This is a genomic window from Cellulosimicrobium sp. G4 BAM 1002, from assembly GCF_057126935.1.
Genome location: NZ_CP182109.1, coordinates 226265 through 337164 on the forward strand (window position 1 = coordinate 226265; position 110900 = coordinate 337164).

The window sequence follows — 110900 nt, forward strand, 5'->3', positions numbered from 1 at the left end:
AGCGGCGAGCGTGAAGCCCGGCCCGGTCGGCACGAGGCTGACCTCGGCGGTGACCGCAACGTCCGTGGCGTCCAGGCCTTGGCTCTGGGCGACGAGACCCATCGTGGTGGAGAAGCAGGCCGCCCAGCCCGCGGCGAAGAGCTGCTCAGGGTTGACGCCGTCGCCTGTCCCGCCCATCTCTTTGGGCAGCGCGAGCAGGACGTCCAGCCGTCCGTCGGAGGTGACAGCGCGGGCGTCGCGTCCAGATGACGTGGCGACGCCGGTGTATGTCGGGTTCATGCTCGTGCCCTTCGGACCGGTGGACGTGCGAACGCTGTCAACGATCACCGACATCCGGAACAGCCTCCATTACCTCCGTGGTGCAGCAAGCCGCGTTACCTGACTGGTCATGGTCTCTCGCCTGCCATCGCCCTAGCCTGGCGTGACCACCACAACCCAGAATGCGACCGATATGACCGCAGAACCTCTCGTAGAGCCACGGACCGTCGGCGAGCTGCTCCGCTTCTGGCGTGTGCACAGGCGGCTGAGCCAACTCGACCTGGCCCTCGATGCCGAGATGTCGACCAAGCACCTCAGCTTCGTCGAGACCGGGCGTGCCCAACCCAGCCGACAGCTGTTGGCCCATCTGTCCAACCGGCTGAACCTGCCGATGGCCGAACGCAACCGTCTCCTGTTGGCCGGTGGTTTCGCGCCGTTGTACCTCGAGGAGCCGTACGGATCCGAGACGATGCGGCCGTTACGCGAGTCCTTGCACCAGTTGCTCGACGCGCACATGCCCAATCCGGCGCTGATCGTGGACGGGCTCTGGAACCTGATCGACGCCAATGACGCGGCGTCCTTGCTGTGGGCCGGAGTAGACCCCGAACTCCTGAGACCGCCGGTCAACCTCTTGCGGCTGTCGGTGCATCCCGACGGCATCCCCAGCATCTCGTCGATGACGGCCGCCTGCAACGCTCCACTCATCCACCAGCTCAGACGCAAGAGCCGCGACAACGCCGACAACGCCCTGGCCGCCTTGGTCGATGAGGTCGAGTCCTACCTGCCCGACAAAGCACCCCCGGCCGCCACCCAGCCGATGGTCACCCTCGACCTGCGCACCCGCCTCGGCACCGTCCGTCTGTTCACCCTGATCGCCACCATCGGTGCCCCCCTCGACGTCACCGCAGCAAGCCTCGCCATAGAGACATTCCTCCCCGCCGACCCCACCAGTGCCGCCCGCCTCCAAGAACTGGCAGCCTCCAACAAACAGTTGACCGAACCCCATCGGCCGCCTGACTCCAGATAGTCGGATCACGAGCCGCCCAACTCTCCTCCGTGGTGGGCCGGACGGCACGCGCGAACTGCTCGCCATCTCAGAGCCCGGGCATCTCGCAGGGGTCCGCTGCACGGATAGGTGACATTGGGGGAGTCGACAGTTCGTTGGGCCGTTGTTCACTCCTGCCATCGCGACCGGCGGCAGCACCGCCGTGCGGGACGACCCGAGATGCTGATGTTCTCGACGGCGCATCGCGCTCGTGTGGGTACCTGGCGCCAAGATCCGGGCATGACCATCACTGCTGATGAACTTCGCCGACACTTCCTCGCCGCGTGGGGGCCTGACACCTGCTACCCCCATATGAGCGACGAGTGGACTCCGGAGAATCCCTCGCGCGATCAGTGCGGGATGACGGCCCTGGTCGTGCAGGACATCCTCGGCGGCGACCTGGTCCTCGCCGAGGTCCACGTGGACGGCGCCCAGATCGGTCATCACTACTGGAACCGGCTGCCGGACGGTTCGGACCTGGACCTCACCGCGGACCAGTTCCGGCCGGACGAGACCGTGGTGGGCGGGAACGTCGTCGTCCGCCCGCCCGACGCTCCCCGGTACCACCGAGAGCAGTACGAGCTCCTTCGCCAGCGAGTCTTCGACGCGCTGCCACCGGCTGCCGTGGCCGGGCTGGAGCGCGCGGAGCCGTGATCCGGCGGAACCCTCAGCGGGTCTAAGGGTTCGAACGACCAGGCCCGGGGAGCAGGGCTGGTCTGTCCCTGCGTTCGATCCTCGGGGGCGGCGGGACGAGCACCCCGATGGGTCGATCCGGATAACGGGTGGACGCCGCGGATCGGTGCGGGCTATCAACAGGGCATGACCGCCGTCGCCTCCTCCTACCCCGTCCGACCGCTCACAGAGGAGGACCGTGAACCGGCCCTTGACGTGGTGTGGCGCGCCTTCGGGTGGGGCTACCGGCAGGACGCCGCCGACGACGTCTTCACGAGCCGCTCCATCGAGGCCGACCGCACGCTCGTCGCCGTCGACGGCTCCGACGGCGACGTCGTCGGGACGGCGAGCGCGTACTCGCTGCGGATGACCATGCCCGGCGGTGGCCAGCAGCCGGTCGCCGGGGTGTGGATGGTGACCGTGGCCCCCACCTACCGCCGCCGCGGTGTCATGACGGGACTGATGCGCCGCCAGCTCGCCGACCTGGCGGCCGGGGGCGAGGCCCTGGCCGCGCTCTGGGCGACGGAGGCGAGCCTGTACCGGCGGTACGGCTACGGGATCGCGTCGTGGCGCCAGCCGATCGAGGTCGACCTCGCGAGCGCGGCGTTCACCCCGCACGCGACGGGCCTGGCGGCGGGGTCGCCCGCGCGCCTGCACCTCATGAGCCTGGCCGACGCGCTGCCACACCTGGCCGCGATCCACGACGACCTGCTGGGCACGCGGCCGGGGACGCTCGCGCGCGACACGGGCCGCTGGCAGTTCCTCCTGGGCGGCGGCGACGGCCGGCCACCGGCCGAGATCGTCGTCGCCCTCGGCCCCGACGGCCCCACCGGGTACGCGGCGTACCGGATCCGCGACGGGCAGCCCGCCCTGGTGCCCACGGGCGTGGTCGCCGTCCAGGAGGTGAGCGCCGCGGACCCGGCCACCCACGCCCAGCTCTGGCGCTACCTGCTCGACCTCGACCTCATGAGCACCCTGACGTGCGAGTCCCGCCCTGTTCCCGACCCGCTGGCCCATCTGCTCGTCGACCACCGGCGCCTGCACGCCCGTCTCGACGAGGCGCTGTGGGTCCGCGTCGTCGACGTTGGACGGGCACTCGGTGGCCGTGCCTTCTCCACGCCGGTCGACCTGGTGCTTGACCTCACCGATGACCTGGTTCCCGCCAACGCCGGCCGGTGGCACGTCGTCGTCGGCGAGGCGGGCGGCACGGCCGTCGGGCGCCGGACGGACGCGCCACCGGACCTGTCGATGGACGTCGCCGATCTCGGCGCTGCCCACCTGGGCGCCACGCCGCTGCACGTCCTCGCCCTCGCCGGGCGCGTCGTCGAACACACCCCCGGCGCGGTAGCTGCCGCCTCGGCCGCCTGGTCCTGGTTCCCCACAGCGCACAGCGCCGAGATCTTCTGAGCCACACGCGCCGCGGCGCCCGCTCCGCGGCAGGTGCTACGCGGCGGTTCTGCATGCAGGTCGGTCGAGCCTTCCCACCTGGTCCGCTGTTGCGTCCCGCGCTGGCCGACGGCTCAGGAGACGTCGGCCTCGAGCGTGTCGCGTACACGTCGAAGGACCGCGTCGACGAGCGCCCGCTCGTCGGTGCCGAGCTGGCTGACGGCGTCGAGCAGGCGCTCGACGATCGGACCGAAGTGCCGCCAGCCCAGCTCGAGCGCCTGGTCCGTCACGACGATCTGGACGTGCCGCCTGTCGCGGGGGTCGCGCCGCCGCTCGATGTGCCCCGCCTCCTCGAGGCGCCGTAGCAGCGCCGTGGTTGCTTGGGTCGACATGCCGAGCGAACGCGAGAGGTCTCCGGCGTAGACCGGGGCGGTGGCGCGCTCGGCATCGAGCAGGACGACCAGAGCCCGCAGGTCGGTCGCGGGAATTTTGGCCTGTGCCGCGGCGTCGGCAACCTGGCGCTGGTAGGCGAAGGCGACGGCACGGATCAGATGGACGGTGCCAAGTGCCTCGCGTCGGCCGGGATCGGTGGGCACCACCAGGGATCGCTGCATGAGGAGAGCGTAGCGAATGGCTCACTGAGTGAGTTAATGTCGGCGCCATGAGTCGGACGCAAACAGCCACGTCCCAGCGCAGCGAGTTCCTCGCAGAACTCGACGGGGCTCTCTCGCTGGCAGGCGAAGAGCACGCCGAAGCCACGCCACTGGACGTCGTGACACGCTTCGGTCTGACGCGTGTCACGTCGTGGGGTGCTCCGGACGCGGCGCCCGTGGTGCTTTTGCCCGGGCACGGGGCCACGTCGGCGTCGTGGACGGCTGTCGCTTGCCGTCTGGCACGAAGCCACCGCGTGCTTGCGGTGGAACTCGTGGGTGACGTCGCGCACTGCGCCGCGAGGAGTTCCGACCCGTCGGCGCGCGTTCGGGCCGGCGCGGCGGCGAGGTCGACGGATGACCTGGTGCGGTGGTTGGACGAGGTCCTGGCGGCTGTGGTTCCGGCCGGCCCGGTGGTCCTCTGTGGGCACTCGTACGGGGCGTGGCTCGCGCTCGTGTACGCGCTCGCCCGGCCGGACGCCGTCAGCCGGCTGGTCTTGGTCGACCCGACGGACTGCTTCGCGAGGCCGTCCGTCCGCTACCTGGTGCGGGCACTGCCTCTGCTGGTACGTCCCACACCCCGGCGATGGCGCGCGTTCGTGCGGTGGGAGGCCCGCGACGTCGCTATCGACGACGCGTGGCTCCGCGTCGCCGCCCTCGGCGCCGGCCTGCCCGCAGACCGTGTCGTGCGTCCTCGCCGACCGTCCGCCGGCCAGCTCGAGCGTCTGTCGTGCCCAACGCTCGTCCTGCTCGCTGCCCGGAGCCGGGCCCACGACCCGCGACGGGTCGCCGAGCGCGCCCGCCGCGTCCCGGTCGCCACCGTGGAACGACTGGCGAACTCGAGCCACCACTCCGTGCCCGCAGCGCAGGTCGAGGAGCTCAGTACCGCCATCGCACGGTTCGTGGCGCGCGAGAGCTAGCGACGCGACGCGACCGCATGACCGCCGCCAGTACGCAAGGCTGAACCGCCCACGCATCATGCGCCCGCAAGCCGATCCCCTACCGAGACACCGGTTGCCTGGCCCTTCCGCGAAGCGGCGCCTCGATCTTGACTGTCTCGGTAGACCCGCCCGCATGACTGCCCGGTGATGGTTGCCTATCTGCGACACTCGCGCCATGACCGCGACGCTCATCGGGTACGCCCGCTGCTCGACTGCCGAGCAGGACCTCACCGCTCAACGTCAGGCGCTCGAGGCGATGGGCGTCGACCCGCGCCGCGTCTACGTCGACCAGGGCGTGACCGGCACCCACCGCGACCGGCCCGGGCTCCGCGAGGCCATGGCCGCGACGCGGTCCGGGGACACGCTCGTCGTGACCAAGCTCGACCGCCTCGCCCGCTCGATCCGCGACGCGCGCGACATCGTCGACGAGCTCACCACCCACGGCGTCCGGCTCCAGGTCGGCGCCACGGTGCACGACCCGAACGACCCCGTCGGCCGGCTCCTGCTCAACGTGCTCGCGATGGTCGCCGAGTTCGAGGCTGACCTCATCCGCGCCCGCACCCGTGAAGGCATGGCGATCGCGAAGGCAAAGGGCAAGCTCAAGGGCCGCAAGCCCAAGCTCACCCCGGCCCAGGAACGACATCTCGTCGACCTCCACCGTGCCGGCAACCACACCTCGGCCGAGATCGCCGAGCTCTTCGGGGTCTCCCGCGCGACCGTCTACCGCGCCGTCGAACGCGCTCGACCTCTGGCAGCACGCTCGGGCGAGGCCTAGAGCGTGTCTCCTAAGTATCGGTTTCAGTCTTCGTCGGCCACCCAGTAGCACGCAGAACGCGACTTACCGAGGATCACGACGCCGCTATCGAAGGTGTAGTCAGTGGCGGGCGCCCATGTGGACAGGTGAGTGGCAGGGAGGCCTTCGGTGTTCGTCGCATATCGCGTCTCGACGCTGCCGCACGACCGGATGAACTCTCGAGCGAGCCGCCGGGCTTGGTGTTCGGGCATGTGCTCGTCGTGATAGGCCAGGCCGGTATGCAGGATGTGTGCGAGAACCTGCTCGGCGCGATCAGCATCTACCTCGATCCAGTCCTCGCCCAACGGCCTCAGCCCGGCCGCCAGCGCGACCTCATCGAAGTCGTGTCGCGGCGCGGGGTCGAAAACGAGCCAAACCTCCTCCGCAGGGCGGTCGCGCATGTGCTGTGCGATGTTCTCGTCCACGAGGCCACACCTTAGGTGCGAACTTCGCGTCCCAACGTCACGGGACCGGGTACGTCCGACGCGCGATTCGCACGCTCACGACGCCGCTTCGTCAACAAGGAGAGGACGTCCTAGCCTCGATCCATGTGGAGACGTCATAGGCCGAAGCCGCTGGATGAGGTCGATCGCTGGATCAACGAGGGCCAGCCGACCACCGTCGAAGACCGGCTCACCACCATCGCGCACCAGCACGCCGGACACTCGGAAGACGAGGTCCGAACCGCGCTGCAGGCCGCGAGGATCCCAGCCCCCGCGTCGGTGATCGACGGGCTCGCGTCCCGGATCTCTGTCCTCGAGCCCGCCCAAGGGCCACGCGCCACAGTGCGGATGCGCACCCACGATCCTCGCTGAGCTCGACGCTAGAGTTCCTCGGATCGAAGGTGGTGCGTTGGTGGGTTGAGGCCGCCCTCGGTTGTGCGGTGTCCGACAACCCCGGTCGGACTGCCAAGATTTGGTCTAGATCGCGCCATCGGCCTGGGCGCAGGGAGCCTCAGGGTCAGGGCAGACCGACGCTCCCGGTTGGCGAGTCGTACTGCTGCCACGTGGCCGTTCCGGTCCGCGGGGGCTCGGACCGATCGGTTAGCAGAAGCAACAGAGCGGTGGCGGCTCTCACGAGGAGGATCGCCGTCGTGCTCAACTCCGAGCTCGCGGAAGGGCGTAAGCCCCATAGCCGTTGAGTTCGACGGCCCTTGCTGCGTAGCGTGATCTCGATACTGACCAAGGCACGCGGGTCCCGGTGTCGCGTGTCCGTTCCTGGAGAGGGTGGCAGCCCGTTCGAGCCGGGCCAGATGCCGAGGTGCTCCGCCGCGGTTCGCGGCGGAGCACCTGAAACTGCCCGTCCGTCAGGACCCGGAAACGACTCACGGCCGCGAGTCTGCCGCGAGCCTCACCCCTGGGTTAGGAGACACGCCCTGGGGGAGTAGGCCGGCCACCAGTGCGTCGACGACCTCGTCGGTCGGGGTCTGTGGATCGATGGGCGAGGTGATGCGGTCGAGCACGAGCCCCTCGATCGCGTAGTGGAACAGGGCGATCTCGCGGCGTCCCCCGGGAAGCCCGGCCGCCTCGTTGAACGCGACGTCGGCGTCGAGCCCGGCCCGCTGCCAGTCACCGAGCGCCGCCGCCAGCTCCGGGCGCCGCGCAGCCTCGAGGCGTAGCTCGTAGAGCGCGAGGGTCACCTCCCGATGGGTCGTCAGCCGCCGCACGATGTCCCGGATGTAGGCCGCGAAGAGGTCGCGGTCCGGTTGCGCGGAGGCTCGTGCCTCGAGATCCCCCTGGGTCGGCGCGAGCCGCGCACCGATCCGCTCGAACAGGCCGGTGACGAGCGCCTCCCGGTTACGGAAGTAGTTCGACGTGGTGCCCACCGGGACGCCGGCCTCGGCGTCGACCGCACGGTGCGTGAGGCCCCGGGAGCCCTCGCGCGCCAGCACGGCGATACCTGCGTCGGCCAGGAGGGTGCGCCGTGCGTCGTTCTTGACCATGACTCGACCCTAGCCCAACCACGACACCTGCTATGGTTCCAACCACTGCACGTGTCGTGATTGGAGAACGGATGCGAGAGCTCACCTACTACGTCGCCGTCAGCGCCGACGGGTTCATCGCCGGCCCCTCCGGCGAGTTCGACCGGTTCCTGTTCGAAGGTGACCACGTCCAGGGGATCGGGCAGAGGTACCGCGGCACCGCACCGACCGAGCTCGCCGAGGCGGCGGGACTGCCCGTCCACGACGGACCGTTCGACACCGTCCTGATGGGGTGGAAGACGTACGCGGCCGGGCTCCCGGGGCCGCCGAGCCCCTACCGGCACCTGCGCCAGATCGTCTTCACCCGCGGGCACGAGGCGCCGGAGGGCGCCGAGGGCGTGGAGTTCAGTGATCGCGATCCCGTGGAGGTGGTGCGCGCGCTGAAGGCCGAGGACGGCGCCGGCATCTGGCTCTGCGGGGGCGGTGCGCTCGCCGCGGTGCTCGCCGACGAGATCGACCGGCTCGCGCTCAAGCTGAACCCGGTGCTCTTCGGGGACGGCGTCCGCCTGTTCGGCGACCGGCCCTACAACCCGACGGCGTTGCGCCCGCTCGCCGTCACGCCGTACGAGTCCGGCGTGGTGCTCGCCGAGTACACGCGCGGCTGAGCGGACGAGAGCTCCCGTGGTCGCGGCTCGCGAACGTTCCGGATGCAGGAGTTCAGGCTCGCTGGGATGCTCCGAAGCATGTCGACTCCCCAGCCAGCAACCCCTGCCATCGCCGCCCAGCAGCAGGCCCTCCGGGGCTCGCTCCCCTTCTCCGACACCCAGGACTTCGACGACGCCGACCGTGGCCTCCTCGGCACGAGGTCGCCCGGGGCGGTGACGAAGGAGGACGGCAGCGTCGTGTGGGACGGGGACACGTACGCGTTCCTCGACGGCGAGGCGCCGGACACGGTGAACCCGAGCCTGTGGCGGCAGTCGCAGCTCGTCGCTCGCCAGGGCCTGTACGAGGTGGTCGAGGGTATCTACCAGGTGCGGGGGCTCGACCTGTCGAACATCACGTTCGTCGAGGGCGAGACCGGTGTGATCGTCATCGACCCGCTCATCTCGACGGAGACCGCGGCCGCCGCCCTCGAGCTATACCGCGAGCACCGGGGTGACCGGCCCGTCACGGGCGTCATCTACACGCACTCGCACGTCGACCACTTCGGCGGCGTCAAGGGCGTGATCACGCGGGAGGACGCCGACTCCGGGCGCGTCCCGATCCTCGCGCCCGCGGGCTTCGTCGAGCACGCGGTCGAGGAGAACGTCTACGCGGGCACCGCCATGGCGCGCCGCGCCGGGTACATGTACGGCGCGGCGCTCCCGCGCGGGCCGCAGGGCGCGGTCGGTGCCGGGCTGGGCCAGACCACCTCGACCGGCACGGTGACGCTGGTCCCGCCGACGGTCGAGATCACGACGACGGGCCAGGAGGAGGTCGTCGACGGCGTCCGGATCGTCTTCCAGATGGCGCCGGGCACCGAGGCGCCGTCGGAGATGCTGTTCTACTTCCCCGACCACAAGGCGTTGTGCGCAGCGGAGGACGCGACGCACAACCTGCACAACCTGCTGACCCTGCGCGGTGCGCTCGTGCGGGACCCGCACGTCTGGTCGCGCTACCTCACCGAGACGATCGACCTGTGGGGCGGCGACGTCGAGGTCGTGTTCGCGTCCCACCACTGGCCGACGTGGGGCAACGACCGCGTGGTCGAGTTCCTCTCGCTGCAGCGCGACCTGTACGGGTACCTGCACGACCAGACGCTGCGCCTGCTCAACCAGGGCCTGAACGGGCCCGAGATCGCGGAGCAGATCACGCTCCCGCCCGCGCTGGAGAACGCGTGGAGCACGCGCGGGTACTACGGCTCGGTGAGCCACAACGTCAAGGCGATCTACCAGCGCTACATGGGCTGGTTCAACGGCAATCCCGCCACGCTGTGGGAGCACGTCCCTGTCGAGCGGGCGAAGCGCTACGTCGACTACATGGGCGGCGCGGACGCCGTCGTCGAGAAGGCTCGCGGAGCGTTCGACGACGGCGACTTCCGCTGGGTGGCGGAGGTGGTCAACCACGTGGTGTTCGCCCAGCCGGACCACGAAGGCGCGCGCGCGCTGCTCGCCGACACGTACGAGCAGCTCGGCTACGGCTCGGAGAACGGGACGTGGCGCAACTTCTACCTCTCGGGCGCGACCGAGCTGCGCGACGGCCGCTTCGGCACGCCGACCGTCTCGAGCTCGCCGGACATGCTCGGCCAGCTCACGCCGTCGATGCTGTTCGACGCCATCGCGGTCCAGGTCGACGGCCCCCGTGCGTGGGACGAGAAGCTCTCGATCGACGTCGTGCTCACCGACGCCGACGAGCGCTACCGCCTCCGGCTCGCCAACGGCGTCCTCACCTACAGCGCCGCGCCGCAGCAGGGCGACGCGGACCTCACGCTCACCACGACGAAGCGCCAGCTGCCCGTGATCGCCTTCGGCGGTCTGACGCCCGACGGGCTCGTGCAGGCCGGCATCGAGCTGACCGGCGACGCGTCTGCCCTCAGCCGGCTCGGCGCCGTCCTCGACCCGGGTGACACCGGCTTCGCGATCGTCACGCCCTGACCGTCTCTGGGCGGGTCCCGAACCGTGCTGACGCCCGCGTCGCGGCGGTTACCCGTCGGCGCGACGACGCGAGGGCGTTGTGGCAGGGTCGTGACGACTGAGCGCACGACGCGGAGCGCCGGAGGGCTGGGGCATGACCGGAAGGTGACGGCATGACGAGCGGGGCGTCGTGAGCATCCGCCCGGTGCGTGCCGTAGCCGCGTGGTGGCGGGGCGTCCGCCCGGCACCGGGGACGTTCTGGCGCTCCGCGGGCACGGGCGTCCCCGGGGCCGTCGGTGGGGTCCCGGACGGCATGGCGTCCGCGACGCTCGTCGGCGTCAACCCGATCCACGGTCTGTACGCGACGGCGGTCGGCCGCATCGCGGGCGGCCTCACGGTCGACTCGCGGCTCATGATCGTCACGACGACGAGCGCGGCGGCGCTCGCGGCCGGCTCCGCGCTGGCCGAGGTGGCGCCCGAGGACCGGCTCTCAGCCCTCATCCTGCTCACGACGCTCGCCGGGGTCGTCATGGTGGCCGCGGGGCTCGCGGGCCTGGGCCGGCTCACGGGCTTCGTGTCGCACTCGGTGATGACCGGATTCCTCACGGGTGTGTCGGTGAACATCCTGCTGGGGCAGCTCGACGACCTCACCGGCACGGACCCGACGGCGTCGCTCGCGCTCGTCCAGGCGTACCAGGTGCTGCGGTCGCTGGGGACGTGGGACTGGCCGACCGTCGTCGTGGGGGTTGGTTCGATCGTCGTGCTGCTCGCGGTCGCGCGGACGCGGATCGCCCCGTACGCGGCCGTCGTCGCGCTCGTCCTCGCCTCCGTCGGGGTGTGGCTCGCGCACGCGGGCTCCGTGCAGCTCGTCGCCGACGCCGGGGCCATCCCGGTCGGGCTCCCGGAGCCGGCGGTCCCCGACCTCGGCTCGCTCTCCGTGGACGTCGCGGTGGGCGCGTTCGCCGTCGCGGCCATCGTGCTCGTGCAGGGCGCAGGGGTCGCGGAGTCCGTCCCGAACCCCGGCGGCCACCGCGCGAGCGCGAACCGGAACTTCGTCGGCCAGGGGATCGCGAACATCGCCGTCGGGTTCTTCCGCGGCATCCCGGTGGGCGGCTCCGTGGGGCAGACGGCGGTCAGCACGGCCGCGGGGGCGCGCGACCGCTGGGCGGGGATCATGTCGGGCGTCTGGGTGCTGGTCGTGCTCGTCGCGCTGTCCGGGCCGGTCGGTCAGGTCCCGTCGGCGACGCTCGCGGCCCTGCTGGCCGTGGCCGCCGTCGGCTCGATCCGTCTCTCGGCGATGGCGACGGCGTGGCGCACGGGGAACCAGTCGCAGATCGCGATGGTCACGACGTTCCTCGCCACCCTGCTGCTGCCCGTCGCGGCCGCCGTCGGGATCGGTGCCGCGCTGTCGATCCTCCTGCAGGCGAACCGGGAGTCGCAGGACCTGCGCATCGTGCGCCTGGTCCCGCTGGAGGGCGGGCGCTTTCGCGAGGAGCGCGCCCCGCGACTCCTGGAGGACGAGTCCGTGACCGTGCTCGACGTCTACGGCAGCCTGTTCTACGCCGGCGCCCGCTCGCTCGAGGCGGCGCTGCCCGAGCCCGGCGCCGCGCACGACGCCGTCGTCGTGCTGCGGCTGCGCGGGCGCGCGACGCTCGGTGCCACGGCGTTCACCGTGCTCGCCCACTACGCCGACGGTCTCGGCGACCGCGGGGGCCGTCTCTACGTGAGCGGGGTGGACCCGGAGCTCGCGGAGAAGTTCACACACGTCATCGACGTGCGGCTGCACGAGCGCATCAAGGTGTTCCCGGCCCGACCGATGCTGGGCGAGTCCACCGCCGACGCCGTGAAGCACGCGGAGGCATGGCTCGTGCGCGGCGTCGAGACGGCCCCGATCCCCGTGGTCCGCCCGCCCGGACCGGTCGAGCGCCTGTGGTCCCGCGTGCGGTCGGCCCTGCACCGGAAATGAGCTGCGGCCAGCGGTTGCGGAACCCGCGGACGCGGAGCACGGTTACGGCATGATCCGGTTCCTGCTCAGCTTCGCCATCAACGTGGTGCTCGCGGCCGTGGGCCTGCTCGTCGCCTCGAGCCTGTTCGACGACGTCGTCGTGCACGCCTCGGGCTTCGTCGTCGCCGTCCTGATCTTCGCCGTGGCCCAGGCGGTCCTCGCGCCCTTCGTCTTCAACGTGGCGCGCAAGTACGCCTCGGCAATCCTCGGCGGGATCGGCCTCGTCTCGACGTTCCTCGCGCTGTGGGTCGCGACCCTCATCGGTGACGGGCTCGAGATCTCGGGCGCGTCGACGTGGATCGGGACGACCGTCGTCGTCTGGCTGATCTCCGCGCTGGGCGGCTGGCTCCTCGGGTGGCTCGTGCTCACGCGCTGGTGGGACGCGCGCCAGGAGTCCAAGAAGATCCGCGCCGCCACCGCCAAGGACTGATGGCCGGTCGCCGCGCGTTCCGGTGCGGCGACCTGCCGACCTCCTACGCCGAGCGTTCTCCGGCGATCGCCGCGTCGACGTCGGGGTAGACCGCGGGTCGTTCGTCGCGTTCCACGACGGCGCGCAGCTCGTCGCGGAACTGGCCGACGTCGCGCGCCAGGACGAGGTCGGCGCCGAGGCGGGAGAGGTCCGTCCGGAGGGTCACGAGCATCTCGGCCGCGGCGGAGTCGAGGAACGGCACGGTCCCCGCGTCGAGGACGACGGTGCGTGGGCGCTCCGCCTCGGCGAGCGCCCGGATCGTCGTCCGGACGGTGTCCGCGTTGGCGAAGAACAGCCCGGACTCGACGCGCACGACCAGAACTCCGGGAACCTGCTCGCCGGCCGGGCGTCCGAGCGCGGCGCGGCGGGCGTCGTCGACCCACCCGCCGTCGGGGCTGCGCACGAGCCGGGCCACGTGCGGGCGGGAGACGCGGCTGAGCAGCAGGAGCAGGGACAGCACGACGCCGATCACCAGACCGGGCAACGTGTCGAAGACCAGCACCCCCGCGGTCGCGGCGGCCGCGGCCCAGAAGTCGTTGCGCGCCGCGCCGCCGTAGAGCTTCCTCGACAGCGGGGTGGCGTACCCGTACAGGCGCCGCAGCGCGTGCACGTCCACGAGCTCGATCACGGCGGCGATGACGACGGCGGCGAGCGTCGCCTCGGGCAGCGACTCGAACACGGGCGTGAGGAAGAGCAGCGTGAGCACCACAAGCACCGCCGCCGTGAGGCCCGAGACCTGGCTCCTGGCTCCCGCGCCGCCGTTGACCGCCGTCTTCGACAGGCTGCCGTTGACGACCATCCCGGACGCCAGGCCCGAGCCCAGGTTCGCCGCACCCATGCCGATGAGCTCGCGGTTGGGGTCGATGTCGTACCCCTCGCGCGTCGCGTACGCCTTCGCCGCTCCGAGCGCCTCGGCGAACCCGACGAGCATCACCCCGGCACAGGGGCCGATCAGCGCCGTGTAGTCGGCCCAGTCCATGTCCGGGAACCCGAGGGCGGGCAGGCCCGCGTCGATCGGGCCCACGATCTCTACGCCCCGGTCGTCGAGCGAGAACAGCAGGATCGCACCGATGCCGAGGAGCACCGCGACGAGCGAGCCCGGCACCTTCGGCGCCCACCGCTTGATGGCGAGGAGGATCGCCAGGGTGGCTACGCCCAGGACCACCGTCGTCCCGTTCGCGGTGCCGAGCTCGGTGAGGATCGCCCAGGCCTTCTCGAAGAAGTTCCCCTCGCCCTTCTCCACCCCGAGCAGCGCGGGCACCTGGCCGATGATGATGATCAGCGCCATCCCGACGATGAACCCCTTGAGCACCGGCTCGGAGATGAAGGACGCGACGAACCCCAGGCGCGCGGCCCCCGCCACCAGGCACAGCACCCCGGTGACCAGGGCGATGCCGGTGGTCAGCGCGGCGTAGAACGCGGCATCACCCGGCGCGAACACCGCCACCACGCTCGCCGACAGCGCCGCCGTCGCCGACATGGGTCCCACGACCAGGTGCCGCGAGCTGCCGAACGCGGCGTACAGGATCAACGACGGCACCGCCGCGTACAGGCCGACCACCGGTGAGACGCCCGCGATCGTCGCGTACGCGAGCGACTCCGGCACCAGCACCGCCCACACCGTGAGCCCTGCGACGAGATCGCCCTGCAACCAGGCCTTCTGGTACCCGCGCAGGGAGCCGAACAGCAGCGGGGGCCGGCGCCGGGCGACGGCGGCACCCGCCTGCCCGCCCACGCTGCCGGCTCGCGGACCGCCGTTCCCGGGTCCCGTCATCGACCTACCTCCGCTCGTGGTGGACCGTCCGGGACCGATCCTTCCGGGAACCGCCGCGACCGCCACCGGAGCCGCGCCGCGGGTGCGCAGCGCTCGCCGCGCGGAACGCGGTCCCCGGCGATACGTTCGACGCGACCAGGCGCCCTGCGCGCCGACGCATCGCACCTGAACCAGGAAGGTCTGACGTGGCAACGCTCACCGTGTGGAAGTTCGACACCCCCGACGGAGCCCAGCGCGCCGAGGACGCGCTCATCGGACTCCAGAAGCAGGAGCTCATCCAGGTCCAGGACGCCGCGACGGTGTCCTGGGAGGAGGGCAAGAAGAAGCCGAAGACCCGCCAGGGCAACAGCACGACCGCGGCCGGTGCCCTCGGCGGCACGTTCTGGGGCCTGCTGTTCGGTCTCCTCTTCTTCGTCCCGCTGCTCGGCGCGGCGATCGGCGCGGCGTCCGGCGCGCTCGCCGGGGCGTTGACCGACGTCGGCATCGACGACGACTTCATCGACTCCGTGCGCAGCAAGGTCACGCCCGGGACGTCCGCCCTGTTCGTCCTCACGTCCGGTGCGGTCGTGAGCCGCGTGCACGACGCGCTCCAGGCGGAGGGCATCCACGGCGAGCTCGTCCAGACGAACCTCTCCGAGGAGGAGGAGGCCAAGCTCCGCGCGGCCTTCGAAGAGAACGCCTAGGAGGCTCGCATGGGCGCGGCGATCGGCCAGTCCCTCCCCGTCGCGGTCGGTGTGCTCATCAGCCCGCTGCCGATCGTGGCCGTCGTGCTCATGCTCGTGAGCGGGCGCGCCAAGGCGAACGCGTTCTCGTTCCTCGTCGGCTGGTTCCTCGCGGTCGGTGCGGTGACGCTCGTCGTCGCCCTGCTCGCCGGAGCCGGGGCGGACGGGGAGGACACCGGCCCCCCGCTCTGGGCGGCGATCCTCAAGATCGTCCTCGGCCTGGCGCTCCTGCTCCTCGCGGTGAAGCAGTGGCGCGGGCGCCCGCGCGACGGCGTCGAGCCGCCCGCGCCGAAGTGGATGGCGGCGATCGACGGCTTCACGCCGCCCAAGGCGGCGGGGCTCGCGGTGCTCCTCGGGGCGGTCAACCCCAAGAACCTGCTGCTCGTCGTCTCCGGCGGGGTGGCGATCGCGACGGCGGCCGGCGACGACACGAACGCCAAGGTCGTCGCGGCGATCGTGTTCGCGCTCGTCGCGAGCGTCGGCGTGGCGACGCCCGTCTTCATCTACCTCTTCACGGGCGACCGCGCCGCCGCGATGCTCGACGGCCTCAAGACGTGGATGATCCGCAACAACGCGGTCATCATGGCCGTGCTGCTGCTCGTCCTGGGCGCCAAGATGCTCGGCGACGGCATCGCGAACCTGTAGCGGACGGGCGTGCGCCGGGCCTTGAGGGCCCGCCTACTCGATGCCCTGCTCGCGCCGCTCGTCCACCGTCCGCGCCGCCTCGAGCGCCGCCTCCTTGTTGCTGCGACGACGGCGCGCCCTGCGGTCCCGCTTGTCCTTGCCGGGGCCGTCGTCGTCCTTCTTCTTCCCAGGGTCGCGCAGCATGTCCGACTCGATGAGCTCGTGCCGCTGCAGGTAGGTGTTGGCGACGGCCTGGATCGTCGCGGCGATCGGCAGCGCGAGGAACGCGCCGAGCGCGCCGAACACCGCGCCGAACGCGAGCACGACGACGAAGCTCACCGCCGGGTTCATCTCCAGCGCGCGGGCGGAGACCTTGGGCGAGAAGTACAGGTTCTCGAGCTGCTGGTAGCCGATGATGAACGCGAGGACGGCGAGCGCCTGGGGCAGGCCCTGGGAGGTCAGGGCGACGGCGACCGGCAGCGCGCCGCCGATGTACGTACCGATCGTCGGCACGAACTGCGACACGACGCCCGTGAAGACGGCGAGCGGCAGGGCGTACGGGGTCTGCACGATGAGCAGGAACACCAGGGTGAACGCGCTCGACAGCGCCGCGAGGACGATGCGCGAGTTGATGAAGTCGGAGACCTTGACCTGCGTGATCTCCCACAGGCGCAGGACCTCCTCCTGCCGGTTCGGGGTGAGCCAGCGGCACACCCCGGCACGGAACCGCGGTCCCGCCGCGAGCAGGTAGTACGTGACGAGCAGGATGGTCAGCGCGGCGAAGATCACCCCGACGATCGTCGTGCCGACGAGGATGGCCCCGGACGCGACGTCCTGGCCGAACTGCTCGAACGCCTGGCGCAGCAGCTCGTCGGACTCCGGGAGCTCGAGGTCGAACCGCTGCTGGACGAAGTCGCGGATCTGCTCGTACACCTCCGGGAGGGTCTGGACGAGCTGGATGAGCTGCTGGACGAACAGGTTGCCGAACAGCGCGAGCACGACGAGCACGACGACGATCGACCCGATGAGCGACACCCCGGCGGCCGCGCCGCGCCGCCACCCGTGCCGCACGAGCCACACCACGATCGGCTCGAGGGCGAGCGCGATGAAGAACGCGATGAGGATGTTGATCCCGAGCGCCTGCAGCTGGCCCAGCGCGTACCAGGCGAAGATCCCCACGAAGACGGCCACGACGGCCATGGCCAGCGCGCGCGGGACCCAGCGCGGCGGTCGTCGGGAGTCGTGCTGCACCGGGCGCGTCCCCTCGTCCGGGACGTCGGTGTACGGGTCGTCCGCAGCCGGGGGCGTCGTCATGGCACGAACCTAGCTGTGGGCCCCAGGCGCGGCCGCGCGGGCGCGCCGCTCGTTCCGGATGCCGACCGCGTCACGGAGTGCCACGATCGACGCGCACGCCCACGTCCCGCCGTCCGGATGTCCAGGAGGACTCACATGGCACGCTCGTCGCAGGTCTCGGCATGGGTCGGCTGGGTCTGGTTCGCCGGCATCGTCCTGGTGACCCTCGGGTTCTTCAACGCGATCAGCGGACTCGTCGCGGTCTTCTCCCCGAACAGTCTCGTCGGCGTGACCGACGCCGGGGTCGTGGTCCTCGACGTGTCGACGTGGGGCTGGATCCACCTCGTGATCGGCGCGCTGCTCATCCTGACCGGTTTCGCCCTGCTCTCCGGCAGGGGCTGGGCACGCATGGTCGCGATCGTCCTCGTCGTCCTGAACGCGATCGCGCAGTTCACGACGCTGCAGGTCACGCCGTGGTGGTCGCTCGTCACGATCGTGCTCGACGTGTTCGTCCTCTGGGCGCTCGTCGTCCACGGCGACGAGGCCGAACGCGCCGCCCGCTGACACCCCGCGCACCCGAGACCCGCTGCCACCGAGAAGCACCCGACGCTAGGAGCACCCATGGCAACGTCCACGTTCGGTCCGGTCGAGATCGTCGCGATCGCGTTCCCGGCCGACCGGATCCCGGCCGACGTCCAGACCTCCGTCCTCGAGGTCCTCGCCGCCGGGACGGTGACCCTGCTCGACCTCGCGGTGGTCCGCCGCTCGGAGGACGGCGACGTCGAGCTCCTCGAGGTCACCGACCTCGGGGACGAGCTCGAGATCACCGACGTCGAGCTCACGGGAGCCGGCCTGGCGGGCGAGGAGGACCTCGACGAGATTGCCGGCGGACTCGCGCCCGGCACGTCCGCCCTCGTCCTCGTCGTCGAGCACACCTGGGCCCGCGGCGTCGTCGCCGCCGCGAACGACGCCGGTGGCGTGGTGCTGCTCAGCGAGCGCATCCCCGCCGAGGTCGTCAACGAGGTCGCGGACCTCGCGCTCGTCGAGGACTGACGCCGGCCTCCGAGCGGGACGCCCGACCCGCGGCACGGCGGACCGCCAGCGCACGTCACCAGACACCATCGAAACGAACCTGGAGCAGAAGATGCCTCTCCGTCGCATGGGCCGTCCCGGCCTCATCGGGACCGCCGCCCGCACCGCCGTCATCGCCGGTACCGCCCAGGCGACCGCCGGCGCCGTCTCGCGGCGGCAGAACGCCCGGGCGCAGCAGTCCTGGGAGGCGCAGCAGGCCGCCGCGCAGGAGGAGCAGGCACGCATCGACGCCGCCGCTCAGCAGGCCGCGGCGCAGTACGCGCAGCCCGCTCCCGCGCCCGCCGCCGCTCCCGCCGCAGCCGCCCAGGACGACCTGCTCGCCCAGCTCGAGCGCCTCGGCCAGCTCCACGCGTCCGGCATCCTCGACGACGCCGAGTTCGCCGCCGCCAAGGCCAAGCTGCTCGGCTGAGCAGCCAGGAAGAGAGGAACCGACGATGGCCACGTTCACGGTGTGGAAGTTCGACTCGCCCGAGGGGGCCGACGAGGCGTCGTCGATCCTGCACGGCTCCGCGTCCGAGGGCGCGATCCGGATCGTCGACACGGCCGTGGTGTCGTGGCCCGAGGGCGCCGCGAAGCCGACGACGCGTCGCGGTCACCAGGACGAGTGGCGCGGCAGCGGGTGGGGCGCCTTCTGGGGCCTGCTCCTCGGGTCGCTGTTCTTCGCGCCCGTCCTGGGGGCGGCGGCGGGCGCGGCGATCGGCGCCGCGTCCAAGGCGATGGCCGCCGTCGGGATCGACTCCGACCAGCTCGACCGGATCCGCGCGGGCGTCACGCCGGGGTCCTCCGCGCTGTTCGTCGTGACCGAGGACGGCGACCTCGACAAGGTCGGCGAGCGGTTCCACGGCGTGCACGGCACGCTCGTGGCGACCAACCTCACCGAGGCGGAGCGGAGCACGCTGCTCGAGACCTTCGGCTGACGTGCAACCGCCGCGGCCGGCTGACCGCCGGCCGGCCGGCCGCAGGTTCGTCGGTCAGTCCTCGAGGCGTTCCGGCAGGCCGAAGAGCGGAAACCAGGCTGCCGTGTCGAGGAACGCGTTGATCGCCGTGACGCGCCCGCCCTCCGTCTCGATCACCTGGAGGGCCCACGGCTCGTACCCACCGCCCTCCGCGCGGCGGTACTGGCCGTAGCCGAAGGTGCCGTTCACCGCCACGGGGATCAAGCGCGAGCCCTCGCACTCCCACCCCGGGCCCGTCATCCACCGCACGATGTCCTCCGTGCCGCGCATCCACAGCGGGTACGGCGGCATGGAGAGCGTGGCGTCCGCGTGCAGGAGGGCGACGAGCGCGTCCATGTCGTAGCGCTCGAACGCGTCGAGGTACTGCTCGAGCAGCCGCTTCTCCTCCTCGCCCAGCTCCTGGTCCGCCGGGCCGGACGGCGTCGCCGACCCGGCGGGTGCGGGCGCGGCGCCCTCGGCGGGGTCCTCCCCGTCGCCGAGCCCCGAGCTGTCCCAGTGCACGCGCGCGGCCAGGGTTGCGCGGGCGCGCTGCAGCGCACTGTTCACGGAGGCCACGGACGTGCCCAGCAGCTCGGCGACCTCGCTCGCCTGCCACCGGAGGACCTCACGCAGCAGGAGGACCGCGCGCTGCTTGGGCGGGAGGTACTGGAGAGCGGCGACGAATGCCAGGCGGATGCTCTCCCGGCCGACGGCGACCTGCGCCGGGTCGCCGTCGTGCGGCAGGACGCGGTCGTCGGGCACCGGCTCGACCCAGGTCTCCTCGGGCAGGACCTGGCCGAGGTACTCGACCTCGGCGGGCTGCGGCCCGCCCAGCCCCATAGGGCGCTCTCGCCGCTTGCGCGAGCCGAGCATGTCGAAGCACACGTTGGTCGCGATGCGGTAGAGCCAGGAGCGCAGGGACGAGCGGCCCTCGAACCTGTCGTAGGAGCGCCATGCGCGCAGGTAGGCCTCCTGCACGGCGTCGTCCGCCTCGAAGGCGGAGCCGAGCATGCGGTAGCAGTAGCCCGTGAGCTCGCGCCGATAGCCGTCGAGCGCGGCGTCGAGCTCGTCGCGGTGGGGAAGGGGAGCGGGTGCCGCCGTCCGGGCGGTGGACGTCGTCGTCGTGGCGAGGTCGGTCATGGTTGCTGCCTCTCGGTGTCTCGAGGGTCTCGAGGGTCGTGAGCGCACGGCTCGGCCTGGAGGGAGGTGGCCCACGTCACACGTTACGCCCGGCCTCCGACACCGCCCAGAGCAGGCTCAGGCGTCCGTCTCGAGCTCGAACCAGACCGTCTTGCCCGGGACGTCGTCGGCGCCCTCCGTGCCGTCGTGCTCCTCGACGCCCCAGCGCGTCGCGCACCGCTCGAGGAACTGCACCCCGCGCCCGCCGGTCTCGTGCGGGTCCGGCGACATGAGCCGCGGGGGAGTGGTCGACCCGTCGCGCACCCCGATCCGGAGCAGGCGATGAGCGACCTCGAGCTGCGCCTCGACGGGCCCGTCGGCGTGCTGGACGGCGTTCGTCAGCAGCTCGCTCGTGAGGAGCATCGCGATCCGGCGCACCGAGGGCGTGACGTCGCAGCTCTCGAGCACGTCGTCGACCCAACGTCGCGCCGGCCCGATGTCCGCGGACGTGTGCCCGACGGTCCGGGTCAGCACGCTGGGCCGCCCGGGTCCGGGCCGGCGCGCCACCCGGTGGCGCACGCGCAGCGCGAGCACGGCGACGTCGTCGCGCGCCTCGCCGGCGACCAGCCGCCGCACGAGGGCGTCCGGGAGCGCGGAGGTCGCCGTACCGACGTGGTCGGCCAGCGTCGCCCGCAGGCCGGCGAGCCGGTCCTGGTAGGACTCGCCGCGTCGCTCGACGAGGCCGTCCGTGTAGAGCAGGAGGGTGTCCCCGGGCGCGAGCTCGCCCCGGTGGTCGTGCCGGTCGGTGCCGGGCAGCACGCCGAGCATGAGGTCCGGGTGGGCGTCGAAGGTGTCGACGGTGCCGTCCGCTCGCAGCACGAGGGGCGCAGGGTGGCCGGCGTTGGACCACGTCACGTCGAAGCCGCGCGGGCTGCGGTCGAGCCGCACGACGAGGGCCGTCGCGCTGGCCTGCAGCGCGAGACCGCGGTTCGCGCGGTCGAGCAGCCGCAGGAGCGTCGCAGGCGGCTCGTCCTGGCACCACGCGAACGTGCGCAGCATCGAGCGGAGCTGCCCCATCTGGGCGGCGGCCCGCATGTCGTGGCCCGTGACGTCGCCGATCATGAGGACGAACGCGTCGTCGTCGAGCACGACGGCGTCGTACCAGTCGCCCCCGACCTGGTCCGTGCGCGTCGCGGACGCGTACGTCGCGGCGAGCTCCGCGCTGTGCACCGCCGGGAGCTCCGTGAGCATCGCCGCCTGGAGCGTCGTCGCCACGCGATGCCGCTCCTCGAGCAGCCGGACCCGGTCGAGCGCGTGGGCGACGTACGACGCGATCGCCGTCTCGGTCTTCACGGCGTCGCCGTCGAAGTCGCGCGGCCCGTCCCAGGCGAGGGTCACCACGCCGAGCAGCCGCGTGCCGGACACCACGGGCAGGAACGAGCGGGCCCCGACCCCGTCCGGGGCCAGGAGCGCCGCCGCCTCCGGCAGCGCGCGGGCGTACTCCTCGTGGTCGCGGAAGAACACGGGCTCCCGCGTGCGCGCGGCGATCGCCGCCCCGCGCGGTGCGTCGAGCCGCATCCGGCGGAACGAGGCGGGGACGCCGGGCTCCAGGTGGTCGAGGCTCGCGTACTCGATGCGCGTGCCCGACGCGTCGAGCGTGGCCAGCCCCGCGTACCGCGCGCCGATGACCGCGCCGACGGTGACGAGCCGCTCGGCCACGTCGTTCACCGACGTCGCCGCTGCGAAGGACTCCGAGAGCTCGAGCAGGAGCCGCGACCTCCGGTTCGCCGTGAGCGCGACGCGCTGCATCCGGCGGGCCCGCTCGCGCGCGAGGCGCAGCCGCAGCTCCGACGTGCACGCTGACGCGAGGTCGGCGAGGGTCGCGAGGTCCTCGTCGGACCAGAGGCGCGGTGTGCTGTCGAACGCGCAGAGGGAGCCGACGGCGCGGCCGTGCGGGTCGAAGATCGGGAACCCGGCGTAGGACACGACACCGACGTCGTCCACCGCGCGCAGCTGCGCCAGGTGCGGCACCGAACGGGAATCCTCCACGACGAGCGGGCGCGCGTCGCTCGTGACGAACTGGCAGAACGTGTGGCTGAGCGGCGTGCGCCGCTCGGACTGGTACGGCTCGGGGAGGCCGAGCGCGCCCGGCAGCACCGCCTCGTCCTCGAGCACGAGCGTGACGAGCGCGGAGGAGACACCGAGCTGGCGGTGTACGAGGCGTGCGAAGCGGTCGAACGACTCGTCCGCGACAGGTGCGGCGAGCCCGGCCTGGACGAGCTCGTGGATCGCCTGCGCCTCGGTCATGCTCCAGTATCACCAGGACGAGGCCGGTCAAACAGTGCAAGCCGCGCCACCCGGGCGCGCGGCAGGGTGAAATCGGCGGATGAGAGGCTCCTGACCGTGGAGAGGGAACCTGCGGGGCGTGTGCTGCGTGTTCCGTTCGTGAGACGACCACACGACGGCGCGCGCTCCCCGCTGTCCAGGACGAGCGCGCCGCGATGAGGGCCGGAGCGGGCGCGACACGGCGGCCCCTCGCCTTCGACCTGGACCCTCCGGGGGCGAGCGCGCAGGGTACCGACGACGAGGTGCTCGACGGCGACGGTCCGGACCCCGACGCCGTGGTCGGTACCGCGGGCGGCATCGAGGACGGCTTCGAGGTGAGGGCTCGGCGCACGCGCGACGAGGAGTTCGCCGCCTTCATGCGGAAGGCGCGCGACCCGCTGCACCGCATGGCGTACCTGCTGTGCGGGGACCGGCACCGCGCGGAGGAGCTGACCCAGCAGACGTTCGAGCGGACGTACCGCGCGTGGTCACGGGCCCGTGAGGGCGAACCGATCGCCTACGCACGCCGCGTGCTCGCCAACCTGCGCGTCGACACCTGGCGGCGCACGCGCCGCGAGGTGCTCGCCGGACCGGACGACCTCGCGCGCGCCACGTCCGGAGGCCTGTCCGTTCCGGGGCGGGCCGGCGCGACGGGCACGGTCGACGACCGCGACGCCGTCGTGCGGGCGCTCCTGACCCTCCCGTACAAGCAGCGTCGCGTCGTCGTGCTGCGCCACCTGCTCGACCTGTCGGAGGCCGAGGTCGCGGCCGAGCTCGGCATGCCCGTGGGCACCGTGAAGTCCACGGCGTCGCGCGGCCTCGCCCGGCTGCGCGTCCTCCTCGGGGCGAGCCACGGAGCCGAGTCCGACGCCGCCACCCCGACGACCCGAAGGGCACCGCGATGAGGTCCACGTCGAGAAGCACCGTGCCGACCCCTCCCGACGACGACTTCGTCGTCCGGCTGCGTGGGAGCGCGCGGGCGGCGGTCCCTCCGTCGACGCTCGACCTCGACGACGTCCTGCGCTCCAGCCGCCGCACCGCCCGGCGTCGGCAGGCGCTCACGGCGACGGCGTCGGTCGTGGCCCTGGTGGTCGTCGGTGCAGGGGTCGCGACGGCGGGCGGCCCGGCGGGTCTGCGCGACCTCGCGCGGAACGTCGTCGCGGGAGAACCCGGCGACGAGGTCGTCGTCGCCGAGCCCACGACGACGGAGGTCGCGCCCGGTGTCGTCGCGGTCACCGAGCCCGCGACCTACCTGCGCGACGACGGCACGTACGTCCTCGACCTCGGCCTCGGCGCGTGGCGCGACGGCGAGCGGTTCTTGTTGGAGGTCACGAGCGACAACGACCTGGGGCACGTCTCGCTCGGCACCCGGCTGGTCGCCGGCGGGGACGACGCCCTCGCGGACCTCCGGGCGGGGAGGCCCGGCGGCACCACGGTCGACGTCGACGAGTACTCCGGAGGGTCGGTCGTGCTCGAGGCGGGCGGCGGGCGGACACTGCTGGTCGGCGTCCAGCCCTCTGAGAGGTGGCGGTCTGCGCCGTGGCGCACCTTCGTCGCCTTCACGGACGCGATCACGGACGCCACGGGGCGTGAGGTGACGACCTTCGAGCTGCCGACCGCTCGGATCGGCGGAGACACACCCCACGAGGTGGACGTGTTCGCGGCCGTCGTAGGTGGCGGCACAGAACCGGCCCCGGGGGTCCGGGGCATCTTGTGGTACGGCGCGCGGTCGCACATGATCCAGGACTGCGGGCCCGTCCCCGTGGGAGTCCCCGAGGACTTCTCGTGCGCCGTGGTGTTCGATCCGCCAACCGAAACTGCCGAACCGGCGAGGGACTACGCGGACCCCGCCGAGAACGACGTGGTCGAGGCACTGCTGCCGCTCGCCGGAGTCGTTGCGACGACCTCGGACGACCACGAACTGCTGCTCGCGTGCCTTGCCGAGCGCGGCTCACCAGCGCCCCTCACCCTCCCCGACCGCTCGATTCCCGACCCGCAGGAGGTGGACGGCGACGCCTGGCGCCAGTGCGCGATCGACGTGATGATCGCCGAGGCGGCGTGGTACGAGGCGAGAGCGGCCGGGCAGTCGCCGTGACTCGCGGTGCCGACGCTGCGGGGTGATCCGGTGCCGGCCGACGGCCGGCCGGTGAGCGCGTCAGGTGCCGCCGCGCGATCGCAGGTCGGTGATCGCGTGCTCGGCGCCGTCGGCGTCGAGGTAGGTGCCGCCGCGGACCACGGGGACGAGTGCGCCGTCGGGCGCGGCCGCGAAGCGGTGGACCAGCGGGTGCCCGGTGGGCAGGTCGAGGTCCTGGACCTCCTCGGGCGTTAGCTCGTCGACGAGCATCGAGAGCGCGCGCAGCGAGTTGCCGTGGCCCACGACGAGCAGCGACTCGCCCCGCGCGAGCGCGTCGTGCGTGGCAGCCCAGAAGGGCCGCAGGCGCTCGACGACGTCGGCGAGGGACTCCGCGTCGTGGCGCAGCCCGGTGCGCGCGGCGTCGGGCAGCCGCAGGAGGGTGTCGTCGACGCGTCGGCGGGCGGGGTCGTCGTCGGCCAGCGGCGGCGGCCGGTGCAGGTACGAGCGGCGGTAGCGCCAGTACGCGGCCTCGCCGTAGTCGCGCCGGACGACGTCGCGCGGCTTGTCCGTGAACGCGCCGTAGTGCCGCTCGACGAGCCGCCACTCGACGACGAGCGGCGGCGGGCCGGGAAGCGCGTCGAGGACGATCGCGGCCGTCCCGGAGGCGCGGACGAGCGGCGACGTGACGACGCGTCGGGGGGTCAGCCCGGGGTCGCGGGCGACAGCGTCCGCGAGGAGGCGGCCCGCGCGTCGGGCCTCGGCGACGCCCTCGTCCGAGAGCGGGACGTCGAGCAGGCCGGTGAAGCGGTCCCGCGCGTTGAACGTGCTCTGGCCGTGGCGCAGCAGCAGGAGCACGCCCGGGGCGGCCGCGTCGGGCGCCACGCGTCAGACCTCGAGCAGCCCGCGCTGGTGCGCGAGCGACACCGCCTCGGCGCGCCCGGACGCGCCGAGCTTCGCGAGGACGTTGGACACGTGCACGCTCACGGTCTTGCCCGAGATGAACAACCGCTCGCCGATCTGCCGGTTCGTCAGCCCCTGCGCGACGAGGAGCAGGACCTCCTCCTCGCGGTCGGTGAGGACCGCCGTCGTCGACCGGCGCACGCCGGGCAGGTCGAGGCGTCCGCGCCGGGCGAGCGCGCGCACGGCCTCGGCGAGCGGGGCGGCGCCCATCGACTCCGCCTCCTCCAGGGCCTGGCCCGCCTCGATCTCCGCGGCGTTGCGGTCGCCCGCGCCCAGCAGCGCCTCGGCCCACCGGAAGCGCGAGCGCGCCACCTCGTAGCGGTAGCCGTAGTCGAACGCCCTCGTCGTCTCCTCCCACAGTGCGGGGTCGTCCTCGCCCGTGAGCCGGGAGTGCTCGGCGGCGGCGCGTGCGAGCCACGCGCGGCCCTCGGGTCCGAGCCGCCCGCCACGCGGTCGGCCGCGCTCGGCCGTGGTCCGTGCGGCCTCGAGCAGGTCGGCGCCCCGCGCCACGAGGTCGGCCACCTCCGCGGTGCCCGCCGCGCCCTGCATCCGTGCAGCACCCGCGGCGTCGGCGAGGGCCGCGAGCGCGAGCGCCGAGAGCCAGATGCGGCCGAGGAAGTAGTCGCTCCACGTGCGGCCCAGGTGCTCGACGAGCTCGACCGCGAGCGCCACCGCCTCCTCGTACCGCCCGGCCCGCGTGAGCGCGTCGATCGAGCACCCGCCGGAGATGAGGGCGATCTGCCCGTCGCGCGACCACTCGCGGCGCAGCGCGGCGCCCCGGAGGATGGCGTCCTCGTCGCCGCGCGCGACCGCGGCGTAGAGCTGGACGCACGACAGCGCCGCGGCGGAGCCCTCGGGCATCGTCTCGCCCGCCGTGTCGGTGGGCGTGAGGTCTCCCAGGGCGTACCGGACGAGGTCGTGGAAGAGGCGCAGCTCGACGCCGTAGGTGCTCCAGCCCAGCCCGGTCGCGCGGGCCCTGTCGACGCCGTCGCGCGAGACGTCCAGCGCGGCCGCGAGGTGGCCGGCGTAGTAGCGGTTCGCCGCGATGTTGTACCAGCACCGCAGCTCGGTGACGATGTCGCCCGCCTCGACCGCCCGCTCACGCGCCTGTGCCAGGAGCGAGGCGGCACGGTCGTCGTCGGCGACCTCGAGGATCGCCATCGTCGTGAGCACGTCGGCCTCGACGTCGGGCGCGTCGAGACGGTGCGCGACGTCGAGCGCCTGGGCCGAGACCTCGACGGCGAGCTCGTCGAGGTCCGCGTTCATCGCGGCGCGCGCCCGCATCGCGAGCGTCCACGCGCGGTCGAGCGACGGCGGCTCGGTGGGCAGGACGGCGAGCGCGGCCTCGGTGTGCGCCAGGACCTCCTCGACGGCCTCCGTCCCGAGCAGGTACCGGGACAGGACGTGCCGCAGCGACGCCTGGCGCAGCGGGTCGTCCGCGGTCCCCTCCACCACCTTGCGGGCGAGCGCGACGGCGCGGTCGGGCTCGCCGGCGCGGCTCGCCGCCCCGGCCGCGGCGAGCGCCACGGTGACGCGGTCCTCCGAGAGCAGCGCCTCGGCGTCGGGCACGGCCTGCCACAGCGCCAGGACCTGCTCGAGGTGTCGTAGCTCCTCCGCCGGGGCCAGGACGCGGGCCGCCTTGCGGGCGGCCGAGCGCGACGCCGTGAGCGCGGCCGGGAGGTCGTGCGCCGCGAGGGCGTGGTGCGCGCGCAGGGCGGGGGAGCCGAGCGTCGGGTCGTCGTCGAGCGCGCGCAGGTAGGCACGGTGCACGCCGACGCGCTCGCCGGGCAGCAGGTCCGACGCGACGGCCTCGGCGAGCAGCGCGTGCCGGAACACCACGATGTCGCTGCCGCCGTCGCCCTCGACGGCGAGGACGTGGTGCGCGATCGCCTCGCGCAGCGCCTGGTCGAAGTGCGTGGGTGCCGGGCCGCCCGCGTCGGCCGAGTTCTGCGCGACGGCCGCGCGCAGGAGCGGCTCGCTCACCTGGCGGCCGGACACCGACGCGACGCGGACGAGGTGCTGGACGGCGGGGTCGAGCGCCTCGAGCCGGGCGCGGAGCACGTCCGCGAGCGACCACGGGAGCTCGTCGCCGAGCCCGGACTCGACGAGCTCCTCGGCGAAGTACGCGTTGCCCTCGGAGCGCGTCCGCACGGACTCGAACTCGCCGTCGGGCAGCGGGCCGCCCGCGACCGCGGTGGTGAACTCGCGCAGCTCGCGCTCCGTGAACGGGGAGAGGGGCACGTGCTCGACGCGCGGATGGCGGAGCAGCTCCGCGAGGACGGGACGCAACGGATGACGGCGGTGCAGGTCGTCGGCACGGTAGCTGGCGACGACGAGGACGTGCTCCGCCCGCAGCCGCGCGACGACGAAGCGCAGGACGTCGCGGCTCGACGGGTCCGCCCAGTGCAGGTCCTCGACGACGAGCACGAGCGGCGACTCGGGCGTGCCCGACGCCGCGATCGCGGCCGCGATGCTCTCGAAGAGCTGCAGCCGCTCGCCCTGGCTCTGCTCCTCGTCGGCGGGCTTCGCGGCGTCGAGCAGGCGGGCGAGCGCCGGGCGGACCGCGACGGTCTCGTCGACGGCCGCGTGCTGGGCGCGCAGCGTCGCCAGCGCCTCGGAGAACGGCAGATAGGGCAGGCCGACCTCGCCGAGGTCGACGCAGTGGCTCCAGACGACGGTCGCCCCGCCCTCGGCCGCGAGCTCCGCGGCGCGGGTCAGGAGGCGCGTCTTGCCGACGCCGGCGTCCGCGCCGACGAGGACGACGCCGGGCTCCCCACGGCGCGCACGGTCCACCGCCGCCGCGAGCACGTCGAGCTCGGCGGCGCGGGCCACGAAGGGCGCGCGCGAGGAGGGTCGGGGCACGGTCCCCATCCTCGCAGCGGGCACCGACACGTGACTACCGCTTACCTGACCGGAGACGACGACGCCGCCGACGAGGTCATCCTCGTCGGCGGCGTCGGGCGGCGCGGTCACCGGGCCGGGTGGTCGTTGCGCTGACGGCGTCCGCGCCACCAGTGCAGCAGCGCGGGCTCGTCGTGCCGGAAGTCGTCGTGCAGCCGCTGCGTGCGGTAGGTGAGATCCGCCTCGAAGGTCGGATCCAGGTGCGTGCTGTTCATCGTCTCGTCCCCGTCTCTGCAGGCACCCTGCCTGTCCGAGACTCACGTTCGTCCTGAGCACACGGGCGCCGCATCGGGCGACCGCGCACCGTTCGGGTGCGGGTGCCTTAGGTGGTGGCGGCCGACCGGCCCGAGGCGTCTGAGGTGGCTCCTCGGGCCTAAGGCATCCGGCCGGGCCGGGGATGGTGGCACCGCCGCCGACGGGAGTATCGTTCGTCCTGCGCCTTGACGACACCGACGTCGACGGGTGGAGGACGAGATGACCCGCAGACCGCCTCCCGCCGGCCCGCTGCCCGCAGGACAGCACGCGGGCTGCGACACGTCGGGGATGATCCTCGTCCACCGGATCTTCCGGTGGCTCTACCGTGAGCTTCCCGAGCTGGTGCGAGAGGTCGAGCCCGGGGACGCCGTGCGCTCGGCGGTCGTGGGCCGCTACGCCCACCTCGACTTCTTCGCCCTGCACATGCACCACGAGACCGAGGACACGGTGCTGTGGGACAGGCTGGTCGAGCGCGACCCGGCCTGTGCGCTGCACGTCGGCCTCATGCGGGCGCAGCACGCCGAGGTCGCGGTCCACCTCGCGCGGATCGAGCCCCAGCTGGAGCCCTGGGTCGCCTCCGCCGACCCCCGGCTCCGGGACGCCTTCGCCGCCGACATCGAGCGTCTGCGGGACCTGCTGTCCGCGCACCTCGGCCAGGAGGAGGACGACATCCTCCCCGTCGCGGGCGAGGTGATGTCGCAGCAGGAGTGGGACTTCATGGAGAAGCACACGCGCGCCACCCTCCTGGCGCACCGCAAGGAGCTGGGGAAGGACGTCATGGCGCTGCAGCTCGGCCTGCTCGTCGCGAGCGTCCCCGAGGGCGAGCGTGAGGACTGGCTCCGCGCGAACGTGCCCGCCCCGATCAGGCTCCTGTACGTCCTCCTCATGAGGCGGAGGTACGACGCCGCGATGCGCGAGCTCTACCCGAACCGTCCCGTGCCCACGATGGCCTGACGGCGCGACGACGAGGGGGACGAACCCATGTGGCGACGCGTGACCCTCGACGTCCACCTCGACCATCCGCCGGCACGCGTCTACCCCTATCTCGCCGACCCGGGCCGATGGCCCGACTTCGCGCCCGCGGTCGACTCCCGCCGGCCCCTGGACGAGGGCCCCCTGCGGGTGGGGAACCGGTGGGCGGCGGTCGACCGCATCGGGCCCTTCCGGATTCGTTTCACCGACGTGCTCGAGGCCCTCGAGACCGACCGGCGGGTCGTGTGGCACTCGACGTCGCCCTGGAACTCCCGCGTCGAGTACGTGACCACGCCCGACGGGAAGGGCACGCACGTCCATGCCGACTATGGCGGCGACGTCGCCTCCGGGCTCCGCCTGGTGGCGTTGCTTCCGACGGTCGTCCTCGCGCGGATCCTGGGGCGCGACTTCACCGGCCTCCGTCAGGTGCTCGAGGCGGAGGACCGGTCCCGCCGACATCCCAGGACGTGACCCTCGCACCACGCCCTTCGCCACGAGGGCGGGCGGCGGACGTGACCCAGGTCACGTCTCCCGTTGCCAACGACCGGACCCCGGCGCAGACTGGACGAAGAACCCGGACCCGCTGTGGGGGTGACCTCGTGACCGACACCTACGACATGCTGCCGATGCTGGGACGTGGCAAGCACCGGAACCCAAAGAAGGGCGCGTGCTTCATGGAGCTCGCGTCGTACCTCGCGGGTGAGAAGTGGAGCGACCATCCACGGTGCACCCACCCGCTCCTCGCGATGCTCGCGCGCGCGGTGAACGACCTCACGGTCGACCCGGAGCGCCCGAAGCTCGCCCCGCTCATCCCGTCGGTCATCGGCCTCTCGAGCGACGACCCGCACTGGGACGTGCGCATCGCGCTGCGCGCGGCGGTGACCGCGCTGCCGATCGCTCCCGCCGACCGTCAGCAGACGCTCGCCGTGGCCATCATCGGTGCCGAGAAGATGCTCGACGTGCTCGACGACCGTCCCGCGGGCACGCTCAGCGCGGAGTCTGCCGACGCGCTCGCGAGCTGCCCGCGCACCGCGCGCTGGGCGCAGCGGTTCTGCGAGGGCGCGCGCCTGCGGCCGAGCCGGTTCGTACGCGACGCCGCGCCGAGCATCATCTCGGCGGCCGTCCAGGGCATCGCCGAGGCCTGCATCCCCAACCCGGACGAGCGGCTGCGCGACCTTCTCACCGCGACCATCGACGACTGCCGCACATGGGCTGCGGCCGAGCCCGCACCCGCGCTCGACCCGGAGTCGTGGGCGCCCGTCGTCCGCGCTGCGGGCGCGGGGGCGCGGTGAGCGCCGACCGCGCGCCGAACGTCAACGGCGAGGGTCTCGACGACCCGGCGCTCGCCGCTGCCCTGGCGACCGCCGTGGACGTCGAGGTGCCCCCGAGCGGCACCGGGTGCGCCGAGTGCGACGAGGCCGACGGGTGGTGGGTGCACCTGCGCCGCTGCGCGACGTGCGGGCACGTCGGCTGCTGCGACACCTCGCCCGCTCAGCACGCGACCGCGCACTTCCAGGAGACGGGGCACCGGCTCATGCGATCGTTCGAGCCGGGCGAGGACTGGTACTGGGACTACGAGACGTCGCAGATCCTCGAGGGTCCGCACCTCGCCGCTCCCCTCTCGCGACCGCCGGAGCAGACCGTGCCCGGGCCCGCTGACCGCGTCCCCCCGGACTGGCAGTCGCTCATCCACCGCTGAGCCGACCTGAGGCCCGCCGAGACTCCGTTCTCGGCGGGCCTCGTCGTGTCCGGGTGCCCGCCGGAGAGGCTTCGACCTGCCGTGTGCACCTGTTGTGTTTTTCTGATGGAAGTTGTTTGATTCTGGGGAAGACGTCGCGGCACGCCGAAGAGGGCGACCTCCGGAGCATCGGTGCCCGGTCCGCCGCCACGTCGGAGCAGTCCTGGATTCACTCGACGAGGAGGAACACGGATGCATGTGTTGACAGCGGTAGCACCCCCACGGGGCAGACCGCGGAGGATGGTCGCGGCGGCCCTCGCCGCTGCGCTCACGGTCCCCCTGGCCGTGGCGACGGCGGTCGGGGCGACCGCCGCGCCGTCGGCCATCGACGGGCCGACGACGCAGGAGGCTGCGGCCGAGGACCTCGCCCTCGACAACGGCCTCAAGGGCGAGTACTTCCTGTCCGGCGGGCCGTCGTGGCCGCTCACCGACCTCAAGGCGACGATCCCCGACCAGCGGATCGAGTTCCCCAACCTGGTCCCGACGTTCGCCGAGCTCACCGGACGCGGCGAGCGCACCTCCGCACGCTGGACGGGCCAGATCACGCCGGACTACAGCGAGGCGTACACGTTCTCCGCGATCGGCGACAACGGCTTCCGGCTGTGGATCGACGACCAGCTGGTCATCGACCACTGGGTCGACGACTGGGACGTCGAGCAGACGTCGGCCCCGGTCCAGCTCGAGGCCGGCGAGGAGTACTCGTTCCGCATGGAGATGTTCCAGAACACCGGCGGGGCCCACCTCCGGTTGCGGTGGCAGAGCCCCTCGCAGGAACGTGAGATCGTGCCGACCGACGCGTTCACCTACCCCGACGACTTCGTCGTCTTCCCCGCGCAGGCCGCGCTCGAGAGCGACGGCACGAGCCTCAACGTGACGTTCCAGGGCGCCGCGGGTGGCGTCGACGAGAGCCTCGTCGACCACCTCAGGGTCCAGGTGGACCAGCTCGCGTGGCCGGTCGCCGAGGTCGCTGCCCAGGGCGAGGTCCTCGGCATCACGCTCGCGGAGCCCGTCGACCGTGCGTCGTCGGCCCGCCTCGTCTACGACGGCGAGGGCGACCTCACCGTGGGCGGCGAGAAGGTCGGGGCGCTCAACCTTCCGATCACGAACGCGTCCGAGTTCCGGATCCAGACCCCGTGGGCCGACGACTTCGACCCGACCAACCCCCTGCCGGAGTACCCGCGCCCGCAGCTCACCCGCGAGGCGTGGCAGAACCTCAACGGCGTCTGGCAGTTCGAGGCGGCGCAGTCCGACGACGCCGTGCCGACCGGCCGTGACCTCGACGAGGAGATCGTCGTCCCGTACGCCGTCGAGTCCGCGCTGTCGGGCATCGAGCGTCGCGAGGACGACATGTTCTACCGCCGCACGATCGAGGTCCCCGAGGACTGGGACGTCGGTGGCGACAACCGCCTCCGGCTCAACTTCGGCGCCGTCGACTACATCGCGACGGCCTACCTCAACGGCACCGAGGTCGGCACCCACCGCGGCGGGTACGACGCGTTCTCGTTCGACGTCACCGACGCCCTCGTCGAGGGCGCGGAGCAGGAGCTCGTCGTGCGCGTCGTCGACACGACGGACGGCAGCAACCAGGCCGTCGGCAAGCAGACGCTCAACCCCGGCGGCATCTTCTACACCCCGACGTCGGGCATCTGGCAGACGGTGTGGATGGAGCCCGTCCCGACCGCGGCGATCGACGCCGTCGTCACGACGCCCGACGTCGAGGCGGGCGTCCTCGCGGTGACCGCGCAGTCGGCCTCCGCGTCCGACGGCGCCCAGGTGACCGCCGTCGTGCGTGACGCGGACGGCAACGAGGTCGGTACTGCGACCGGCGCGGCGAACGAGCTGCTCGCCGTCGAGATCCCCGACGCGCACCTGTGGTCGCCCGAGGACCCGTACCTCTACGACGTCGACGTGACTCTCACCGACGGCGGCTCGACCGACACCGTGGCCTCCTACGCGGGCATGCGCTCGATCGAGGTCTCGGAGGTCGACGGCGTCCAGCGCATCCTGCTCAACGGCGAGATCACCTACCTCATGTCGACCCTCGACCAGGGCTACTGGCCGGACGGCATCTACACGCCGGCGTCCGACGAGGCCTACGTGTTCGACCTGCAGGCCCACAAGGACCTCGGGTTCAACACGGTGCGCAAGCACATCAAGGTCGAGCCGGCCCGCTGGTACTACCACGCCGACACGCTGGGCCTCATGGTGTGGCAGGACATCCCGAGCGGCTGGTTCAACAACGGCGACACGAACCCGGCGTCGCGCGTGTTCTGGGAGCAGGAGATGAAGACGATCATCGACCAGCACCGCTCGGTGCCGTCGATCGTCGGCTGGGTGACGTTCAACGAGGGCTGGGGCGAGTGGAACCTCGCCGACACCGCGCGCATCGGGAACACGATCGACGAGTACGACCCGAGCCGCATCCTCAACACGCACTCGGGTTACAACTGCTGCGCGTCGAAGGGCGACTCCAAGACGGGCGACATCATCGACTGGCACCAGTACACCGGGCCGGCCCTGCCGAAGCCGGACGCCACGCGCGCCGCGATCGACGGCGAGCACGGCGGCTTCTCGATGAGCGTCCCGGGCCACATGTGGCCGGGCGTGTCCGCCAACCCGTACGGCGGCGTCGCGAACAGCGAGGCGCTGACGAACGCGTACGTGCAGAACACCGAGAAGCTCGTGCGGCCCGCGCAGTGCTACCTGTCGGGTTCGGTCTACACGGAGATCTCCGACGTCGAGAACGAGCTCAACGGCTTCTACACCTACGACCGCCGCGTCCTCAAGATGGACGCCGCGCGCGTCAAGGACGTCAACGAGCGCGTGATCGCGGCGGCGAAGCAGGGCTCCGGCCCGGTCGACCCGGGTACCCCGGGCCTCACCGGCACGGGTCGCTGGTCGTTCGACGAGGGCAACGGCACGACCGCGGCCGACGGCGTGGGCGACCACCCGGCGTCGGGCACGGGCGAGTGGGTGGCCGGTCGTGACGGCAGCGGCACCGCGATCCACCTCGACGGCGACGACGACCACTTCGTCACCGAGGGACCGGTCGTCGACACGACCGGCTCGTACACGGTGTCGGCATGGGCACAGTTCGACGAGAAGCCGGGCAACTGGGCGACGATCGTCGGCCAGGACTCGACGCTCGGGGCCAGCGCGTTCTACCTCCAGTACGGCGGGGGCGGCCGGTTCGCCTTCTCCTACGAGGGCGAGCCGCGCGCCGAGTACGTCGTGGAGCCGGTGCTGGGCGACTGGTACCACGTCGTCGGCGTCCGCGACGCCGAGGCGCAGACGCTCACGCTGTACGTCAACGGCGAGCAGGTCGGGCAGTCGAGCGTCTGCGGTGGCACGACGCCGTCCGGCCCGCTGACGATCGGCCGCGGGCAGTGGGGCGGCAACCCCGTCGACTACTGGCCGGGCTCGATCGACGACGTGCGCGTCTTCGACCGCGCGCTGTCCGGCGACGAGGTCGCCGCGGTCTACACCGGCGACGACGGCGAGGAGCCGGTGCTCGACGTGTCGGTCACGGCGGAGGCTCGCTGTCTCGCGGGCAAGGCCTACGTGGCCGTGCGCGCGACCAACGGCGAGGACGTGCCCGTGGACGTCACGCTCGCCACGCCGTTCGGGACCAAGGCGTTCACCGCCGTCGCCCCAGGTGCCAACGCGTACCAGTCGTTCGCGGTGCGCGGGACGTCCGTCGAGGCGGGCGAGGCGACGGTGACGGCGTCGGCCGTGGTCGACGGCGAGCAGGTCACGGCGGACGTCGTCGCTCCGTACGACGCGACGACCTGCGGCTGAGGTAGCCCGAGGCCGCGCGCTGCGGGCGGCCTCGCGAACCCGGGGTTCCGCGTCACCTGATGGTCGGGGTGACGCGGAACCCCGGGTTCGGCACGTCCTGGGCAGGACAGCACGGCCCCACGGAGGCACGCTGGAGACATGGCCGCCGACCTCCCACGGACCTACCCGCACGGCGTCCCGTGCTGGGTCGAGCTCGAGGCGCCCGACGTGGAGGCTGCGCTCACGTTCTACGGCGAGCTCTTCGGCTGGCGCTTCACCGAGCAGCCCGCCGGCTCCGCCGGCCGGTACGTCGTCGCGTCGGTGGAGGGGAGCGACGAGACCGCGGTCGCTGCGATCGCCGAGGTCGCCCGAGGGGCCACCGCGCGGTGGAGCACGTACCTCGCGGTCGACGACGTCGACGCCGCGGCCGCGCGGGCCACCTCGCTCGGCGGCGCGGTCGTGACGCCGCCGGAAGCGGTCGGCCGGCCGGGCGCCGTCGTCGGACGGACCGCGACGGTGCGCGACCCGCAGGGCGTCGAGAGCCGGCTCTGGCAGGCGGGTTCGCGCCTCGGCTCGCAGCGGGTCAACGCGCCCGGCACGTGGAACTTCAGCAACCTGCTCACACCCGACCCCGCGAGCGCCCTCGTGTTCTACGGGGCCCTGCTCGGCTGGGAGGTCGACCCGGACCTCGCCGCGGGCATGGCCCGCGTGCCGGGATACGGCGACCACCTCGCCCGCACGTCCGACCCGGGCATCTACGAGCGCCAGGAGGGCTTCGCCCCGCCCGGGTTCGCCGACGCCGTCGCCGGGATCGTGCCCGACGACGGCCCGGCCCGGTGGGAGGTCGCGTTCGCCGTCGCGGACCGCGACGAGGCGGCCGACACCGCCCGGGACGTGGGCGCGACGGTCGTGTCGACGACCGAGGACCCCTGGGCGCGGCACGCGACCGTCCGGGACCCGCAGGGCGCGGTCCTCGTGCTCTCCCAGTTCGCGCCCCAGGACTGAGGCCCGCCCGCCGGGGCGTCCGGAGCCCGGCGGGGTCAGGTCGCGGAGCCGGCGACGTTCACCAGCCACCCGACGCCGAAGCGGTCCGTGACCATGCCGAACTCGTCGCCCCACGGGGCGGTCTCCATCGCCATGACCTCCTGCGCGCCCTCGGACAGCGCGGTGAACCAGGCGTGCAGCCGCTCGCGGTCCTCCGGGCCGCCGAACAGCGCGACCGATGCGTGGTCCGTGAGCGTCGTCCCCGGCGGCACGTCGGACGCCATGAGCGTCCCGACGCCCTCGATCGGGAGCTGCGAGTGCATGACCTTCTTCGCCTGCGCCGGGTCGTCCACGGGACCGATCGAGTCGTAGGTGCTGATGTCCGGCGCGACGCCGAACACCGTGCCGTAGAACTCGACCGCCTCGCGGGCGTCGCCGTCGAAGTTCAGGTAGGGGCTGAGCTGAACGGCCATGATGGCCTCCTCGTCGTGGTGGACGTGACTCCGGTAAGACGCATCGGAGCGTCCGGACTGAGCGGTCTGCGGACCGGTCTCGCGACCCGGGAGCGCCGTCGGCCCGACGGCGGCGGTCCGCTAGGGTGTGCGCGGCCCGACGGCGCGGCCACCGGTCCGCGGGTCGCTCGCCCGTGCGACGGCCCGAGATCTCGACGAGCACCAGGGGGACGTGGACGTGCAGCGCAACCTCGTCCACGTCTTCGACGTGACGGGCGCGGACCCCGCGCGGCTCGACGACGACCCGACCGTCCGCCGGTGCCTCGACGCGATCGTCCGGCACGCGGGGATGACCCCGCTCGGCGAGGCGTCGCACCGCTTCGAGCCCCAGGGCACGAGCATGGTGATCCTCCTCGCGGAGTCGCACCTCGCCGTCCACACGTGGCCCGAGCACGGAACCGCGTACGTGACGCTCACGACGTGCCGCGCGCCGTCGTCGGCCACCTTCACCGACGACGTCCGCGAGCTGCTCGCCGACGCCCTGGGCGCGCGCGACGTCGCCGTGCGGAGCCTCGTGTGAGCGGGGCGCGCCCCCGGCTCGCGATGCGCGTCGGCGAGGAGCTCGTCGGCACGCCGCCGCAGCGCGCCACGCCGCGCGCCGTCGCCGTCCTCTCCACGCGCCAGGACGGGTCGACGTACACGTGGGAGGAGTGGCAGCTCCTCGCGCACGACGGCTCCGACGTCTGGGTCGAGTACGACCACGACACGCACGACGTGACGCTGTTCCACCCGACCGAGGCGTGGCCGCCCGTCGTCGACCTGGACGGGCTGCACCCGGGCCGCTCGCTCGAGCTGCGCCTCGACGGGCGGCCGCACCGGCTCGCGGTCCGCGAGCACGGCACAGGACGCGTGGACCACGTCGAGGGCCAGTTCGCGGAGCCGTTCGCCGTCGGGCAGCAGGTCGAGTTCGTCGACCTCGCGGGCCACGGGTTCGTCGTCTCGGTCGAGCGCACGACCGGCCCGCTCGGTCCCGTGACGTCGGTCTACCGCGGCCGGCGGATCGACGTCGCGGAGCAGCGGCGTCTCTTCGGGCGCCGCCTCGCCCCGCGCCGGTCCCTGGGCAACCGCGTGGTCGCCGTCGCCGTCGGGCTCGTCGCCCTCGTCTCGTTCGGGGCGTGCCAGGCGAACGCCGACCGCGACGGCTCGTCGTCCTGCACGCCCCGCACGGTCGTCACGACCTCACCGACGACCGGCCAGACCGGCACCTCCGAGGAGAGCGGCACGTGCGTGCGGCGCTCCGTGTACGGCGGCGGTGGCGGGGGCCTCGGCAAGTGAACCGTCCGGCCGCCCGACCCGCCCGGCGACCCCCGCGTCGTCGTCCCGCCCGTCACCAGACCGCCCGTCCCACGACCTGAACCCGGGAGACCTCGTGTCCGTCACCGCCGCCGCCATCGTCTGGCCCTTCCTGTCCACGATCCTGTACTCGGTGCTGGGCATCGTGCTGCTCCTGCTCACCATCGTCGTCGCGAACAAGGTCTTCCGGCTCAACCTGCACCGCGAGCTCGTCGACGAGCACAACACCGCGTTCGGCGTGATGATCGCGGGCCTCGCCATCGCGATCGGCCTCATCATCGCGGGGACGATCAGCTCCTGAGCATGCCCGGCCCGCACGACACCGCGACGCTCGCCCCCGACACCGAGCCGCCGGCACCGGTCGAGCCGGCCGGGTCCGACGACGCGGCGCGCACCCCCGCGCTGCCCCGGACCGGGCGCACGCGCCGGATGGACCGCCCGACGGTGTTCGCCGCGGCGCTGCTCGTGGCCGTCGGCGGGATCGTCTACGAGCTCATCCTCGGGACCGCGGCGTCGTACCTCTTCGGTGACTCGGTCGTCGCGTTCTCCGTCGCGACCGGGCTGACGCTGTTCGGCATGGGGCTCGGCTCGCTGCTGGCGCCGCGCCTGCAGCGCACGGCGGGCCTGAGCTTCGTGCGCAACGAGCTCGTGCTGAGCCTGCTGGGCGGCACGTCGGTGCTCGCGCTGTTCTGGGCGTACGCGCAGACCGAGCTGTACTGGCTCGTCTTCGTCCTGCTGTCGCTCGCGATCGGCACGGCGATCGGCGTCGAGATCCCGCTGCTCGTCGCGGTGCTCAAGGAGCGGGGGAGCGAGGGGTCGGTCTCGCTGCTGTCCAAGGTGCTCGCGCTCGACTACTTCGGCGCGCTCGCGGCGTCCCTGCTGTTCCCGTTCCTCCTGCTGCCCTACCTCGGCCTCGTGCGAACGGCCTTCGCCGTCGCGGTGCTCAACGTCGCGGTCGCCGCGTTCATGCTCGCGCGCATGGGGCACCCGCCCCGCTGGACGGCCCTTGCCGCGGCGACGCTCGCGGTGCTCCTCGGCGGCTTCGCCGCGTCGTCGTGGCTCGAGACGCGTATCAGCGCGGGGATGTACCAGGATCCCGTGGTCGCTCAGGAGGCGAGCGCGTACCAGAAGCTCGTCGTCACCGAGTACCGGGGCGACACCCGCCTGTACCTGAACGACCAGCTCCAGTTCTCGTCCGTCGACGAGGCCCGGTACCACGAGACCCTCGCGCACGCGGCGATGACGTCGGTCGCCGCCCCAGCGTCCGTCGCCATCCTCGGCGGCGGTGACGGCCTGCTCGCGCGCGAGGTGCTGCGCTACGGCTCGGTGCAGGACGTCACGCTCGTCGACCTCGACCCCGCCGTCACCGACCTCGCGCGCGACAACCGGCTGCTCGCCGACCTCAACGAGCACGCGCTCGACGACGAGCGCGTCACCGTGGTCAACGCCGACGCGTTCCGCTGGCTCGAGGAGACGGCCGGCACGTTCGACGTCGTGCTCGTCGACCTCGTCGACCCGTCGGGCGAGCGCGTCGCCAAGCTGTACTCCCAGGAGTTCTACGGCCTGGTCGTCGCGCACCTGCGGCCGGGCGGCGCGTTCGCGACCCAGGCGACCTCGTCGTACTTCACGCCGAACGCCTACTGGCAGATCGTCTCCACGGTCCGCGCCGCGGCGCCCGAGCGCGCCGTCGTCCCCCTCACCGTCAACGTGCCGTCCTTCGGGGAGTGGGGTTTCGCGCTCTCGCTGCCCGACGACGTCCCCGGCCTCTTCGCGCGCACGCCCCTGCCCGAGGGGCTGCGGTTCCACGACGCCGCGTCGCTCGCCGCGACCACCCGCCTGCCGGCGGACAACCCGCCACGCGACCTGCCGCCGTCGACCCTGCTCTCGCCGACCGTGCAGCGCACGTACCAGCAGGACATGCGCGACTGGCGCTACTGAGCCGAGCGCCGCGGCCGTCGGGCGCGGGCCTGCGCGTCGCGGTAGACCCGCAGCCTCTCGACCTGCAGCTCCCCGAGCGTCGGCGCGTCCACCTCGTCGGCGAAGGCCTCGGAGAGCTGGCGCAGGATCTCCGTCTCGAGGTCGTCGAGCTCCTCGAGACGGCGGCGGTCCCCGGGGCTCAGCAGCGGCCAGGTCTCGGTGTAGGTGGGTGCGTGCTCGGTCACCTGCCCATGGTGGGCGCAACGGAGCGGTCTCGCAGGTCGACGGCGCCCGGGCCGGACACCGCCTCGAGCGCGTCGAGGGCCGCGAAGGGGTCGCCCGGGCGGGCGGGGTCGGGGCTCGTCGCGGCGAGGACGACGCTCGACACGCCGTGCCCGCCGAGCTCTGCGAGGCGCGCCCGGAACGCGTCCGGCGGTCCGACGATCGCGAGCGCGTCGACCCACGCGTCCGGCATCGCGGCGGCGAACGCCTCGGGGGAGTCGCTCGCGTCGCGCAGGGCGCGGAGGTCGTCCGCGAACGGCAGCGGGTCGACCTGCGCCGACCAGTCTGCCATGCCCAGCACCGCGAGCGAGGGGCGCACGATCGCGCGGGCCGCTGCGACGTCGTCGTGCACGGCGCCGACCGCGAACGCGACGATCCGGTGCTCCGGCGGTGCGGCGTCACCGGCCGACACCCGTCCGGTATCGATCGCCGACCGCGCGACCGCGAGGTACTCGGGCGTCACGGGCATGTCGAGGATCGTCCCGTCGGCGACGCGCCCCGAGACCTCGAGCGATCGCGGGCCGCGCACCCCGGCGAGCACCGGCGGGGGCGACGCGGGCGGGGCGTGCAGCGCGACGTCGTCCACGTGCACGTAGCGGCCCGACACGGTGACGCGCTCGCCGTGCAGCAGCGCGCGCACCGTCGCCGTCGTCTCCTCGAGCATCGTCAGGGGGCTGGCCGGCCATACCCCGACCTGGCGCATCCAGTCCGGCATGCCGTGCCCGAGCCCGAGGTGCAGGCGCCCGGGGTGCACGGCCGCGAGGGTCGCGGCCTCCATCGCCGCGGTCGACGGCGTGCGCGTCGCCGCGGGCAGGATCCCGATGCCCACGGTGATCTCGCGCGTCGCCGCGAGGACCGTCGCGGCCTGCGCGATCCCGCCGTGGAACGTGAGGTCCTCGACGACCCACACCTCGTCGAGACCCACCTCCTCCGCCCGCCGCGCGAACGGCACGATCTGGTCGGCGGGCAGCTCGCGCGGGAGGATCACGCCGAGGGCAGGGAACGTCGTCGGGGTCGCCATGCCCGCGACCGTACCCTGACAGCGCTCCCACCAGCAGCGACGACGCGGCGCCCTCGGAATCCGCTGGTGGCGCGCGGCCCGACGCGCCTACGGTCGGGCCATGAGCTCGCTCGACGACGACGCCCTCGCCGCCCTCGACACGCACCTGCGCGCCCGGGCCGCATCCGACGCGTTCTCCGGCGTCGTGCGGATCGAGCGTGACGGTGATCCGATCTTCGAGGAGGCGTACGGGCTCGCGTCGCGTCGCTGGGGCGTTCCGGTGCGCACGACCACGCGCTTCGACGTCGCATCCGTCACCAAGCTCTTCACCGCCGTCGCGGTGCTCCAGCTCGTCGGCGACGGCCGCCTCGGCCTCGACGACCGCGTCCACGACCACGTGGACCTCGCCGGCACGACCATCCCGCGCGAGGTGACGATCCGGCACCTGCTCACGCACACGTCCGGCATCGCGGACGACGCCGACGAGGAGGCCGGCGAGTCCTACGAGGCGCTGTGGGTGGACCGGCCGAGCTACTCCGTGACGCGCACCGCGGACTTCCTCCCGGGCTTCGTCCACAAGGAGCCGAACTTCCCGCCCGGCGAGGGGTGCCGGTACTGCAACGTCGGGTTCGTCCTCGCGGGCCTGGCGCTCGAGTCCGTCACGGGCACCACCTACCGCGACCACGTCCGCGAGCACGTGTTCGCGCGCGCCGGCATGGAGCGGTCCGGGTTCTTCCGCATGGACGAGGCCGAGCCCGACGTCGCGGAGGGCTGGGAGCCGGTCTACGACGGTCCCCGGAGCGAGGGCCGCCTCACCGGGTGGCGGCAGAACATCTACTCCTACCCGCCCGTCGGCTCGCCCGACGGCGGCGCGCACGTCACGGCCCGCGACCTCACCCGGTTCTGGGCGGCGCTCCGCGGCGGCGAGCTGCTCCCGCCCGACCTCACGCGCGCGTTCCTCACGCCGCAGGTGAAGCACGACGACGGCGACACCGACGAGACGGACGCCAAGGACGCCCCGGCCACGCAACGGGCGGCGAGCGTGCACTACGGCTTCGGTCTCGAGTTCGAGCTCCTCGCCGACGGCACCGTGCGCTCGGCGTACAAGGAGGGCATCAACACCGGGTCGAGCGCGATGCTGCGCCACTACCCGGACCCGGCGGGCCGGACGGCGCCTGGCGACGCCCCGCCGGCCGGAGCACCCGGGGTGACGGTCGCCGTCGTCTGCAACGCCGAGAGCGACGCGTGGGAGCCGGTGCGTCGGATCGACGCGATGGTCCGCCGCTGAGCGGCCGGCCGTCCGCAACCGCGAGGGCCTGAACGTCAGGCGAGCGAGGCGACCGCCTTCTCGATGCGGCGCTGCCGTGTCTCGGCCGCCTTCGCCGCCTCGACCGGCTCGACGATCCCGCGCTGCTTCGAGTACGACAGCGCGTCGAACGCGTCGCGCACCCCGGCCGTGCCGAGCGCGTCGGCGAGGTCGGCGGGGACCTCGACGGTGCGCGGCGCGTCGTCGACCTCGACGTCGATCACCACCTCGTCGCCCGCGGCCACCCCGGCCGCCTCCCGGTTCGCAGCGCTGAGCGAGATGACGAACTGCCCCCGGTAGAACACGAGGGACGAGCGGTAGGTGTGCCCGCCGATCGTCACGCGCACGGGGAACTTCCGACCCCGCTCGAACGACAGGGCGACGTCCTCCGGGACGGGTAGCCCCGTCGTCGTGCCGCCGCCCGCCTCGACGGTCGTGGTGATCCGCATCTCTCGCCCTCCCCAGAACCGGGCGCCGGGGCCCTTCCCGACGCTTCCCACCAGACCTCCACACGGTCTCGAACTCATCGGTGCCTGGGGCTCCGGTCGCTCGCATAGGCTCGTGAGCCATGCCCTCTGGACTCTCCGCAGCCCTCCCTGCCGTCCCGACGGCCCTCCCGACGGCCGCCACGGCGGCCGCGGAGCCGGCGCTCGACGGTGTCGCCGGGTGGGCCGTCGGCCTCATGGAGACGCTCGGGCCGGTGGGCGCGGCGCTCGCGATCGCGCTGGAGAACCTGTTCCCGCCCCTGCCGAGCGAGATCATCCTGCCGCTCGCGGGGTTCACCGCGAGCCAGGGCAGCTTCGGCCTCGTCGAGGCGATCCTGTGGACGACGGCCGGCTCGGTCGTCGGAGCCCTCGCGCTCTACGCCGTCGGGGCGCTCGTCGGGCGCGAGCGCACGCGCTGGATCGCGGAGCGCCTGCCGCTGGTCAAGGTGGAGGACGTGGACCGCACCGAGCAGTTCTTCCTCCGGCACGGCGGCGCGACCGTCTTCTTCGGGCGCTTCATCCCCATCTTCCGCAGCCTCATCTCCATCCCCGCGGGCGTCGAGCGCATGCCGCTGTGGAAGTTCACCGGCCTCTCCGCCGCGGGCAGCGCGATCTGGAACACGCTCTTCGTGTGCGCCGGGTACCTGCTGGGTGAGCAGTGGCACGTGGTCGAGGCGTACGCGGGCGTGTTCCAGAAGATCGTCATCGGCGTCGTCGCGGCGGCCGTCGTGTGGTTCGTCGTGACGCGCGTGTGGCGCTGGGTGCACGACGACGAGCGCCCGGCCCACGTGCGTCGGCGCGGCTCGTCGTCCGCCCCGCACGACGACGCCTCGTAGGTCCGCAGGTCGTCGACGGCGTTGCCGAGGGTGCGCACGGCGGGACGGTCCCGGATGATCTGACGGTGAGCCCCCCTGCCCAGCCCCGGACCGTCGCCTCGCCGCTCGACGAGCAGCGGCGCCGCGTGCGCGTGCGGGTCCTGACCGCGCGCGTCGTCCTCGCGCTGGGCATCCTCGGGCTGGTCGCCGTCGTGGTCCGCGGGCTGTGGACCCACCTGACCCTCTACCGCGACGTGGTCCCCGGCCTGACGCCGGGCAGCGCGTCGTCGACGCTCGTGCTCGTCTCCCTCGTCCTGTTCCTCACCGCTCGGGGCCTGCGGCGTGGTCACCGGCTCGCGTGGGCCGTGACCGTCGTCGTGCTCGGCCTCACCGCGGGCCTGCACGTGGCGCGCGGCGTCGACGTCGTCCCCTCGGTCCTCGTGCTCGCGGGCGTCGTGTGGCTCGCGACCCGCTGGCGCGCGTTCCCCGTGCTCCCGACCCGTCGCGCCGTCCGCAGAGCCGCGCTGCTCCTGGGCCTGCTCGTCGTGGCGTGGGTGCTCGCGATCGTGGCGCTCGTCGTCGTGGTGCTGCGCGCCGACGACCCGGAGACGGCGCTCGACGACACGGCGGTGCAGGTCGTCGCGGGGGTCTCCACCGTGGTCGACCTCGCCGTCGTCGCGCTCGTGCTGTGGTGGCTCCTGTCGCCGCGCGCCGCGACGCGGCTGTCGCCCGCCGAGCACCGCGAGGAGCGCGAGCGGGCGAGGGCCGTCGTGGAGCGGTACGGCGGCGGGACGCTCGACTACTTCGCGCTGCGCGACGACAAGGACTGGTTCTTCGTCGGGCGGTCCGTCGTGGCGCACTCGGTGCGCGGCGGGGTGTGCCTCGTGTCGCCCGACCCGATCGGTCCCGAGGAGGAGCGCGAGACGGTGTGGGCAGAGCTGCTCGAGCACGCCGCGGCGTCGGGGTGGTCGGTCGCCGTCGTGGCCGCCGCAGAGGACTGGCTCCCCGTGTACGAGCGGTCGGGGCTGCGCAGCGTCTACCTCGGCGACGAGGCGACCGTCGACTGCACGACGTTCACGCTCGCGGGGCACGACCACAAGTCGCTGCGCCAGGCCGTCAACCGCGTCGCGCGCGCCGGGTACACGACGACGTTCCACGACCCGGCGACGATCGAGACCGGTCTCCGGGACGCGATCCTCGCGATGAGCGACGAGTCGCGGCGCGGCGAGGACGAGCGCGGGTTCTCCATGACGCTGTCGCGCCTGTTCGACCCTGCGGACACCGGCCTCGCGCTCTCCGTGACGCGCAACGCCGAGGGTCGGGTCGACGCGTTCTGCCAGTGGGTGCCTGCCGCCGCGATCGACGGCTGGTCGCTCGACGTGATGCGCCGTCGCACCGACGCCGACGACGTCCCCAACGGGCTGATCGACGCCACCATCGCCGCGACGATCGCCGAGCTCGCCGCGCGCGGCATGCGCGGGCTGGGCCTGAACTTCGCCGTGATGCGCGAGGTGCTCGAGGGCGAGCGCGACGGGCGTCTCGACCAGCTCGTCCGACCCGTCCTCGTTCGGCTGTCCCAGGGGACCCAGATGGCGACGCTCGGTGCGTTCAACGAGAAGTTCGACCCCGCGTGGACGCATCGCTACGTCGTGCTCGACTCCGTGGAGTACGCGGCGACGCAGGCCGTCGTGCTGGCGGGCGCCGAGGGCGTCACGGAGGTCCCGGTGATCGGGCGGTTCCTCCGCGGCGCGGGGTCCCCGACGTGAGCCGGGGGACGCCGTGATCCTCTCGCTCCTCGCCGCCGTCGCCGCGAGCGCCCTCTACGCCGTGAGCACGATCATGCAGGCCGTCGCGACGCGCCGGACGCACGGGCTGGCCGCCGTCACCCAGCCGCTCGTCATCGGCGCGCTCGTCGTCGACGGCGTCGCCTGGCTCCTCTCGTTGCTCGCCCTCGACCACCTGCCGCTGTTCGTCGTGCAGGCCGTCGTCGCGGCGTCGCTCGTCGTCGTCGTGCTGCTCGCGCGGCTCGTGCTCGGCGCGACGCTGCGGCGTACCGACCTCGCCGCGATGGGCGTCGTGGTGGCCGGGCTCGTCGTGCTCGCGCTCTCGGCGGGGGAGCAGCCCGCGCCGCACCCGCCGTCGGGGTTCGTGACGGGGGTGAACGTCGCCGCGGTCGTCGTCGCGGTCGGCACCGCGGCCGCGTACCGGCGCGGCCACCCGATCCTGCTCGCGGCGCTCGGCGGGCTCGGGTACTCCGTCGCGGCCGTGGCGGCACGCGGGGCGCACGCGTCGGGGGACCTGCTCGACACGGTCCTCCAGCCGCTCGCGGTCGCGATCGTCCTCGGCGGCGTCGCGGGGGCGCTCGCCTACCTGCGCGCGCTCGAGCGCGGCGCGGTGGGGTCGGTCGCCGCGACCGTCTCCGTGCTCGAGGTGCTCGTGCCGGGGGTCGTGGGGCTCACGGTGCTCGGCGACGTCGTCCGCAGCGGCTGGGCGGTCCCCGCGGTGCTCGCGACCGTGGCAGCGGTCGCGGGGTGCGTCGTGCTCGCCAGGAGTCCCGCGAACGCCGCCGCCGAGGAGGCGGTGCCCGCGAGCGACGCGCCGGGGACCGCCTAGGGTGGGCAACGGTCGCCGAACCCGGGGTCATGCGCCAGGACATGGCGTCCATGACCCGCAAGCCCGGGTTCGGCAACGAGGGAGGAGCACGATGCGCACGCCGCTGGACGCCCCCACGCTGGACGAGCTGCGCCGTCGGACCTCGGTGAAGTGGCGCGCCTACCCGCCGGACGTGCTGCCGCTGTTCGTCGCGGAGATGGACGTCGCGCCGTGCGAGGCCGTGGTCGACGCCGTCACGACGGCCGTGCGCGCGGGCGACACCGGGTACGACCACGGCACCGCGTACGGCGAGGCGTACGCGCGGTTCGCGGAGCGGCGGTGGGGCTGGACGTTCGACCCGACCACGACGCGCACGCTGCCCGACGTCATGCTCGCGATCGTCGAGGTGCTGCGCGTGCTCACCGGGCCGGGGGACGCCGTCGTCGTGAACCCGCCCGTGTACCCGCCGTTCTACGGGTTCGTGCGCAACGAGGGCCGGCGCGTCGTGGAGGCGCCGCTCGGCCGGGACGCGCGGCTCGACCTCGACGCGCTCGAGCGCGCCTTCGCCGACGCCACCGGGGCCGCGGCGAACGGGCACGGGCCGGGGAGCGGTCGCCGCGCCGTCTGGCTCGTGTGCAACCCGCACAACCCCACCGGGACCGCCCACACGACCCCCGAGCTCGAGGCGGGTCTCGCGCTCGCGGACCGGTACGGCGTGCGCGTCGTCGCGGACGAGATCCACGCGCCGCTCACCCGCCCGGGGCTCGACGGCCGACCGGCCACGACCCACACGCCGCTGCTCACCGTGCCCGGCGCGGACGCCGCGGTCGCGGTCGTCTCGGCGTCGAAGGCGTGGAACCTGCCGGGGCTCAAGGCCGCGGCGGCGGTCGGCGGCCCGGCGGCGGCCGACGACCTGCGGCGGATCCCCGAGGAGGCTGGCCACGGGGTGCAGCACGTGTCCGTGCTCGCGCACGTCGCCGCGCTCGACCACGGCGAGGCGTGGCTCGACGCCGTGCTCGCAGGCGTCGAGCGCAACGCGTGGCTGCTCGCCGACCTGCTTGCCGAGCACCTGCCCGCCGTCCGGTACCGGCCCGGCGAGGCGACCTACCTCGCCTGGCTGGACTGCCGCGGTCTCGACCACCCCGGTCCGGCGCCCGACGACGCCCGGTCGCCCGCGCGGGACCCGCACGGCTGGTTCCTCGACCGGGCGCGTGTCGCGCTCGAGGACGGCCGGCGGTTCGGTTCCGGCGGGGAGGGCCACGTGCGCCTCAACCTCGCGACGAACGTCGACGTGCTGACCGAGGCGGTCCGGCGGATGGGCGCGTCGCTCGCCTGACCGGTGCTCCGGGCAGCGGCCGTCGGTCGCGGCCCCGAGTGGGTAGTGCTCCCCATCGCGACGTCGCGCCGCGGCGCGTAGCGTCGGCGTCCGACCGTCGAGACGAGGCTGTCGACACGCGCTGCGCGGTGGCGCACGTGCTGGGAGGAGACGGCATGAGCGGGATGTGGGGCGCCGACGTCCGAGCCCTGCGCTCGCTCGCCGACGCGCTGAGCTCCGGCGCCGACGCACTGCGTAGCCAGCGGACGCAGGTCGGGTCGCTCGTCGACGGCGCGACCGCCTGGGACGGGCCCGACGCCGCGGAGTTCCGCTCCGAGTGGTCCGCGACCCTCGCGCCCGCCATGGTCGCCGTCGCGACGCTGCTCGACGACGGCGCCGACCAGCTCCGGCACGACGCCGACCAGCAGGAGAGCGCGAGCGCCGCCGACGGGTCGGGAGGGTCCGGCGGTCCGGGCGGCTCGGGTGGGCCGCCAGGCGGCCCCGGCGCCCCGACGGTGCCCACCCCGACACCTGACGAGTACGCGACGATGGACGCCGGCGAGCGCGCCGACTGGCTCGCGAACGCGACGGACGCCCAGGTCGCGGCGCTCTACGCGCAGCTCGTGCGGCTCGGCGTCGACCCCGGGTCGCCCGGCTTCGGGGACCTGGCCCGGGTGCACTGGACGCGCGTCGCGGCGGCCGAGGCGGGGTTCGACTTCGCCGACTGGGACCCGTCCGCCGGGGCGTCGGCGAACCGCGAGATCATCGAGGGCGTCTACACGTACTACGGCGAGCTCTACCTCGACAACCCGTGGATGCAGTGGGCCGGCATGGCCGCGATGATCGGGCCGTCGTTCGCGGCCGGCTTCTTCGACCTCGACCAGATGCGGCAGCTCGCGCGGGCCGTCGAGAGCGGTGCGCAGCAGCTCCCGCCCGGCGTGACGCCCGCCGCGCTCGAAGCGATCGCCGGGATGACGGACGCCGAGCTCGGGTTCTACGAGAACCAGTTCCTGTCGATGCAGCGCGAGATCTTCGTCGACCAGGCCGTCATGCACGAGGCCTACCTCCACGGCGGCATGGAGGAGATCGAGCGCCTCTTCGAGGCCGGCGTCATCAACGACGACGCCACCTACGACGCGTGGGCGGACATCGACGCCGGGCGGGCGGGCGACGCCCAGGCGCTCGCGGACGGCAACACCGCGCTGCTGGACCGCGAGCAGAACCGCATCATCGCGGACGACTGGCAGACCATGCGCGACCACCCGGTCACGGGCGAGGCGTTCACCTACCTCATGACGCTCGTGGGCGAGCCGTCGATCCCCGGCGCCGGGACGTACGCGCAGTACGACCCGTTCACGGTGAGCGTCGAGACGCCGGGACCGGAGAACGTCGGCATCCCGTTCACGGGCATCTCGTTCGACAACCCCGTCCAGGGCACCGTGAGCGTCGAGACCCCGCTGCCGGGCGGCAACATCGCCGACCAGGGCGCGCGATGGGAGTACGTCTCGAGGGACACGCTCCCGGCCTACCAGGAGCTCGTCACGCAGCACCCGGACCAGGCCGCGCGGATCATCGGCACGGACGTCTCCGAGCGGATCGAGGACTACCGGCTGACGAACCCCGACCGGTTCGGCCGCATCCTTGGCAGACTGACCGAGTGGGACGTGGACGTGGACCAGTGACGACCACGCGTCAGCGCGCCCGACGGGCGGGGCGCTCGCTCACGGCGGGCGTCGTCGCAGGACTCGTCGCGCTGGGCGTCGCCGCGTGCACGGTCACGTTCGGCGACCCGGACGACCCGGTCGTCACGACGTCGTCGGGCACGAGCCCGGGCACGGGGACGGGTGCCGCGGCGGGGACCGGCACGACGATCGAGGACATCGAGGAGGGCGAACCCATGCGCTGGGACGTGAGCAGGCCGATCACCGCGGAGTCCGTGGGGCTGGGGGACTCGATGGCCGTCGTGAAGGTGCCGGGCGGCGCGGCCGAGGTCGAGCTGACGATGCCCGACGGCGTGTGGACGACGACCGCCGAGGAGCTGACGATCGCGCCGCGGCGCGGTTACGTCAACGCGATCAACGTCTTCCGCACGTTCTCCGGCGGGCAGGCGGTGCACGACCAGCTCGTCGCGGACGCCGAGGTCCTCGGGTTCCCGCGGTCGCAGGTCGACCGGTGGCTCGACGAGCTGCCGGCGTCGCTGGAGCCGTCTCGCTCCGGGGGGCTGCGCGAGCGGACCGGGATCAACGGGTCGAACGGCGACGTCGTGACGTCCGTGGAGATCAGCCACGACCCCGGCCCGGGCGGCGACGAGAGCATCCGGCTCTGGTACGCGATCGGCCCCGTCACGCCCGCGGACGGGGAGGGCTGAGCGCTCCCGCGTGAAGAAGCCGGGGACGAAACGGGCCGGTTCGTCCCGCACGCCCGGGACGTCCGGGCCGTGAGGTAGCGTCCGTCCCGTCCCGACGGTCCGGAGCAGGGGAGCAGCCAGTGAGCAGCGTCGCGCACGTCCACGGTCGAACGAGTACGCGGTCCCGCACGGCCCGGTGGACGACGGCGCTCGCGCTCGTCCCCGTGCTGGCCCTCCCCCTGGCGGCGTGCACGCCCGACCGCCCGGAGGCGCAGGACGCGGCCTCGGCGCTCGCGGACGCGATCGCCGAGGGCGACGTGGGCGCCCTGGAGTTCAGCAACGGGGCCGCGGCCGACGTGCAGGGCCACCTCGAGGCGGTGCTCGAGCCGCTCGTGCCCTACGAGCGCACCGTCGAGGTCGAGAAGGTCGACCTCGTCGACGAGGGCGACGACGCGGGGGAGCGAGCGACGGCGACGCTCGCCTACCGCTGGGACGTCGCGGGCGAGCAGGCGTGGGAGTACACGACGACGGCGGAGCTCACGTTCGCCGAGGCTGCTGAGGGCGAGGACGGCCCGGGGCACTGGGACGTCGTCTGGGAGCCCGACGTGCTCGTCCCCGACCTCCAGCAGGGCGACCGGCTCGCGGTGAGCCGGGTCGCAGCGACGCGTGCGGGCATCCTGGGCGCGGACGACGTGCCGATCGTCCAGGACCGGCCGGTCTACCGGATCGGCGTCGACAAGACGCGCGTGGACCAGGGGACATGGGACATCGTGGCCCGGGCGCTCGCCGGGATCGTGGGCCTCGACCCCGAGGAGTACGCGCAGCGCGTGCTGGGCGCCGGGGAGAAGGCGTTCGTCGAGGCGATCACGGTCCGCACGGAGGACACCGCAGGGATCGACGTCGACGCGGCGCGCGAGCTCGCGGGAGTCGCCGTGATCGACGACACGATGCCGCTCGCACCGACCCGCGAGTTCGCGCGCCCGGTCCTCGGGCGGGTCGGCGACGCGACGGCGGAGATCGTCGAGGAGTCGAAGGGCGCGGTCGTCGCGGGCGACCAGGTCGGTCTCTCCGGGCTGCAGCGCCAGTACGACGAGCAGCTGCGCGGCGTGCCGGGGCTGTCGATCGAGATCGTCCCCGACGAGAGCACCCCGGACGAGGAGGCGACGGAGGTCTTCGCGGTGGACCCCGTCGACGGCGTCCCGCTGCGCACGACGCTGCGACCCGACATGCAGGTCGCGGCCGAGCAGGTGCTCGCGGGCCAGGCGTCGCCCAGCGCGCTCGTCGCCATCCAGCCGTCCACGGGCGAGGTGCTCGCCGTGGCGAGCGGCACCGCGGGCGACGGCCTCTCCACCGCGACGACCGGCCAGTACGCACCGGGCTCGACGTTCAAGGTCGCGACGGCGCTCGCGATGCTGCGTGCCGGCCTCACGCCCGACACGACCGTCGCGTGCCCGCCCACGATCACCGTGGACGGCCGCGAGTTCCAGAACGTCCCCGGCTACCCGACGTCCGCCCTCGGCGACGTCCCGCTGCGCACCGCGTTCGCCAACTCGTGCAACACCGCGATGATCGGGCAGCGCGACACCGTGACGCAGCAGGCGCTGCACGACGCCGCGGCGTCGCTCGGTCTGGGGGTCGAGGCCGAGCTCGGTGCGCCCGCCTTCTACGGCGACGTCCCGACGGACTCGGCCGGCACCGAGCACGCGGCGTCGATGATCGGGCAGGGCAAGATCCAGGCGTCCCCGCTCGGCATGGCGACGGTCGCCGCGAGCGTCGCGGCGGGGCACCGGGTCTCCCCGGTGCTGGTGCACCCGGAGGCGCAGACGGTGGCGGACGAGGAGGCGCCCGCGGGCGACCTCACCCCGGAGGAGGCGGCGACCCTGCAGTCCCTCATGCGGTCCGTCGTCACCGACGGCTCGGCGTCGCTCCTCCAGGACCTGCCCGGCGAGGTCGGCGCGAAGACGGGCACCGCGCAGTACGGCGACGGCAGCCAGTCGCACGCGTGGATGATCGCGACCCAGGGCGACCTGGCCGTCGCGGTGTTCATCGAGACGGGCGACGGCGGTGCCGTCACCGCAGGGCCGCTCCTGCACGCGTTCCTCGACGCCCCGAACGCCTGACCCCGTCGCGAGATAGCGACCTCCGGTACCAGGACCCCGGAGAACGGTGCTGGGCGTCGCTATCTCGGCTGCACGTCGCTATCTCGCGGCGGCGGCGTGGATAGTCGGACGGGTCGGAGGGAATACGGTCCTCGGTCGGCTCGTTGTCCACTCACGGGTATGATCGGTTGCCGCGGGCGTCGGTCTGCCCGCGTCCAGCGAGAACCATCGTTCCGGGAGACACCTTCGTGCTTGTCAGCGCGTGGCACCTCACCGAGCGCCGCGACATCGACCTCCGTCGAGTCGCCAGCGCTCTCTGTCGCTGACCCCCGTCGTCGCTGACCCTCTCCGCCTCCGCACACCTGTCAGTACGTCAGGTCACCGTCGTGACCTGGGCTGCTGACACGCGTGGCGCGATGTTGGCCTGTCAGTACTGCAGATCACCTGGGTGACCTGACGTACTGACACGCGACGACGTCCCGAGCCCCTCTCCCGAGAGCGGGCGCTCGTGCGCCCGCGTCACCCCGAAAGGTCCACCGTGTCCTCGACCCCCTCGACGGCCTCTCCGCAGGCCGGCTCGAAGCAGGTGAGCCAGGCTCCCGCCGCGGCGCCCGCGAAGAAGAAGCGCCGGTTCCCCTCGTTCAGCGTCCAGATCCTGCTCGGTCTCGCGATCGGCGTCATCCTCGGCGGCGTCGCCCTCGCCATGGGCCCGCAGGACGCGGCCGGCGAGGTCCCCAACGGCCTGACGACGACGCTCGACACCATCGGCTCGTCGTTCGTCACGCTGCTCAAGGCCGTCGTGCCGCCGCTGATCTTCACCGCGATCGTCGCGTCGATCGCGAACCTGCGCACCGTCACCAACGCCGCTCGCCTCGCGGGCCAGACGCTCCTGTGGTTCGCCATCACGGCAGCCATCTCGGTGGCCGTCGGCATCGGCCTGGGTCTGCTCTTCCAGCCGGGCAACCGCGCGTCCGTCTCGCTCGACGCCGCCTCCGAGCCGGGCCGCACCGGCACGTGGCTCGACTTCCTCAACGGCCTCGTCCCGGGCAACGTCCTGGGACTGGGCGCCTCGACGAGCCTCGAGACCGGTGACGACGGCGCGCTGACGGGCGCCGCCAGCACGTCGGTCAGCTTCAACGTGCTGCAGATCCTCGTCGTCGCGCTCGTCATCGGCATCGCGGCGCTCAAGTCGGGCAAGAAGGCCGACCCGTTCCTCGCGTTCAACCGCTCGGCCCTGGCGATCATCCAGAAGGTCCTGTGGTGGATCATCCGCCTGGCGCCGATCGGCACCGCCGGCCTCATCGGCTACGCCATCGCCGCGTACGGCTGGACGTCGCTCGCGTCGCTCGCGTGGTTCGCCGTCGCGATCTACGTCGGCCTCGCGGTCGTGCTGTTCGTCGTCTACCCGATCCTCCTGCGCACGAACGGCCTGAAGATCTCGAGCTACTTCAAGGGCGCCTGGCCCGCGATCCAGCTCGCGTTCGTCTCGCGCTCCTCGATCGGCACGCTGCCCGTGACGCAGCGCGTCACCGAGCGCAACCTCGGCGTGCCGAGCGAGTACGCGTCGTTCGCCGTGCCGCTGGCCGCGACCACCAAGATGGACGGTTGCGCCTCGATCTACCCGGCCATTTCGGCGATCTTCGTCGCGCAGATCTTCGGCATCGACCTGTCGATCACCGACTACCTGCTCATCGCGTTCGTGTCCGTCGTCGGCTCCGCCGCGACCGCGGGCCTCACCGGTGCGATCGTCATGCTGACCCTCACGCTCTCGACCGTGGGCCTGCCGCTCGCGGGCGTCGGCCTGCTGCTGGCGATCGACCCGATCCTCGACATGGGCCGCACCGCGGTGAACGTCGCGGGCCAGGCGCTCGTCCCGACCATCGTCGCGAAGCGCGAGGGCATCCTCGACCTCGAGCAGTACGAGGCCGCGACGGCCGAGGACCTCTTCGAGGACGAGGACGACGACGCGTCGTCCGAGGCCGTGCGGTCGTCGGAGTCGGCCGAGACCACGGCGACGTCCGGGACCGAGGCTGCCGCGCCGTCGGGCACCAAGGAGCCCGCGACCGCCTCCGCCTGACGCCGACCGGGCGATTCCTCGCCGTCGAGCACGACGTTGCTGCCGTTGTCCGCGGGATGACGGCAGCAACGTCGTTCTCGGCGTCAGGGCTGGGGGCGCCCCTCGCGCAGGACCGCGAGGCGGGAGCGGTACTCCTGCTCGTCGATCTCCCCGCGCGCGTACCGCTCGCCGAGGATCGACGCGGGGTCCGGGCCGGCGGTCCGCCAGGCTCCGGGGCCGCCGGGCCCCCAGCCGCGCCGCGCGCGGCGGGCGATGAGGAAGATCACGGACGCGAAGAGCAGGAACCACAGCAGGGGGAAGACGAACCACCACGGTCCGGGCCCCCAGCCGGCGTGCCCCCATGCGGCCACGGCGTCCGTGGGGATGGTGCTCGCGGCTCCGGTGAGTGCGGTGAGCATGACGACCTCCGGTGTCGGTGCGCCCCGCCGGTCGGCGGGGGCGGCCGCGATCCGGCCGCACCTCCAGGCTTCCCGTCTCCCGACGGCGCGTCGTCACCCGTACGTGCCGACCTCGGTCCTCCCGTGGTGCCGGTCCGGGCACCGACGGGCCGCGGCGGGCAGGGTCAGCCCGCCCATCCCGGTCGCACGAGCCCGGACTCGTAGGCCGTCACGACGAGCTGCGCCCGGTCGCGCGCGCCGGCCTTCGCCATGACGCGCGAGACGTGCGTCTTCACGGTGGACTCCGACAGGTAGAGGACCCCCGCAATCTCCTCGTTCGACAGCCCGCCCGCGACCTCGACGAGCACCTCGCGCTCGCGCGGCGTGAGGTCGTCGACGCCGGGTGCCGGCCCGACGTCGCGCGTCGCGTCCGCGACCCTGGCCAGCAGGCGCCGGGTCACCGTGGGGGAGAGCAGGGCGTCGCCTGCGGCCGCGACCCGCACCGCGCGCACGAGCTCGGCCGGCTCGGTGTCCTTGACGAGGAACCCGCTCGCGCCGCCGCGGATCGCGTCGGTCACGTACTCGTCGAGCTCGAACGTCGTGACGACCACGACGTGCACGTGCGCCGCCGCGCGCTCCGCGACGATGCGGCGTGTCGCCTCGAGCCCGTCGAGACCGGGCATGCGGATGTCCATGAGCACGACGTCGGGCAGGTGCTCGAGCGCGAGCCGCACGGCGTCGTCGCCCGTCGAGGCCTCGGCGACGACGTGCATGTCGTCCTCGGAGTCGATGAGCGCGCGGAACCCGCCGCGCACGAGGGCCTGGTCGTCGGCCAGCAGGACGTCGATCACGGTGTCTCCTCCGGTGGCGGCGCGTGGTCGGGTCGCCCGTCGACGCGAGCGGGGGTCGTCGTCTCGGGCCAGGGAAAGACCGCCCGCACGCGGAAGCCGCGAGCCGCGTCGGCGCCTGCCGGCACGGCGCGGGCGTCGAGCGTGCCGCCGACGCTCTCGACGCGCTCGCGCATGCCGCGCAACCCGTAGCCCGGCTCCGGGTCGGCCACGGGCCCCGCGCCGTCGTCGGTGACGGTGACCGTCACGGCTCGCGTCGGCCCGGTCCGGACCGCGACACGCACGTCCGCCCGCGTCGCGTCGCGCGCGTGCCGACGCACGTTCGTCAGGGACTCCTGCACCACGCGGTAGACCACGCCCGCGAGCCGGTCGGGCAGGTGTCCGGCCGCGATGTCGACGTCGAGCGTCACCGCGAGCCCGCCGTCCTGCGCCTGGCGCATGAGCCGGGGAAGGGCGGCGAGGTCCCACGTCGGGGCGAGCGGCGCGCTGCCGTCGCCGCCTCCGCGCACCACGCCGAGCACGGCGCGGACCTCGTCGAGGGCCTCCGCGCTCGTCGTGCGGATCGCGGTGAGGGCGCTGCGCGCCTGGTCGGGGTCGCGGTCGAGCAGGTGCAGCCCGACGCCCGCCTGGACCGTGATCGCGGAGAGCGAGTGCGCGAGGACGTCGTGCACCTCGCGGGCGATGCGCAGGCGCTCGTCCGCGACGGCGGTCCGCTCGCGCTCCGCACGCGTGACGCGGTCGGCCTCGCGCGCGGCGGCGAGGCGCGCCGACCGGTCCCGGATCGTGCCTGCGACGAGCAGCACGACGACGGTCCACGCCGTCCCGCCGAGGAGCGTCGCCCGCGGCGGGGCGTCCGGGCGCAGGTCGGCGGCCGCGACGACGACGCCCGCGAGCAGGGCCGCCCCGGCCCACGCCAGGCGCCGCGCACGCTCCGCAGGTCCGCTGAGCAGCACGCCCACGAGCACCCCGACCGGTCCCGCGAGCACCGGCCCCCACGGGTACCCGGCGACGAGGAAGGCACCGGCCGCCGCGACCGACACCACCACGGCCGCGACCGGTCGCGGCACGAGGAGCACGAGCACGAGGGGGGACACGAGCAGCAGCGCGAGCGCACCGACGTCGAGCGGGCGCGCACCCGGCTGCCCGTGCGCCGCACCGACCGTCCCGACCACCGAGACCACCGCGAGCACCACGGCGAGGAACGCCCGGGGGCGGCGACGGTCGAGCGGGCCCATGGGTCGCACGCTACGCCGCGCGCGGCCGGGTCGCGTCCGACCGGGGTGCCGGTCGTCGTCGTCCCGGGGTGCCGTCGGCAGGTCGCTGTCACAGGAGCGCTGCGGCCGGTGTCTCATGCCCGACACCCCGACACACCTGGAGGAGACATGACGACACGAGTGCCGCCCACCGAGGTCACCGGGCTCTACGGCTCGCTGGTCAAGCGCGCGACCCGCTCGATGTTCGGCGAGGTGCCGGAGTCGATCGGCGTGCTGTGGCACCACCCCGCGGTGTTCAAGGACCTCATGGGAGTGGGCCGCAAGGCCGAGAAGTGGGACCGGCTCGACCCGAACCTCGCGACGTTCGCGTCGATGGCGTCGGCCGCGACGGTCGGGTGCGAGTTCTGCCTCGACCTGCACTACTTCCGGTCGCGCAACGAGCACCTGGACGAGGTGAAGGCACGCGAGGTGCCGCGGTGGCGCGAGTCCGCGGTGTTCACACCGGTCGAGCGACGGGTCATGGAGTACGCCGAGGCGATGAGCCAGACGCCGCCCGCGGTCACGGACGAGCTGGCCGCCGCGCTGCTCGACGACCTGGGGCCGGCCGGCCTCGTCGAGCTCTCCGCCCGTGTGGGGCTCATGAACGCGACGGCGCGCTCCAACGTCGCCCTCGGCATCCGGTCCGAGCAGTTCGCCGCGTCGTGCGGCCTGCCGCCGCTCGCGCCCCGGTCGACGGCACCCGCCGTAGGGTCGGACGCATGAGCGACGACCCCTTCGTCCGCCACCGCAGCCTGCTGTTCACCGTCGCGTACGAGATCCTCGGGTCGGCCGCCGACGCGGAGGACGTCGTCCAGGAGACGTGGCTGCGGTGGGCGGACGTCGACCACGAGCGGGTGCGCGAGCCCCGCGCCTACCTGGTGCGCATCGTGACGCGCCAGGCGCTCAACAGGCTGCGCACGCTCGCGCGCCGTCGGGAGGACTACGTCGGCGAGTGGCTGCCCGAGCCGCTGCTCACGAGCCCGGACGTGGCGGAGGACGTCGAGCTCGCGGAGAGCGTCTCGATGGCGATGCTGACCGTGCTCGAGACCCTCGGTCCCACCGAGCGGGCGGTCTTCGTGCTGCGCGAGGTCTTCGACGTCCCGTTCGACGAGATCGCCGAGGCCGTGGACAAGTCGCCCGCCGCGGTGCGCCAGGTCGCGCACCGCGCGCGGGGGCACGTCGCCGCGCGCCGACCGCGCGTGCGCGTGGAGCGCGCGGAGCAGCGGCGCGTGGTCGAGCGGTTCGTCGACGCCGTCCTCACGGGCGACGTGCAGGGGCTCCTGGACGTGCTCGCGCCCGACGTGGTGGCCGTGGCCGACGGCGGCGGGCTCGCCCGGGCGTCGCGCCGACCGGTCGTCGGAGCGGATCGCCTCGTCGCCTACCTCTTCGGCGGTCTCCGCAAGACCCCGGGCGTCGTCACGGCGTCCGTCGCGTGGCTCAACGGCGCCCCGGGCGTGCGGATCGAAATGGACGGAGAGCTGGCCACCGCGGTGTCGATGACGGTCGAGGACGGTCGCATCACGCGCCTCTTCGCCGTGGCCAACCCGCACAAGCTCGCACACGTCGACGCCGAGGCGGCGCTCTCCCGGTAGCTCACGCGGTCCCCGCTGCGAGGCCCTCGTCGTCCTAGGCCGCCGCCTCCCGCGCCGCGGCGAGGACGACGGGGTCGGCGCACCCGCGCGCGAACCCGGCGATCCGGTGGTCGATGTCGCGGCCGAGCACCCACGTGCCGAGGCGTTCGGCGACCGGCGCGAGCCAGCGTGGTCGGCAACGGAAGCTGTAGCGCCACGTCGCCCTCGTGCCTCCGGACGGGTCGGGGGCGAAGCGCCAGCCGCCCGCGAGGTTCTCGAAGAACCACGACCCGCGGACCATGCGCATGCCGACGTTCGTCGGCGGGTTGTACGAGACGTACTCGCTGACCATCGACAGGCCGGTGCGGTGCCGCGTCAGGGTCCGTACGCCCTTGGCGGGCGCCGTCGCGCCGTCGAGGAAGCGCTGGTTCCGGATGAACGGGTCCCAGCGCAGCCGGACCTCCCCGGTGGTCTGGGAGACGGCGAATGCCGTCGCGGGGTCGACGGGGACCACGAGCGAGGACTCGACGACGGGCATGGTCGGATGCTCCCACGACCCGCCGCGCCTCGCGTCCTCGCTCAGTTGGCGCTCAGTCCCCGCTCGGTCGGCGGTCGGTGCCGGCCGCGGGGCTGCCGACCTCGTCGAGCCGGGCGACGAGCCGCGGCCCCGCGACCTCGCGGTACGACGCGTCGAGCAGCTCGGCGACCTCCTGCCAGTCGACGGGCGCGGCGTCGAGGTCGAGGCCCATCCAGCCGGCGGGGCCGTAGTAGGCGGGCGCGAAGAAGCGGTCGTCCTGGGCGAGCGCGGCGCGGTCGACCTCGGGGACGGGGAGGAGGACCGAGCGCGGGTACTGCCGCGCGGGAGCGTCGGTGGTGGCCTTGGTCATGCCGCCGTAGACGGCGAAGAGCAGTCGCGCGCGGAAGGTCACCCGCCCGTGCGAGACCCGCTCCTCGGCGGCGGGGAAGAGCAGGCAGAGGCGACGCAGCCGCTCGAGGTACGGGTCGTCGTCGGGCACGCGCGACGGGTGGGCCATGGGACGAGCCAACCACGGCCGTCCGACACGGCTTCTCCCAGCGGACGCGGAGACGCGAGAGCGGCCCGCCCCTGGGTCAGGGACGGGCCGCTCAGGACCGCGGCGGCAGGGGACTCAGGACGCGAAGGCGTACCCGGCGTCGGCGCACTGCTGGCGGAACGCGTCCAGAGCGGGCTGCAGGCCCGCCGTGTCGATCTCGGCACCCTGGACGGCCGCCTCGAACGGGGCCTTGATGGCGTTGAGGTTCTCCACGAGGTCGACGTCCGCGAAGTTCTGGACGGCGACGAGGCGCTCGCGCGTCGTCAGGATCGCGGCGGCGGCCTCCTCGGTCTCGGGCGTCGCGAGGAGCGGGGTCGTGTCCGCGACGAGCTTCTCGGCGGAGTACTCGCCGCTGTAGAAGGTGTTGCACGTCGTGGTCACGGCGACGACGGCGGGCGTCACCTCGGGCGCGGCCTCGGTCGTCGTGGTCTCGGTCGCGGGGGTCGCGTCGTCGCTCGCCGGGTCGGTCGGAGAGGCGCAGGACGCGAGCAGGAGGGCACAGGAAAGCGCCGCGGTGGCGGCAAGATACTTACGCATGCTAAGGATTCCACACTGGAGCGCCCGCTCGGTGCAAGGAGATTCGGCCGTACCCGGGCCGAGAACCGCGGGATCTCGCGGATCCGCGGGCGCGCATGTGCGCAGCGTCACAAGGTGCCCGGCGCGCGTCGGCGCTCAGCCGACGTCGAGGACGACCTTGCCCCGCACGTGCCCGTCCGCGACGAGGCGCAGCGCCTCGGCGGCGTCGGCGAGCGGGAACCGGGAGGCGATCTCGGTGTGCAGGCGGCCCGCCTCCGCGAGCGCGAGCACCTCGTCGAGCGCGCCCTTGGCGTCGACCTTGTCGACGATCGCGGCCTCGCGCGACGCGTCGCTGCCCACGATCGTCACGGCGCGCGGCGGGTCGTCCGGCTCGGCGGGCGCGAGGTCCTCGCCGAGCAGGGCGACCGTCGCCGCGACCGTCTCGCCGGACCCCACCAGGTCGACGACGACGCTCACCTCGTCGAGGCCGTCCGGCAGGGCGCGCACCGCCTCGACCAGCCCGGCGCCGTAGGCGACGGGGGTCGCGCCGAGCTCGCGCAGGTAGTCGTGGTTGGCGGGCGAGGCGGTGCCCACGACGCGCGCCCCGAGTGCGAGCGCGATCTGCACGGCGGCCGAGCCGACGCCCCCGCTCGCGCCGTGCAGCAGCACGACGTCCCCCTCGCCGACGTCGGCCTGGACGAGCGCGGAGAACGCCGTCGCCGCGGCGACGGGGAGGACGGCCGCCTGGTCGAACGGCACCGACGCGGGCTTGGGACGCACGTGATCGGCGCGGACGAGCGAGAGTGCGCGCTGGGCTCCGGTCCCGTGCCACACGACCTCGTCACCCGGGGCGAGGTCGGCGACGTCGGGCCCGACGGCGTCCACCACCCCGGCCGCCTCGAACCCGAGCACCCCGGGAACCCGGCCGCCGAACGACCCCGCGAGGCGCTTGAGGTCCGCGGGGTTCACCCCGACGACGCGGTTCGCGACCCGGACCTGGCCCGGCCCGGGTTCGGCGACCACCTCGTCGTCGACGTGCAGGACCTCGGGTCCGCCGAAGTCCTCGAACGTGACGACCGTGCTCATGCAGGTCTCCCAGGTCTCGTCGGCGAGCCCGGGTGAGCCGGGCGGATCTACTCTTCCATCCCCCGGCCGCCGATGTCATGCGGGGCGCATGGGGCGAGGTCCCCTCTCGGCGGGTCGGGAGCGCGTCGTCGTGGGACGCTTCGGCCCCTCCCGTGCGTTGTGGGTGACGAGATGACCGGACGACTCGTACCCCTGCCGCCCCACGGCGCCCGTGACCGCGTGCTCGCGGTCCGCGACGCGGCACTCGGTCGCGTCCGCGCCCTGCGCGCGGACGTCGACGGGATGGTCGAGGCGTCGCGCGACTCGAACGCCGACGACGAGCACGACCCCGACGGCGCCACGATCGCGTTCGAGCGTGCCCAGGCCGACGCGCTCGCGCGGGACGCGGCGGCCCAGGTCGAGGAGGCCGACGCCGCGCTCGCTCGGCTCGACTCGGGGACCTACGGCACGTGCGAGGCGTGCGGGCAGCCGATCGCCGTCGGGCGGCTGGAGGCGCGCCCGACGGCGCGGACCTGCGTCGTGTGCGCGGCTCGCCGCTGAGCCCTCAACGGTCGGAGACGAGGTCCCCGCCGATGCCCGCCTGCGTCTCCTCGAGGTCGTCGACGTCGCCGGTGACGACCCAGTTGGGCCCCACGAGCGCCGCCTCGCCCTCGGTCTCGGACGTCGGAGGCAGGAGGCCGAGGAAGTCCTCCTCGGCGACGTCGTCGCCGAAGACGGCGAGGAGCGCGGTGTCGTCGCACTCCCCGAGCTCGACGTCCGGCGTGCCGGAGTCCTCGGGGGTGAAGGACAGGCACGTGAGCCCAGCCGTCGTCGCGGCCTCGTGGAGCTCGTCGAGAGAGCCGTAGGCGACGTCCTTCTCCCCGGGACCTGGCCCGGAGCACGCGCCGAGGAGGACGGCGAGCCCGACGAGCGCCCCGGCGGCGACGAACCGTGGACGGTGGAGGTGGACGGTGCGCATCCTCCGATGGTCCGCCACCGGCGCGAGGCGTGCCACGCGGAGCGCTCGCCGAGGGTCAGCCCGCGAAGCGCTCCCCGCGCTCGACCACGCGCCCGGCGCCGCGGCCGGCGTTGGCGCTCGGGTCCCACGTGTAGACCTCCGCGCCGGTGACGAGCACGTGCTCGGCGCGCGCGGTCACGTCGAGCGGGTCGCCCGACCACACGACGACGTCGCCGTCCAGCCCGGGCGCGAGCGCGCCGACGCGGTCGTCGAGGCCGAGGAACGACGCCGGGTTGACGGTGAGCGCGCGCAGCGCGACGTCGCGGTCCAGGCCCTCCTTGACGGCGAGCGACGCCTGGTGGACGAGGAAGTTGATCGGTACGACGGGATGGTCGGTCGTGATCGCGACTCGCACGCCCGCGCGCGCGAGCGCCCCGAGGTTCGCGATGTCGCGGTTGCGCAGCTCGATCTTGGAGCGCGACGTGAACAGCGGGCCGAAGATCACCGGGACGTCGCGCTCGGCGAGCACGTCGGCGACGGCCGCGCCGTCGGTCCCGTGGTTGACGACGAGCCGGTACCCGAACTCGTCCGCGAGGCGCAGCGCCGTCGCGATGTCGTCGGCGCGGTGCGTGTGCTGGTCCCAGAAGAGCTCGCCGGCGAGCACGCGCGCGAGCGTCTCCTTCGCGAGGTCGCGGTCGAACGGCTCGCCCTTCGCCTCGGCCGCGTCACGCCGGGCGACGTAGTTCTGCGCGTCGACGAACGCGGCGCGGATGACCTTCGCGACGCCGAGCCGCGTTGACGGCGTCTTCTTCTGGTCCCCGTACACGCGCTTGGGGTTCTCGCCGAGCGCGGACTTCACGGACACCGCCTCGCGGATGACCTGCTCGTCGACCGTGCGCCCGCCCCACGTCTTGATCGCGACCGTCTGGCCGCCGATGGGGTTGCCCGAGCCGGGCTTCACGACGGCGCTCGTCACGCCGCCGACCAGCGCGTCGCGGAAGCCCTCGTCCTCGACGTTGATCGCGTCGATCGCGCGCAGCGCGGCGCCGTTCGGGTCGGTCATCTCGTTGGTGTCGTTGCCGGCCCAGCCCTCGGCCTCCTCCATGACGCCCATGTGCGCGTGCGCCTCGACGAACCCGGGCAGCACCCAGCGGCCGCGCGCGTCCAGGGTGGGCACGCCGTCGGGCACGACGACGTCCGCGCCGACCGCGGTGATGATCCCGTCCTCGATCAGGACGGTCCCGTTCTCGATCGGGTCCGACGAGACGGGCACGACGTAGCCGTTCACGACGGCGACGCTGCGGCGGGTGGTGCGGGGGAGCGGGCGGGAGGCCGATGAGGTCGTCATACCCCCATCATCGCCCGAGGCACACGTCCCGCCGCGCGCCCTCGCCGGGCGCCGGGAGGACCGTGGTGTACCCTGAGGGTTGCGCATCAGTCACGGGACGACGTTCCCGTGACGTTCTTCGGTCCTCAGCATCGGAGCGAGGCCGTGCGCACCGGGCAGCACGAGCTGCCGAAGACGATCTCCGCCCGAGTGTGCGGAGCGAGAGCAGAGAACATCCTTTCTTCCACCCTTGAACACCCTGGGTCGAGCGACGACCTCGGGACCGTCGCGGTCCCGGGCGACTCCGGCCCCGACCTCGTGCTGCGCCGCGCCGACGACGACCTGTGGGTCGCGACGGCGGACGGCGAGTACGCCGGTCTGGTCACGCAGCTCCCCGACGGCTTCCACGTCCACGACCGCTTCACGCGGTCCTTGGGCGTCGTCGCCGCCCTCGACCACGTGAAGCGGCACCTCGTCGCGCCGCGTGAACGCCCGGCGGGCTCCCGACGGACCCGCCCCCACCACCGTCAGCGCCCCGCGGGGCGTGACAACCGGACCCGCAGTCGTGGGCCGGTCGCATCAACGAGAGAAGACATCATGGCTACAGGCACCGTGAAGTGGTTCAACGCGGAGAAGGGCTTCGGCTTCATCGCCCCCTCCGACGGCACCGCCGACGTGTTCGCCCACTACTCCGAGATCGCCTCGAGCGGCTACCGCTCGCTCGAGGAGAACCAGAGCGTCTCGTTCGACGTCACCCAGGGCCCCAAGGGCCCGCAGGCGACGAACATCCAGCCTCTGTGATCTCCCACCCGCTCGGCGCCTCGCGCCGGGGCGGGTGACGACACACCTGAAGGGCCGCGCCTCGGCGCGGCCCTTCGGCGTTCTCCGGGGCGGCGGGGCCGCCGTCGGCCCCTAGAGTGGTGCACTCCCGGCCACGTTCCGACGGCTGGGGGCCGCCGTCGGACAGGGGACAGCCGTGACCGTACCGAGCGTGACGAAGCGCGCGACCCGCGGGCTCGGGCGTGAGCTCGTCGGCATGCTCGTGGTCGCGGCGATCACGATCGGAGCGGCGCTCGCCGTCGTCGGCGTGTGGCAGTGGGTCACGACGACGCAGGACGTCGCACTGGCCCAGGAGCTGAGCCGGGAGGGAGTCGCCGTCGAGGCGACGGACGCCGTCCTCGTGATCGAGGGCAAGGCAGGGTCCGGCGGCGTCCAGGTCTCCGGCGTGACGGCGCGCGTCCCCGGAGCGGCCGAGCCGGTCGAGCTCCGCGGGGCGACGAGCGCCGAGGGGGTCGACCCGGCGGCCGTGGACCCGCCGCAGCACGTCCCCGCCCCGTCCGGCAGCCCGTACGCGGGCACCTTCGCCGCCGTGCAGCACCCCGACGACCCGGGCACGGTCGTGGCGCGCTCGGACCTCGACCACCTGACGTCCGCGGGCGCCGAGGACGCCGCGCGCAGTCTGCGCACGGCAGTCGCCGGTCTCGTCTGGGCGGGTGCGTGGAGCCTGGTGGCGTGGGCGGTCGTGGTGGTTCGGCGTCGCACACAGCGCCGCTCCGGCCACTAGGCTCTCCACCCGAGGCCGCCGCACCCGTGGTCGGGCGGCCGTCGGATGCGTGACGACCACGGGACACCGCGCGCGAAGGAGCTCGCATGCACGTCGTCGTCGGGCTGTTCCGGCTGTTCCTCGTCGTCCTCGCCCTCGTCGGGACGCGCGCCGTCTGGCGCGACGGCGACATCGAGGGTCTCGTCTACTTCACGAACCAGACCGGCTTCCTCGTCGCGGTCGCGTTCGCGTGGGCGGGGTTCGCGTCGCTCTTCCGGCGCGCGCAGCCGCCGGGGTGGTTCAAGGGCGCCGTGACGCTGTTCGCCGCGATCACCGGTCTCGTGTCGTGGCTCGTGCTCGCCCCCGAGGATCCCGACGCTCCCGCGGTCTTCCTCGGCCTGACCGACGGGCAGATCGAGCACGAGGTGCTGCCGCTCGCGGTCTTCGCCGACTTCGTCCTGCTCGACGCCCACCGCCGCCTGCGCGGCCTCGACGCCGCGCGCTGGCTCCTGTACCCCCTCGCGTACTTCGCGTTCACGACGATCCGCGGGTTCGTGAGCCCGGGCAGCGAGTACCCGTACGGGTTCGTCGACCTCGACGCGCTCGGGTGGACGGGGCTGCTCGTCAACGTCGTGCTGTACGGCGCGGGATTCCTCGTGCTCGGCCTCGTCCTGGTCGGGATCGACCGGCTCCTGCCGACAGGACCCGCGATCGGCCGCTACCCGGGCATCGTGCCGCCCGCCGGGACGCCCGACGTCGAGGCGTCGTCGTCCACCGAGGCGGCCCCGCCGGGCGGCGACGCCTCGCGCTAGGGTGGCGTCCGTGCCTTCCCCCGTCGCCGGTCCGCTGCGCGTCGCACGCGCCGCGCTCGTGGCGACCCTCGTGCTCGCCCTGACGGCGCTCGCGCACCGTGTCGCGGGCGGGGCCCTCCCGGACCCGCTGGTCCTCGCGGCGCTGGCCGCGTTCACCCTCGCGGGCACGACGGCGGCCGCACGCGTACGGTTCACTCCCGCCCGGCTGGTGGCGCTCCTCGGCGGCGCCCAGCTCGGCCTGCACCAGGCGCTCACGGTGCTCGCCCCGGGCGGCTCGTGCGCGCCGGTCGGCGCCGGTCATGGTCACGCCGCCGCCGCGACCGCCGGCAGCGTGGTGTGCGCGGTGCCCTCCGCGCTACCCGACGGCGGGGCGAGCCTCGCGCACCCGGCCCACCTCGCGACGTCGGGCACCGCGGGCCTGTGGATGGTTGCCGCGCACGCCGTCGCCACGGTCGTCCTCGCTCTCGTCCTGTCGTTCGGCGAGCGTGCGCTCGAGCGGTTCCTCGCCTGGGTGACGCCGCGCGTCGCGCTCCCTGCGCCCGTGGCGCTGGCGGTGACCGGCCCTCGTCTGGTGGTCCCGTCCCACGCGTCGCGTCCCGTGGTCGCCTGGCGCCCCCGCGCCACCCCGACCCGTGGCCCTCCGTCGGGCGTCGGCCCGTCGGGAGCACTGCACCGCCCCCTCGCCGCGTCCTGAGCGCGGCACCCGACGAGGCGGACCCGGCGACGTGCCGGGCCACGGGCACCACCGTGCGGCGACCGCCGCGCCTCGGACGGAAGACCCTCATGACCCTCTCCCTGCGCCGACCCGTGTCGGCTCTCCCCGCTGCCCTCCTCGCTCTCGTCGCGACGCTCGCGCTGTCGCTCGGGCTCACCGCGGTCACCGCGACGCTCACCGCCGGTCCCGCCTCCGCGCACGACCGCCTCCTGTCCTCCGACCCGGCCGACGGGGCGCAGCTCGCCGCCCCGCCCGCCGCGATCACGCTCACGTTCAACACCGAGCCGCTCGCCGTCGAGCCGCAGGTCGTCGTCTCGGACTCCGCGGGGACGGTCGTCACGCAGGGTGCGCCGACGATCGACGGCAGCACCGCGACCTTCGCGATCGACCCGGCCGTCGCGCTCGGCGGCGACACGTACACCGTCGCGTGGCGCGTCGTGTCGTCGGACGGGCACCCGATCGAGGGCACGTTCGCGTTCGCCGTCGCCGTCCAGCCGGAGCCGGCGCCCGAGGCCACCGAGGAGCCGACGACGGACACCCCGACGGAGACCGCGTCCTCGGACGAGACGGCGTCCGCGGAGGCGACCACCGACGCGGCGACCGAGACGACCGGGACCGGCTCGGCCACCGACGCCGCGGACGACGGGGCCTCGCTCGTCCCCGTGCTCGTCGGTCTGGGCGTCGTCGTGGTCGCGGCCGCGGTGATCGTCGTGGTCGTGCTGCGCCGTCGGGATCGCGGGCCCGACGCCGCCCCGGGTGACGACGACGCGCCGCACGACCCGCAGGGCTGAGGATGCCTCGCCCCGTCGTCCTCCTGGTGCCCTGGAGGACGGCCACGACCCCTGTCGCCGACGCCGCCCGCACCGCTAGGGTGCGTCCGTGACGTCGCCCGGAGCCGGGGTGCTCCGCGGCGTGCGGGCGCTGCTGCTCGCCGCCGCGGTCCTCGGGCTGTCCGTCGTCGCCCACGGCCTCGCGGGCGGCGCGGACCCGGGCGCGGTGCCGCTCGTCGTGCTCGCGGCCCTCACCGCCGTCGCCGTGCGCCCGCTCACGCGCCGCCAGATCGGGCTGCCCCGGCTCCTCGGGTTGCTCGGCGCGGGGCAGCTCGTGCTGCACGTCGTGTTCGACCGGTGCGCGGCGCTCGCGCCCACCGGGGCGCCCCACACGCACGCGGACGGGGCGTCCCCGCTCGCCATGCTCGGCGCGCACGCGGTCGCGACGCTCGCCGTCGCGCTCGTGCTGCGTTACGGCGACGCGGTGCTGTGGCGCCTGTGGTCCTGGCTCACCGGAGCCGCTGTCCCCGGTCGCCCGCGCGCCGTCGTCGCCCCGACGGCACCGCTCGCCCGCGGCGAGCTGCCGACGGTCCGCGACGTGCTCGTGCGCGGGGCGGCGCTCGGACGCGCCCCACCCGCCGTCGCCTGACCCACCGGACGCCGCCGGCGTCCCGCTCCCGCGTACCCGCACACCGCCGTCGGCGTGCGCGCGTGCCGTCGACCAGCCCGCGGGCAGTCGGCCGGCCGGGAGCCCCCCACACCTCCTTCTCCCCGAAAGGCACCACCATGCGAAAGACCCTGCGCGCCCTCGGCGCCGCCGCACTCACCACCGGGCTCGTCGTCGTCGGCGCGAGCGCCGCGTCCGCCCACGTCTCCGTGAACCCCGACACGACCTCCGCCGGCGCGTACGCGCTCCTCACCTTCGGCGTCCCGCACGGGTGCGGCGTGTCGTCCACCACGAAGGTTTCCATCCAGATGCCCGAGCAGATCGTCGCGGTCACGCCGAGCGTGAACCCCGGCTGGGACGTCGAGAAGGTCATGGAGGACCTCGCCGAGCCCGTCGACGACGGGCACGGCGGTCAGTACACCGAGCGCGTCGCCGAGATCGTGTACACCGCGAAGACCTCGCTGCCCGACGGCTACCGGGACGCGTTCGTGCTCTCGCTGAAGCTGCCCGAGGCGGAGGGCGAGACGCTCGTCTTCCCGACCGTCCAGGAGTGCGAGGAGGGTGAGAGCGCGTGGGTGCAGGTCCCCGCCGAGGGCGAGGACGCCGACGCGCTCGAGCTGCCCGCGCCGATGTTCGAGCTCACGGCGGCCGAGGGCGACGGGCACGGGGCCTCGTCCGAGGCCGAGGCTTCGGCCGACGCGACCGACGCGCAGGCCGCGGGTGCGGACGGCTCTGACAGCGCCGCGGCGGCGACGTCGGACGACGCGGCGACGCCTGTCGCGACGTGGGTCGCGCTCGCGCTCGGCGCGGCCGGCCTCGTGCTCGGGCTGCTCGCGTTCCTGCGCACGCGCCGCGCCGGGGCCTGACCCCGTGAGCCGCCCCTCGGCCCTGCGCCGGGTGGTGGCCGTCGTCGTCGGTGCCGCGGCCGCGGTCCTGCTCGCGATCCTCGCGAGCGACCCGGCCGCGGCGCACGCCGTCCTCGTGGGCACCGACCCGCAGGACGGCACCGTCCTCGACGCCCCGCCCGACGCGCTCACCATCACCTTCAACGAGCCGGTCCAGGCGGTCGACGGCGGGACGACCGTCCTCGCGGCGGACGGCTCGCCCGTCGACGTGGCGGTCGACGCGGTCGACTCGGCGCTCGTCGTCACCCCCGCGGGGCCGCTCGACGACGGCACGTACGTCGTGAGCTGGCGCGTCGTCTCGCTCGACAGCCACCCCGTGGCCGGGGCGTTCACGTTCTCCGTGGGTGCTCCGAGCGCGACGACCGTCGAGGCCCGGGTCGCGGAGCCGACGCCGGCCCTCGTCGCCGTCCGCGCTCTCGACCAGGCGGCGGTCTACGCGGGGACGTTCCTCGTGGCCGGGCTCGTCGCGTTCGAGCTCCTCGTGCTGCACGTGTCACCCGGAGCCGCGCCGGTCCTGCGGCGTCGCCTCCAGCGCGTGCGCCGCGGGTCGCTCGCCGTCGCGGGCGCGGGCATCGTGCTCGCGGTCCCGCTGACTCCTGCCTGGCAGGCCGGTGACGGGCTCGGCGCGCTCGTGGAGCCCGTGACGTGGTCGGCAGGGCTCGCGTCGGAGGCGACCCTCGCGGGGACGCTCGGGCTGGTCGGCCTGGTGGCCGCGACGCTCGTCGCGCCGCGCGCCGGCCGGGAGACGCGGGCGGCGTGGCCCGCCGGGGTCGCGCTCGGCGCGTCCGCGCTCGCGCTCGGTTCGCTCGTGCTCGTCGGGCACACGCGGACGTTCGGCCCGCCGTGGCTCGTCCTCACGGCGGACGCGCTGCACGTCGTCGCCGGGGCCCTGTGGCTCGGCGGCGTCCTCGGGCTCGCGCTCACCCTCGCGCCGTCGGCGCACGTGGACCCCCGTCGCGGTGCCGTGACCGTCGCGCGGTTCTCCGCGCTCGGCGCGTGGGTCGTCCTCGCGCTCGCGCTGACAGGGACCGTCCTCGGCTGGCGCATCCTCGGCACGGTCGAGGCGCTGCTGACGACGACGTACGGGCAGACGCTGCTCGTCAAGGTCGGCGTCGCGCTGTGCCTCGTGGCGGTCGCGGCCTGGAACCGCTACCGCCTCGTGCCCGAGATCGTGGGGGCCGACAGTCGTCGGTCGGCGTCGGCAGACGGTGGAGCGCGGGGGACGACGTCGGCCGCCGCGCGCCGTCGGCTCGGCCGGACGGTCGCTGCCGAGGCGGTGCTGCTCGCGGTCGTGCTCGTCGTGACCGGCGTGCTCGTCTCGCGCAGCCCTGTCGCGGACGCCCCGCCGCCCGCCGTGGAGGCCGCACCCCAGGCGGTCGAGGTGGTCGAGCCGCTCGGCGGAGGCACGCTCCGTGCGCGGGTCACGCCCGGGCGCGTGGGCGTGAACGCGCTCGAGATCGAGCTGCTCGACGCCGACGGCGCGCCGCTCGAGCCGATCGAGGTGCCCGAGCTGTCGACGACGCTCGCCGACCCGGCGCTCGGTCCCTTCGCGCGTCCGCTCACGCCGACGGGACCGGGCGCGTACGAGGCGACGCTCGACCTGCCGATGGCCGGCGACTGGACGCTCCACGTGAGCGTCCGGACGTCGAAGTACGAGAACCCGATCGTCGAGATCCCCGTGGAGGCGAAGCCATGACCCGGACGAACGCACGGTCCCGGCGTCGCACCGCGCCTCGCACGACCCTCGCCCGACGGGCGGCGACGACGCTCGGTGCGGCCGCCGTCGTCGTCCTCACCGCCGGGCCGGCGGGCGCGCACGTGCTCATCGAGACGGTCGAGCCCCACGGCGACGGGACGTCGACGCTCACGTTCACGTTCGACCACGGGTGCGACGGCGAACCCACCGACGCGCTGCGGGTCACCCTGCCGGAGGGCGTCGAGGCCCTGACGGCCGGTCAGCCGGAGGGGTGGACGTCGGAGGTCTCCGCTGGCGCGGTGGCCTGGGAGGGCGATCCGGTGCCGGACGGCGAGCGTGCCGCCTTCACGGTCGACGTCCGGGTGACGGGCGACGTCGGGCAGGCGTTCGTGTTCCCGGCGGAGCAGTCGTGCCCGTCGGGGGCGTCGTACGCCTGGACCGATACCGACCCGTCCGGCGCGCACCCGGCGCCGACGTTCGTCGCGACGGCGGCGTCGCTCGCCCCCGTGGCGTCCTCCAGCGTGCCGCCCGGCGCCTCGTCGCCCAGTCCGACCGCACCGCTCGTCGCCGGGGTGGTGCTCGGGTCGGCGGTCGTCGGGGTGGCGGGGGGCCTGTGGTCCCGACGGCGGCAGACGTGAGACCGACGTACTGTGACCTACATCACTGTTCGTGAACGTCCCGAACATGTGGCCGGCGCCCTCTTGCACCGGTGGGGGACGTCGTCACGACGGGTCACGTGACGACACCTGGACCGGTGGCGGTCCGCGACGAGAGCTTCGCTGGGGGGAGCTCTCGCGGCGGATCGCCACCGGTTCTTCGTCTCGGTGTCGTCTCGCGCGTCGGTTCAGGCCGCGACCGCGACGGCGAGGAGCGCGAACGCCGCGACGAGGAGGGCGATCCGGACGAGGTGGTACCGGTCCCAGCGACCCACCTGCTCGCGCCAGTCGGCGGGCGCCGTCTCGGGAGTCCACGTCTTCCCGCGGTTGTTGATGGGGACGAGCACAGCGATCGACAGGACGATGCTCAGCGCCAGGAGCGCGGTGGCGGTCCAGGCGGACCACGCGGCGGTGGGGGCCAGCAGGGCGGTCGCGACGGTGAGCGCGAGCGACCCGAAGTACCAGAACGGCATCGCGCGCCCGAGCATCCGCCCGCCGTCGGCACGGGCGAGCAGCCCGGCGTTCTCGGGCAGCCGGTCGACGATGGGGTTGACGACGAACGCCACCGACACCTCGACGCCCACCATGAGCCCCACGACCACCACTGCGACGATCGGCAACCAGTCCATGTCCTGCTCCTCTGTCCGTCGGAATCTAGCAACGCTAGGAAAACTAGCACGGACAATCTAGCGGCGCTAGAGTAGGGGTGTGAGCACACCCGCAGCGGCACGCAAGGAACGGCTCCTCGCCGAGCGAGAGGCGCGGATCGTCGCGGTGGCCCGCGCACTCGCCGAGGACCAGGGGTGGGACGCGGTCACGACGCGGCGGCTCGCCGACGCGATCGGGTACAGCCAGCCCGTCCTCTACGGCCACTTCCCGGACGGCCGGGCCCAGATCGTCACGGCCGTCGCGCTCGTCGGCTTCGAGGAGCTCGCCTCGGCGATGGCGGCGACCCGACCGGCGGCCGGTGTAGAGGTGAGCGGTGAGGAGCGTGCGCGGACCCTGGTCGAGGTCTACCTCGACTTCGCCGCTCGGCACCCCGCGACGTACGAGGCGATGTTCTCCCTCCCGATCGCGGCGCCCTTCGCCTCAGAAGAGACCCCACCGTCGATGCGCGCGGGCTTCGACGCCATCGTCGACGTGCTCCGCGGTCTCGACGACCCACCGGCCGACCTCCCGACGGCCGCCGAGGTGATGTGGGGCGCGATGCACGGCGCCGCGACGCTGCAGCGCGCCGGCCGATTCTCGCCGGAGAACCACGAGCGCCGTGTGGACGAGCTGGTCCGCCGCTTCGCCCTCTGAGGTGCTCGTCCCGCCGGGCCGGGCTGATATCGGAGAGCTCAGGCGTCGTCGGGTGGAATCCTTTTCCAGCTCGGGCCCCTCTTCTCTCCAAGCGCACCGAACCGCGGGGCGTTCCGAGTCCGAGGGGAAGCAGATGATCGAGGTAGGGAAGCCCGTTCCCGACGTGCAGCTGACCGACACCGGCGGGACCAGCGTCCGGCTCCGTGACTTTCAGGGTGAGAGCTCCGTTCTCGTCTACTTCATGCGCCACACCGGATGTCCTGTCTGCAACCGGCACGTCCAGCGTCTGGCGGCGGCTGCGGCCGACTACGCCGCTCGAGGAGTGGCGGTCTTCGTGGCCGTGCCGGACGACGTGGACTCGGCGGCCCGATGGGCGTCCCGGAAGCAGCTTCCCTTCCCTGTCGTGACGGGCACGGAGGGGTCGCCTCATGAGACCGTGGGGCTCAGGCGCAAGCTCTTCGGGACGATGCAGCAGTCGGGTACCGTCCTCGTCGACCGCGGAGGCGTCGTTCGCCATGTGGATGTCGCCACCATCCCCACCGGGGGCTACTCGCACTCAGCCGTCGACGAGGCGATCTCTGCCCTCCGGAGCACGGAAAGGTAGCGGGCCAGATCGTGACGTCGGACGCAGCTGCCTGGCCGGTCGACGGAATCGTCGCGACAGCACAGAGAGGTGACGTCGACGCTCTCCGCACCCTGCTCGCCACGTCGCAACCGCGGGTGCATCGGTTCGCCAGGACGGTCTGCCTCAGCGAGCAGGATGCCGAGGATGCGACACAGGAAGCGCTGATCATCCTGTACCGCAAGATCGGAACGCTGCGCGCGTCTGCGGCGCTGGCCTCGTGGATGTTCCGGATCGTGCGCAACGAGTGCCTGCGCCGCATCGCCATGGCCCGCCGCTGGAGGTACGAGCCGATCGACTCGGCGACCGAGCTGTCGAGCGACGGCTCGGTCGAGGACGAGGTGTCCCAACGCATGGAGAATGAGCGGGTCGCGGCTCTGATCGCAGACCTACCGGCCGACCAACGTCGGGTACTTCTCCTTCGAGACGTCTACGGCTATCCCGGCAAGGAGGTTGCTGCCAGCCTCGGGCTCAGCGTGGCGGCCATGAAGTCGCGTCTGCACAGAGCTCGAGCCGCAGTGCGAGAGGGCCTGGCCCCCGAACGCCCATCGCACTCGGGACTGCCCGGGAGCGGTTGACTCCAGGCTGTGAGGACGGTGGTGCGCGCTGGGCGTCTGGCGACATCGTGCGAGCAGGGAGGTTCGAGGAGGGGTGTGGGCAATTTGCGGTGACCCGAGCGGTCGGCGGCGCGTACGGTCCGGGTCTGACCGCCGTCTCGGTAGTCGGGTGCGCGCTCGGGGAGAGTCTTCTCGAGGAGATGTCGAACCGGGGGTGCGCCGTTCGACGTCGTCGTGAAGGCACTGAGACTGCACCACCTTCGAACAGGAGCAGAACCATGGCACGCGAACTCGTCTACACCGGATTCATCACCCTCGACGGCTCGGTCGACTCTCCCGGCGGAACGGCCGAGGGCCATCCCGGAGGCGGGTGGGTGTTCGACACCGACTTCGTCCCGGAGGCGTACGCCCTGAAGGGCGAAGAGCTCGAGGAGACGACGGCCCTGCTGTTCGGCCGACGCAGCTACGAGGCGTTCTCGAGCTTCTGGCCGACGTCCTCCGACCACGCGGCCTACCACGAGCTCCCCAAGTACGTGGTGTCCACGACGCTCCAGGAGGACGCTCTCGTCGACGGCTGGGGACCGACGACCATCCTGCGCAGCACCCAGGACGTCGCCGACCTCAAGCAGACCGACGGGGGTGCGATCTTCATCCACGGCAGCGCAGAGCTCGCCCTGCGGCTGGGCGAGGCCGGCCTCGTCGACCGCTACAACCTGCTGTCGTTCCCCTACCTCCTTCCCGGTGGCAAGACGATCTTCGGCGCACACGGCGCCGACCGTCGCACCCTGTCGCTGCGCGACTCCGCAACGTATGCGAACGGCGTGGTCAAGCTCGTCTACGACGTCCAGCACTGAGGACTCGAACCGCTCACCCGTGACGCGGGGCGCCCTGGGCGAGGGATCGGCGAGCAACCTTTCAGGGTCGTGGTCCGTGTTCTGTGCATGACGGCGGCGGCAGGGGGGTTCGTGGCACCGATCGATGAGAGCGACGAGGTCGTGCTTCCTGTCGAGTCCGGCGTCAGGACCCAGCGGGACGTGGAGTTCACGGCGTTCATGGTCGACGCGCAGCCGGCGCTCTCTCGGACGGCGTGGTTGTTGTGCGGAGACGTGCATCGCGCGGAGGAGCTGGTGCAGCACGCGCTGGTGCGCACGTAGGTCGTGCAGGAAGCCGAGTACATCGCTCGCGCCAAGGACTACCTCGAGCGGCGGCTCACCCTCGAACGTGCGGGCCCTCGCCTCCCGCCTTGCCGGCGACCGCTCACGGCCGGAGCGGGTCCCTGCTGCCTAGCCCGGCCCGCGTGACGAGCTTCACGGTGCGGCCTGCCGCCGACGTGCCGGGCTGAGCCATGGCGTGGCGCGACGAGCGGCGAAAGCTACTGGCGGGGCGTCTTGGTGGCTCGGCCGTGGCTGGGCTGGAGGCGGACTACGCGCTCTGCGGCGTCGATGGTGGCTTGTCGGTGCGCGATGAGGAGCGTGGCCCTGGCGGGGGACCTTCCGACCAGTTCCATGAGGGCGGCGTCGGAGTCGGGGTCGAGCGATGCCGTGGCTTCGTCGAGGATGAGGACGCGTGGTTCACGCAGCAGTGCGCGCGCGATGGCGACGCGGGCGCGCTGTCCGCCGGACAGACCCTGGCCATGCTCGCCGACGGGGGTGTCGAGGCCCAGGGGCAGCCCGACGTCGGGGCGCAGCAGACCGGCGTCGCGTGCGGCCCGCTCGATGGCTTCGGCCGGAGCGACGGGGTCGCCGAGGACGATGTTGGACCGCACCGTGCCGCGCAGCAGCGGGGACGACTGCGGGACGACCGCGACGAGCCCGCGCAGCGCCTCGTCGGACAGGTCCCGGACGTCGGTCCCGTCGATGCGGACGGCACCGGAGGCGGGGTCCCAGAGCCGCAGCACGAGCCGGGCAGCCGTCGTCTTGCCCGCCCCGGACGGTCCGGTCAGCGCGACCACCTCCCCGGGCTGCACGTGCAGCGAGAGCCGGTCGAGGACGGGCCGCTCGCCGTCGTACGAGAAGGACAGGGCATCGAGCACGAGACCGCTCTCGTCCTCGGCGGGTGGCGGGTCCGGCCGTCGGCGCTCGTCCCGAGCCTTCGTCTCGACGGTGGGCGGGAGGTCGAGTACGCCGGTGATCCGCTCGGCTGCCGCGCCCAGCACGCCGGCGTTGCGGAACAGGTCGGCGATCTGCGCGGCGGGCCCGAGCCCGGCGACGGCGACGGCAAGGGCGAGGGGGACGTCGGCGGGAGCGACGGTCTCCCGTTCGAGAAGCGCGATGACGAGCGCGCCGAGCGCGGCGACCGCGAACAGCAGGTCACCGATCCCGCGCTCGGCCCCGACGCGGGAGGCGTGGCGGACCTGGAGGCGTCCGAGCTCGCGGGTGCTCCCGGTCACCCGGTCGAGCTGGGCGTCGAGCGCGTCGGCACCGGTGAGCTCTCGCAGTCCGCGGACGGTGTCGAGCACCTGCGTGCGCAGCAGCGCGGTGCCCTCGGCGAGCGCATCGCCGTCGCGTCGGGCGCGCCGTGCCGTGGTGAGGGGGACCACGACCCCGACGACGAGGAGCGGGACCCACACGAGCAGGAGCAGCGGGCTGATCGCTGCGGAGGCTGCTGCGCTGACGCCGAGGACGAGACCTGCTCCGAGCGTCTGGGCGATCGTGTGCGCATAGAGCCACTCGAGGGTCTCGATGTCGGTGACGACCGTCGTGGCGAGGTCACCCGAGTGCCGGTGGTGCGTTCGCGACGGCAGTGCTCGGCGCAGCACGTCGAAGACCCGGCCGCGCAGGACGCCGATGAGCCGGTAGGCGAGGTCGTGCGACACCCACGACTCGCGCCAGGAGGCAGCCGCGGCGACGAGGCAGAGCGCCGCGAGCCCGACGGTGGTCTGCCCGAGGTGCGGCGTCTCACCCGCCACCGCGCGCCCGACGATCGCGGCGAGCCAGAGGGCGATCACCAGCACGGTGGCCTGGGCGACGACGTTCCACACGACGGTCTCGACGAAGAGCCGTCGGTGGGTGGCCACGACGGGGAGCATCCGCAGCACGGGCCTCATCGGTCGGATCCTGCGAGCACGCGGTTGGTGGGTGGCCCGTCGCCGGCACCCGCCACCCGGCCGCCCTCGAGCGCGATCCACCGGTCGGCGTGGGCGCACGCGCCCGCTCGGTGCGCGACGACGATCGTCGTGCGGTGCCCGTCCCGTCCGGCGACGGCGCTCACGAGGCGTTGCTCGGTCTCGGGGTCGAGCGCGGAGGTCACCTCGTCGAGCACCAGCACTGGTGCTCGGGAGACGAGCGCGCGCGCCACGGCGAGGCGTTGGCGTTGCCCTCCCGAGAGCTGCGCGCCGTCCTCGGCGAGGACCGTGGAGTACCCCTGCGGCAGGGCGAGCAGGACGTCGTGCACCTCGGCGGCACGCGCGGCCTCCACGAGCTCCGCGTCGGTCGCGTCCGGGCGGTACAGGCGCAGGTTGTCCGCCACGGTCCAGGCGAACAGCGCGGGGTCCTGCGGCACCACGACGACGCTGCCCACGCGGGCTGCGCGGTCGTAGGTGCGCAGGTCCGCCCCGTCCACGCGGACGGTGCCGCGGTCGGGGTCGACGTCGCGCTCGAGCAGCCGGGCGAGCGTGCTCTTGCCGGAGCCGGAAGGCCCGATGACCGCGACGGTCTCGCCGGGTGCGACGCGCAGGGTGACGTCCGTGACGCCGACGTCGGTCCCGGGGTAGCGGAACGTCACGTGGTCGAGCACGACGGCCGCGGGCGAGGAGGCGGGGCGGGACCGGGTGCCGTCGTCGGGCACGGCCGCCCGCGCGGACAGCAGCCTCTCGAACCCGTCGACGGCGGTGAGTCCGAGGTAGCCCGCGTGCCAGTGCCGTGCGAGGTCCGTGACGGGGCGGAAGCCCTCCCGGGCGAGCAGCATCACGGTGAACGCGCCGGCGACGGGCAGGGCACCGCGGGCCGCGTCGACGAGCGCGACCACGACGGCGACGGCGACCCCGAGCTGCATCGCGAGGACTCCGACCCCCGTGTCGACCAGGGACCAGCGCAGCTGGTCCATGGTCGACGTGCGCAGCGCCTCGGCCCGTTGGGCGAGGCGGTCGCCGACCCGCCCGGACGCCCCGAAGGAGCGCAGCAGCGGGATCGACTGCAGCGCCTCGACGTAGTCGCCGGCGAGCTCCTCGAACCGCTGCCAGCGGCGGCGTCCGTGGCGCACGAGGCGTGCGTCGCCCAGACGAGGCAGGAGGACCGCTACGGCGGCCGTGCCGGCGAGGACACCCGCGGCAGCGGGCGAGTACGTCCCCACGAGCAGGACGACACCGACGGGCACGACCGCCGTGACGAGGAGCTGGGGCAGGTAGCGGGTGCAGTACGCGTCGAGCCCGCTCACGCCGTCGAGCACGGTCGCCGCGGCGCGTCCGGAGCTGCGTTCGGACGCGGGAACGGCGTGGAGCTGGTGCAGCAGGCGGGCGCGCAGCCTGACCCGCACGCCCACCCCGACGCGCGCCGCGAGCGGTTCCTGCGCCCAGACGAGGACCGCGCGCACCGCTGCGACCGCCGCGAGGGCCGCGAGGAGCGGCAGCGCTCGCCCGTCGCCATCCACGACCGCACCGACCGCTGCGCCTGCGCAGAGCGCGAACACGACGTGCACCCCGCACAGCGCGACCCCGAGGGCGGCCAGGGCGCAGATCGCGCCCGGGACCGCGCCCGCGAGCTGGAGGAGACGCCGGTGGAGCATCTCAGAACGCGTCGGGGTAGAGCTGTTCGGCGATCTGGCGGACGATCGAGACGTTGCCGAGCGTGCCCGGGAAGACGTCGGCGCTGGACACGGCGATGAGGCGGTCCTCGCGGACGGCGGGCATTTCCGGGAAGGTCGTGGCCAGGTACTCGCGGGTCGCCGCCTCGTGCGCGTCGTCGTAGACGGAGAACACGAGCGCGTCCGGCTGCTCGGCGGCGAGGGACTCGGGGGTGATGGTCGCCGCGAAGAAGTCGGCGAAGGCAGGCTGGTCGGGCGCGTAGACGTTGTCCGCACCGGCGCGGCGCAGGATGTCGTACTCCACACCGGCGCCGATCGCAGACAGCGTCGTGCCCTCGACGTATACCTGCGCGACACGCAGCGGCTCGACGTCGGCGACGGCCGTCTCGACGTCGCCGAGCTCGGCCTGGCTCTGCTCGATGAGCTCGGCGGCGGCGTCCTGCACGTCGAACATCGCTCCGAGGTTCTCGAGGTCGGTGAACAGGTCGGTCACCTCGGCCGACATCCGGCGCTCGGCGCACCCGCCCGTCGCGACGTACACCGCGGCCCCGGCCTGCTCGAGCTGTTCGAGGCTCGCGAACCCCTGCTCGGCGGTGAACTCGTACGTCGTGGGGGAGTACACGAAGTCGGGCCAGACGGCGAGCAGGTCCTCGCGCGCGGGTGGCATCACGTCGCCGATGACCGGCACGTCCTGTGCGAGGTCTGCGACGTCCTCGGGCAGCGCCTGAGCCCCTGCCTGGGCCTGACCGGCCAGGCGATCGGCCAGCCCGAGCCGCAGCAGCAGCTCGGTCTGCGCGGGGTGCATGCCGACCGCGGCCGTCGGCGGCTCCTCCAGCACGACCTCGCGACCGCAGTTCTCCAGGGTCACAGGAGCGGGTGCGGTGTCGTCACCGGCACCGGTCCCTGCCTGCGGGTCGGCCGTGACCGACTGGCCGCAGCCGGCCAGGAGTGCGGCGGCGAGGACGGCCGCGGAGGCGCGGCGTGCGGTGGTCCGGGGGGTGTGGGGAGTCGTCATGGGTGCGTGCTCTCTGCTCGGGAGACGGTGGTGCGGTCGGGCGTGGGCGCCGTGGTGCGGGTCAGTGGCCGGAACGCGAACACGGGCGGGTCGCCGAGCACGCGCACGTCGACCGCGAACGTCGCGCGCACGAGGTCGGGGGTGAGGACGACGCCGGGTGGGCCGTCGGCGACGACGCGGCCCGCGGCGAGGACGACGACGCGATCGCAGTACTGCGCGGCCAGGTTGAGGTCGTGCAGCGCGGCGATCACGGTGCGGCCGAGACCGCGCACGGTGCTCATCAGGTCGTGCTGGTGGCAGACGTCGAGGTGGTTGCTGGGCTCGTCGAGCACCAGGACGGGGCTGCGCTGGGCCAGGGCGCGCGCGAGCATGACACGCTGCCGCTGCCCTCCGGAGAGCGTCGCGACCATGCGGTCGGCCAGGTCGTCGACCTCGGTGCGACGCATCGCCTCGTCGACGATCGCGAGATCCTCCGCGGTGTCGCGGCCGAACGACGCATGGTGCGGGCCGCGGCCGAGCAGCACCGTCTCGTGCACGTCGAGGTCGAACTCCGTGCGCGGGTCCTGCAGCATGACCGCGACCCGGCGGGCGGCCTCGCGCGGGCTCAGGGTCAGCACGTCGTCGCCGTCGACGCGCACGGTGCCGGTGCTCGGGCGCACGGCCCGGTACAGGGTGCGGAGCAGCGAGGACTTGCCGCTGCCGTTCGGCCCGACGAGCCCGACGACCTCGCCGGGCTCGACGACGAGCGACGCGCCGCGCACCACCTCGCGTCCACCGAGGGTGACGCCGACGCCGTCGATCTCCACCCTCATCGTGCGAACCCCGCCCGCTCGGCCCCGTCGCGGCGCATGAGCCACAGGAAGAACGGTGCGCCGACGAACGCGGTGAGGATGCCGAGCGGGATCTCGGTCGGTGCCGCGACGGTCCGTGCGAGCAGGTCCGCGGCCATGAGGAACACCGCGCCGCCGATCACGGTCACGGGCAGCATGCGCCGGTGGTCGGAGCCGACGACGATGCGTGCGACGTGCGGCACGACGAGCCCGACGAAGCCGATGCCGCCCGCGACGGACACGACGGTGCCCGTGAGCAGCGACGCGACGACGAGCAGGCCGCCGCGCAGCCTCGTGGCATCCACGCCGAGGGAGGCGGCCGACTCGTCACCGGTCAGCAGGGCGTTGAGCGACCGTGAGAACGCTGCCGCCATGACGCACCCCACGACGAGCGCGACGGCCGGCCCGACGAGGCTCTCCATCGTCGCCGCCGAGACGCTGCCGAGAAGGAAGAACAGGACGCTCACGACGTTCTGCGTGTCGGTCGAGATCGTCAGATAGCTGGTGATCGCGCTGAACAGGCTGCCCAGCGCGACCCCGGACAGGATCATGCGGGTCGGCGACAGGGTGCCGTCCTTGCGGGCCAGCGCGGCGACGCACCCGCAGGCCACCAGCGCGCCGACGAAGGCCGCGACGTTCAGGGAGAGCCCGCCGACGGCGGCCGACCCGAGCACGATGACGAGGACCGCCCCGACGCTCGCGCCCGACGACACCCCGAGGATGTAGGGCTCGGCCAAGGGGTTGCGCACCGTGACCTGCATGAGCGCCCCGGCCAGCGCGAGACCGGCACCGGTCAGACCCGCGAGCAGGACGCGTGGCAGGCGGAACTGCCAGACAGCCTGGTCCTGCAGGGTCGTCAACGAACCGTCGCTCATCCACGGCATCCCCGGGACGAGGTGCCCGACGACGATCTGTGCGGCCTGTGCAGGAGCGACCGCGACCGCCCCGACCGCGCACGAGGTGACGACCAGAAGCAGCGCCGCGATCGCCAGGACGGTGCTGAGCAGGACGGCTCGCCGGGCGAGCGGGCGTCCAGCCTTCTGGGGCCTCGCCGTCGGTGAGGTGCCCGCAGGAGGGCGCCGAGCTCGTGAAGCACAGGCGTGAAGATACTGAGAATTGTTATCAGAAGCCAATCGCGCTTCCGCGGGCACGCAGCTCGACCCCGGCACCGTGATCGACGGTGAGCTCAGCTCGTCATCTGGCGCGGCAAGACTCCGGCTCGGCGCGTGGGACCTCGGATCTCATCGCTTCCGGGAGTCAGATGTTCACGGACTCGTGAATCTCGCCCGGCCCGGGTGCAGAACCAGCGTGACGAACCCGAGGCCGCCGCGGTATCCCTGGAGCCAGCCGTCGCGGTGCTTCTCGACCTCGGAGAGCACCTCGCGCGCGTCAGGGTGGTCCGGGTTCTCGACCGCCCAGCGAGCGGGTGCCCCTGTCCATGCCCACTCGTAGTCGTCCCACTCCTCCTGCGTGCTGACGTGCCCGTGCACCGTCGCCCACCCGTGCCGCGTCACGAGGTCGACGGTGCCGGGCAGGTCGAGGTACTCGTCCGCCGAGAGGCCACCGAGGCCGTCGAGGACGGCCGCTGTCGGAGGCGCGGGCCAGAAGCAGTCCCCGAGCAGGAGCAGGCCGTCGGCGGCGAGGTGGCCCCGCGCGGCCTCGAGCGTGGGTCCGAGGCCCCCGAACGCGTACGCCGCGCCCACGCTGAGCACCGCGTCGAACGGCGCCTCGCTCACGTGCTCCCGGACGTCGCCCTGGACCAGCGTCAGCCGGTCTGCCACGCCCGCGGCAGCAGCCTTGGCCAGCGTCTCCTCGAACCCGACGTCGGACGTGTCCACCCCCACCGCGGTAAGGCTGGGTTCCCGGTCCAGCGCCCGCAGCAGCCACGTGCCGTCACCGCACCCGAGGTCGAGCACGCTCCGTCGGCCGCCCGTCGTCCGGTCGAGCAGGCCTTCGACGCGGGCATCGCTCAGCGGCGACGCGATCGGGTGCTCGGAGTGCGCCAGGCGTATGAGTGTGGATCGCTCCATCCCCGGACCCTAGGTGAGGAGCAACGGTCGCGGAAAGGTCACCGTGGACCTCGGCTGGGCCGCAGCGTCTGCCAGACTCCCCAGGCATGGACGACGCTCGGGAGTGGACGTGGGGCTTTCGCACCGCGCGCCCGGCCGTCGAGCTGTTCGCGATCGCGACCGTCCTGCTCTCTGCCGCCGACGCGCTGCCCGGCCTGATCCTGGCTGCGGCCGTGATGGAGTACCGCGACGAGGCACCCCGCGCCGCCGCGGCGTCGCCCGATCTCCTCGCGGGCGTACTGCAGTTCGCCACGACGGTGGGCGCCTTCGGTGCAGCCCTCGCCCTGACGGTCGCGGTCGTCGGCTGTCGCCTGGTCCGACGGTGGGCCCGCGGCTCGCCCGACGTCGATGCGCCAGGAGTCGTCGCCACCGCGGCGGTAGTCAGCTCGGCGGCGGTCGTCGCGGCGTTCTTCGTGGGAGCGAGCGAGACGAGCCTCGCGGGAGCGTGCTTCGCCGGAGCGGCCCTGCTGGTCGTCACCTCCGTCGTCGTGGTCGGAGCCATGCAGGTCCGCGCGGCACAGGGCGCCACGCCCTCTTAGGCAGGAGTCGCGTGCGGGCACTCACCCCACGTCGGTCCGCGCCCCGAGCCACGGCTCGAGGACGTCGGTTCGACCAAGCCAGCGCAGCCCGCCGTCGGCGAGCTCGTCGGAGGACGCGAGGACGCCCCGGAACGCCGCGAGGATCCGGTCGCGCTCGCTTGGCGCACCCCCGTCCTCGCGCACAGGGCTCGCGCCGACGACGACGACCCGGGTGTGCGGCGCGACAGGCCGGCCTTCCGCGGTCGTCGCGTCCTCCCACGTGCCGAGCGTGCCGACGGAGAGCTGGCCGCCCGCTCCCTCCCACGCGCACAGCGAGTCCGGCCGGTTCGCGACGTGGAACACCCCGCGCGACCGCACGCGGCCGGTGCCGAGGTCCTCGATGCGGCGCAGCAGGCGCTCGGGGTCGAACGGGCGCGACGAGCGCAGCTCGAGCGTCCAGCTCCGGTCGCCCTCCGTGCGCCGTGCCCGCCCCGGCCCGACGGCGCCGCGCACGCCGAGCGGGTGCGCGCGGCGCTCGGCCTCGGCGGCGTCGTGCGCGTGCCCGGCGAGGTCGGCGGCCACCAGCGCGTGCAGCCCGTCGAGGCGTCGGGTGCCGGCGCCACGCAGCCGGTCGACGAGGCCCGACCCGGTGGGTGCGGAGAGCGGGTCGCCGGTCGTCACGACGAGGTCGGCGTGCTCGAGCTGGGCGGCGAGCACCTCGCCCACGGACCGCTGGTCGTCCTCCGTGAGCCCGATGCCGCGCTCGGCGACGAGGTCGTCGTCGAGCAGGTCGTGCTCGAGGGTGCCGAGGTCTGCGACCGCGAGCACGGTCGCCAGGCGCAGACGCTCGAGGTCGTTGCCGCGGGCGGTGGCGGCGGCGAGCGCCCGCGCCACGGGCAGCGACTCGGCGGCGACGGGCAGCGCGAGCACGACGTGGTCCCAGCGGCCGTCGTCCGCGAGGCGCCGCAGGGTGGGGACGGCGTCCTCGCGCACGGCGCAGGACAGGCAGGCGTGCTCGAGCGGCACCACCTCGTCCTCCGCGACGCCGGTCGCGTCGACGACGACGCGGCGCAGCTCGCCGTCGGACGCCCGGATGTCGTGGCGCAGCGCCACGACGCGCGGCGCTCCCACGACGAGACCGAAGACCGCGCTGTCCCGGAGCACGGGGTCGATCGTCGCGAGGACGCTCAGAGCGACCCGCGGGTCCGCCACCTCGGCGGAACGCGGGCCGGGAGACGCGACGGGTTCGTCGCCCGGGTCGCGCGCGGCGTCGTGCGAGGGGCCCGACGGGCGGGGTGACGAGAAGGGCATGGATGCGCTCCGATCCGTGGTCTGGGGTGCTCCGCCACGCCGCTGTGCGGCGGCTCGGGAACAACCTGGTCCTGAGAACTGTTCTCGACAACGGGTCAGCATAGCGCCTTGACGGGAATGATTATCACTCTCTATGGTCATGCCTCGTCGCCTCACCCGACCCGAGAGGAACTGCCATGTCAGCCGTCTGCCAGGTGCTCGGCACCGCTCCCGGGTTCGGCCACGCGATCTCGCACTCCCACGTGCGGACCAAGCGTCGCTTCGACCCGAACATCCAGAAGAAGCGCTACTGGGTGCCGTCGCTGGGTCGCCACGTGACCCTGCGCGTCAGCGCCCGGGGCATCAAGACCATCGACCGACAGGGGATCGACGCCGTCGTGGCGCGGATCCTCGCCCGAGGGGAGAAGCTCTGATGGCTACCCGTACCGACCTCCGCCCGGTGATCAAGCTCCGGTCCACCGCAGGGACCGGCTTCACCTACGTCACCCGCAAGAACCGCCGCAACGACCCCGACCGCCTCGTGCTGCGCAAGTTCGACCCGATGGTCCGCCGTCATGTCGACTTCCGCGAGGAGCGCTGATGGCGAAGAGGTCCAAGGTCGCGCGCAACGACCGGCGTGCCGAGGTCGTCGCGCGCTACGCCGAGCGCCGCGCGGAGCTCAAGCGCGTCGTCGCGTCGCCCGCCTCCTCCTCGGAGGAGAAGGACGCCGCGGTACGCGAGCTCCAGCGCCAGCCCCGCGACGCGAGCGCGACGCGCGTGCGCAACCGCGACGTCGTCGACGGCCGCCCGCGCGGCTACCTGAGGAAGTTCGGGCTCTCCCGCATCCGCCTGCGCGAGCAGGCGCACCGCGGCGAGCTGCCCGGAGTCACGAAGTCCAGCTGGTGACCGCGTCGCCCCGTCGGGCGGCCGGGCCACGGCCCGTCACCGGCCCAGCAAGGAGAACACCGTGAAGAAGACCATCCACCCCGAGTACGGACCCGTCGTCTACCGCGACAAGTCCGCCGACTTCGCGTTCCTCACGCGCTCGACCCTCGCGGGCGACCACCCGCAGGGCCCCGGCGTGCCGAGGGAGACCATCACGTGGACCGACGGCAGGACCTACCCCGTCGTCGACGTCGAGGTCTCGAGCGCGAGCCACCCGTTCTACACGGGCAACCAGCGCGTCGTGGACACCGCGGGTCGCGTCGAGAGGTTCCGCCAGCGCTACGGCGCTCGCGGCGCGCAGGGCGGGGGCGCGCGATGAAGGTCCGCGCCTCACTGCGCTCGCTCAAGGACAAGCCCGGGGCGAAGGTCGTGCGCCGGCACGGCAAGACCTTCGTCCTCAACAAGGCCAACCCGCGCTGGAAGGCCCGCCAGGGCTGACCCGCGCACCACCACCACAACCGGAGAGGAGCGGTCGCCCGGGCCCCCGGGCGGCCGACCACCCATGCAGCAGACCGCAACCGACCCGACCGACGCCCACGCCGATCCCGCCGGGGCGATCGCCCCTCCCGGTCAACCCACCGGAGCCCGTGCCCGACGACGCCCGGTCGCCCTCGCGCTCGGCCTCACCCTCCCGCTCGCGCTCGTCGCGGCGTGCGCCCAGGGCGCCGACGCCGAGGGCGGGTCGAGTGATCCGGCCGAGCCCGCGCCGTCGGCCACCTCGGACGTGAGCGAGGCCGCGGCGCTCACGCCGCGCCTCGCGATCACGTACGACGGCGGCGTACAGGTCCTCGACGCCACGACGCTCGAGGTCGTCGACGACCTCGACCTCGACGGGTTCAACCGCCTCAACCCCGCGGGCGACGGACGCCACCTGGTCGTCTCGACGTCGGGCGGCTTCCAGGTGCTCGACCTCGGCACCTGGGCCGAGCCGCACGGCGACCACGACCACTACTACACCGCGGCCCCGGTCCTCACGGACGTGACGTACGCGGCCGAGAAGCCCGGCCACGTCGTCGTCCACGAGGGCCGCACCGCCCTGTTCGACGACGGCACAGGCGACATCACGGTCCTCGACTCCGCCGCGGTGGCGGACCCGCACGGCATCGACGACGCCCGCACGCTCACCACCCCGGCCGCGCACCACGGCGTCGCGGTCGAGCTGACCGACGGCTCGCTCGTCGTCTCCGAGGGCACCGAGGACGCGCGGACGGGAGTCCGGGTCCTCGACGCCGCGGGGGACGAGACCGCTGCGAGCGATCAGTGCCCCGGCGTGCACGGCGAGGCCGTCGCCGCGGACGAGGCCGTCGTCATCGGCTGCGAGGACGGAGCCCTCGTCGTCGCGGGCGGCACGATCACCAAGGTGACCAGCCCGGACGCCTACGGGCGCATCGGCAACCAGGCGGGCAGCGAGGCGTCCCCGGTCGTGCTCGGCGACTACAAGTCCGACCCCGACGCCGAGCTCGAGCGCCCGACCCGCGTCACGCTGATCGACACGCGCGACGCGAGCCTGCGCCTCGTCGACCTGCCCGCGAGCTACACGTTCCGCTCGCTCGGCCGCGGCGACGCGGGCGAGGCGCTCGTGCTCGGCACCGACGGGTCGCTGCACGTCATCGACCCGGAGACCGGCGGGATCGTGCGGTCCGTCCCCGTGCTCGACGCGTGGGAGGAGCCCGAGGAGTGGCAGGAGCCGCGCCCCACGCTGCTCGTCCAGGACGGCATCGCGTACGTCACCGACCCGGCCGGCCGGGCGATCCACGCGGTCGACTACGCCGCCGGCGAGGTGTGGAAGAGCGCCGAGCTCGACGTCGTGCCGAACGAGCTGAACGGGGTGACGGGGAAGCCCGCGCACGGCGCCCACGACGCCGAGGAGCACTCCCACGAGGGTCACGACCACGACCACGACGAGGGCTGAGCGGGGACACGCGACGCCCGTTCCCCGCGAGAAGTCGCGCGAAACTCGGTGTGTTCCCTAGTGTTGTCCCCGGTGCACGGCCTCTCGGCTGGCACACTGAGCCGTGACGACGGGTGGTGACCACCGCGCGTCGTGAACCGAAGAAGGGATTCGCATGTCGCTCAACAAGTCCGAGCTCGTCTCGGCCATCGCCAGCAAGGCCGACCTGTCGAAGGCGGACGCCGAGAAGGCTCTCAACGCCTTCCAGGAGGTCCTCATCGACTCGCTGGGCAAGGGCGAGGCCGTCAAGGTCACGGGCCTCCTGTCCGTCGAGCGCGTCGAGCGTGCCGCCCGCACGGGCCGCAACCCCCGCACGGGCGAGGAGATCTCGATCCCGGCCGGCTTCGGCGTGAAGATCAGCGCCGGCAGCCTGCTCAAGAAGGCCGTCGCCAAGTGACGTCTCGCTGACCGCGCCGCAGGCGGCCGGTCAGCGGCACGAAGGCCCGGAACCCCGCGAGGGGTCCGGGCCTTCGTCGTGCCGTGCGGGCTCAGGCGTGCACGACGTTCGCAAGGATCCCGTGGCTCGTCAGGCGCGTGCCGATCGACTGGTCGACCTCGGAGAACGCCTTGTTCGAGCGGGCGATCCCCACTGCACCGGCCATGGCGCCGTGGCCGGTCGGGCGGTCGATGCGTGCCACGAGCTGGTTCCCGTGGGTCATGAAGTCGACCGTGAAGACGAGGTGCTGGGCCTTGCCCGCGAACGCGCCGAGCCAGAAGGTCTTCTGCTTGCTGCCGCGCTCGGCCGCCCACTGCCCGGTCGGTCGGACGGTGACGGTGAAGCCCTGCTCCTGGAGCGCGGCGTGCAGGTGCTGCTTGGCGACCTCGGGGTCGCCGGAGAGGAAGTAGTCGACCGTGGCCATGGTGGCTCCTCGTGCGTGGTGGTGACGGCGGTGTCGGCGAGGGCGACTGCCCGGCCCCGGGGATGCTACCGCCGCGGGGTCGTCGGCCGGGTCGCCGTCTGTGGCGCGGTCGCGCGCGGTACGGTGCCCGACGGCGCGTGCCGCCCGGCGTCGTCGGCCCGCCGTGGCAGCATCCTCGCGTGAGCGATGCGAGCACGACCACCCACGGCCACGTGCACGGTCCGGCGGCCCCCGCCTCCCGGCGGGTGCGCCTGGTCCTCACCGCGCTGCTCGTCCCCGCGCTGCTCGCGACGCTCGTCGGGCTCGTGGCGCTGTGGCCCGCTGCGGGCGACGTCCCGGACCGGATCCCCGTCGCCGCCGAGGGGAGCACGGTCCTGCGCGCCACGGTCACGGGGCCGGTCGACGAGGAGACGAGCGTCGTCCCGGCGCGCCTCGACGCCGGCTCGCGGGCGAACGGCGAGGACGTCGGCGGCGAGGAGATCACGGTCAACGCCCCGCCCGAGTACGTCGCCTACGGGTTCGACGAGGGCGACCGGCTGCGCGTCCTGTACATCTCCGAGGCTGCCGCCGCGGGTGGCAGCCCGTACGTGTTCCTCGACTTCGAGCGCGGGCTGCCCATCGGGATCCTCGCGGTCGCGTACGCGCTGGTGGTGCTCGCCGTCGCGCGCTGGCGCGGGCTCGCGGCGCTCGCGGGCCTCGCGGGGGCGTTCGTCGTCATCGCGTGGTTCACGCTGCCCGCCCTGCTCTCCGGCCAGGACGCGCTCGGCGTCGCCCTCGTGACGTCGTCGCTCGTCATGTTCGTCGTGCTCTACGTCGCGCACGGGTTCACGGCGCGCACGTCGACGGCGCTGCTCGGCACGCTCGTCGGGCTCGCCATCACGGCGGTCCTGGGCTGGTGGGGGTCGGGGGCGGCCAACATCACGGGGCTCACGTCGGAGGAGTCCCTGTGGGTGCCGCAGTATGCGCCGTCGCTCGACATCCAGGGGGTCGTGCTGTGCGGCATGGTCCTCGCGGGCATGGGCGTGCTCAACGACGTGACGATCACCCAGGCGTCCGCGGTGTGGGAGCTGCGCGCGGTCGCGCCGCTCGCGACGCGTGCCGAGCTGTTCACCCGGGCGATGCGGATCGGGCGCGACCACATCGCCTCGACCGTCTACACGATCGCCTTCGCGTACGTGGGCGCCGCCCTGCCACTGCTCATGGCCGTCTACCTCTCCGACCAGAACATCGCCACGAGCCTCACGTCGGGGGAGATCGCGGAGGAGGTCGTGCGCACGCTCGTCGGTTCGATCGGCCTCGTCCTCGCGATCCCGATCACGACGGCGATCGCGGCGCTCACCGTCCCCGGGTCGGGTGTGCCCGCGCCGTCGGTCCCCGTGGGTAGGGTCGAGGCCCCCGCGGCGTGACGCCGCCGGGACGGGACGGACGGCCCGGCAGGACCACGAGAGGACGACGGTGAGTACGGAGACAGCAGGGTCGACCGTGAGCGGCCGGGACGTGGCGGTGCTCGGGCCGGGCGGGGTCGGCGGGCTGGTCGGCGCGCTGCTCGCGCGCTCCGGCGCGGAGGTGACCTACCTCGCGAGCGAGTCGACGGCGGCCTCCCTGACCGCGCACGGCGTGCACGTGCGGAGCGCCCAGGTGGGCGACATCCAGGTCCCGGCGCGGGCGACGACGCGGCTCGAGCGGCCGGTCGACGTCGTCGTCGTGGCCGTGAAGCAGACGGCGCTCGCCGACGCGCTCGACCGGGTCCCGGCCGACGTGCTCGGCGACGGCGTCGTCGTGCCGATGCTCAACGGCCTCGACCACCTCGACGTCCTGCGCGAGCGCTACGGCACCGAGCGCGTGCTGCCCGCGACGATCCGCGTCGAGTCCGCGCGCGTCGCACCCGGCGAGATCGAGCACACGAGCGCGTTCGTCGAGGTCGACGTGGCGCCGGGCGGGGTGTCGCCGGAGCGGGTCGAGGCGGTGCGCGCGCTCCTCGACGGCGCCGGGATCGCCACGACGGTGCGGGCCGACGAGACCGCGCTCATGTGGGCCAAGCTCGGGTTCCTCGCGCCGTTCGCCCTGCTCACGACGACGCACCGAGCGCCGATCGGGGAGGTCCGCACCACGCACCGCGCCGAGCTCGAGGCGCTCGTCCGCGAGGTCGCGGCCGTCGCGGCTGCGAGCGGTGCGCCGTCGGACCCCGAGCGCACGATGAGCCTCTACGACCGGTTCGCGCCCGAGGCGAAGTCGTCGATGCTCCGTGACGCGGAGGCCGGGCTGCCGCTCGAGGTCGACGCGATCGGCGGCGCGATCGTCCGCGCGGCGGCCCGGGCCGGCGTCGACGTGCCGCACACGCGGCGCCTGGTCGCGGGCCTCGGCGGGCCGTCGGAGGGCCGCGCGGACGACGTCCGCACCTCGTAGCTGCTCGTAGGGGTCCCGCGGGCGGCTCCCGGGACAGGGCCGCGGGGTGTCAGGCCCGCGCCTGCACGGCCTCGGCGGCGCGCCGGTACACCGCACGGAGGTCCGTGCTGCCGTTGCTCCGCGCCCAGGTCTGCCCGGCGACGTCGAGGCAGGCGATGGCGCTGGCGACGACGGCGTCGGGGGCCGGGTCGCTCGCGTCGTCGGGGTCGATGCCGAGCCGCAGCCGGATGTTCGGGACGAGCTGCTCCTGCCACCGCAGGTGCTTCTCGATGCTGCGGGCGCGCAGCGAGGGCGTCTCGTACATCATCCTCGCGACCTTGAGAGCGACGTCCGGGTCCTGGGTGGAGCCGTCGACCCGCCACAACGCCTCCTGGAGGGCCTCCCACGGGGGAACCGAGAGCGGGATGTCCTCGAGGGCCGCGCGCACGAGCGCGCCCTGGTCCGCGAGGTCGCCGAGGACGATGTCCTCCTTCGTGCCGAAGTAGCGGAAGAAGGAGCGCCGCGAGATGCCGGCCGTCGACGCGATCTGGTCGATCGTCGTCTCCTCGAACCCCTGGTCGAGGAAGAGCTCCATGGCGACCCGCGTGATCTCGGCGTAGACGGCGCGCCGCGAGCGCGTCCACAGCCCGTCCTCGTTGCCCATGCATCGACCCTACACTCGACGCCTCGTTGACACTCGGTGCCACCTAGTCATACGGTGAAGCGTCTGGTTCCTCAGAGCAGGGAGCGCACGATGGGTCGCCGAGACCTCAGCAGTCAGACCGTCGTCGTCACCGGGGCCAGCTCCGGCATCGGGGTTGCGCTCGCCCGCGCTCTCGCAGCCCGCGGGGCGGGCCTCGTGCTCGTCGCCCGACGGCGCGAGCGCCTCGAGCGGCTGGCCGCCGAGCTGGAGGGCACGCACGGGACCGCCGTGACGGTCGTCCCCCTCGACCTGTCCGCGCCGTCGGCCCCCGCGGACCTGCGGGCGGCGCTGTCAGACGCGGGGATCACGGTGACGAGCCTGGTCAACAACGCCGGGTTCGGCACGTTCGGCGACTTCCTCGACGAGGACGCCCGTCGGCTCGGGGAGGAGATTGCCGTCGACGTCTCGGCACCCGTGCAGCTCAGTCACGCGTTCCTGCCCGGCATCGTCGCCGCCCGCGGCTTCCTCATCAACGTCGCGAGCATGGCCGCGTACACGCCCACGCCCCGCATGGCCGTGTACGGCGCCTCGAAGGCGTTCGTCCTCAGCTTCACCGAGTCGCTGTGGGCGGAGCTGCGTGGCACGGGGGTCACGGTCTTCGCCCTCTCACCCGGCGCGACGAGCACCGAGTTCAACGCCGTGGTCGGCACGGACGACGCGACGGCGGGCGCGTCGATGCGCACACCCGACGACGTCGCAGCCACCGCGATGGACCACCTGGACCGCCGCAACCCGGGCCCCGGCGTCATCGACGGTATCGGCAACCGCTTCGGCGCCTCCGTCGTGCGCCTCGCGAGCAGGCGCTCGACGGCGGCGGTGATGCACCGGGTCACGGACCCCGCCCGGCGCAACCGGACGCGGAGCGGCTCACGGTGACGACGACCCTCCCTCAGGCGCGCCGCTAGGGCCGGGGGTCGACGCGGCGCCACGGCTTGTCGTCGCGCCGCGCGCCCGTGCCCGCGGCGCAGCGACGGCAGACCGAGGCGACCTCGTCGGCGTCGCGACCGGTCGCGGGCTGGACGTCGGCCCAGGTGACGTGCGGGAAGCGCGCCAGGCCCTGCCGACTCAGCTGGAGCCCGCACACCGTCTGGTTCGTGCCGCGCTCCCAGGCGTGCACCTCGCCGGCAGGCATCCGGACGCCGTCGGGGTCCGTCCACGTGCCCGTCGCCGCGACGGCGGCTCCCGTGACCCGCCTGCGCATCGTCGACACCTCCCACCGTGTGCGTCCTGGTCCTTCGAACGACCGTAGGTGGCCCAGGGCGGCTCGCACGCGGGACCGCCCCTGGAGGGGCCGGGCGAGTCCGGAGCGGCCCCGTGGGTGCGGGGGTGACCCGGGGGTGTGACCGTGGGGGCGTGAGGGAACGGGTCATGACGACGGTCCTGCGGCCGCTGGGCGCCGTGCTCGGTGCGGCGGCCGGGCTGCTCGCCGCGGTGCGCGGCGGGCGGCCGATCCACTCGCGGGGGGTCGTCGTCCGCGCGAGCCTCGTCGTGGCGGAGGACGAGGCGGGGGCCGACGCCGTGCCGCAGGGCCGGACCGACGCGCTCGTGCGGGTGTCGCTCGCGGTGGGGCTGCCGCGCGGGCTGCCGGACGTCGTCGGGCTCGTGGTGCGCTGGAGCGACGACGGCGCGCCGCAGGACGTGCTGTTCGCGTCCGCCGGTCGCGGGAGACGGACGCGGCACCTCCTCGTCCCGCGGCGCGAGCTCCTCGGCGGGTGGTTCTCCACCCTCATGCCGCTGCGCTCGCCGCACGGCCCCGTCGTGCTCGGACTGCGTCCCGATCGGGCGGCGGGCCGCGCCCTCGGGGCACCGGTGCTCGAGGTGCTCTCGGCGGTCCCCGGCGGCCCCTGGCGGAGGTTCGGCGCACTGGAGCTCCACGGACCGCCCGCTGGGGTCGCGCACGACGGCGACGACCCGGTGCTCCGCTTCGACCCCACCCGGCACGCACCCCACCGCCTGGGGACCTATGCGTGGGAGGACGTGCTGCGGGCACCCGGGTACCTCGCTGCGCGCGCGCCGGGCGGGCCTGCGCGAGGCTCGATGCGCGACCGCGGCGAGTGACCGGTCGAAGGCCTTCACCGGACCGCCACGCGACCCCCTGTGAACAGGTCCCCAGCGGACGCCCAGGTTCGCCAGGATGTGCGCATGAGAGAGCCGTGGGTCGACGTCGCGCTGGCGCGGCTGCCCGAGACGCGTTCCTGCCCCGCGTGCGCCGCGCCGCTCCGCTCGACCCGCTGCGGACGGTGCCTGCTCGACCTCGTCGGCCCTCTCGCGTTCGAGGTGGCCGCCGCTTCGACGGCAGCGGCCTCGGCGCTCGGTCGTCGGCAGGCGGCGCTCGACGCGCTGCGCGCGACCCAGCCCGAGGCAGCGGCGTGGGCCGCACGCGCGGCGGCGGTCGCGCCCCCGGGCTCCGCGGCCGCTCCCTCGACCGCGCCGCTCCCCGCCGCGCCGCTCCCCGCCGCGCCGCTCCCCGCCGTGCCGGCACGGACCGCGCCTCCGCGCCTGGCGCCGCCCGCCGCTGCACAGCGACCCGTGACGTACCGCCCGGCGGCCGGTCCCGTCGTGGGGCGCGCGCCCGTCGCCGCACCCCCGTCGCGGTCGATCGGGCTCCAGCCGGTGCTCGCGGCCGCGGGCGCGGGGCTGCTGTCGGTCGCGACGCTCGTCTTCGTCTTCTTCACCTTCGCGGACGACCTCGCGCTGCGGGCCCTCGTGACCGGGGTCGTCACGGTCCTCACCGTCGGCGCCGCGGTGTTCCTCCGGTCGCGGGGTCTCCGCTCGTCCGCCGAGGCCGTCGCGGGGCTCACCGTCGTCCTCGCGATCGTGGACGTCGAGCTCCTGCTCAGCGCGTGGGCTCTCGCTCCCGCGGGCGCCGCGACGGCGCGGGCCGCGCTCCTCATGATCGTCGTCGCCGCGCTCGGCGTCGTCGGCGACCGGGCGCGGGTGCGCTCGTGGGTGACGAGCGCCGTCCTGCTCGGGCCGCTCGTCCCGCTCGTCGCCGCTCCCGCGGTGGGCGCGTCGTGGGCCTGGGCGACGGCGCTCCTCGTCACCGCAGGCCTCACCGCCGTCGCCGGGCCGGTCGCGGTGAGGTCCGGCGCGCGCGTCGGCAGCACGCTCGCCGTCGAGCGGACGCTCCTCGGTGTCGCGCGCACCATCGCGGTCCCGCTCGGCGTGCTCGTGGGGCTCACGGTCCCCGCGGTGCCCGGCCTGCCGGCCGGGTCGGGCGCGGCGCTCGTCGCGCTCGGCGCCGCGCTCCTGGCGGGCGTGCTGCGCGTCGCGACCGACGAGCGGAGGTGGTTCGGGTTCACGGGCGCGACGGCGGTGCTCGCGGGCGGACTGCTCGGCGTCGGGGGCGAGGACGGCTGGGTCGGGCTCGTCCCGGTTCTCGCGGCGCTCGCCTGGCTCGGGGTGCTGGCCCTCAGCTCGCCGAGGCTCGTGGCGCGTGCGCTCGGCGGGCCGCTGGCGGCGGTGGGGCGCTCGGACGTCCTGCTCGGCGGTGCGGTCGTGGCGCTCCTCGCGGCGGGCCCCGCGCTGGCCCTCGCCGGGCTGCGCGCCGCCGAAGTGCTCGTGACCCCCTCCGGCGGTACCGCGGTCGCCCTCGACGACGCACCGCTCGGGCTCGGTCTCTTCGGGCCGGAGACCTGGGGCGGCGACGTGTCCGTCCCCGCGCTGCTCCTCGGGACGCACGCCGGCCTGGGGGCGGCGCTCGTCGTCTGCCTCGTCGCCGGGCACCTCGCGCTGCGCACGCCGGGCCCGTCCGGACCGGTCATCCCGGCGGGGGCCCGGCCGCACCCGCGCCTCGGTGCGGCACCCGTCGTGCGCACGGGACGCGTCCTCGCACCGTGGATCGCGGTCGCCCTCGTCCTGGCTCTGGTGCTCGATCCGCGCCTCGCGGGTGCGTCGTCCCTCGTGCTGCTCGCGCTCCTGGGCGCCGTGCTCGTCGTCGCGACGGCACGGCCCGTCGATCCCACGACCCCGACGGCCGGTGGCGAGCACGCGCCGGGGGCCCTGGTGCGAGCCGCTCGTCGTGGGCTCGGCGCGGTGCTCCGCCCCGTCGCCGGGCGACTCGTCCCGACGGCGCGCGCGGCGATCCGGCGCGGGCTCGTCCCGGTCGGGGGAGCCGAGCGTCGGGTGTGGCGCGCCGCAGCGACGACCGGGCTCGTCGTCGCGGTCCTGCTGCTCGTCGCCGGGTCCTGGACGGCGCGGCCGACCGCCACGGTCGGGGGCGTCCTCGTCGCGATCCTCCTGCTCGCCGCGCGTGCCGTCGCGCCCCGCGGCCTGCACGCGCCGCTCGTCGCGACCGCGTACGGGTACGCGCTGCTCGTGCTCGGCGCGACGCTCGCGTGGACCGGCGTCGGTGTCGTCGCGGTGCTGTGCACGGTCTCCGGTGTCGCCTCCCTGGTCGCGCTCGCCGTGACCCTCGCGCCGCGGGTGGCGCGGGACTCGTGGTGGGCGGTGCTCGCCGTGACGGCGGTGCCGTTCGTCCTGGGCGTGCTCACCGTCGTCGCGGAGCGCAGCTGGTGGTCCGTCGCGGCGTGCCTCGCGATGCTCGCGCTCGAGGTCGTCCTCGTGGTCTCGAGCCGTCCGGGGACGACCTCGGCACTGCGTGTCCTCGCCGCGTCGCTCGTCCTCCCGACGGCGTCCGTCGCCGTCGTCGGCTCCGGCGCCCTCCTCCTTCCGGGCAGCGGGTCGCCCGTCGTGCTCCCGGTCGTCGCGGTGCTCGTCGCGACCGTGCTCGCGGGTGCGCGGCCTGCGCTGCTCGCTCTCGGTCTCGCCGCGGGGCGGCTCTGGGTCGAGGCGAGCGCGGCGCTCACCGGGGCGATCGCCGTCGGGCTGGCCTACGCCCGGCCCGCCGCCGGGCCGGAGATCGCCGTCGCGGTGCTGCTCGTCCTGGCCGTCGGTGCAGGGCTCGCCGCACGCGAGCGCGACCGGCGCGGGGAGTGGTGGCTCGCCGCCGCCCTCGCGACCGCCGCGCTGTGGACGGCGCTCGCCGCCGCGGACGTCGGCCTCGTCGAGGCCTACACCGCCCCGCCCGCACTGGCCGCGCTCGTCACCGGCGCCGTCGTGGCGCGCCGCGCACCGCGCTGGTGGGAGCTCGCGACGGCGGGCCTCGCGCTCCTCGTCGTGCCGTCGGTGCTCGTCCTCGGCGCTCGGCCGGGGCCCGGTGACCCGCGCGCGTCGATCCTGCTCGGTGCCGGCGCGCTGTGCGTGGTCGTGGGCGTGCTGCTCGTGCGACGCCGGAGCGGCTGGTCGCGGGCGGCGGCGCTGCGGCTCGCCGGGGCCGCCGTCCTCGCCGCGACCGCCGGGACGGTCGAGTCGCTGCACGTCGCGCACGTCCCCGGCAGCGGCGCGCTCTTCGCGCTCGGGCTCGTCTGGACGCTCGCCGGCGGCGCCGTCGCGCTCGGCGCGGGGCTCGTCGCGGTCCGCGTGACCCCCGACCGGTGGTCGGCAGTCGTGCGCCGGTGGGCACTCGCGCCCGCCGGAACTCTCGCCGTGGTGGGGACGGTCGCGAACGTCCGCCCGTCGTGGGGCGCGATCACGACCGTCTGGCTCGTCGAGGTCGCACTGCTCGCCGTGCTCGTCGTCGGGGTGCGCCGAGCCCTCCGCGGCCGGTACGACCTGCCGCCCGCCTGGTTCACGTGGCTCCTCGCGCTCACCGCCGCGATCGGTGCCTGGTCGCCGCGCGAGCTGCGGGTCGAGGTCTTCTCGCTCCCGCTCGGCGTCGGCCTGCTCGTGGCCGGGTACCTCGCGCTCAGCGCCGCCGGCACGCCCGGCTCGGGCCTCGCCGTCGGGCAGGTGGGCGCGTCCGTGCGCCCGACGCCGTCCCTCGCCACGTGGCCGGTCGGGTTCCTCGGGTCGTGGCGCACGCTCGCGCCGGGCATCCTCGCGACCGTCGGACCGTCCGTGCTGGCGACCTACACCGACGCGCGCACGTGGCGCGCGGTGCTCGTCGTCGTGCTCGCGCTCGCGGCCGTGCTGATCGGGACGCGCCGGCATCTCGCCGCGCCGTTCGTCCTGGGCGTCGCGGTGCTGCCCGTCGAGATCCTCGTCGTCTTCGTGTCGCAGCTCGGCACGCGCATCTCCGCCGGGCCGTGGATGCTCACGCTCGCCGCGGCGGGTGGTCTGCTGCTCATCATCGCGACGTACTACGAGCGCCGGATCGCCGCGTACGACGGCGCCGCCGCCTACCTGCGCGACCTGCGCTGACCCGACTCGGTCGGGGCCTCGCGGTGCCGAGGTAGAACCGTGGTTGCGCGAGGTAGAACCTTGGTTCCCCTCCCGAAGAGGGTCTGGTCGGCTGGGTGTCGGGGTGGGCGGGGGCGCCGCGTCGACCATCCGCCGCTCGTTCCTCGCGGCTCCCGCCAGGCCCGACCACGACGCGGTGCCCCCACCCACCCCGCCCGACGTCGTACCACCCTGGTCCGTGGTCACTTCGGGCAAGGGCCGCGGTGGCGTGCCGGTCGGCCGCGCGCGACTCGGGCCCGGCGTCGGCTGACCATGGCTCTATCTCGGCGGACCGCGGTTCTACCTCGACGGGCGACCCGAGCACCGACGGCGCCCTGCTCGCGGACCCGACCACGAGCGACTGAGATCGAGGTCCTATCTCGGAGGGACGGGGTTCTCGCGGTGCGGGGGCGGGGTGGTCCGGGCGCGGCGCTGCTGCTCGATGAGGGGCCGGAGGCGGTAGGGGATGAGCTCGCCCATCGAGAGCGACGTCTCGGTCCGCTCGACGCCGTCGATCGCGAGGATCGCGGCGTCGATGCGGAACAGGTGGTCGGTGTCGCGGCACGCGACGGTGACGCGGAGGTCCGCCGTCCCGCTGCGCCCGTGGGCTTGGACCACCTCGGGGATCAGGGCGAGGTCCTCGACGATCCGGGCCAGCTCCTTCTGGCGGAGCTGCACCTCGACGAACGCCGTGAGCGGGTGCCCGAGGACGTGCGGGTCGATGCGGCGGTCGAGGTCGAGGAACGCGCCCTCGGACTCGAGCCGGGCGAGGCGCGCGGCGACCGTGTTGCGCGAGAGCCGCAGCCGGTCGGCGAGCGCGACGATCGTGGCCCGCGGGTCGTCGGCGAGCGCGAGCAGGAGGTCGAGGTCGACAGCGTCGGCGCTGTGCATGCTGCTTACCCTAGCGGAGTGATCGCGGTCACACTGCACAGCGTGTCGGAGGTCGGTGGAGCCATGTGCGTGACGCGGGTTACGTTCACCTCATCCGGTGCTCGACGGTGAGCACCGGCCCCGAGAGGTGAGGTGGCGATGATGTCCAGCGAACCTGCGGTGCGGACCGGTCCGACGGCGGCGACCCCGCCGAAGGCGCACGACGGTCACCGGGCGGCAACCCCGCGCGACGCACGAGCAGAGCGGAAGGTCCCGGCGCACGAGGTCGTGAAGAGGGGGCCCGTCGACCAGCGCGCGGGTGCTCCGGGCGGAGCGACGCCCGTCGACGGCGGGACGCCCGCGGCCGGCGACGATCCCCGTCCGACCGAGGACACGACGTCGGGCACGACGCCGACGCTGCGCCTGCTGACGGAGGACGGCACGCGCCGCCCGGAGCCGGAGCTCGACCGCTGGCTCGCCGACCTCGACCTCGACGCCCCCGACGAGTCCGCGCGCGACGCGGCTCGGGCGGGGCTGCTGCGGCTCTACGAGGACATGGTCGTGGCCCGCCGCGTCGACGCCGAGGCGACGGCGCTCCAGCGGCAGGGCGAGCTCGCGCTGTGGCCGCCGCTGCTCGGCCAGGAGGCGGCGCAGATCGGCTCGGCCCGCGCGCTGCGCGACGACGACTTCGTCTTCTCCTCCTACCGCGAGCACGCCGTGGCCCGGGTCCGGGGCGCCGCGCTCGTCGACCTGGTGCGCGTGTGGCGCGGCGTCGCGGTGGCCGGGTGGGACCCGTACGCGATCGGCATGGCGCCGACGCAGGTCATCATCGGCGCGCAGGCCCTGCACGCGACCGGCTGGGCGATGGGCGTGCAGCTCGACGTCGACGCGGGCCGCGTCGTCCCCGCCGCGGGGCTCCCCGTGGGCGTCGCGTACTTCGGCGACGGCGCCATGAGCCAGGGCGACGTCAACGAGGCGTTCGTCTTCGCCTCGACGTACCGGTCGCCCGTCGTCTTCTTCTGCCAGAACAACCAGTGGGCGATCTCCGAGCCCGTCGCGCTGCAGTCGCGCGTCCCGCTCGCCGAGCGCGCCCGCGGGTTCGGCATGCCGGGCGTGCGCGTCGACGGCAACGACGTCCTCGCCGTCCTCGCCGTGTCCCGTGCGGCTCTGGACCGGGCGCGGCGCGACGGCGGCCCGACCCTCGTCGAGGCCGTCACCTATCGCATGGGCCCGCACACCACGGCCGACGACCCGAAGCGCTACCGGGACGCCGCCGAGGTCGAGGCCTGGGCGGGCCGCGACCCGGTCGCGCGCTTCGAGGCGTACCTGCGCGGGGTGGGCGTGCTCGACGACGACGCGGCCGCGCACGTGCAGGGCGCCGCCGACGCTGCGGCCGCCGAGCTGCGCGCCGGGTGCGTCGCGCTCACCGACCCGCCGCCGCTCTCGCTCTTCGACCACGTGTACGCCGAGCCGCACGCCGCCCTCCAGCGCGAGCGTGCCGAGTACGCGCACTACCTCGCGTCCTTCGGGGACGACGACGCGGGCGGGCCGGGTACCGAGGGCGACCGATCGCCGTCGGGCACCGGCACGGGGGTGGCGCGATGACCACGACCCTCACGCTCGCGAAGGCGCTCGGCGCCGGGCTCCAGCGCGCGATGACCGACGACGACCGCGTGGTCGTCATGGGAGAGGACGTCGGGAGGCTCGGCGGCGTCTACCGCGTGACGGACGGGCTGCAGGCCGAGTTCGGGCCGCGGCGCGTGCTCGACACCCCGCTCGCGGAGTCGGGCATCATCGGCACGGCGGTGGGTCTCGCGTACCGCGGGTACCGGCCGGTGTGCGAGATCCAGTTCGACGGCTTCGTGTTCGTCGCGTTCGACCAGATCGTGTCGCAGCTCGCGAAGATGCACGCTCGCACCGGCGGGAACGTGCGGCTCCCGATCACGATCCGCATCCCCGTCGGCGGCGGCATCGGCGCAGCCGAGCACCACTCGGAGTCGCCCGAGGCGCTGTTCGCGCACGTCGCGGGCCTGCGCGTCGTGTCGGTCGCGAACCCGCAGGACGCGTACACGGTGCTGCGCCAGGCCGTCGCGTGCGACGACCCGGTGATCTTCTTCGAGCCCAAGCGCCGCTACCACCTCAAGGGTGACGTCGACCTCGACCCGTCCGAGCCGCTCCCCATGGACCGGGCGCGCGTCGTGCGCGAGGGCCACGACGTCACGCTCGTCACGTGGGGCGGCCTCGTCGGCACGGCGCTCGACGCCGCCGTGGCCGCGTCCGACGACGGCGTGTCCGTCGAGGTGATCGACCTGCGGTCGCTCTCGCCCGTCGACCACGACACCGTCGCGGCGTCGGTCCGCAAGACGGGGCGCGTCGTCGTCACCCACGAGGCGCCGCGCCACGCCGGGCTCGGCGCGGAGATCGCCGCGACCGTCACGGACCGCTGCTTCGAGTACCTCGAGGCGGCGCCCGTGCGCGTCACCGGGCACGGCATCCCGTACCCGCCCGCGAAGCTCGAGGGGCACTACCTGCCCGACCTCGACCGCATCCTCGACGGCGTGGACCGCGCGCTCGGCCGGTCCGAGCCGTTCGTCGCCACGGGGGCTTCCCGCACGGTCGAGGCGGTGGCCCGGTGATGACGATGCGCGAGTTCCGGCTCCCCGACCTCGGGGAAGGCCTCACCGAGTCCGACATCGTGAGCTGGCACGTGCACGCCGGGGACCGCGTCGAGCTCAACCAGGTCATCGCCGAGGTCGAGACGGCCAAGGCGCTCGTCGACCTCCCGTCCCCGTACGCAGGAGTCGTCGCGTCGCTGCACGCGGAGGAGGGCCAGACCGTCACCGTCGGCGAGCCGCTCGTGACGTTCGAGGTCGACGACGGCGCCCCGCCCGCCGCCGAACCCGGGGTTGCGGGGCAGCTTGCCGTCGGGGTGACACCGAACCCCGGCCTCGACGCCGAACCCGGGGTTGCGGGGCAACCGGAGCCCCCGGTGCCCTCGAACCCCGGGCTCGATGGTGGGCGGGTCACCGGTGAGCCCGGGTCCGACGACGGGCCCGAGCCGAACCTCGTCGGGTACGGGGCTCGCCCGGACCGCGTCGGCCGGCCGGCGCGTCGACCCCGTCGGACCACCGCTGGCGCCGAACCCGGGGTTGCGGGCCACGACAGGCCCGTGGTGGCCCGTAACCCCGAGCTCGCCGGCACGTCCCTGACCCGCAGCCCCGGGTTCGGCGAGCGACCGGACGACGGCGCGGCGGCGGGCTCGGTGGCCGAGCGGCCCCGGTCGACGCCGCCCGTGCGCGCGCTCGCGAAGAAGCTCGGCGTGCACCTCGAGCGCATCGCCGGCACCGGACGCGACGGGCTCATCACGCGCGAGGACGTCCTGGCCGCCGTGAGCTGCCACCGCGACGTCGTGCGGCAGCCCTCCGCCGCGCACGGCAGCCGCCCCGTGCCGACGGCGGCGCTCGACAGCCCGACGGCGCCCGCGGACGGGACGGGAGACGTGGCTGCGGTCAATCCCGGTCGAGGGGCCACCTCTCACCTCTCGTCGGCCGTCGGCGTCGGAGCCGGTCTCGATGCCGGTCCCGGGCTCGAGCCCGACGTCGTGCCGGTGCGGGGCGTGCGCAAGCACACGGCGGCGGCGATGGTGTCGAGCGCGTTCACGGCGCCGCACGCGACGGTGTTCCTCACTGTCGACGTGACGCGGAGCGTCGAGCTCCTCGACCGGCTGCGCACGCACCGCCTCGCGCGGGGCGCACGGATCACGGTCATGGCGCTCGCGGCGCGGGCGCTGTGCCTCGCGCTCCCGCGCCATCCCGCGCTCAACAGTGCGTGGCGCGACCTGCCCGACGGTTCCGCCGAGATCGTGCGGCACCGCCGCGTGAACCTCGGGATCGCGGTCGCGACGGACCGGGGGCTCGTCGTCCCGCACGTTCCCGACGCGCAGGACCTCGACCTGCCGGACCTCGCCGTCGCGCTCTCCGACCTCACGGTCACCGCTCGCGACGGCCGCACGACCCCCGAGCGCCTGGCCGGCGGCACCATCACGATCACGAACGTCGGCGTCTTCGGTGTCGACGCGGGTACCCCGATCCTCGTGCCGGGCGAGGCGGCCATCCTCGGCCTGGGCGCGGTGCGTCGTCGGCCGTGGGAGCACGACGGTGGCGTCGCCCTGCGCGACGTCGTCACGCTGAGCCTGTCGTTCGACCACCGTGTGGTCGACGGCGAGCAGGGCGCGCGCTTCCTCGCCGACCTGGGTGCGCTGCTCGAGGACCCGGCGCTCGCGCTCCTGGCCGGCGGCTCGACGCTCCCGGCTGCCACGCCGTCCGGCCGAACCCGGGATTCCGTGTCACCGGAGGCCGGTCATGACATGCAGACCAGGGCTCGGCAGGGAGGGGTGGGGGCGTGACCGTGCTGACGACCGCCGTCGACCCGGGTTCCGAGGCGGCCCGGGCGAACGACGCGGCGCAACGGGCGCTCGCCGACGAGCTGCGCGAGCGCACCGCCACCGTCGCGCGCGGCGGCCCGGCGTCGTCGCGCGACCGGCACGTCGCGCGCGGCAAGCTGCTGCCGCGCGACCGCGTCGACCGGCTGCTCGACGAGGGCAGCCCGTTCCTGGAGCTCGCGCCGCTCGCGGGGTACGGCGTGGACGACGGCGCGTGGCCGGCCGCGGGGGTCGTCGCCGGGATCGGCGTCGTGAGCGGACGGCAGGTCATGGTCGTGTGCAACGACGCGACCGTGAAGGGTGGCACGTACCACCCGCTCACGGTGAAGAAGCACCTGCGCGCGCAGGAGGTCGCGCTGGAGAACCGGCTCCCGTGCGTCTATCTCGTCGACTCCGGCGGTGCGTTCCTGCCGCGCCAGGCAGAGGTCTTCCCCGACCGCGACCACTTCGGCCGCATCTTCTACCACCAGGCGCGCCTGTCGGCGGCGGGGATCCCGCAGATCTCGGCCGTGCTCGGGTCGTGCACGGCGGGGGGTGCCTACGTGCCGGCGATGAGCGACGAGACGGTCATCGTGCGCGACCAGGGCACGATCTTCCTCGGCGGGCCGCCGCTCGTGAAAGCCGCGATCGGCGAGGTCGTCACGGCCGAGGAGCTCGGGGGCGGGGAGCTGCACGCGCGGCGCAGCGGCGTCGTCGACCACCTCGCCGACGACGACGAGGACGCGCTCGACCGGGTCCGCCGCATCGTCGCGACGCTCCCGCCGGACCCCGAGCCGGCGTGGGACGTGGTGCCGAGCGAGCCGCCCGTCGTCGGGCACAACGGGCGTTCGCCCGGGCGGCCCGGACCTTCCGTCACGGCCGGCGAAGACCTGTACAACGCCGTGCCGACCGATGTACAGGCCCCGTACGACCCGCGCGAGGTCATCGCTCGCCTCGTCGACGGCAGCCGGTTCGACGAGTTCAAGCGCGAGTACGGCGACACGCTCGTCACCGGGTTCGCGCGCATCCACGGGCACCGGGTGGGGATCCTGGCCAACCAGGGTGTGCTGTTCTCCGAGTCCGCGCTCAAGGGTGCGCACTTCATCGAGCTGTGCGACCAGCGCGGCATCCCGCTGCTCTTCCTGCAGAACATCTCCGGGTTCATGGTCGGCACCGACGCCGAGGCGGGCGGCATCGCGAAGGACGGCGCGAAGATGGTCACCGCCGTCGCGACGACGCGCGTCCCCAAGCTCACCGTGATCGTCGGTGGGTCGTTCGGTGCCGGGAACTACTCGATGTGCGGGCGGGCCTACTCCCCGCGGTTCCTCTGGTCGTGGCCCGCGAGCCGCATCTCGGTCATGGGCGGGCCGCAGGCCGCGTCCGTGCTCTCGACCGTGAAGCGCGACCAGCTCGCTGCGCGTGGCGAGACCTGGGACCCCGGCGAGGAGGCCGCGTTCGGTGACGGCATCCGCGCGGACTACGACGAGCACGGCAGCCCGTACTACGCGACCGCCCGGCTCTGGGACGACGGCGTCATCGACCCCGCCGACACGCGCCGCGTGCTCGGCCTCGCCCTCGGCGTGTGTGCGCGCACGCCCCTGCCCGAGACCTGGACCGGCGACCGGTTCGGGCTCTTCCGGATGTGATCGCCGTGGGTCCCTCGTCCACCCCCGTGCCGTTCGGCACCGTGCTCGTCGCGAACCGCGGCGAGATCGCGTGCCGCGTGATCGCCACGCTGCGGCGCCTCGGCGTCCGCTCGGTCGCCGTGTTCTCCGACGCCGACGCCGACGCGCGCCACGTCCGGGAGGCCGACGTCGCCGTCCGCCTCGGCCCGGCACCGGCGGCCCGCAGCTACCTCGACGTCGAGGCCGTCGTCGCGGCGGCCGTCGCGACCGGGGCCGACGCGATCCATCCGGGCTACGGCTTCCTGTCCGAGAACCCCGCGCTCGCCCGGGCGTGCGAGCGTGCCGGCATCGCGTTCGTCGGACCCGGTGTCGAGGCGATGGAGGCGATGGCCGACAAGCTCGCCGCCAAGCGCATCGTCGCCGCGCGCGGGGTTCCCGTCGTCCCCGGTGCGGGGGAGCCCGGGATGGACGACGACGCGCTGGTCGCCGCCGCGGGCGACGTCGGGTTCCCGCTGCTCGTCAAGCCCTCGGCGGGGGGCGGCGGCAAGGGCATGGTCGTCGTGCGCACGGCTGAGGACCTGCCCGGTGCCCTGGCGTCGGCCCGACGGGTCGCCGCGGCGTCGTTCGGGGACGACACCCTCCTGCTCGAACGGCTCGTCGAGGCGCCGCGCCACATCGAGGTCCAGGTGCTCGCGGACACGCACGGGAACGTGATCCACCTCGGCGAGCGCGAGTGCTCCCTCCAGCGACGCCACCAGAAGGTCGTCGAGGAAGCACCGTCACCGCTGCTCACCGCGGACCAGCGCGCCCGGATGGGCGACGCCGCGTGCGAGGTCGCGCGCTCCGTCGGGTACGTCGGCGCCGGGACCGTCGAGTTCCTCGTGCCCGCCGCGGACCCCGACGAGTTCTTCTTCATCGAGATGAACACGCGCCTCCAGGTCGAGCACCCCGTCACCGAGATGGTCACCGGCCTCGACCTCGTGGAGCTCCAGCTCCGTGTCGCCGCGGGCTCGCCGCTCGGGCTGGCGCAGGACGACGTCGTGCTGCGCGGCCACGCCGTCGAGGCGCGCCTCTACGCCGAGTCACCCGCGCGCGGGTTCCTGCCCGCGACCGGCCACGTGCTGGTCTACGACGACGGCGGGGTCCCGGCGGGGCCCGACGCCTCGCCCCTGCGGCTCGACTCCGGGATCTCCGGCGGAGCCGTCGTGGGCGGCCACTACGACCCGATGCTCGCCAAGGCCGTCGCGTGGGGGGCGACGCGCGACGAGGCCGTCGACCGGCTCGACGGCCTGCTCGCGGGGACCGTCGTGCTGGGGGTCGAGACGAACACGGCGTTCCTGCGGTCGTTGCTCGCGGACCCTGACGTGCGGGCCGGGCGGCTCGACACCGGGTTGATCGACCGGGTCGTCTCGTCCGGCGGGTCGCCTGTCGACGACGACGGCCTGCGGTGGGCCGAGCTCGTCGCTGCGGCGTTGCTCGTCGTCTCCCGCACTGCCGAACCCTGGGTTACGGGTCGTTCCGGGTCGAGATCGGCGCTCAACCCGGGGTTCGGCGGGGCCGGGGTCGAGGGTGACCCGTGGCGGGTCCGGGACGGGTGGCGGCTCAACGCGGCGGCCGCCGCGCGGCGCGTCGTGCTGGTCGACGCGATCGGGGACGAGCACGAGGTGCGCGTCACCGGGGAGGTGCGCGACGCCGTCGTGCAGGGCGCGTGCGCGGACGACGACGTCTGGGGGGCCGGGGCCGACGGCGCGTCGGTAGCGCGCGCAGACGCCAGGGCTACCGAGGCGCCCGTGCGGCGTGCTCGCGCCGGGCTCGAGCGCGACCCGGGGGCCGACGGCGCGTGGTGGGTCACGGTCGACGGGGTGCGGGAGCGTGTGCGGCTCGCCCTCGACGACCAGCAGCCCGACGACGGCGCGCCTGCCACGGTGTGGCTCTGGCACGGCGGCCGGACGGTCGCCCTCGTGGCCCCCGACCGGGCCGAGCGGGCCGCGCGGGCGCGCGCCGACCGCCGTCGGGCAAGGGGTGACACGCCCGGCGCGACCGACCCGGAGGTGCGCGCGGCCATGCCCGGGACGGTCGTGACAGCGGTCGCCGACGGTGCGGCCGTCGTCGCCGGTGCCGTGCTCGTCACGGTCGAGGCCATGAAGATGGAGCACCCGCTGCTCGCCCCGCACGACGGCGTCGCGAGCGTGAGCGTGCGCCCCGGCGACCTCGTGCGCCGGGACCAGGTGGTCGCCGTCGTCCACCCCCACGACTCCGGAGCGGTACACCCCGCCGCGCCGGTCCCGCAACCCGACACCCAGGGAGCATCATGATCGAGGCCGACGTCCTGCTCGACGACGAGCAGAGGAAGCTCAGCCAGGTGGTGCGCGACTTCGCCGACAGCGTCGTCGCGCCGGCCGCCTACCAGTACGACACCGAGCGCCGCCTGCCGATGGAGATCATCGCGCAGATGGGCGAGCTCGGGCTGTTCGGCCTGCCGTTCCCCCGCGAGATCGGCGGCCAGGGCCAGGACTACGTGTCGCTGTGCCTCGCGGTCGAGGCGCTCGCGCGCGTCGACCAGTCCATCGCGGTGACGCTCGAGGCGGGCGTCGGGCTCGGCATCGTGCCGATCTACCGGCACGGGTCGCGCGAGCAGCAGGAGCGCTGGCTGCCCGACCTGCTCGCCGGGAGGACGCTCGCGGCGTTCGGGCTGACGGAGGCGCAGGCCGGTTCCGACGCGGGCGGCACGCGCACGACCGCGCGGCTCGACGGCGACGAGTGGGTGATCGACGGGTCGAAGCAGTTCATCACCAACTCGGGGACGCCGATCACGAGCCTCGTGACGATCACGGCCGTGACGGGCGAGACGCGCGGCCCGGACGGCGAGGTGCGCAAGGAGCTGTCGAGCATCATCGTGCCGGCGGGGACGCCGGGGTTCGAGGTCGGGCCGGCGTACGACAAGGTCGGCTGGCACACCTCGGACACGCACCCCCTCACGCTCACGGGTGTCCGCGTCCCCGCGGAGAACCTGCTCGGTGAGCGGGGGCGCGGGTACGCGAACTTCCTGCGCGCGCTCGACGAGGGCCGCATCGCGTTCGCCGCCCTCGCGACGGGCGCCGCGCAGGGCTGCCTCGAGGAGGCGCTGCGGTACGCGGGGGAGCGCGTGGTCTTCGGGCGCGCGATCGGTGAGAACCAGCACGTCGCGTTCACGCTCGCCCGCATGCAGGCGCGCGTCCACACCGCGCGGCTCGCCTGGCTCGACGCCGCGCAGAAGCTCGTGCGCGGCAAGCCGTTCAAGGCGGAGGCGTCCGTCGCGAAGCTCGTGGGCGGCGAGGCCGCGATGGCGAACGCGCGCGACGCGTCGCAGATCTTCGGCGGCTACGGCTTCCTCAACGAGAACCCCGTCGCGCGGCACTACCGCGACGCGAAGATCCTCGAGGTCGGGGAGGGCACCACCGAGGTGCAGCTCATGGTGATCGCGAGGAGCCTGGGGCTGGAGGGCTGACCCGGGTCGCGCGCCGAGCACGAGGTTGCTGTCGTTCTGGAGCGCATTCCGGCAGCAACCTCGTGGTCGACGGCGAGCAGGGTCGTTCTCGGCGGACGTCGCCGGGGCGCGGCGAGGGAGAGGGAGCAGCATGCGCGAGGTGGTCCAGCGGGGCCTGTACTACGACGAGCTCGAGATGGGCGTGGTGTACCGCCACCGGCCGGGCCGCACGCTCACGGAGGCGGACGACGTCGTCTTCTCCACGCTCACGATGAACCACCAGGCGCTGCACCTCGACGCCGCGTGGGCCGCGACGCAGCCGTTCGGGCAGCGGCTCGTGAACTCGATGATGACGCTGTCGACGCTCGTCGGGCTGTCGGTCGGGCAGGTCACGCAGGGCACGATCGTCGCGAACCTCGGGTTCCGCGAGGTCGAGTTCCCCCGGCCGCTGTTCCACGGCGACACGCTCTACGCCGAGACGGAGGTCGTGGAGAAGCGTCTCTCGGCGTCGCGCCCCGGGCAGGGCGTCGTCACGCTGGAGCACCGCGGCCTCAACCAGGACGGCGTCCTCGTCGCGCGCGCCGTGCGCACCGCGCTGTTCTGGACGCGCGCGGCCCACGAGGCGGCGTCCGCGACGGGACCCGACGACGCTGCGCCGCCGGAGGGTGCCGAACCCCGGGTTGCGGGGCACGCGCACGGCGCCGAACCCGGGGTTGCGGGGCAGACGGTGGCCGACGTGACCCGAGACCCCGGGTTCGGCGGGGAGGCCGGCACCGCTCCCGCGCCGCGGACCGACCACCACGAGCCCGTCCTGAGCCGGGGCGACGAGGAGAGCGCGTGGTGAACGTCGACGTCGGACCGCCCGGGAGCCGGCCCGACGGCGCACGCTCGCCCGGACGCGTCGTCGAACCCGGGTCGCGGGGTACCCGCACGGTGCCGAACCCGGGGCTGCGGGTCGTCGGGAGGCTGACGTGACGCGCGATCCCGGGTTCGGCAACCGGACCGCGGGGGCCGGGTTCGCGCCAGGCCCGGCGCTGCTGTTCTGCCCCGGCGACCGGCCCGACCGCTTCGCCAAGGCCGCCGACCGTGCGGACGCCGTCATCCTCGACCTGGAGGACGCCGTCGCGGCCGCCTCGAAGGACGCCGCCCGTCGTGCGGTCGTCGAGGCGTCGGCCACCCTCGACCCGGCGCGGACGGTCGTGCGCGTCAACGCCGTCGGGACTCCGGAGCACGCGCTCGACGTCGCGGCGCTCGCGGACACCCGGCTGCGCACGGTCATGGTCGCCAAGGCAGGCCCGGAGCTGCTCGGCTCGCTGGGCGCGCTCGCCACGACGCTCCCCGGCATCCGGGTCGTCGCGCTGTGCGAGACGGCGGCGGGAGTCCTCGCGGCACGGGAGCTCGCGCAGCGGGACGAGGTCGTCGCGCTCATGTGGGGCGCGGAGGATCTCGTGGCGTCGCTCGGCGGGACGTCGAGCCGTCGCCCCGACGGGACCTACCGCGACGTCGCACGGCACGCGCGGGCGTCCGTCCTGCTCGCCGCGGGAGCGGCGGGCAAGGCGGCGGTCGACGCCGTGCACGTCGACGTGGCCGACCTCGAGGGGCTGCGGGCCGAGGCCGAGGACGCCGCGGCGTCGGGTTTCGCCGCGACGGCGTGCATCCACCCGAGCCACGTCCCCGTCATCCGCGGTGCCTACGCCCCGACGCCCGAGCAGGTCAGCGCGGCCCGTGCGCTGCTCGACGCCGCGGCCGCGAACCCCGGTGGCCCCGACGCCGTGTTCACGCACGACGGCCGCATGGTCGACGGGCCGGTCCTGCGCCACGCCGAGGCGGTGCTGCGTCGGGCGAGCGGGCGCTGACCCGCCGCGGGCCCACGATCCCGAGCACGGGGAGCGGTCCCCATGGGCGGCGGCGCGCGGTCTCGGCCGGGGGCCGTAGTGTCGGGCCCGTGACCGACGCGACCGGGCAGGGCCCGCAGCAGAGCCAGCACTGGACCGAGGGCTTCCCGCACCTCGCCGACCGCGCAGCGGCGCAGCTGGGGATCGACGTCCCGACCGTCGCGCGGTACAGCAAGGTCGTGCCCGGCGGGTTCCACGTGTGGACGCCGGGGCGCGGCGGCGCGCAGACGGTCGTCGGGTTCGACGGGTCGGTGTACACGCGGGAGTCGTCGTTCTCGCAGGCCGACCTGGTCGCCGGCTTCCAGGCGGGGCACCGCTTCGACCCGGTCGCGACGGGCCACCCGCTCCCGCACGCGGCGTCGGGCGCGGCGGCGCTCGTGCGGTTCCTGCGGACGGGCGAGAAGGACGTCGCCACCGCGGACGGCCCGAGCGAGGATGAGCTCGCCGAGCTCGCGGGCGCGCCGTTCCGGCAGACGACGCCCGACGAGATCGCCGACCGCCTGCGGGCACGGGGCAAGGGCGCGTTCGCGGTCGTCGGCATCGACCGTGCCCACGGGCCGGGCCACTGGTTCGTGGCGCACTTCGACGGCGAGGTCGTGCGCGCGATCGACCCGCTCTCGCGCCGCCGTCTGGACTCGTGGCCGCCCGTGCCGGACGCCGTGCGCTGGTGGGCCGACGGCGAGCCGACTCGCCAGCCGCAGGAGGTCACCGCGGAGACCCGCTCACGGCACGGGCGTCGCGTGTGGGTGCGGACGACGCCGGAGCTGCTGCCGTGGACGAAGAACCTTCTCGACTGGTACGCCTCGACGGACCCGGCGCGCATCGCGGCGGGCAAGGGCACCTGGTTCGGGTTCTGGTGGACGGTGCTCGGGGCCGACGGCGACGACCTGCGCGTCGGGGCGACCGACCTCACGAAGCCGGGGATCGAGACGACCACGTGGGACGTCGACCCGATGCTCCGCGTCCTGCAGCAGCTCAACCAGATGGCGAGCTTCACCAAGGTGAAGCGCCAGGAGATCCGCTTCGTCGACCGGCTGCTGGTGCAGGAGGGCTACGAGACGGCGCCGGAGGTCTACCTCTCGCACTACGCGCCGGGCGCCGGCACCACGGGGTGGTTCGTCACGACGCGGCCGGAGATTCCCCGCGGAGGCACGCGCGAGGTCGCCGCGCACGAGGTGTGGCGCGCCGCTCCGCACCTCGTCCGGCACCTCTCCCTGCCGCAGGGCTGGCGCGCGATGTACGCGAACGACCGGACGTACCGGCTCTGGAACCCCGACGGCGAGCTGGTGTGGGACGCCTCGACGGGGACCGACGCCCAGGTTCCGGCGAAGCCCGCGAGCACCGCGGAGACGACACCGACGCAGACCGCGGCCCTGGCGCAGACCCCGAACCCGGCGCCTACTCGCGCCGCGGAGAGCTCGACGGACGACGGGGCCGCGTCGTCGGGCGGTGCGGGCGTCCCGCGCGGGAGCGCGGCGTACGTGGAGGCGCGCGCCGCGCTCGCGGACCGCGCCGCGAGCCGCGAGCGG

General features: G+C 74.0%; 112 protein-coding genes and 1 pseudogene (2 of these 113 running past the window's edge). 77 read left to right on the forward strand and 36 right to left on the reverse strand.

The window, feature by feature from the left end:
- Positions 1 to 333 carry the 5' portion of an Ohr family peroxiredoxin gene (locus tag ACMXGY_RS01035; protein ID WP_483775035.1) on the reverse strand. Its footprint begins 132 nt before the window's first position, so 333 of the gene's 465 nt are visible here — the first part of the coding sequence; it begins with the start codon at positions 331 to 333; its stop codon lies off the left edge, out of view.
- Positions 334 to 421: 88 nt separating this feature from the next.
- On the opposite strand from ACMXGY_RS01035, the gene ACMXGY_RS01040 reads away from it, so the two are divergent.
- The 3 genes from ACMXGY_RS01040 to ACMXGY_RS01050 all read left to right on the forward strand — a co-directional run bounded on the left by ACMXGY_RS01040 (position 422) and on the right by ACMXGY_RS01050 (position 3382).
- On the forward strand, positions 422 to 1285 hold the full coding sequence (locus tag ACMXGY_RS01040) for a helix-turn-helix domain-containing protein (protein ID WP_483775036.1): 864 nt from the start codon (positions 422 to 424) through the stop codon (positions 1283 to 1285).
- Between the two features lie 258 nt (positions 1286 to 1543).
- On the forward strand, positions 1544 to 1957 hold the full coding sequence (locus ACMXGY_RS01045) for a YunG family protein (protein WP_483775037.1): 414 nt from the start codon (positions 1544 to 1546) through the stop codon (positions 1955 to 1957).
- A 165-nt stretch (positions 1958 to 2122) separates the two neighbouring features.
- On the forward strand, positions 2123 to 3382 hold the full coding sequence (locus ACMXGY_RS01050; RefSeq protein ID WP_483775038.1) for a GNAT family N-acetyltransferase: 1260 nt from the start codon (positions 2123 to 2125) through the stop codon (positions 3380 to 3382).
- A gap of 113 nt (positions 3383 to 3495) precedes the next feature.
- On the opposite strand, the gene ACMXGY_RS01055 is transcribed toward ACMXGY_RS01050, so the two are convergent.
- The gene (locus ACMXGY_RS01055) at positions 3496 to 3975 is read right to left on the reverse strand and encodes a MarR family winged helix-turn-helix transcriptional regulator (protein ID WP_483775039.1); all 480 of its coding nucleotides are present in this window, start codon (positions 3973 to 3975) and stop codon (positions 3496 to 3498) included.
- 47 nt (positions 3976 to 4022) lie between these two features.
- Here ACMXGY_RS01055 and ACMXGY_RS01060 point away from each other — a divergent pair, with 47 nt between their 5' ends.
- Both ACMXGY_RS01060 and ACMXGY_RS01065 read left to right on the forward strand, forming a co-directional pair.
- Positions 4023 to 4931, forward strand: coding sequence for an alpha/beta fold hydrolase (locus ACMXGY_RS01060; RefSeq protein ID WP_483775040.1), 909 nt, complete (start codon positions 4023 to 4025; stop codon positions 4929 to 4931).
- Between the two features lie 196 nt (positions 4932 to 5127).
- Positions 5128 to 5727, forward strand: coding sequence for a recombinase family protein (locus ACMXGY_RS01065; RefSeq protein WP_483775041.1), 600 nt, complete (start codon positions 5128 to 5130; stop codon positions 5725 to 5727).
- Between the two features lie 23 nt (positions 5728 to 5750).
- On the opposite strand, the gene ACMXGY_RS01070 is transcribed toward ACMXGY_RS01065, so the two are convergent.
- Both ACMXGY_RS01070 and ACMXGY_RS01075 read right to left on the reverse strand, forming a co-directional pair.
- Positions 5751 to 6170 carry a hypothetical protein gene (locus ACMXGY_RS01070; RefSeq protein WP_483775042.1) on the reverse strand — a complete coding sequence of 140 codons (420 nt, stop codon included), beginning with the start codon at positions 6168 to 6170 and terminating at the stop codon, positions 5751 to 5753.
- An 899-nt stretch (positions 6171 to 7069) separates the two neighbouring features.
- On the reverse strand, positions 7070 to 7687 hold the full coding sequence (locus ACMXGY_RS01075) for a TetR/AcrR family transcriptional regulator (protein ID WP_483775043.1): 618 nt from the start codon (positions 7685 to 7687) through the stop codon (positions 7070 to 7072).
- A gap of 71 nt (positions 7688 to 7758) precedes the next feature.
- On the opposite strand from ACMXGY_RS01075, the gene ACMXGY_RS01080 reads away from it, so the two are divergent.
- From ACMXGY_RS01080 to ACMXGY_RS01095, 4 genes are all read left to right on the forward strand, one after another.
- Positions 7759 to 8331 carry a dihydrofolate reductase family protein gene (locus ACMXGY_RS01080; RefSeq protein WP_483775044.1) on the forward strand — a complete coding sequence of 191 codons (573 nt, stop codon included), beginning with the start codon at positions 7759 to 7761 and terminating at the stop codon, positions 8329 to 8331.
- Positions 8332 to 8409: 78 nt separating this feature from the next.
- On the forward strand, positions 8410 to 10299 hold the full coding sequence (locus ACMXGY_RS01085; RefSeq protein WP_483775045.1) for an alkyl/aryl-sulfatase: 1890 nt from the start codon (positions 8410 to 8412) through the stop codon (positions 10297 to 10299).
- Between the two features lie 184 nt (positions 10300 to 10483).
- Positions 10484 to 12244: a SulP family inorganic anion transporter gene (locus ACMXGY_RS01090; protein ID WP_483775046.1), complete on the forward strand. Its 1761-nt coding sequence runs from the start codon at positions 10484 to 10486 to the stop codon at positions 12242 to 12244.
- A gap of 49 nt (positions 12245 to 12293) precedes the next feature.
- The gene (locus ACMXGY_RS01095; RefSeq protein WP_483775047.1) at positions 12294 to 12713 is read left to right on the forward strand and encodes a phage holin family protein; all 420 of its coding nucleotides are present in this window, start codon (positions 12294 to 12296) and stop codon (positions 12711 to 12713) included.
- A 43-nt stretch (positions 12714 to 12756) separates the two neighbouring features.
- Here ACMXGY_RS01095 and ACMXGY_RS01100 read toward each other — a convergent pair whose 3' ends face one another.
- A complete protein-coding gene (locus ACMXGY_RS01100) occupies positions 12757 to 14526 on the reverse strand; it encodes a SulP family inorganic anion transporter (protein WP_483775048.1) in 1770 nt (589 codons plus the stop codon).
- Between the two features lie 185 nt (positions 14527 to 14711).
- On the opposite strand from ACMXGY_RS01100, the gene ACMXGY_RS01105 reads away from it, so the two are divergent.
- Both ACMXGY_RS01105 and ACMXGY_RS01110 read left to right on the forward strand, forming a co-directional pair.
- Positions 14712 to 15209 carry a DUF1269 domain-containing protein gene (locus ACMXGY_RS01105; protein WP_483775049.1) on the forward strand — a complete coding sequence of 166 codons (498 nt, stop codon included), beginning with the start codon at positions 14712 to 14714 and terminating at the stop codon, positions 15207 to 15209.
- A 9-nt stretch (positions 15210 to 15218) separates the two neighbouring features.
- Positions 15219 to 15893: a GAP family protein gene (locus tag ACMXGY_RS01110; protein WP_483775050.1), complete on the forward strand. Its 675-nt coding sequence runs from the start codon at positions 15219 to 15221 to the stop codon at positions 15891 to 15893.
- A gap of 33 nt (positions 15894 to 15926) precedes the next feature.
- Here the strand turns inward: ACMXGY_RS01110 and ACMXGY_RS01115 are convergent, their stop codons facing one another.
- A complete protein-coding gene (locus ACMXGY_RS01115) occupies positions 15927 to 17186 on the reverse strand; it encodes an AI-2E family transporter (protein ID WP_483775051.1) in 1260 nt (419 codons plus the stop codon).
- Positions 17187 to 17321: 135 nt separating this feature from the next.
- On the opposite strand from ACMXGY_RS01115, the gene ACMXGY_RS01120 reads away from it, so the two are divergent.
- From ACMXGY_RS01120 to ACMXGY_RS01135, 4 genes are all read left to right on the forward strand, one after another.
- A complete protein-coding gene (locus ACMXGY_RS01120; protein ID WP_483775052.1) occupies positions 17322 to 17729 on the forward strand; it encodes a DUF7144 family membrane protein in 408 nt (135 codons plus the stop codon).
- Positions 17730 to 17786: 57 nt separating this feature from the next.
- Complete coding sequence (locus tag ACMXGY_RS01125) at positions 17787 to 18218, forward strand: DUF6325 family protein (protein ID WP_483775053.1); 432 nt, start codon at positions 17787 to 17789, stop codon at positions 18216 to 18218.
- 91 nt (positions 18219 to 18309) lie between these two features.
- Complete coding sequence (locus tag ACMXGY_RS01130; protein ID WP_483775054.1) at positions 18310 to 18666, forward strand: SHOCT domain-containing protein; 357 nt, start codon at positions 18310 to 18312, stop codon at positions 18664 to 18666.
- 25 nt (positions 18667 to 18691) lie between these two features.
- Complete coding sequence (locus ACMXGY_RS01135; RefSeq protein WP_483775055.1) at positions 18692 to 19174, forward strand: DUF1269 domain-containing protein; 483 nt, start codon at positions 18692 to 18694, stop codon at positions 19172 to 19174.
- Positions 19175 to 19228: 54 nt separating this feature from the next.
- On the opposite strand, the gene ACMXGY_RS01140 is transcribed toward ACMXGY_RS01135, so the two are convergent.
- Positions 19229 to 20332 (reverse strand): sigma-70 family RNA polymerase sigma factor, encoded by a 1104-nt coding sequence (locus ACMXGY_RS01140; protein ID WP_483775056.1) that lies wholly within the window; start codon positions 20330 to 20332, stop codon positions 19229 to 19231.
- A gap of 117 nt (positions 20333 to 20449) precedes the next feature.
- The gene (locus ACMXGY_RS01145; RefSeq protein ID WP_483775057.1) at positions 20450 to 22618 is read right to left on the reverse strand and encodes a SpoIIE family protein phosphatase; all 2169 of its coding nucleotides are present in this window, start codon (positions 22616 to 22618) and stop codon (positions 20450 to 20452) included.
- A 194-nt stretch (positions 22619 to 22812) separates the two neighbouring features.
- Here ACMXGY_RS01145 and ACMXGY_RS01150 point away from each other — a divergent pair, with 194 nt between their 5' ends.
- Together ACMXGY_RS01150 and ACMXGY_RS01155 are read left to right on the forward strand one after the other, a co-directional pair.
- Positions 22813 to 23541 (forward strand): SigE family RNA polymerase sigma factor, encoded by a 729-nt coding sequence (locus tag ACMXGY_RS01150; RefSeq protein WP_483775058.1) that lies wholly within the window; start codon positions 22813 to 22815, stop codon positions 23539 to 23541.
- A gap of 20 nt (positions 23542 to 23561) precedes the next feature.
- Complete coding sequence (locus tag ACMXGY_RS01155; protein ID WP_483775059.1) at positions 23562 to 24731, forward strand: hypothetical protein; 1170 nt, start codon at positions 23562 to 23564, stop codon at positions 24729 to 24731.
- Positions 24732 to 24791: 60 nt separating this feature from the next.
- Here ACMXGY_RS01155 and ACMXGY_RS01160 read toward each other — a convergent pair whose 3' ends face one another.
- The 3 genes from ACMXGY_RS01160 to ACMXGY_RS01170 form a co-directional block, all read right to left on the reverse strand.
- Positions 24792 to 25592, reverse strand: a complete 801-nt coding sequence (locus tag ACMXGY_RS01160) for a 2,3-bisphosphoglycerate-dependent phosphoglycerate mutase (protein ID WP_483775060.1) — start codon at positions 25590 to 25592, stop codon at positions 24792 to 24794.
- A 3-nt stretch (positions 25593 to 25595) separates the two neighbouring features.
- Positions 25596 to 28532 carry a helix-turn-helix transcriptional regulator gene (locus ACMXGY_RS01165; protein WP_483775061.1) on the reverse strand — a complete coding sequence of 979 codons (2937 nt, stop codon included), beginning with the start codon at positions 28530 to 28532 and terminating at the stop codon, positions 25596 to 25598.
- Positions 28533 to 28639: 107 nt separating this feature from the next.
- The gene (locus ACMXGY_RS01170; protein ID WP_483775062.1) at positions 28640 to 28786 is read right to left on the reverse strand and encodes a hypothetical protein; all 147 of its coding nucleotides are present in this window, start codon (positions 28784 to 28786) and stop codon (positions 28640 to 28642) included.
- A gap of 259 nt (positions 28787 to 29045) precedes the next feature.
- On the opposite strand from ACMXGY_RS01170, the gene ACMXGY_RS01175 reads away from it, so the two are divergent.
- From ACMXGY_RS01175 to ACMXGY_RS01200, 6 genes are all read left to right on the forward strand, one after another.
- On the forward strand, positions 29046 to 29780 hold the full coding sequence (locus ACMXGY_RS01175; RefSeq protein ID WP_483775063.1) for a hemerythrin domain-containing protein: 735 nt from the start codon (positions 29046 to 29048) through the stop codon (positions 29778 to 29780).
- Positions 29781 to 29819: 39 nt separating this feature from the next.
- Positions 29820 to 30269, forward strand: coding sequence for an SRPBCC family protein (locus ACMXGY_RS01180; RefSeq protein WP_483775064.1), 450 nt, complete (start codon positions 29820 to 29822; stop codon positions 30267 to 30269).
- Positions 30270 to 30397: 128 nt separating this feature from the next.
- On the forward strand, positions 30398 to 31090 hold the full coding sequence (locus tag ACMXGY_RS01185) for a hypothetical protein (protein WP_483775065.1): 693 nt from the start codon (positions 30398 to 30400) through the stop codon (positions 31088 to 31090).
- Between the two features lie 62 nt (positions 31091 to 31152).
- Positions 31153 to 31497, forward strand: a complete 345-nt coding sequence (locus ACMXGY_RS01190) for a UBP-type zinc finger domain-containing protein (RefSeq protein ID WP_483776758.1) — start codon at positions 31153 to 31155, stop codon at positions 31495 to 31497.
- A gap of 279 nt (positions 31498 to 31776) precedes the next feature.
- Positions 31777 to 35334, forward strand: coding sequence for a LamG-like jellyroll fold domain-containing protein (locus ACMXGY_RS01195; protein ID WP_483775066.1), 3558 nt, complete (start codon positions 31777 to 31779; stop codon positions 35332 to 35334).
- 138 nt (positions 35335 to 35472) lie between these two features.
- Positions 35473 to 36318 carry a VOC family protein gene (locus ACMXGY_RS01200; RefSeq protein ID WP_483775067.1) on the forward strand — a complete coding sequence of 282 codons (846 nt, stop codon included), beginning with the start codon at positions 35473 to 35475 and terminating at the stop codon, positions 36316 to 36318.
- A 35-nt stretch (positions 36319 to 36353) separates the two neighbouring features.
- Here ACMXGY_RS01200 and ACMXGY_RS01205 read toward each other — a convergent pair whose 3' ends face one another.
- The gene (locus ACMXGY_RS01205) at positions 36354 to 36770 is read right to left on the reverse strand and encodes a VOC family protein (RefSeq protein ID WP_483775068.1); all 417 of its coding nucleotides are present in this window, start codon (positions 36768 to 36770) and stop codon (positions 36354 to 36356) included.
- 211 nt (positions 36771 to 36981) lie between these two features.
- Here ACMXGY_RS01205 and ACMXGY_RS01210 point away from each other — a divergent pair, with 211 nt between their 5' ends.
- The 4 genes from ACMXGY_RS01210 to ACMXGY_RS01225 all read left to right on the forward strand — a co-directional run bounded on the left by ACMXGY_RS01210 (position 36982) and on the right by ACMXGY_RS01225 (position 40040).
- Positions 36982 to 37329 (forward strand): S-adenosylmethionine decarboxylase family protein, encoded by a 348-nt coding sequence (locus tag ACMXGY_RS01210; protein WP_483775069.1) that lies wholly within the window; start codon positions 36982 to 36984, stop codon positions 37327 to 37329.
- Complete coding sequence (locus ACMXGY_RS01215; RefSeq protein WP_483775070.1) at positions 37326 to 38084, forward strand: DUF4178 domain-containing protein; 759 nt, start codon at positions 37326 to 37328, stop codon at positions 38082 to 38084. The genes ACMXGY_RS01210 and ACMXGY_RS01215 overlap by 4 nt, the downstream gene beginning before the upstream one ends.
- Positions 38085 to 38178: 94 nt before the next feature.
- A complete protein-coding gene (locus ACMXGY_RS01220; protein WP_483775071.1) occupies positions 38179 to 38403 on the forward strand; it encodes a DUF350 domain-containing protein in 225 nt (74 codons plus the stop codon).
- 2 nt (positions 38404 to 38405) lie between these two features.
- Complete coding sequence (locus ACMXGY_RS01225; protein ID WP_483775072.1) at positions 38406 to 40040, forward strand: polyamine aminopropyltransferase; 1635 nt, start codon at positions 38406 to 38408, stop codon at positions 40038 to 40040.
- On the opposite strand, the gene ACMXGY_RS01230 is transcribed toward ACMXGY_RS01225, so the two are convergent.
- Positions 40034 to 40264 carry a hypothetical protein gene (locus ACMXGY_RS01230; protein WP_483775073.1) on the reverse strand — a complete coding sequence of 77 codons (231 nt, stop codon included), beginning with the start codon at positions 40262 to 40264 and terminating at the stop codon, positions 40034 to 40036. The genes ACMXGY_RS01225 and ACMXGY_RS01230 overlap by 7 nt on opposite strands.
- Entirely contained in the window at positions 40261 to 41322 is a 1062-nt protein-coding gene (locus ACMXGY_RS01235; RefSeq protein WP_483775074.1) for an LLM class flavin-dependent oxidoreductase, read from the reverse strand. Before ACMXGY_RS01235 ends, ACMXGY_RS01230 begins: the two co-directional genes overlap by 4 nt.
- Positions 41323 to 41422: 100 nt before the next feature.
- On the opposite strand from ACMXGY_RS01235, the gene ACMXGY_RS01240 reads away from it, so the two are divergent.
- Positions 41423 to 42589 carry a serine hydrolase domain-containing protein gene (locus ACMXGY_RS01240; RefSeq protein ID WP_483775075.1) on the forward strand — a complete coding sequence of 389 codons (1167 nt, stop codon included), beginning with the start codon at positions 41423 to 41425 and terminating at the stop codon, positions 42587 to 42589.
- A gap of 35 nt (positions 42590 to 42624) precedes the next feature.
- Here ACMXGY_RS01240 and ACMXGY_RS01245 read toward each other — a convergent pair whose 3' ends face one another.
- On the reverse strand, positions 42625 to 43056 hold the full coding sequence (locus ACMXGY_RS01245; protein ID WP_483775076.1) for a YdeI/OmpD-associated family protein: 432 nt from the start codon (positions 43054 to 43056) through the stop codon (positions 42625 to 42627).
- Between the two features lie 119 nt (positions 43057 to 43175).
- On the opposite strand from ACMXGY_RS01245, the gene ACMXGY_RS01250 reads away from it, so the two are divergent.
- From ACMXGY_RS01250 to ACMXGY_RS01290, 9 genes are all read left to right on the forward strand, one after another.
- The gene (locus ACMXGY_RS01250) at positions 43176 to 43928 is read left to right on the forward strand and encodes a DedA family protein (RefSeq protein WP_483775077.1); all 753 of its coding nucleotides are present in this window, start codon (positions 43176 to 43178) and stop codon (positions 43926 to 43928) included.
- A 65-nt stretch (positions 43929 to 43993) separates the two neighbouring features.
- A complete protein-coding gene (locus ACMXGY_RS01255) occupies positions 43994 to 45673 on the forward strand; it encodes a bifunctional lysylphosphatidylglycerol flippase/synthetase MprF (protein ID WP_483775078.1) in 1680 nt (559 codons plus the stop codon).
- 13 nt (positions 45674 to 45686) lie between these two features.
- Complete coding sequence (locus tag ACMXGY_RS01260) at positions 45687 to 46520, forward strand: hypothetical protein (protein WP_483775079.1); 834 nt, start codon at positions 45687 to 45689, stop codon at positions 46518 to 46520.
- Between the two features lie 91 nt (positions 46521 to 46611).
- The gene (locus tag ACMXGY_RS01265) at positions 46612 to 47835 is read left to right on the forward strand and encodes a MalY/PatB family protein (protein ID WP_483775080.1); all 1224 of its coding nucleotides are present in this window, start codon (positions 46612 to 46614) and stop codon (positions 47833 to 47835) included.
- A 155-nt stretch (positions 47836 to 47990) separates the two neighbouring features.
- Entirely contained in the window at positions 47991 to 49496 is a 1506-nt protein-coding gene (locus ACMXGY_RS01270; RefSeq protein WP_483775081.1) for a WXG100 family type VII secretion target, read from the forward strand.
- Positions 49493 to 50182 (forward strand): hypothetical protein, encoded by a 690-nt coding sequence (locus ACMXGY_RS01275; RefSeq protein WP_483775082.1) that lies wholly within the window; start codon positions 49493 to 49495, stop codon positions 50180 to 50182. Before ACMXGY_RS01270 ends, ACMXGY_RS01275 begins: the two co-directional genes overlap by 4 nt.
- A 119-nt stretch (positions 50183 to 50301) precedes the next feature.
- The gene (locus ACMXGY_RS01280) at positions 50302 to 52281 is read left to right on the forward strand and encodes a penicillin-binding transpeptidase domain-containing protein (protein WP_483775083.1); all 1980 of its coding nucleotides are present in this window, start codon (positions 50302 to 50304) and stop codon (positions 52279 to 52281) included.
- A 227-nt stretch (positions 52282 to 52508) separates the two neighbouring features.
- On the forward strand, positions 52509 to 52586 hold the full coding sequence (locus ACMXGY_RS01285; RefSeq protein WP_483776759.1) for a putative leader peptide: 78 nt from the start codon (positions 52509 to 52511) through the stop codon (positions 52584 to 52586).
- 260 nt (positions 52587 to 52846) lie between these two features.
- A complete protein-coding gene (locus ACMXGY_RS01290) occupies positions 52847 to 54337 on the forward strand; it encodes a dicarboxylate/amino acid:cation symporter (RefSeq protein ID WP_483776760.1) in 1491 nt (496 codons plus the stop codon).
- A gap of 83 nt (positions 54338 to 54420) precedes the next feature.
- Here the strand turns inward: ACMXGY_RS01290 and ACMXGY_RS01295 are convergent, their stop codons facing one another.
- The 3 genes from ACMXGY_RS01295 to ACMXGY_RS01305 form a co-directional block, all read right to left on the reverse strand.
- The gene (locus ACMXGY_RS01295) at positions 54421 to 54735 is read right to left on the reverse strand and encodes an SHOCT domain-containing protein (protein ID WP_483775084.1); all 315 of its coding nucleotides are present in this window, start codon (positions 54733 to 54735) and stop codon (positions 54421 to 54423) included.
- A gap of 164 nt (positions 54736 to 54899) precedes the next feature.
- Complete coding sequence (locus ACMXGY_RS01300) at positions 54900 to 55565, reverse strand: response regulator (RefSeq protein WP_483775085.1); 666 nt, start codon at positions 55563 to 55565, stop codon at positions 54900 to 54902.
- Entirely contained in the window at positions 55562 to 56797 is a 1236-nt protein-coding gene (locus ACMXGY_RS01305) for a sensor histidine kinase (protein ID WP_483775086.1), read from the reverse strand. The genes ACMXGY_RS01300 and ACMXGY_RS01305 overlap by 4 nt, the downstream gene beginning before the upstream one ends.
- 147 nt (positions 56798 to 56944) lie before the next feature.
- Between ACMXGY_RS01305 and ACMXGY_RS01310 the strand changes: the two genes are divergently transcribed.
- Positions 56945 to 57538 (forward strand): carboxymuconolactone decarboxylase family protein, encoded by a 594-nt coding sequence (locus ACMXGY_RS01310; protein ID WP_483775087.1) that lies wholly within the window; start codon positions 56945 to 56947, stop codon positions 57536 to 57538.
- Entirely contained in the window at positions 57535 to 58407 is an 873-nt protein-coding gene (locus tag ACMXGY_RS01315; protein WP_483775088.1) for an RNA polymerase sigma-70 factor, read from the forward strand. The genes ACMXGY_RS01310 and ACMXGY_RS01315 overlap by 4 nt, the downstream gene beginning before the upstream one ends.
- 34 nt (positions 58408 to 58441) lie before the next feature.
- On the opposite strand, the gene ACMXGY_RS01320 is transcribed toward ACMXGY_RS01315, so the two are convergent.
- The 4 genes from ACMXGY_RS01320 to ACMXGY_RS01335 form a co-directional block, all read right to left on the reverse strand.
- Positions 58442 to 58924: an SRPBCC family protein gene (locus ACMXGY_RS01320; RefSeq protein ID WP_483775089.1), complete on the reverse strand. Its 483-nt coding sequence runs from the start codon at positions 58922 to 58924 to the stop codon at positions 58442 to 58444.
- A gap of 52 nt (positions 58925 to 58976) precedes the next feature.
- Positions 58977 to 59420, reverse strand: coding sequence for an MmcQ/YjbR family DNA-binding protein (locus tag ACMXGY_RS01325; RefSeq protein WP_483775090.1), 444 nt, complete (start codon positions 59418 to 59420; stop codon positions 58977 to 58979).
- A gap of 114 nt (positions 59421 to 59534) precedes the next feature.
- Entirely contained in the window at positions 59535 to 59996 is a 462-nt protein-coding gene (locus ACMXGY_RS01330; protein WP_483775091.1) for a hypothetical protein, read from the reverse strand.
- Between the two features lie 135 nt (positions 59997 to 60131).
- Positions 60132 to 61061 (reverse strand): quinone oxidoreductase family protein, encoded by a 930-nt coding sequence (locus ACMXGY_RS01335; protein ID WP_483775092.1) that lies wholly within the window; start codon positions 61059 to 61061, stop codon positions 60132 to 60134.
- A gap of 171 nt (positions 61062 to 61232) precedes the next feature.
- Between ACMXGY_RS01335 and ACMXGY_RS01340 the strand changes: the two genes are divergently transcribed.
- The gene (locus tag ACMXGY_RS01340; RefSeq protein ID WP_483775093.1) at positions 61233 to 61601 is read left to right on the forward strand and encodes a TraR/DksA family transcriptional regulator; all 369 of its coding nucleotides are present in this window, start codon (positions 61233 to 61235) and stop codon (positions 61599 to 61601) included.
- A 4-nt stretch (positions 61602 to 61605) separates the two neighbouring features.
- Here the strand turns inward: ACMXGY_RS01340 and ACMXGY_RS01345 are convergent, their stop codons facing one another.
- Both ACMXGY_RS01345 and ACMXGY_RS01350 read right to left on the reverse strand, forming a co-directional pair.
- Entirely contained in the window at positions 61606 to 62019 is a 414-nt protein-coding gene (locus ACMXGY_RS01345) for a hypothetical protein (RefSeq protein ID WP_483775094.1), read from the reverse strand.
- A 55-nt stretch (positions 62020 to 62074) separates the two neighbouring features.
- Complete coding sequence (locus ACMXGY_RS01350; protein ID WP_483775095.1) at positions 62075 to 63346, reverse strand: amidohydrolase; 1272 nt, start codon at positions 63344 to 63346, stop codon at positions 62075 to 62077.
- Positions 63347 to 63922: 576 nt separating this feature from the next.
- Here ACMXGY_RS01350 and ACMXGY_RS01355 point away from each other — a divergent pair.
- The 9 genes from ACMXGY_RS01355 to ACMXGY_RS01395 all read left to right on the forward strand — a co-directional run bounded on the left by ACMXGY_RS01355 (position 63923) and on the right by ACMXGY_RS01395 (position 71071).
- Positions 63923 to 64126: a cold-shock protein gene (locus ACMXGY_RS01355; RefSeq protein WP_483776761.1), complete on the forward strand. Its 204-nt coding sequence runs from the start codon at positions 63923 to 63925 to the stop codon at positions 64124 to 64126.
- Between the two features lie 190 nt (positions 64127 to 64316).
- On the forward strand, positions 64317 to 64889 hold the full coding sequence (locus tag ACMXGY_RS01360) for a hypothetical protein (protein WP_483775096.1): 573 nt from the start codon (positions 64317 to 64319) through the stop codon (positions 64887 to 64889).
- 86 nt (positions 64890 to 64975) lie between these two features.
- Positions 64976 to 65680: a Pr6Pr family membrane protein gene (locus ACMXGY_RS01365; RefSeq protein WP_483775097.1), complete on the forward strand. Its 705-nt coding sequence runs from the start codon at positions 64976 to 64978 to the stop codon at positions 65678 to 65680.
- A gap of 10 nt (positions 65681 to 65690) precedes the next feature.
- Positions 65691 to 66374 carry a hypothetical protein gene (locus ACMXGY_RS01370; protein WP_483775098.1) on the forward strand — a complete coding sequence of 228 codons (684 nt, stop codon included), beginning with the start codon at positions 65691 to 65693 and terminating at the stop codon, positions 66372 to 66374.
- Between the two features lie 89 nt (positions 66375 to 66463).
- Entirely contained in the window at positions 66464 to 67186 is a 723-nt protein-coding gene (locus ACMXGY_RS01375; RefSeq protein ID WP_483775099.1) for a copper resistance CopC family protein, read from the forward strand.
- A gap of 88 nt (positions 67187 to 67274) precedes the next feature.
- The gene (locus ACMXGY_RS01380) at positions 67275 to 67814 is read left to right on the forward strand and encodes a hypothetical protein (RefSeq protein ID WP_483775100.1); all 540 of its coding nucleotides are present in this window, start codon (positions 67275 to 67277) and stop codon (positions 67812 to 67814) included.
- Between the two features lie 137 nt (positions 67815 to 67951).
- Positions 67952 to 68698 (forward strand): YcnI family copper-binding membrane protein, encoded by a 747-nt coding sequence (locus ACMXGY_RS01385; RefSeq protein ID WP_483775101.1) that lies wholly within the window; start codon positions 67952 to 67954, stop codon positions 68696 to 68698.
- Between the two features lie 4 nt (positions 68699 to 68702).
- Positions 68703 to 70433, forward strand: a complete 1731-nt coding sequence (locus ACMXGY_RS01390) for a copper resistance CopC/CopD family protein (protein ID WP_483775102.1) — start codon at positions 68703 to 68705, stop codon at positions 70431 to 70433.
- Complete coding sequence (locus ACMXGY_RS01395; RefSeq protein ID WP_483775103.1) at positions 70430 to 71071, forward strand: DUF1775 domain-containing protein; 642 nt, start codon at positions 70430 to 70432, stop codon at positions 71069 to 71071. Before ACMXGY_RS01390 ends, ACMXGY_RS01395 begins: the two co-directional genes overlap by 4 nt.
- Before the next feature lie 206 nt (positions 71072 to 71277).
- Here ACMXGY_RS01395 and ACMXGY_RS01400 read toward each other — a convergent pair whose 3' ends face one another.
- On the reverse strand, positions 71278 to 71718 hold the full coding sequence (locus tag ACMXGY_RS01400) for an anthrone oxygenase family protein (RefSeq protein WP_483775104.1): 441 nt from the start codon (positions 71716 to 71718) through the stop codon (positions 71278 to 71280).
- A 79-nt stretch (positions 71719 to 71797) separates the two neighbouring features.
- On the opposite strand from ACMXGY_RS01400, the gene ACMXGY_RS01405 reads away from it, so the two are divergent.
- From ACMXGY_RS01405 to ACMXGY_RS01425, 5 genes are all read left to right on the forward strand, one after another.
- Positions 71798 to 72391, forward strand: coding sequence for a TetR/AcrR family transcriptional regulator (locus tag ACMXGY_RS01405; protein WP_483775105.1), 594 nt, complete (start codon positions 71798 to 71800; stop codon positions 72389 to 72391).
- 133 nt (positions 72392 to 72524) lie between these two features.
- Positions 72525 to 72995 (forward strand): peroxiredoxin family protein, encoded by a 471-nt coding sequence (locus tag ACMXGY_RS01410; RefSeq protein ID WP_483775106.1) that lies wholly within the window; start codon positions 72525 to 72527, stop codon positions 72993 to 72995.
- A gap of 11 nt (positions 72996 to 73006) precedes the next feature.
- Entirely contained in the window at positions 73007 to 73591 is a 585-nt protein-coding gene (locus ACMXGY_RS01415; RefSeq protein ID WP_483775107.1) for an RNA polymerase sigma factor, read from the forward strand.
- Positions 73592 to 73848: 257 nt separating this feature from the next.
- Entirely contained in the window at positions 73849 to 74424 is a 576-nt protein-coding gene (locus ACMXGY_RS01420; protein ID WP_483775108.1) for a dihydrofolate reductase family protein, read from the forward strand.
- Positions 74425 to 74535: 111 nt separating this feature from the next.
- Positions 74536 to 74724 carry a hypothetical protein gene (locus ACMXGY_RS01425; RefSeq protein WP_483775109.1) on the forward strand — a complete coding sequence of 63 codons (189 nt, stop codon included), beginning with the start codon at positions 74536 to 74538 and terminating at the stop codon, positions 74722 to 74724.
- A 218-nt stretch (positions 74725 to 74942) separates the two neighbouring features.
- On the opposite strand, the gene ACMXGY_RS01430 is transcribed toward ACMXGY_RS01425, so the two are convergent.
- The 6 genes from ACMXGY_RS01430 to ACMXGY_RS01455 all read right to left on the reverse strand — a co-directional run bounded on the left by ACMXGY_RS01430 (position 74943) and on the right by ACMXGY_RS01455 (position 82185).
- On the reverse strand, positions 74943 to 76616 hold the full coding sequence (locus ACMXGY_RS01430; RefSeq protein WP_483775110.1) for an ABC transporter ATP-binding protein: 1674 nt from the start codon (positions 76614 to 76616) through the stop codon (positions 74943 to 74945).
- On the reverse strand, positions 76613 to 78292 hold the full coding sequence (locus ACMXGY_RS01435) for an ABC transporter ATP-binding protein/permease (protein ID WP_483775111.1): 1680 nt from the start codon (positions 78290 to 78292) through the stop codon (positions 76613 to 76615). The genes ACMXGY_RS01430 and ACMXGY_RS01435 overlap by 4 nt, the downstream gene beginning before the upstream one ends.
- A 1-nt stretch (position 78293) precedes the next feature.
- Positions 78294 to 79325: an ABC transporter substrate-binding protein gene (locus ACMXGY_RS01440; RefSeq protein ID WP_483775112.1), complete on the reverse strand. Its 1032-nt coding sequence runs from the start codon at positions 79323 to 79325 to the stop codon at positions 78294 to 78296.
- Positions 79322 to 80137: an ABC transporter ATP-binding protein gene (locus ACMXGY_RS01445; protein ID WP_483775113.1), complete on the reverse strand. Its 816-nt coding sequence runs from the start codon at positions 80135 to 80137 to the stop codon at positions 79322 to 79324. The genes ACMXGY_RS01440 and ACMXGY_RS01445 overlap by 4 nt, the downstream gene beginning before the upstream one ends.
- Positions 80134 to 81162 (reverse strand): FecCD family ABC transporter permease, encoded by a 1029-nt coding sequence (locus tag ACMXGY_RS01450; RefSeq protein WP_483776762.1) that lies wholly within the window; start codon positions 81160 to 81162, stop codon positions 80134 to 80136. Before ACMXGY_RS01450 ends, ACMXGY_RS01445 begins: the two co-directional genes overlap by 4 nt.
- A gap of 258 nt (positions 81163 to 81420) precedes the next feature.
- Positions 81421 to 82185: an SAM-dependent methyltransferase gene (locus tag ACMXGY_RS01455; protein ID WP_483775114.1), complete on the reverse strand. Its 765-nt coding sequence runs from the start codon at positions 82183 to 82185 to the stop codon at positions 81421 to 81423.
- A gap of 86 nt (positions 82186 to 82271) precedes the next feature.
- Between ACMXGY_RS01455 and ACMXGY_RS01460 the strand changes: the two genes are divergently transcribed.
- Positions 82272 to 82763: a hypothetical protein gene (locus tag ACMXGY_RS01460; RefSeq protein WP_483775115.1), complete on the forward strand. Its 492-nt coding sequence runs from the start codon at positions 82272 to 82274 to the stop codon at positions 82761 to 82763.
- Between the two features lie 21 nt (positions 82764 to 82784).
- On the opposite strand, the gene ACMXGY_RS01465 is transcribed toward ACMXGY_RS01460, so the two are convergent.
- Entirely contained in the window at positions 82785 to 84053 is a 1269-nt protein-coding gene (locus tag ACMXGY_RS01465; RefSeq protein WP_483775116.1) for a GTP-binding protein, read from the reverse strand.
- A 176-nt stretch (positions 84054 to 84229) separates the two neighbouring features.
- On the opposite strand from ACMXGY_RS01465, the gene rpmB reads away from it, so the two are divergent.
- The 7 genes from rpmB (at position 84230) to ACMXGY_RS01500 (ending at position 87325) form a co-directional block, all read left to right on the forward strand.
- Positions 84230 to 84466 (forward strand): 50S ribosomal protein L28, encoded by a 237-nt coding sequence (gene rpmB, locus ACMXGY_RS01470; protein ID WP_021483267.1) that lies wholly within the window; start codon positions 84230 to 84232, stop codon positions 84464 to 84466.
- Positions 84466 to 84633 (forward strand): 50S ribosomal protein L33, encoded by a 168-nt coding sequence (rpmG, locus tag ACMXGY_RS01475; RefSeq protein ID WP_483775117.1) that lies wholly within the window; start codon positions 84466 to 84468, stop codon positions 84631 to 84633. The genes rpmB and rpmG overlap by 1 nt, the downstream gene beginning before the upstream one ends.
- Positions 84633 to 84938 (forward strand): 30S ribosomal protein S14, encoded by a 306-nt coding sequence (gene rpsN, locus ACMXGY_RS01480; RefSeq protein ID WP_483775118.1) that lies wholly within the window; start codon positions 84633 to 84635, stop codon positions 84936 to 84938. Before rpmG ends, rpsN begins: the two co-directional genes overlap by 1 nt.
- A 61-nt stretch (positions 84939 to 84999) precedes the next feature.
- On the forward strand, positions 85000 to 85296 hold the full coding sequence (locus ACMXGY_RS01485; protein ID WP_483775119.1) for a type B 50S ribosomal protein L31: 297 nt from the start codon (positions 85000 to 85002) through the stop codon (positions 85294 to 85296).
- Positions 85293 to 85415 (forward strand): type B 50S ribosomal protein L36, encoded by a 123-nt coding sequence (ykgO, locus tag ACMXGY_RS01490; RefSeq protein ID WP_021483271.1) that lies wholly within the window; start codon positions 85293 to 85295, stop codon positions 85413 to 85415. Before ACMXGY_RS01485 ends, ykgO begins: the two co-directional genes overlap by 4 nt.
- Before the next feature lie 64 nt (positions 85416 to 85479).
- Positions 85480 to 86889, forward strand: coding sequence for a zinc metallochaperone AztD (gene aztD / locus ACMXGY_RS01495; RefSeq protein ID WP_483775120.1), 1410 nt, complete (start codon positions 85480 to 85482; stop codon positions 86887 to 86889).
- A 154-nt stretch (positions 86890 to 87043) separates the two neighbouring features.
- On the forward strand, positions 87044 to 87325 hold the full coding sequence (locus ACMXGY_RS01500; protein ID WP_483775121.1) for an HU family DNA-binding protein: 282 nt from the start codon (positions 87044 to 87046) through the stop codon (positions 87323 to 87325).
- A 91-nt stretch (positions 87326 to 87416) separates the two neighbouring features.
- On the opposite strand, the gene ACMXGY_RS01505 is transcribed toward ACMXGY_RS01500, so the two are convergent.
- Complete coding sequence (locus ACMXGY_RS01505; RefSeq protein ID WP_483775122.1) at positions 87417 to 87788, reverse strand: hypothetical protein; 372 nt, start codon at positions 87786 to 87788, stop codon at positions 87417 to 87419.
- Between the two features lie 179 nt (positions 87789 to 87967).
- Here ACMXGY_RS01505 and ACMXGY_RS01510 point away from each other — a divergent pair, with 179 nt between their 5' ends.
- Positions 87968 to 89194: a YibE/F family protein gene (locus ACMXGY_RS01510; protein ID WP_483775123.1), complete on the forward strand. Its 1227-nt coding sequence runs from the start codon at positions 87968 to 87970 to the stop codon at positions 89192 to 89194.
- Between the two features lie 49 nt (positions 89195 to 89243).
- Complete coding sequence (locus ACMXGY_RS01515; RefSeq protein ID WP_483775124.1) at positions 89244 to 90194, forward strand: ketopantoate reductase family protein; 951 nt, start codon at positions 89244 to 89246, stop codon at positions 90192 to 90194.
- A 49-nt stretch (positions 90195 to 90243) separates the two neighbouring features.
- On the opposite strand, the gene ACMXGY_RS01520 is transcribed toward ACMXGY_RS01515, so the two are convergent.
- Positions 90244 to 90837: a TetR/AcrR family transcriptional regulator gene (locus ACMXGY_RS01520; RefSeq protein WP_483775125.1), complete on the reverse strand. Its 594-nt coding sequence runs from the start codon at positions 90835 to 90837 to the stop codon at positions 90244 to 90246.
- A gap of 90 nt (positions 90838 to 90927) precedes the next feature.
- Between ACMXGY_RS01520 and ACMXGY_RS01525 the strand changes: the two genes are divergently transcribed.
- Positions 90928 to 91752: an SDR family NAD(P)-dependent oxidoreductase gene (locus ACMXGY_RS01525; protein ID WP_483775126.1), complete on the forward strand. Its 825-nt coding sequence runs from the start codon at positions 90928 to 90930 to the stop codon at positions 91750 to 91752.
- A gap of 25 nt (positions 91753 to 91777) precedes the next feature.
- Here ACMXGY_RS01525 and ACMXGY_RS01530 read toward each other — a convergent pair whose 3' ends face one another.
- Positions 91778 to 92077 carry a hypothetical protein gene (locus tag ACMXGY_RS01530; RefSeq protein ID WP_483775127.1) on the reverse strand — a complete coding sequence of 100 codons (300 nt, stop codon included), beginning with the start codon at positions 92075 to 92077 and terminating at the stop codon, positions 91778 to 91780.
- A gap of 167 nt (positions 92078 to 92244) precedes the next feature.
- Here ACMXGY_RS01530 and ACMXGY_RS01535 point away from each other — a divergent pair, with 167 nt between their 5' ends.
- Both ACMXGY_RS01535 and ACMXGY_RS01540 read left to right on the forward strand, forming a co-directional pair.
- Entirely contained in the window at positions 92245 to 92934 is a 690-nt protein-coding gene (locus ACMXGY_RS01535; protein WP_483775128.1) for a hypothetical protein, read from the forward strand.
- An 84-nt stretch (positions 92935 to 93018) separates the two neighbouring features.
- Complete coding sequence (locus tag ACMXGY_RS01540; protein ID WP_483775129.1) at positions 93019 to 97077, forward strand: SCO7613 C-terminal domain-containing membrane protein; 4059 nt, start codon at positions 93019 to 93021, stop codon at positions 97075 to 97077.
- A 393-nt stretch (positions 97078 to 97470) separates the two neighbouring features.
- Here ACMXGY_RS01540 and ACMXGY_RS01545 read toward each other — a convergent pair whose 3' ends face one another.
- Positions 97471 to 97986, reverse strand: coding sequence for an Lrp/AsnC family transcriptional regulator (locus ACMXGY_RS01545; protein ID WP_483775130.1), 516 nt, complete (start codon positions 97984 to 97986; stop codon positions 97471 to 97473).
- A 138-nt stretch (positions 97987 to 98124) separates the two neighbouring features.
- Here ACMXGY_RS01545 and ACMXGY_RS01550 point away from each other — a divergent pair, with 138 nt between their 5' ends.
- From ACMXGY_RS01550 to ACMXGY_RS01595, 10 genes and pseudogenes are all read left to right on the forward strand, one after another.
- On the forward strand, positions 98125 to 99570 hold the full coding sequence (locus ACMXGY_RS01550) for a thiamine pyrophosphate-dependent dehydrogenase E1 component subunit alpha (RefSeq protein ID WP_483775131.1): 1446 nt from the start codon (positions 98125 to 98127) through the stop codon (positions 99568 to 99570).
- Positions 99567 to 100601 (forward strand): alpha-ketoacid dehydrogenase subunit beta, encoded by a 1035-nt coding sequence (locus ACMXGY_RS01555; protein ID WP_483775132.1) that lies wholly within the window; start codon positions 99567 to 99569, stop codon positions 100599 to 100601. Before ACMXGY_RS01550 ends, ACMXGY_RS01555 begins: the two co-directional genes overlap by 4 nt.
- Positions 100601 to 102370, forward strand: coding sequence for a dihydrolipoamide acetyltransferase family protein (locus ACMXGY_RS01560; RefSeq protein WP_483775133.1), 1770 nt, complete (start codon positions 100601 to 100603; stop codon positions 102368 to 102370). The genes ACMXGY_RS01555 and ACMXGY_RS01560 overlap by 1 nt, the downstream gene beginning before the upstream one ends.
- Positions 102367 to 104031, forward strand: a complete 1665-nt coding sequence (locus tag ACMXGY_RS01565) for a carboxyl transferase domain-containing protein (protein WP_483775134.1) — start codon at positions 102367 to 102369, stop codon at positions 104029 to 104031. Before ACMXGY_RS01560 ends, ACMXGY_RS01565 begins: the two co-directional genes overlap by 4 nt.
- A 5-nt stretch (positions 104032 to 104036) precedes the next feature.
- Entirely contained in the window at positions 104037 to 106325 is a 2289-nt protein-coding gene (locus ACMXGY_RS01570; RefSeq protein ID WP_483775135.1) for an acetyl/propionyl/methylcrotonyl-CoA carboxylase subunit alpha, read from the forward strand.
- Positions 106322 to 107497, forward strand: coding sequence for an acyl-CoA dehydrogenase family protein (locus tag ACMXGY_RS01575; RefSeq protein ID WP_483775136.1), 1176 nt, complete (start codon positions 106322 to 106324; stop codon positions 107495 to 107497). Before ACMXGY_RS01570 ends, ACMXGY_RS01575 begins: the two co-directional genes overlap by 4 nt.
- 130 nt (positions 107498 to 107627) lie before the next feature.
- Positions 107628 to 108101, forward strand: a pseudogene (locus ACMXGY_RS01580) (MaoC family dehydratase); the annotation flags it as partial.
- Between the two features lie 212 nt (positions 108102 to 108313).
- Positions 108314 to 108451: a hypothetical protein gene (locus ACMXGY_RS01585; RefSeq protein ID WP_483775137.1), complete on the forward strand. Its 138-nt coding sequence runs from the start codon at positions 108314 to 108316 to the stop codon at positions 108449 to 108451.
- Positions 108448 to 109332, forward strand: a complete 885-nt coding sequence (locus ACMXGY_RS01590; protein ID WP_483775138.1) for an HpcH/HpaI aldolase/citrate lyase family protein — start codon at positions 108448 to 108450, stop codon at positions 109330 to 109332. Before ACMXGY_RS01585 ends, ACMXGY_RS01590 begins: the two co-directional genes overlap by 4 nt.
- An 89-nt stretch (positions 109333 to 109421) precedes the next feature.
- A protein-coding gene (locus tag ACMXGY_RS01595) for an immunity protein Imm33 domain-containing protein (RefSeq protein WP_483775139.1) crosses the window boundary here: on the forward strand, positions 109422 to 110900 show its 5' portion. 750 nt of this gene lie beyond the right edge of the window; 1479 of the gene's 2229 nt are visible here — the first part of the coding sequence; it begins with the start codon at positions 109422 to 109424; its stop codon lies beyond the right edge, outside the window.

Bases quoted from the DNA above. Each gene is read 5' to 3' on its own strand.
- ACMXGY_RS01340 (WP_483775093.1), top strand. From the start codon at position 61,233: ATGACCGGACGACTCGTACCCCTGCCGCCCCACGGCGCCCGTGACCGC.
- ACMXGY_RS01445 (WP_483775113.1), bottom strand. From the start codon at position 80,137: ATGAGGGTGGAGATCGACGGCGTCGGCGTCACCCTCGGTGGACGCGAG.
- ACMXGY_RS01555 (WP_483775132.1), top strand. From the start codon at position 99,567: ATGACCACGACCCTCACGCTCGCGAAGGCGCTCGGCGCCGGGCTCCAG.
- ACMXGY_RS01145 (WP_483775057.1), bottom strand. From the start codon at position 22,618: ATGACCGAGGCGCAGGCGATCCACGAGCTCGTCCAGGCCGGGCTCGCC.
- rpmB (WP_021483267.1), top strand. From the start codon at position 84,230: ATGTCAGCCGTCTGCCAGGTGCTCGGCACCGCTCCCGGGTTCGGCCAC.
- ACMXGY_RS01125 (WP_483775053.1), top strand. From the start codon at position 17,787: ATGGCAACGTCCACGTTCGGTCCGGTCGAGATCGTCGCGATCGCGTTC.
- ACMXGY_RS01115 (WP_483775051.1), bottom strand. From the start codon at position 17,186: ATGACGACGCCCCCGGCTGCGGACGACCCGTACACCGACGTCCCGGAC.
- ACMXGY_RS01365 (WP_483775097.1), top strand. From the start codon at position 64,976: ATGCACGTCGTCGTCGGGCTGTTCCGGCTGTTCCTCGTCGTCCTCGCC.
- ACMXGY_RS01350 (WP_483775095.1), bottom strand. From the start codon at position 63,346: ATGACGACCTCATCGGCCTCCCGCCCGCTCCCCCGCACCACCCGCCGC.
- ACMXGY_RS01410 (WP_483775106.1), top strand. From the start codon at position 72,525: ATGATCGAGGTAGGGAAGCCCGTTCCCGACGTGCAGCTGACCGACACC.
- ACMXGY_RS01175 (WP_483775063.1), top strand. From the start codon at position 29,046: ATGACCCGCAGACCGCCTCCCGCCGGCCCGCTGCCCGCAGGACAGCAC.
- ACMXGY_RS01270 (WP_483775081.1), top strand. From the start codon at position 47,991: ATGAGCGGGATGTGGGGCGCCGACGTCCGAGCCCTGCGCTCGCTCGCC.
- ACMXGY_RS01050 (WP_483775038.1), top strand. From the start codon at position 2,123: ATGACCGCCGTCGCCTCCTCCTACCCCGTCCGACCGCTCACAGAGGAG.
- ACMXGY_RS01065 (WP_483775041.1), top strand. From the start codon at position 5,128: ATGACCGCGACGCTCATCGGGTACGCCCGCTGCTCGACTGCCGAGCAG.
- ACMXGY_RS01525 (WP_483775126.1), top strand. From the start codon at position 90,928: ATGGGTCGCCGAGACCTCAGCAGTCAGACCGTCGTCGTCACCGGGGCC.
- ACMXGY_RS01385 (WP_483775101.1), top strand. From the start codon at position 67,952: ATGCGAAAGACCCTGCGCGCCCTCGGCGCCGCCGCACTCACCACCGGG.
- aztD (WP_483775120.1), top strand. From the start codon at position 85,480: ATGCAGCAGACCGCAACCGACCCGACCGACGCCCACGCCGATCCCGCC.
- ACMXGY_RS01085 (WP_483775045.1), top strand. From the start codon at position 8,410: ATGTCGACTCCCCAGCCAGCAACCCCTGCCATCGCCGCCCAGCAGCAG.
- ACMXGY_RS01540 (WP_483775129.1), top strand. From the start codon at position 93,019: ATGAGAGAGCCGTGGGTCGACGTCGCGCTGGCGCGGCTGCCCGAGACG.
- ACMXGY_RS01195 (WP_483775066.1), top strand. From the start codon at position 31,777: ATGGTCGCGGCGGCCCTCGCCGCTGCGCTCACGGTCCCCCTGGCCGTG.
- ACMXGY_RS01095 (WP_483775047.1), top strand. From the start codon at position 12,294: ATGATCCGGTTCCTGCTCAGCTTCGCCATCAACGTGGTGCTCGCGGCC.
- ACMXGY_RS01545 (WP_483775130.1), bottom strand. From the start codon at position 97,986: ATGCACAGCGCCGACGCTGTCGACCTCGACCTCCTGCTCGCGCTCGCC.
- ACMXGY_RS01320 (WP_483775089.1), bottom strand. From the start codon at position 58,924: ATGCCCGTCGTCGAGTCCTCGCTCGTGGTCCCCGTCGACCCCGCGACG.
- ACMXGY_RS01335 (WP_483775092.1), bottom strand. From the start codon at position 61,061: ATGAGCACGGTCGTCACGTTCGAGGACTTCGGCGGACCCGAGGTCCTG.
- ACMXGY_RS01245 (WP_483775076.1), bottom strand. From the start codon at position 43,056: ATGCGGATCACCACGACCGTCGAGGCGGGCGGCGGCACGACGACGGGG.
- ACMXGY_RS01080 (WP_483775044.1), top strand. From the start codon at position 7,759: ATGCGAGAGCTCACCTACTACGTCGCCGTCAGCGCCGACGGGTTCATC.
- ACMXGY_RS01430 (WP_483775110.1), bottom strand. From the start codon at position 76,616: ATGAGGCCCGTGCTGCGGATGCTCCCCGTCGTGGCCACCCACCGACGG.
- ACMXGY_RS01295 (WP_483775084.1), bottom strand. From the start codon at position 54,735: ATGCTCACCGCACTCACCGGAGCCGCGAGCACCATCCCCACGGACGCC.
- ACMXGY_RS01455 (WP_483775114.1), bottom strand. From the start codon at position 82,185: ATGGAGCGATCCACACTCATACGCCTGGCGCACTCCGAGCACCCGATC.
- ACMXGY_RS01170 (WP_483775062.1), bottom strand. From the start codon at position 28,786: ATGAACAGCACGCACCTGGATCCGACCTTCGAGGCGGATCTCACCTAC.
- ACMXGY_RS01240 (WP_483775075.1), top strand. From the start codon at position 41,423: ATGAGCTCGCTCGACGACGACGCCCTCGCCGCCCTCGACACGCACCTG.
- ACMXGY_RS01265 (WP_483775080.1), top strand. From the start codon at position 46,612: ATGCGCACGCCGCTGGACGCCCCCACGCTGGACGAGCTGCGCCGTCGG.
- ACMXGY_RS01150 (WP_483775058.1), top strand. From the start codon at position 22,813: ATGAGGGCCGGAGCGGGCGCGACACGGCGGCCCCTCGCCTTCGACCTG.
- ACMXGY_RS01045 (WP_483775037.1), top strand. From the start codon at position 1,544: ATGACCATCACTGCTGATGAACTTCGCCGACACTTCCTCGCCGCGTGG.
- ACMXGY_RS01375 (WP_483775099.1), top strand. From the start codon at position 66,464: ATGACCCTCTCCCTGCGCCGACCCGTGTCGGCTCTCCCCGCTGCCCTC.
- ACMXGY_RS01435 (WP_483775111.1), bottom strand. From the start codon at position 78,292: ATGCTCCACCGGCGTCTCCTCCAGCTCGCGGGCGCGGTCCCGGGCGCG.
- ACMXGY_RS01395 (WP_483775103.1), top strand. From the start codon at position 70,430: ATGACCCGGACGAACGCACGGTCCCGGCGTCGCACCGCGCCTCGCACG.
- ACMXGY_RS01305 (WP_483775086.1), bottom strand. From the start codon at position 56,797: ATGGGCCCGCTCGACCGTCGCCGCCCCCGGGCGTTCCTCGCCGTGGTG.
- ACMXGY_RS01400 (WP_483775104.1), bottom strand. From the start codon at position 71,718: ATGGACTGGTTGCCGATCGTCGCAGTGGTGGTCGTGGGGCTCATGGTG.
- ACMXGY_RS01535 (WP_483775128.1), top strand. From the start codon at position 92,245: ATGACGACGGTCCTGCGGCCGCTGGGCGCCGTGCTCGGTGCGGCGGCC.
- ACMXGY_RS01440 (WP_483775112.1), bottom strand. From the start codon at position 79,325: ATGACGACTCCCCACACCCCCCGGACCACCGCACGCCGCGCCTCCGCG.
- ACMXGY_RS01355 (WP_483776761.1), top strand. From the start codon at position 63,923: ATGGCTACAGGCACCGTGAAGTGGTTCAACGCGGAGAAGGGCTTCGGC.
- ACMXGY_RS01315 (WP_483775088.1), top strand. From the start codon at position 57,535: ATGAGCGACGACCCCTTCGTCCGCCACCGCAGCCTGCTGTTCACCGTC.
- ACMXGY_RS01465 (WP_483775116.1), bottom strand. From the start codon at position 84,053: ATGCCCTTCTCGTCACCCCGCCCGTCGGGCCCCTCGCACGACGCCGCG.
- ACMXGY_RS01110 (WP_483775050.1), top strand. From the start codon at position 15,219: ATGGGCGCGGCGATCGGCCAGTCCCTCCCCGTCGCGGTCGGTGTGCTC.
- ACMXGY_RS01130 (WP_483775054.1), top strand. From the start codon at position 18,310: ATGCCTCTCCGTCGCATGGGCCGTCCCGGCCTCATCGGGACCGCCGCC.
- ACMXGY_RS01500 (WP_483775121.1), top strand. From the start codon at position 87,044: ATGTCGCTCAACAAGTCCGAGCTCGTCTCGGCCATCGCCAGCAAGGCC.
- ACMXGY_RS01225 (WP_483775072.1), top strand. From the start codon at position 38,406: ATGCCCGGCCCGCACGACACCGCGACGCTCGCCCCCGACACCGAGCCG.
- ACMXGY_RS01420 (WP_483775108.1), top strand. From the start codon at position 73,849: ATGGCACGCGAACTCGTCTACACCGGATTCATCACCCTCGACGGCTCG.
- ACMXGY_RS01330 (WP_483775091.1), bottom strand. From the start codon at position 59,996: ATGCGTAAGTATCTTGCCGCCACCGCGGCGCTTTCCTGTGCCCTCCTG.
- ACMXGY_RS01235 (WP_483775074.1), bottom strand. From the start codon at position 41,322: ATGGCGACCCCGACGACGTTCCCTGCCCTCGGCGTGATCCTCCCGCGC.
- ACMXGY_RS01055 (WP_483775039.1), bottom strand. From the start codon at position 3,975: ATGCAGCGATCCCTGGTGGTGCCCACCGATCCCGGCCGACGCGAGGCA.
- ACMXGY_RS01575 (WP_483775136.1), top strand. From the start codon at position 106,322: ATGATCGAGGCCGACGTCCTGCTCGACGACGAGCAGAGGAAGCTCAGC.
- ACMXGY_RS01205 (WP_483775068.1), bottom strand. From the start codon at position 36,770: ATGGCCGTTCAGCTCAGCCCCTACCTGAACTTCGACGGCGACGCCCGC.
- ACMXGY_RS01310 (WP_483775087.1), top strand. From the start codon at position 56,945: ATGACGACACGAGTGCCGCCCACCGAGGTCACCGGGCTCTACGGCTCG.
- ACMXGY_RS01345 (WP_483775094.1), bottom strand. From the start codon at position 62,019: ATGCGCACCGTCCACCTCCACCGTCCACGGTTCGTCGCCGCCGGGGCG.
- ACMXGY_RS01060 (WP_483775040.1), top strand. From the start codon at position 4,023: ATGAGTCGGACGCAAACAGCCACGTCCCAGCGCAGCGAGTTCCTCGCA.
- ACMXGY_RS01530 (WP_483775127.1), bottom strand. From the start codon at position 92,077: ATGCGCAGGCGGGTCACGGGAGCCGCCGTCGCGGCGACGGGCACGTGG.
- ACMXGY_RS01075 (WP_483775043.1), bottom strand. From the start codon at position 7,687: ATGGTCAAGAACGACGCACGGCGCACCCTCCTGGCCGACGCAGGTATC.
- ACMXGY_RS01550 (WP_483775131.1), top strand. From the start codon at position 98,125: ATGATGTCCAGCGAACCTGCGGTGCGGACCGGTCCGACGGCGGCGACC.
- ACMXGY_RS01140 (WP_483775056.1), bottom strand. From the start codon at position 20,332: ATGACCGACCTCGCCACGACGACGACGTCCACCGCCCGGACGGCGGCA.
- ACMXGY_RS01135 (WP_483775055.1), top strand. From the start codon at position 18,692: ATGGCCACGTTCACGGTGTGGAAGTTCGACTCGCCCGAGGGGGCCGAC.
- ACMXGY_RS01325 (WP_483775090.1), bottom strand. From the start codon at position 59,420: ATGGCCCACCCGTCGCGCGTGCCCGACGACGACCCGTACCTCGAGCGG.
- rpmG (WP_483775117.1), top strand. From the start codon at position 84,466: ATGGCTACCCGTACCGACCTCCGCCCGGTGATCAAGCTCCGGTCCACC.
- ACMXGY_RS01100 (WP_483775048.1), bottom strand. From the start codon at position 14,526: ATGACGGGACCCGGGAACGGCGGTCCGCGAGCCGGCAGCGTGGGCGGG.
- rpsN (WP_483775118.1), top strand. From the start codon at position 84,633: ATGGCGAAGAGGTCCAAGGTCGCGCGCAACGACCGGCGTGCCGAGGTC.
- ACMXGY_RS01560 (WP_483775133.1), top strand. From the start codon at position 100,601: ATGACGATGCGCGAGTTCCGGCTCCCCGACCTCGGGGAAGGCCTCACC.
- ACMXGY_RS01505 (WP_483775122.1), bottom strand. From the start codon at position 87,788: ATGGCCACGGTCGACTACTTCCTCTCCGGCGACCCCGAGGTCGCCAAG.
- ykgO (WP_021483271.1), top strand. From the start codon at position 85,293: ATGAAGGTCCGCGCCTCACTGCGCTCGCTCAAGGACAAGCCCGGGGCG.
- ACMXGY_RS01460 (WP_483775115.1), top strand. From the start codon at position 82,272: ATGGACGACGCTCGGGAGTGGACGTGGGGCTTTCGCACCGCGCGCCCG.
- ACMXGY_RS01120 (WP_483775052.1), top strand. From the start codon at position 17,322: ATGGCACGCTCGTCGCAGGTCTCGGCATGGGTCGGCTGGGTCTGGTTC.
- ACMXGY_RS01520 (WP_483775125.1), bottom strand. From the start codon at position 90,837: ATGGGCAACGAGGACGGGCTGTGGACGCGCTCGCGGCGCGCCGTCTAC.
- ACMXGY_RS01250 (WP_483775077.1), top strand. From the start codon at position 43,176: ATGCCCTCTGGACTCTCCGCAGCCCTCCCTGCCGTCCCGACGGCCCTC.
- ACMXGY_RS01200 (WP_483775067.1), top strand. From the start codon at position 35,473: ATGGCCGCCGACCTCCCACGGACCTACCCGCACGGCGTCCCGTGCTGG.